Origin of the sequence: Acetobacter oryzifermentans (assembly GCF_001628715.1) — a bacterium.
Classification (GTDB): domain Bacteria; phylum Pseudomonadota; class Alphaproteobacteria; order Acetobacterales; family Acetobacteraceae; genus Acetobacter; species Acetobacter oryzifermentans.
Window position 1 is genome coordinate 2,111,459 of record NZ_CP011120.1, and the last position, 115,343, is coordinate 2,226,801.

Genomic DNA, 115,343 nt, shown 5'->3' on the forward strand with positions numbered 1-115,343 from the left:
CGCTAAGGCATACACGCTTTTATGAACTCAGCCTGAACACTCAGGCTGATCACAGAACCGGGGGGTGGGGTTTACCTTGCCCCCCGTTGTTCCCATCATCCCTGCAGCCCCAATGGCAGAAAGAGCAGATCAGGATGACACATTCCTTCTCCAAACCTTCAGCAGGCGTCTGTTCCGCCCGCACAGCAGCACCGCTTCCCGATGCGGAAATTCGCGCGCGTACAGATTCCTATTTTAATCGTACCCGCCAGATTGTCGGCCGGTTTGGAGATTGCGAGGTTACATATGCCTTCTTTATCCGTCGTCCGGTTATTTCTGCTCCGGGGCTGATGCTGGAATGGCTGAAAAACGTTATGGCCCAGCGCCAAGCCCCCTACTCTGTCGATGTGGTGCACCCAGAAGGTGAATGGGTGGGCGCTGGCGAGCCATTGGTTTACGTAACAGGCTCCTTTACCCATCTGGCTGATCTGGAAACACTGCTGCTGCAAAAACTTGGTAGCCCTTGTGTTGCGGCACATCGCGCTTATCAGATGGCACTTTCCCTGCCGCATACCCGCTTTTTAGCCATGGATGCCCGCCATTGCGCTGGGTATGAAATGCAGGAGCTTATGGCCTATGCAGCTTCTGTTGGGGGGCGTGAAGCGCAGGAAAACGGCGCTATCGGATTTGTAGGCACAGCCAATGATGCCGTTGCACCCTTTTTTGGCGGCACGCATGGCGCAGGCACCATGCCACATGCTTTAATTGGATATGCAGGTTCCACCGTGCGTGCGGCTGAAATGTTCCACGCGGAATTTCCTCATACAGATCTGGTTGTTCTGGTTGATTACTTTGGCCAAGAAATTACGGACGCGCTGGCCGTTTGCAACCGCTTTCCCAAACTGGCGGCAGAAGGCAAGCTGGCTGTAAGGCTGGATACACATGGCGGCCGCTTTATGCAGGGGCTGAATCCGCAGGAATCTTATGCGGTCGTCAACCGCCATGCGCCTGAAGCACTACGCCGTTACCGTTCTGATAAAGAACTGCGCTACCTGATTGGCACAGGTGTTTCTGCCGCAGCTATCTGGAAAATGCGCGAGGAACTGGATCACGCAGGCTTCCCGCATGTTAAAATTATTGCGTCTTCTGGCTTCGGTGTTACCAAATGCGCCTGTATGGCAGACGCACACGCCCCCGTTGATGTTGTGGGTACTGGCTCCTTTATTCCTGAACTATGGAACGAAACCTACGCCACAGCCGATATTGTCTCCTACAACGGCGTTGAACGGGTAAAAATTGGGAGGGAATTCCTACTTCCCTCCTTCCGCAAAACCACCAAAGGCGAACAGACATGACCGACAAAACCGATACCGAAGACAAAACATGGAAAGTTCGCATTCTGGATCTTTCTGGCGGTGCGGAAGATAACATTGTGGAAGATGTTGGCGTTTTTCATGATCTGGCACACGCCAATGCATTTGCCCGCGCCTATGTGCGCGACAGTATAGAACGCTGCCGCACCCCTGGCGCCAGCGCCAAGGATGTGCTCACAACGTGGTTCAGCTTTGGTGAAGATGCTGTGGTACTAGATGCAGGTGAAGATGGCTGGCATTCCGCCAATGAGCTGGATGATTTTACAGCCCACCGCGCAACACCCATGGAACGAGACTGGCGTATGCTGGACCCGCGTCGGCTGGTTGAAGATAATGAAGACCTGACAGACCTTTACGCAGCGCCGGACGATGCAGATAATGGCGGCCACCAGCACTAACACAGCATAACGCTGTGGCTGGCCTTTCCTGTTCATTCGCGCCATAAGCTTCTGTCATGAAACTCCGTTTTGCTCCCAGCCCTACCGGCCTCCTGCATGTTGGCAATGCCCGTCAGGCACTTGCCAATGCCCTTTACGCCCGCCGCCACGGTGGCCAATTCCAACTTCGTATTGATGATACGGATATCGGCCGCTCCCGCGAGGAGCTGGTGGAAGCTATCCAGAAAGATCTGCACTGGATGGGCATTCAGTGGGATGAAACCTTCCGGCAGACAGAACGGCTGGATCGCTACGCTGCGGCCATTGAAAAACTGAAGGCCTCTGGCCACCTTTACCCCTGCTTTGAAAGTGAGCAGGAACTGGCCGCCAAACGCGAAACACAGATCCGCCAGCGCCGTGCTCCGGTTTATGATCGTGCCATGTTGAAAATGACTGCCCAGCAGCGTGCACAGGCTGAAGCAAACGGTAAAGTACCCTACTGGCGCTTCAAACTGTCCAACACCACTGTACGCTGGCGCGATATGGTGATGGGTGATTGCCAGGTAAAACTTCCTTCTGTTTCAGACCCCGTTCTGGTGCGCACAGATGGCACAGTGCTGTACACACTGGCTTCTGTTGTAGATGATCTGGAAACAGGCATTACCCACATTATTCGTGGGGAAGACCACGTAACCAACACCGGCGTGCAGATTGATATTGCCCAAGCTCTTGGGGCACATCCTGATCACTTCCGTTTTGCGCATCTGCCACTGCTGCTTGATGAAAATGGTGGTAAACTTTCCAAGCGGTTTGATGCGTGCTCTCTGCGCACATTCCGGCAGGATGGCATAGAAGCAACAGCGCTTATCTCCTATCTTGCTCGTCTGGGATCTTCGGATGACCCGGTGTTGCTGCCGTTTGATGAACAGGCCAAGATCTACGATATCTCCCATATCTCCCGCTCTGCCGCTCGGTTTGATACCCGCCAGTTGCTGGCCATGAACCACAAACTACTGGCCCAGACACCTTATGCAGATGTGGCAGACAGATTACCTAAAGGGGCCACAGAGGCATTCTGGCTGGCTATTCGCGGAAATATCGAACTGCTTTCAGAAGCACGCCTTTGGCATAATGTAACGGATGGAGATATCATTCCCCCCGTGCAGGAAGGAGAAGATGACTTCCTGAAAGAAGCCGCAAGCCTGCTACCTGCCGAACCGTGGAATGAAACCACATGGAAAGCATGGACAACCGCTGTGCGTGAAAAAACAGGCCGTTCTGGCAAAGCCCTGTTTCATCCCCTTCGTCTGGCCCTGACAGGTGAAGAACAAGGGCCGGAACTGCGTGATCTTCTACCATTAATTGGCCGCAATCGCGCCTTGGCGCGGCTGCTCCCTTCTGCATAAAGAATAACACGCATGCCCCCGCAATCAGCGCCTTTCCCACCTACCTTTATACCGGGCAAAAGGGATGCGCTGATTGTAGTGGATGTGCAGAACGATTTTCTGCCGGGCGGCACCCTGCCTGTGCCTAAAGGCCATGCCATTGTGCCTGTTATCAACAAATTGGCACGTTTACCTTTTGGGATGATCGTAACCTCGCAGGACTGGCACCCACCTGATCATGTTTCTTTCAATACCCACCATCAAAAGGGTTCGTGGCCCCCGCATTGTGTAGCCCATACATACGGGGCAGATTTTCCCAAAGATTTACACCTACCCGAACATACCCTGCATGTGTTCAAAGGTGCGCAGGCCGATCAGGATAGCTACTCTGCTTTTGGGGCCAAAACAGAATTGGGCCTATTGCTGGATACAGTTTTAAAACAACATGGCATCATGCGTGTTTTTGTGTGTGGCTTGGCATTGGAATACTGCGTGCAGGCCACAGCAATAGATGCACACAAAGCCGGATATACAAGCGTGCTTCTAACAGATGCCACCCAAGGGTTAGAGACTGATCCCGCCCGTGCTCTTACGGCCTGTCAGGCAAAAGGCATTTTACTGTATTCTGGGTTACAATTACACATACCTTGCCCAACGCGCTGATTCATACCCTACGCAAACCAGCCAGAGGTTTTTATGCGTAACAGTTTTTCTCGCCGTCGTTTTGGTCTTTTCTGTGCTGGTATGGGCATTTCTGCTCTGGCTGGGCCACCCATTGCTGCACGTGCAACATCCATTCCCGAACTGATGGAACGCGAACCGCCCATGCTGGAGACCCTTAAATGGGCGCCGCATGTGCATAAGACCATTCAGAACGTTATCAACGCCAACGGGCAATATTCTTCCATCTATAATCCGCAACGTCGGCCTTATGTGGTGGTGGACTGGAACAACACAACCATTGTGGGCGATGTGCAGGAAACGCTGTTCCTCTACATGCTGGAACACTTTAGCTTTCTAATGCGTGCAGATGAATTCCGGCACCTTATCCACGTGCATGCATTTGCGCACCCCTTGCCAGCACCATTTTTTAATATGGCTGGGCAACCCGTTTCCTTCCCGGTGCTGGTGGATGATCTGATAGAGGATTATCGTGCGCTGGCGGCCCGTTACGGGCATATGCCGCATCCGCTCCCACGCGATGTGTTGGCAAAAGATATTACTCTGCAAGCTTTTCGGGCCAGAATGGCCTTTTGCCAACAGGCCGTTGCCACACTGCACGGGCCAGAAGCCGCGCAACGCTGGATGATACGGCTGGTGGCTGGGCAAACGGCAGCAGATGTTATTGCCCTAAGCCGCGCGGCAAATGAATGGTGCCTTGGGGCCTCCATTACTACACAAACGTGGGAATGCCCGGCAGAGCGCCCCGGCAAAGCTGGCCCTGTATCTGCCAAAGTTGTGCAGGCCCTACGGCTTACGCCAGAAATGGCCAACCTGTTCCAGATTTTGCAAGAACATGGGATAGACCCGGTTATCTGCACCTCCGGCATGGAGGATATTACTGCGCTGTTCGCAACATCAGCAGAGTATGGATACAACCTGCCGCGTGAACATGTTTTTGGCGCACGTTTGGCAGAACGCAAAAAAATCCTGCTTTCTACCGAGGCTGCTCATTACCCCTTCCCGGCAGATGCTGGCAAAACAGCCATTATTCACAAATATTTTGTCGCAAAACGGCAGATGCCACCGTTAATGATTTTTGCGGGGGAAGACTGCTCCGCTCATATGCTGGACGCTTTTCCTGATACCAAGCTGTGTTGCCTGATTAACCGCAAACAATCTGCCCCTATGCAGAAATTTCTGCAAAAGGCTGCACAATCTGCATCAGACACCACGCCTCGCCAGTTTTACTTGCAAGGGCGTGATGAAAATACAGGAGAGTGGTTGCCAGAAGAAGGCAGTATTTTACTTGGTGAAACCAATCCTTCTTTACCCACCTGATGTTATCAGGATTTGGGCTTCCACCGATTTAGCAACAGAGAATTGCTGACAACAGAAACAGAACTCATGGCCATAGCAGCCCCTGCCAGCACTGGGTCCAACTTACCAAGTGCCGCTAGTGGCAAACCGAGAATGTTGTAGATAAAGGCAAAAAACAGGTTCTGCCATATTTTGGAAACCGTGGCGCGAGAGAGGGAAAGCGCATCCACCAAGGCCATCAGGTTGCTGCGCATCAGCACAACATCAGCCGTCTCCAGCGCAATATCTGCTCCAGCCCCTATGGCAAACCCAACATCGGCTGAGGCAAGGGCCGGGGCATCATTTATACCATCGCCCACCATGCCAACGCACTTACCCTGCTCTTTCAACTTACGAATTTCGGCTGCTTTGCCATCTGGCAGCACACCAGCAATAACTGTTTTTATACCCACCTGCTGGGCCACAGCCTGCGCAACACGGGCGTTATCCCCCGTTAGCATGACCACATCCAGCCCCTGCTGCTGCAAGGCCGCTACAGCTTCATGCGCTTCTGGTCGGATCTGATCTGCCAGCGCAAACCATGCCAGAACCGTTTGCCCCTGCGCCACCCCCACAACCGTACGCCCCTGCTGCTGCCAGCTTTGGGTGAATTCATGATCTACCTTACAGCCAAGAGTGCTGAGATACGTAGGAGAACCCAACGCGGCAGATTGCCCCTGAAACTCTGCGGTAACACCTTGCCCCGGCACCGCCTGAAAGCCAGATATCTCTGCCGCTGTTACATCCTGCGCACGTACATAATTAACAACTGCACGCGCCAATGGATGTTCGGATTGGCTTTCCAGCGCATATGCCAGAGCCAGCGCATTTTGTGCAGAAGCAGGCGCTATAACCTGAACATCCACAACTGCGGGCTGCCCTTGGGTTAAGGTGCCTGTTTTGTCCACCACAAGCGTTGTAAGCTTACGTGTCTGCTCCAGTGCATCCGCATTACGGAACAAGATACCCGCGCGCGCGCCCAGCCCCGTGCCCACCATAATGGCGGTAGGAGTTGCCAACCCCAGAGAACATGGGCAGGCAATCACCAACACAGAAATAGCGTTAACAAGGCTTTGGTCCCACACGCCTGTCAACAACCAGCCTGTTGCAAATGTCAGCACAGCCAGCGCCAGCACAACTGGCACAAAAACAGATGCCACCTTATCTGCCAGCCGCTGCACACTGGCTTTACTACCCTGCGCCTGCTCCACCATATGCACAATGCCTGCCAGAATGGTCTGGCTGCCAATTCCGGTTACTTTGGCCCGCAGCGCGCCAGTCTGGTTTAATGTGCCTGCAAACACGTTGGCTCCGACCTGCTTGGTAACGGGCACGCTCTCACCCGTCAGCATGGCTTCGTTCACATCCGATGCGCCAGAAAGCACCACGCCATCTACAGGAATACTCTCACCCGGACGCACCAAAAACACATTGCCAATTTGCAATTGTTCTACAGGTTCATCCGTTATCTGCCCGGCACGTTCAACATGCGCCGTTTTGGGTTGGAGCCGTAGCAGACTTTCCATCCCAGCGCCTGCACGCGCCTTGGCCCGTGCTTCTAGCAGACGCCCCAGCAAAACCAGTGTAATAACCAGCGCGCTGGCCTCAAAATAAACAGGCTGATCAAGCCCAAACAGCACCACAACCGCGCTGAAGCCATAGGCAATGCTGGTGCCCAAAACCACCAACACATCCATAGTAGCAGCACCACTGCGTAATGCATGCCATGCGCCTGCATAAAAGGAACGGCCACACCAAAACTGAACTATAGTGGCCAGACCAAGCTGTACCCATAGCGGCAACATAACCGCATGGTGTGCGCCTACCATCATGCCCACCATTTCCAGCAAAAACGGCAGACTTAAAACCGCTGCCAGCACAAAACCCGTAAGCGCTGTGCGCCATTCCTTCTGCCGCTGACGCTTGGCTTCTTCTGCTGTTTTCTGTTGGAAAACACTTGCGCCATATCCGGCTTTTTCCACCGCTGCTATCAGCGTTTGCACGGTTACAATACCGGGAACAAAGGTCACATGCGCACGCTCGGTAGCCAGATTAACATTTGCATGCACGGATGGCAGGGCGTTCAGCACTTTTTCCACCCGCCCGGCACAGCCTGCACAAGAAAGCCCTGTAAGAGCCAGATCTACGCTGGATGTCTGCGCCCCAAACCCGGCCTTAGCTACGGCACCTAACACATCTGTTACGCTGCTTGCACCGGCCCCCAGATCAACCTGTGCTTTGGCTGTTGCAAAATTGACAGAGGCTTGCACGCCCTCCAACCTGTTCAGCACTTTTTCCAGCCGGGCAGCGCATGCAGCGCAGGACATCCCTTCTACCGGGAAACTGATTGTCTGGCTCATTCACCCTACTCCGCCTGTAGCTGCACACCTGCGTATCGCACCAAAACCAACTTATGATACGACTTTCTGCGTTGCAGGACATTTTCTTGCTCTCATATACACATTGCAGATATGGTGGCGAGATGATGGATCGCATCCTGCCTTTCAGAAAAATTCTGAGCGGCCTGCTTTTTGTAGCAGTGCTGGTGGGTTTGCATGCGCTTCTGCCGGGCAAGGTGTTTGCATCTACCCATGCAATGGGTGGGTGGCCTACAAGCATGCAGTCCGCCGAATGCCATTCTCATGATGCCATGAACATGCCGATGGAACATTCGGCAGTTGCACCACTGGCAGCCCATGCGGCCCATTGTGCCTTGCAAAACCATGCACACCATCATCAACAGCATTGTTGCCAGACAGACTGCTTTGCATCTGGGCTTTCTGCGCTTCTACCTTATACGCATGTGCATGAGGCCGCATGGCAATTACCTGCACATCGGTTACGCAGGAATGTTCTGTTTCTGCCAGATTACGCTGCCGCACCTCTGCTAAGGCCACCCAAACTGCATAACGCCTGATTTTTCACACGTTTTAATCAGTCGGTCTGCGCGTTCTTACATACGTGCAGCATAATGCAGAATGGACAATACCCATGCATATTCCTCCTGCCTTGAAAGGGAGAAATGTGTCTCGTCGGCAGTTTATAACTGGCGGCAGCGCATTGGCGGCCATGTATGCTTTTCGGCCACCTCAACAGGTTTTTGCTTCTTCCCACACATCCGGAATTGTACCCCCGCACACCAGCAGTAATTTTGATCTGACCATCGGTTGGGCAAACGTAAATATTGTGGATAAGCCGCAGCGCGTACCCACCATGAATGGCGGTGTGCCCGGCCCTATCCTGCGGTGGCGTGAAGGCGATGATTTACGCCTGAACATTCATAATACGTTGGATGAAACAACCTCCATCCACTGGCATGGCATACGCTGCCCGGCCCATATGGATGGGGTGCCGGGGCTAAGCTTTGCGGGCATTGCACCCGGCGCACACTTTACTTATCACTTTCCTATCAAACAGAGCGGCACATACTGGTACCACAGCCACTCCAACATGCAGGAAGCCATGGGACTGTACGGGGCCATTGTGATTGACCCCAAGGAGCCAGACCCCAACAGTTATGACCAGGATTACGTTATCCTGCTTTCAGACTGGTCTGATGTGGCGCCACATACCATCATCAACAAGCTGAAGTTTCAGGACGACTACTATAATTTCCGTCAGCGCACGGCTGCCTCGTTCTTTCATGATGCCAAGAAATCTGGCGTCTGGCCCACACTAAAAGACCGTATGCAATGGGCCGGCATGAATATGTCTGCTACGGATATTTCAGACGTCAGCGGCATTATTTACACCTATCTGATGAATGGCTGCACGCCTGCTGCCAATTGGACCGGTATTTTCAAACCCGGTGAACGCATCAGGCTACGGTTTATCAACGCCTCCGCCATGACCTTTTACGATATCCGCATTCCCGGCTTACAGATGGATGTCATTCAGGCAGATGGAAATAATGTTGAACCCGTGCGGGTAGATGAATTCCGCATCGGTGTGGCGGAAACGTATGATTGCATTGTGCAGCCACAAGGCAACCAAGCCTACACCATTTTTGCCCAAAGTGAGGACAGAACAGGATACGCTCGCGGCACCCTCGCCCCCCATTCCGGCATGAGTGCGCCCATTCCCCCGATGGATGAACGCCCCGTACGCACCATGGTAGATATGGGTATGGCCATGCATGGGGGCCACGATATGGGTGACATGGATATGCACGACATGCCCATGCATCCGGTAGCAAAAACACATGCGCCACCCTTGAATGTAGAAAACCAAAACCGTGCCGCCATGCCCATCAACCGGATGGCAGACCCCGGTGATGGCTTACAAAACAATGGCCGACGGGTTCTGGCATACGCAGACCTACGCGCCACCCACCCAGCCACAGATCAACGCCCACCGTCGCGCGAGATCACGCTGCATCTTACCGGCAATATGGAGCGTTATATCTGGGGATTTGATGGTAAAAAATTCTCGGAAGCTGAGCCCACTCCGCTGCGTTTGGGCGAACGGGTACGCTTTACCCTGATCAATGACACCATGATGGAACACCCCATCCACTTGCACGGCCTTTGGAGTGAACTGGAAAACGGGAACGGCCTGTACAACCCCGTAAAACACACCATTATTGTGCAACCGGGCGGGCGGCTTAGTTACTTGGTGTCTGCCGATACACCGGGTTTATGGGCTTTTCACTGTCATCTGCTTTACCACATGGATCTAGGCATGTTCCGCACGGTGGTGGTGTCATGAAAACATGTTTTTACCGCCAGATTTTGTGTCGTTGGCTCCTGTTGGGCATGCCTGCTCTGCTTATGGCTTTTACGGTTATTCCGCAGGCTAAAGCGGCTTCCATGCACCATGCAGGTATGGAAGGCATGGATGATATGGATATGGGCGACATGGACATGTCAGCCCAAAAACCTGCGCATCCGCAAAGCTCGACACCCGCGCATCATTCTACGCAAAGCGTAGCACCCAACAAAAACGACAAACCGGGCACTTCCGCCTATCCGCCCGTTACACCCAGCGCACAATGGCCAGCCACACCGCCACTTGTGCCCAAAGTGCATTACGTGCAGCATATCCACCCGGTTATGGACCACAACACGTATTTCCATGCGCTTCTGGAACAGTTCGAGGGCCGATATACTCCGGGCAACAGCCTGTTCCGCTATTCTGGCCAGGCGTGGTTTGGCACAGATTACAACAAGTTCTGGGTAAAGTCCGAAGGCTTACTAGATGGCCACCATCGTTTTTCAGACGGCGATCATGAATTCTTTTACGACCGCGCCATTTCCACTTATTTTGATGTGCAGGCAGGTATCCGGTTAGATGTAGATAGCGGCCCTACCCGCGCATGGGGTGCCGTAGGTGTACAAGGGCTGGCACTTTACTTTTTTGATGTATCTGCCACGGCATATTTCAACAACACAGGAGTGGCAGGCAAACTGGAAGGTTCTTATGACTTCCTGATAACCAACCGCCTGATCTTACAGCCACAAGCCGAGCTGAACTTTTATTCTCATGCAGACCCAGAGCGTGGTGTCAGCCGGGGTTTTTCTGACATAGATGCAGGTTTACGCCTACGCTACGAGTTCAAACGCCAGATTGCGCCATATATTGCCGTTACCTATGCCGGGCATTATGGCAACACCGCCAGCGTAGCCAGAAACAACACCCGCATGGCGGAAAATGGGCCAGAGGATTTACGTTTTACCTTTGGCATCCGCTCATGGTTTTAACAGCAAGATAGCCCCAAAACAGAAAAAGCCCTGCTACACATGAGGTGGCAGGGCTTTTTGCTAAGGCTAACGCCAGAACTGAATTAGTTCTTGGTTTTGTCAACCAGACGGGATTTTGCAATCCACGGCATCATGCCACGCAGTTTTTCACCAACGGCTTCAATCTGGTGCGCATCGTTACGAGCACGTGTAGCTTTGAAGAACACGTTGCCAGACTGGTTTTCCAGCACAAAGTTACGCACGAACGTACCGTTCTGGATGTCTGTCAGAATACCCTTCATGGCTTTTTTGGTTTCTGGCGTAATCACACGCGGGCCAGACACGTATTCACCATACTCAGCAGTGTTGGAGATGGAGTAGTTCATGTTGGCAATGCCGCCTTCATAGATCAGGTCCACGATCAGCTTCATTTCGTGCAGGCATTCAAAGTATGCCATTTCCGGTGCGTAACCACCTTCAACCAGCGTTTCAAAGCCAGCGCGGATCAGTTCAACCAGACCGCCGCACAGAACTGCCTGTTCACCAAACAGATCGGTTTCAACTTCTTCCTTGAAGGAAGTTTCGATCGTACCTGCGCGGCCACCACCGATAGCGGAAGCATAGGACAGAGCAATGTCCAGAGCCTTGCCTGACTTATCCTGCGCAATAGCAACCAGGCAGGGTACACCGCCGCCACGCTGATATTCGGAACGCACAGTATGGCCAGGGCCTTTTGGTGCAATCAGGAACACGTCCAGATCCGGGCGTGCTTCGATCAGACGGAAGTGGATGGACAGACCATGAGCAAATGCCAGAGCAGCACCCTGCTTCAGGTTCTTTTCCAGAGATTCTTTATACAGCGCACCCTGGCCTTCATCCGGCGTCAGCACCATAACAACATCTGCCCATGCAGCAGCTTTGTCTGGGGTCATCACGGTGAAGCCAGCAGCCTTGGCTTTTTCAACTGCTGAGGAGCTTTCGCGCAGGCCGATCACGACGTCTTTTACGCCGCTGTCCTTCAGGTTGTTTGCGTGGGCATGGCCCTGGCTACCATAACCAATAATGGCAACCTTTTTGGATTTAATCAGATTCACATCGGCGTCACGGTCGTAATACACGCGCATTGCCATGATTTTTGCTCCTTTTAGCAAGCCGGAATAGCTTTTCCGGCTTTTCTCATACTTCAGATGCTCTGAATTGTCTGCGGTCCGCGGCAAATGGAGGCCACGCCTGTGCGTGAAACCTCAGCCAGCCCAAGCGGACGCATCAGCTCGATAAAACTGTCCAGCTTTTCTGTAGAGCCAGTCAGTTCAAACACAAAAGAACTTGCCGTGGTGTCCACTGCCCGTGCACGAAATGCCTGCGCAATCCGCAGGGCTTCCGTACGCGGCTCGCCAGAGGAAACCACTTTCACCAGCGCCATTTCCCGCGCCACATATGGGCCTTCTGCCGTAAGATCCACAACGCGGGATACGGGCACCACACGCGCAATTTGGGCACGTATCTGGCGGATAGCGGAGGGGGTGCCAGTTGTCACCACATTCACGCGGGATGTGGTCTGATTTTCATCAACCGGGGCAACTGTCAGGCTCTGGATGTTGTATCCGCGGCCAGAAAACAGCTCCACAATACGGGCCAGCGCACCGCTTTCGTTGTCCACCAGAAGAGAGATAACGGCAGAACCTGAAATTTCCTGCTGCATTGTCAGTGTATCCTGAAATCAGACTGGAAGAAGAAAGAAACTCTTGAGGGCAACCCCCAACTGGTCTCAGACCAGCATCTGCCCTTCCTTGGTGATCTTGGCTCCGCTTTCTTCCTGCTCTGGCCCCAAAATCATTTCATTATGGGCAGCGCCAGAAGGAATCATGGGGAAGCAGTTTTCGCCTTCCGCCACGCAGATATCCACAATCACCGGCCCATCATGCGCAAGTGCCTGCCGAATGGTATCATCCAACTGACTAAGCTGCGTGACACGCAGGCCCGTGCCATGAAAGCTTTCTGCCAGTTTTACAAAATCTGGCAGCGCATCGCTGTAGCTTTCAGAATAGCGCGAGCCATGCAGCAGCTCCTGCCACTGGCGCACCATGCCCATGTAATGGTTGTTGATGATGAAGATTTTTACCGGCAGACGATACTGCGCAATGGTGCCCAGTTCCTGAATATTCATCAGGGTAGAAGCCTCACCAGCAATATCCATTACCAATGCATCCGGGTGTGCAATCTGCGCGCCAACGGCTGCGGGCAAGCCATAACCCATAGTGCCAAGGCCACCAGATGTTAGCCAACGGTTGGGATGATCGAACTGGAAGAACTGCGCAGCCCACATCTGATGCTGCCCAACTTCGGTTGAAACATAGGTATCGCGCCCGGTTTCGCGCGCCAGTTCATAAATGCGGCGGATCGCCTGCTGGGGCTTGATAACCGCATCCGGAGCCTGATCCTGCGTAAAGCGCAAGCAATCCAGCGCACGCCATGCATCAATCCGGTTCCACCATTCAGCCAGTTCTTTCTGATGCGTGAAGGCGGGTTCTTTTTCCCATTCCTCAAGCATCATGGCGATGGTTTCACCCACGTCACCAATAATGGCTTCATCTACGTGGATGATCTTGTTGATCTGTGCCGGATCAATATCCGCATGAATTTTAAAGGATGTGGGAGAAAACGCATCCACACGCCCGGTCACGCGGTCATCAAACCGGCTGCCCAGCGCAATCAGCACATCGCAATCATGCGTCGCCAGATTGGCTTCGTAAGTACCGTGCATTCCCAACATACCCAGAAACTGGGAATCGGTGCCCGGATAAGCCCCAAGGCCCATCAGCGTAGAGGTGATGGGAAAGCCCGTCATTTTAACCAGTTTGCGCAGGGCTTCACTCGCTTGCGGGCCAGAATTGATAATGCCGCCACCCGTATAAAACAGAGGGCGCTTGGCATTTTTCATGGCCTTTACGGCGCGGGCTACAGCATCTTTATCCGGCTTGGCCTGCGTTCTTTCCGTACGTGGTGCAATTTCCTTTGCATCCATGTATGGCGCATCACCCACAGTAATGTTTTTGGGCAGATCAATCAGCACCGGGCCAGGGCGGCCAGAACGTGCAATGGCAAAAGCCTCATGCACCGTTGGCGCCAGATCTTCGGGCTTGCGCACCAGATAATTGTATTTGGTAACAGGCCGCGTAATACCTGTGGTATCTGCTTCCTGAAAAGCATCATTCCCAATCAGGCTTGTGGGCACCTGGCCAGACAGGCACACCAGCGGGATAGAATCCATCATGGCATCCAGCAAGCCGGTAACGGCATTTGTAGCACCCGGACCACTGGTAACCAGCACAACACCCACCTTACCGGTAGAGCGTGCATAGGCTTCTGCCGCATGAACAGCCGCTTGCTCGTGCCTTACCAGCACGTGGCGAATCTGGTTTTGCTTAAACAGGGCATCATAAATAGGCAGAACCGCCCCGCCCGGGTACCCGAAAATAACTTCCACACCCTGCTCAGCCAGCGCGCGCATAAGGACTTCCGCACCAGAAAGGGCTGGTGTGTTCCGTGCGTCTGATGGTGCCGAAGCAGTTTTGAGTGTCATGTTATCCTCTCTTCCCGGAAATGGGACAGGCGGCATCTTTAGGCCTCGAATCAGGTAGCGTCAATCCCACGGAGAACGAAAGATACAATTTCTTCGTATTTTCTTTCCGAAAATTGCGCAAAATCAGAAAAAGATGCATCAACTGTGCATTCCAAGCCCTTTTTTGCCAAACTGTGGTGCGCAAACCACGTTGCTTGCCGCTTTGTGTAACGCCCTGTAGCCTGCACAGCCCGTTGCGTGGCTTCTTGCTCGGTTATTTCTCCACGCAGCATGGCAGAAAGTTCTGGCACGCCGTGCGCACGCATGGCTGGCAGGCTGGTATCCAACTTTCGGGCCAGTAATGTCCGCACCTCTGCCACAGCACCATTGCGCAGCATGTTCTCAAACCTTGCAGCAATGCGCGCCCGCAGTTCCGCACGCTCCGGATTGAGGCGAACAGCTACAAACCGGCAAGCAGCAGGCGGCAAGCCCGGCTGTTTGTGCCACCATGTCAGCCCGTGCCCAGTGCCACGCCACACCTCCCATGCGCGCGAAACACGCTGGGAATCTACAGGCCGCAGGCGGCAGGCTGTTTCAGGGTCCACTTCCATCAGGCGGGCATGCAAGGCTGGAGCACCATACTGCGCCACACTTTGGCGGGCCTCCTGCCGGGCCTCATCCCCTGTATCTGGGATAATGGCCAAGCCATGTGTCAGGGCATGCAAGTACATCCCTGTACCACCACATAAAATGGGCAAACGGTTTTGCGCCCATGCCTGCTGCATGCAGGCCAAAGCTTGCTCTCGCCACCATGCCACACTGCCTTTTTCTTCCGCTGGCAGCACACCGTAAAGCCGGTGCGGCACAAGCTGCTCATCTTCTGCACTGGGGCGGGCCGTTAAAACATCGAGATCCTTATAAACCTGCATAGAATCGGCATTAATAATCTCGCCGTTCAATCTGCGGGCCAATGCCAACGCCAGAGCGGATTTGCCAGAGCATGTGGGCCCGGCCACAATAAGTGCTGCGGGCAGATTGGCGGAAGGCTCCGCAAGTCTGCCCATATGGTGTTCTGCTTGCCTCATGCCTGCATTCCTGCCACACACCCCTTTGCCATGACGAGCCTTGTTCTGACCCTTGTTGCCCAGCGTGAGGCAACACCCCTTGATACCGCCACCATTGCACTGGTGCGCGACATTCTGGCCACCACTGCAGAAGCCACTGTGCTTTCAGCAGGGGAAGCAGTTGATATTCCTTGCACGGAAAGTGCAGCCAGCAAGCTGCCAGCCGTGCGGGAAGCGCTGAATACCCTGCCCATAGATTCGGTGCTGACCCATACAGCCACGCGCCGCAAAAAGCTGCTGGTTTCCGATATGGACAGCACCATAGTGGCCAATGAAACATTGGATGACGTGGCAGCCCATGCCGGTATTGGTGAAAAAATAGCTGCCATTACTGCACGCTCCATGAATGGTGAGCTGGATTTTGCAGCCTCCCTGCGTGAGCGCGTGGCCCTGCTAAAGGGACTCCCCGCCTCCTTGCTGGAAAAAGCGTGGAAGGACGTCAAACTCAACTCCGGCGCGCGTGAACTGGTGCAAACCATGCACGCACACGGCGCTTACACTGCACTGGTTTCTGGCGGCTTTACCTTTTTTACCTCCAAGGTTGCCGCCCTGTGCGGGTTTGATGAAAACCACGCCAACACGTTGCTTTTTGATGCAGAAGATTGCCTGACAGGCGCAACCGGCCAACCTGTTCTGGGGCCAGATACAAAACTGAGCCTATTGGAAAAGCTAACAGCCACCCATCATCTGCCCGCAGAAGCCACGCTGGCTATTGGCGATGGTGCAAATGATCTGCCCATGTTGCGCAAGGCCGGGCTTGGTATGGCATTTTACGCCAAACCGGTTGTGCGCAAGGAGATTACAGCCCAGATCAATCATACATCCCTACGCACGGTTCTGTTTGCGCAAGGGTATCCTGCTTCTGCATTTATCAAGGACTAATCAGTTCAGTACATTTGGCATGACGGCATAAGGAAAAGATTATGCAGTTTGATCCGCGTGATATTTCAACTTATCCCATCGTCCGTGCAATCTGCGTGATTGTTGGGTGTGGGCTGATGGTTTACTGCTTTGTTTTTTACCTGAACTTGCCGCCAGACACGCCAGAGCACGTTATGCGCCATGTGGCCGCACTTATTGTGGGCACACTTATTCTACTTGGGTCTATCTGGATCTAGAACACAGCACACAATAACGGCTTGATTAAAAACCAAGCCGTTTATGCAGTTCCCTAATAATATAAGGTGTATCATCCAGCGGTAACGCCAACCATGGGGCAGGAAGGCGCGTTTCTGTTTCTTCCAGCACATGCACCCGCCCGGCAAGTTCCAGCTCTTCTATAAAATCGGTAATCCGGCGAGAACGGCCCGGCAAAGGGTAGATTGTTACTGGCGCACACCCGGCAACAGCCTCTGATATCATTGATACACTATCAATTGTGACAATCAGGTTATCTGCACAGGCAATCAGACCCTCATAGGGATTTTCCCCTTCCCCATTCCAAACATGTCCACCCGCGCCTTCTACAATGGTTTTCAGCACCTTCATGGCTGCCGGGCTTGTGCGCCGAGAAGGAGTAACAACCAAACTGCCCCCCTCCGCCTTAAGGGTTTCGACCAGAACCTGCCCAAGACGATGGGCTTCTGCCTCTCCAAAATGGAAGCGACCATTTGAGCCCCCAACCAAGGCTGCAATAAGAGGGCGTGGCAATTCTGCAAACTGTGGCTGCCATTTTGCACGCGCCTGTTCCAGCGCTTCTGGCGTAAGGCCGTGCAGCGCTGTGCGCCCCAGCAAAACATTGGGGCCTGCAATATCATCGTGCCGACAGGCAATAACCAGGTCGAACCGTGACAGATTTTTGCGCGGATTTTGAATTTGCACCACAGGTCGGTGTGAGCCACGCAAACCAGCGCCAACTTCTCCACCCTTACCGCCAACACTCACCACAACAGAGGATTGTGCAAACGCAGGATTTTCTTCCAGTTCCGCCCCATCGCTGCCGCGCAAAAAAGGCTTACCAAGCCAGTGCGGCCCACGCAGCATAACACGGGCCAGCTTACTGGGGCATATCGGATGGAAAGTGCCATTCCACCCTGCACGTGCCACAAGCCCCAAAGCCTGCGACCGCATGCCAGCAAAATCTTCCCCCACCACAAAGGCAGCAACGCCCGCCTGCGTTCCGCAAGACGACATATTTGAACCCTCTGGGGTTCCGGCGTAATCTGCACGCGCCATGATGCGTTATTCCTCTGTTGCGCAAGGGAGAGTGCTGAAAAGCGCTCCCGTGTCTTTCTCTCCTTGCCGCTGGAACGGAAAGCGTGCAAGGCGTGTTTGCGCATTCCAGATAAGGAGAAAGGCAACACAATGTCCGGCAGTTTCCATGATCTGGGCCTAGATCCAGCATTATGCGCACATGCGCAGCAGGCGGGCATGGCTGCCCCTACTCCAGTGCAACAGGCTGCTATTCCTGCCATTCTGGATGGCAAAGATGTATTGGTGCGTGCCCCCACGGGCACGGGCAAAACGGCAGCCTATACTTTGCCGCTTAGCCAGAAGCTGCTGAAATCTCGCAAGCCACGCTTTGTACTGGTGCTTGTGCCCACGCGTGAACTGGTTTTGCAGGTAGAAAAAGTTTTTCGCACCTGTTTGGGAGAAAGCAAAAAAGGCCAGAAGCAAACTGCGGTGACCCTTGTGCCACTGTTTGGCGGATCTGACCGGGCTGAGCAGGAGCATTTTCTTGCGCAAGCAACTGGTCGACGCATTCTGATTGCAACACCGGGCCGCTTGCTGGATTTTGTTTCCAACCGGATTTGCGATCTTTCAGAATGCGGATATCTGGTTCTGGATGAAGGCGACCGCCTGTTCTCTCCCGAATTTCAAGAAGATACAGAAACCCTGCTCTCCTATCTGCCATCCATGCGGCAAACGTTGGTGCTTTCCGCTACCCAACCCGAAAGTCTTAAAAGCACGCTTTTGAGCCTGCTGCACAAGCCGGTTGAAATCAGCATTGAACAAGCCCCCCAAAAGCGCGGGCCCATTCGTCAGGCCGCATTGTTTTTAGATCCCTCTCAGAAGCCGGGCTTTATAAAAGAATTTTTTAGCCGTGCGCCTAAAATGCGCAGTATTATTTTTGTACGCACAAAGGCAGAAGCAGATCAGCTCGCCGCTATTCTTAAAAAAGCACGCCTTGCTGCGGCTCCTTTACATGGGGACATTGCGCAGGATAAACGCACCAGCACAGTTGCCAGCTTTGAATCTGGGCGGCTCTTTATTCTTGTTGCCACAGATGTTGCAGCACGTGGGCTGGATGTGCCTTCTGTAAAACAGGTCATCAATTACGATGTGCCAGATCAGCCAGAAACCTATCTGCACCGTATTGGCCGCACAGGGCGCGGCGGAGAAAAAGGGTCTGCTCTTACGTTATGCACAATGGATGATCGTAAAAGCCTACGGCAGATTGAGGTTGGCGCACAGGTGAAATTACGGATTATCAGCGCCGAACAAGCCCTGCCTGTGGCTAAGCCTCCTCAACCTGTTTCACGCCGTTCAAAATCTGTTCGGCCATAATCTGCCATGCCTGCTCTGCCTTTTGCTTGCCTTGTGCGTTTGGGGTGGCGGCAGGCTTATCTTTTATAAATTCCGTAAGCGTTACCGCAATGCTCTGGGCTTCTGGCTTGCAGAACAGCACATTAGGTTGTCCTGCAAACTGTTCTGCCAGACCACTAACATCTGTTGAAATCACCCAACGTCCGGCAGCAAGGGCTGCGGCACCTACACCACTTTGCGTTGCCTCTCTATAAGGCAACACTAGCGCATCTGCCCATGCCAGAAGCTGGCTGACTTTTGTTTCCGGCACCCATCTGTTTTCAATCTGCACATTAGGTAAAGATGCCAACTGCTCCAGCTCCGCACTATGTGGCCCTTTGCCTGCAACACGGCAGATATAATGGGCTTGTGCATCCATGGCTGTAAGAGCTTGAGCCAGCAGATCCAAACCTTTGTAAGACAGCAACCTGCCAAAAAAGAGCAGCCGAACAGGCCCTTTATGCGCAAAAGGTGCACTTTGCTGCCCCTGCGGCGCAACAAACGCAAACGGTGGATGAAAAGCCACTAGCGCACGCCGCCCACGCATATACCATTGTCGTTCAAGCTGGGCAGCCACATGCCGACTTAATGTAACCGGAACATCAGCAAACAAAATAAGCAGACGCTGCAAAAACATCTGCCCAACAAAACCATCTCCGGGATGTGCTGCCGCATCATGCACCAGCACTACAACGGGCACGCCAGCTTTACGCAAAGCTGCAACCATAATCAGATCAAGCGGCCCCGGCATGGCACATATAGCAACATCAGGCTGAACAGTGCGTAACATACGGCCCAATGCGTGCAGCATATATGGAGCTTGCAACAAACGCATGAAAAAGCTGGAAAGGCTTTTATATGTACGCACTGGTACATCGTTATGCAGATCAGGCTCAGCCTGCAGCACTTCCGCCCCGCAGGAAAGAGAAAGAACAGCAGACGTGTTGGGTAACGTGTTCAGGGCTTTGGCAAGTTCCGCAGCAATGCGCGGGCCCGCCCCTTTGCGCCCCCACTGCCAGATAAATACCCGTATGCCACTCAAACCACTTTTCCTAATCTACTTCTGCAACGCAGCTACGGCGTTCAGTAAAGGGGTGGGGCCAAAAGCCCGCAATGCTGCCTTACCAGCGGCCTGCCCAAGCTGGCGGCGCTTATTGGCATCATTTGCAAGAGTTTGTAATGCTTCCACTGCACACCCAATATCTGCCTCTGCCCACACAGCTTGAGGCACCTGATACACGCCCCGCGTATCTGTAGCTGTTACAAGTTTGTAAGAAATTGGCCAACCACAGTCTGATGTCAGAAATTCTGCTGTGGCAGACCAATCTGTGGCTATAACAGGACGTTCCAGCAGCATGGCTTCTGCGGGCACCAGCCCAAATCCTTCGCTCCGGTGCAGGGAAAGCACAATATCAACTTGCTGTGTCATGGCGTACACATCTGGCATTGGCAGCATACGGTTTTCAAAACGGATATTCTGTGCGCCACCCGTAGCGTCCTTCAGGCGTTGCATATCTGCTGCATAATGATCTGCACCAGATATTTTCATGACCAACAGGCGGTCTTTTCTGTCTCCAAATGCCTGTCGAAATGCCGCTATAGCAGCCAAAGGGTTCTTACGTTCAAAGCTGGACGCAAGACTAAAAGAAACCAATACCACCACAGCATCCTCGGGCCACCCAAAAGCCTGACGGTCTAGTTTAGAAGGCTGCGGAGGCACACACGCCAATGGGTAAGGCACAACCTTGACCCGGCCGGGCATAAGAGGTTCCAGCGCCCGTGCGCTAAAGTGGGAAGGAGTCCAGATTTCATGCACACAAGGTACACCTGCATGCCATTCTGGGGAGACAACCGGCAGTTCCCACACCCAATAACCTACAATGCGCCGCCCGAGCACATGTTTGCGGCCCAAACGCAAAAGGGCTGTTGGCGTTTGTGGCGCATTTACATGCAGCACCAAAGCCGCTTTTGGATCTGCAAAAACAGAATCCAGCACTACCTTCCCCTGCGATTGCAGCAGGCCTGCTTCTACACCTTCTGCCTTTACCCCTTGAGAAAGCAGACCACGCAGAAGTAATCTGGCCCCTTCACCCAAGCCAGAACCCCGGCCAAGCTCTCCTCCAATAATCACGTTTGCATCAGCAACAGGCGTGGGGCTAACCGCTTTAGGGGCAAGCAAAGCAGTAGCCTTGGCCAATAAACGCCGCCTTTGGGCTACAGGAAACAGACGCCACAAGTGATGGAGAGGATGAAGAGAAGATGTCACTCGTACTGTCCGTCACCTGAAAATAAGAAGAAAGTTGAGACAAAGCAGGGATTGCAGCCCCGCACAACCCACCGCATACTTTTGCACATGCGGTGCTGTTCCTTTTTTCATTCCCCCATACACGCCGAAATACCTTCTCCCACTAGATATCTGGAGAGCGGGGTATGAGTTGTGCATCCAAGCGGCATGTGCGGCCCGATAGCGCATTTCGTTTTCGGGCTGTGTCTGCCTTACTCCCGCCTTCTCCCCCCGCTTTGCCTGCTGTGTGTATTGAATATCCGCCACCAGACATCAGCCCGTGGATTGCGGGAAACTGCGGTATTCAAGGTGTGCATCATTTTGAAAGCCGCCGCCCCGGCCCCCATGTGGCTGTTACAGCCCTGATGCATGGCAACGAATACGCTGGAGCCTATGCCCTGCAACAGCTTCTTAGGCTACCATTACGCCCGTTACATGGGCGATTAAGCCTGATTTTTCTTAATCTGGCTGCTTATAAAACCTTTAACCCCGCACGCCCCACCTTATCCCGCTTTGTAGAAGAAGACATGAACCGGTTATGGCAGCCGGAGTTAATTGCCTCGGCGCACACATCTGTCGAAATGCAACGCGTACGCGAAGTGCTGCCTGTGCTGGAAACGGTAGATATTCTTTTAGATATCCACACCATGCTCTGGCCAGCACAACCCCTTTTCCTGTGCAGCATGGCGGAAAACAGCCGAGACCTTGCCTACTGCGTATCTGGCGCGCAACCCAACCCACCTGCTGTTGTTCAGGATGGTGGACATGAGGATGGATTAAGGCTGATTGATTACACCCGCTTTAATACGCCACATTCATATACGCGTGCTTGCCTATTGGAAGCGGGGCAACACTGGCAAAAAGATGCCGCACAGCAAGCGTTGCTCAGCACCCGCCTGTTTCTGGCACAAACCGGCACTCTCCCTTCCGCTCCTACATTCGCATCACCTTCAGAACCTGTATGGCAAGCTGTGGTGACAGACTGCGTACGGGCGCTGACATCTCGCTTTGTTTTTGTCCAGCCGTTTGTAAGTGGCAGCGTTATCCGTAAGGCGGGCACTGTTATTGCTTTTGATGGGCAAGATGAAATTCGTACGCCCTATAATAACTGTATCTTGGTTATGCCCAATTTACGCCCACGCCGGGGGCATACAGCCGTAAGGCTTGCCAAGCGCCTTAATAACAAAACGGACATGCAAGCCTAAGCCTACATGCCCGTTCTGATACCCTAAAAGGCGAAGTTATTATGCGCGGCTATAGATAGGAAATTTAGCGCACAGAGCCTTAACGCGTTCATGCACAGCGTTTTCAACTTCGCTGTTACCCTCACCGCCAGAAGCGGCCAGAGCTGTCAGAACCTCGTCAATCATTTCACCAATCTGGCGGAACTCTTCCTCACGGAAGCCGCGAGCCGTTGCTGCCGGGCTGCCCAAACGCACACCGGAAGTGATGGCGGGCTTTTCCGGATCAAACGGAATGGCGTTTTTGTTGGCTGTAATACCAGCGCGTTCCAGAGCCTGTTCCGCAGCTTTACCAGTTACCTTTTTGGGGCGCAGATCAACCAGAAGCAGGTGTGAATCCGTGCCACCTGTTACGATATCAAACCCACGTTCCACCAGAACTTCGGCCAGAACGGCTGCGTTTTTCTGCACCGCTTTCTGGTATTCCTTAAATTCTGGACGGAGGGCTTCACCAAACGCCACGGCTTTACCGGCAATAACGTGCATCAGCGGGCCGCCCTGCAAACCGGGGAACACAGCAGAGTTGATCTTTTTAGCCAATGCTTCGTCATTGGTCAGGATCAGACCGCCACGTGGGCCACGCAGGGTTTTATGCGTGGTGGAGGTTACAATATGCGCGTATTCTAGCGGGTTCGGATACAGGCCAGCAGCCACCAAACCAGCAAAATGCGCCATATCCACCATAAGAAGTGCACCAACTTCATCCGCAATGCGGCGGAAGCGGGCAAAATCAATAATACGCGGATATGCAGAGCCACCAGCCACAATAATGGATGGTTTATGCTCACGCGCCAGCCGTTCCATTTCCTCGTAATCCAGCATGCCGTCCTGCTGACGCACGCCGTACTGCACGGAATTAAACCATTTGCCAGAATAGTTAGGGGCTGCACCGTGGGTAAGGTGGCCACCAGCGGCAAGGCTCATGCCCAGCACCGTGTCACCCGGTTTGCCCATAGCCATAAAGGCCGCCTGGTTGGCGTTGGCGCCAGAATGCGGCTGCACGTTGGCAAATGCGGCACCAAACAGGGTTTTCACGCGGTCGATGGCAAGGTTTTCAACCTTATCCACTTCCACACAGCCCCCGTAATAGCGGCGGCCGGGATAACCTTCGGCATATTTGTTGGTTAGCACGCTGCCCTGAGCCTGAAGCACAGCTTCAGACGCCATGTTCTCACTGGCTATCAGTTCAATGCCTTCCTGCTGACGCTTCAGCTCGCCTTCAATGGCGGCTGCAACATCCGGATCAGTCTGGGCTAGAGACGCATGGAAAAAGCGATCCAGATCCGTGTGGCTCATTCAGGTGTTCCCTCAAAATCAGACAATATGTTCACCAGCATATTTGCCGGGCGGCAGGCGGTGTCCGTTTGTTACGTTAGAAACACATCTTGCCAGGATGTGCTGCTGGCCTGTTTATAGAAAAAAGACCGTTGGAGGCTTCTTACCGCTTTCCGTGCGGCCCGGACAGGAGAAAAATATATGGAGCAGAAGTCTGCCCCCTCTGTAACATCGGCATTTACGCGATGTTTACCGCTAGACAAGCTACAGGCAGCGCCAGGGCTTAAGCGTGTTCTGGGGCCGGGAAGCCTTGTAGCGTTGGGTGTTGGCGCCACAATTGGGGCTGGACTATTTTCTCTTACCGGCATTGCCGCTTCTGAAAATGCTGGACCTGCTGTGGTTCTTTCCTTTTTTATTGCAGCCATTGCCTGTGGCTTTGCCGGGCTCTGCTACAGCGAACTGGCCAGCATGATCCCCATTGCGGGAAGTGCTTATACCTATGCGTATGTCACGCTAGGCGAAATGATGGCATGGATTATTGGTTGGGATCTGGTGCTGGAATACGCCGTTGGCGCAGCCACTGTTGCGGTTAGTTGGTCTCGGTATGTGGTGTCCTTATTGGATTCGTGGGGGATCGTGCTGCCCCCGCGGCTTACGACCTCCCCCTTTGAAACCGTGCAGATGCCTGATGGCAGCATGGTTTCGGGACTGATGAACTTGCCCGCAGTTTTTATTACCTGCCTGGTTTCATGGATCCTTATTCGCGGGATCTCGCAATCCGCTATGGTGAATGCCGTTGTGGTGGTCATCAAACTATTGGTGATTACGGCGTTCATTGGCTTTGGCATCCACTACATCAACCCGGCCAACTATCACCCGTTTATCCCACAAAATACAGGCACCTTTGGGCAGTATGGCTGGTCTGGCATCATGCGCGCTGCGGGCACCATCTTTTTTGCCTATGTGGGGTTTGATGCCGTTTCCACCACAGCGCAGGAAACCAAAAACCCGGCGCGTGATATGCCCATTGGTATTTTGGGCAGCTTGCTCATTTGCGCGTTGGCTTATGTTTGCTTCTCTTTTGTAATGACCGGTCTGGTCAATTACAAAGACATGCTGGGAGATGCCGCCCCGGTCGCCACAGCTATTAACCGCACGCCCTATACATGGCTGCAACTTGCTATCAAAATTGGCATTATTTGTGGGTTTACATCCGTGCTCATGGGTATGCTTTTAGGCCAGAGCCGCGTGTTTTTTGCCATGTCCCGCGATGGTCTGCTGCCCCCCATGTTTAGCGCCACACATCCAAAATATCAGACACCTTGGATGTCCAACGTCTTTTTCATGCTTATCATCTGCCTGCTAAGCGCGTTTTTGCCTATTTCTGAGCTGGGGCACATGACATCCATCGGCACGCTTCTGGCTTTTATTCTGGTATGCGCTGGCGTAATGATCCTACGCCGCAAGGCACCTGATCATCCACGTGCCTTTCGGGTTCCCGGCGGAGACATTATTCCCATTCTGGGTATTCTCTCCTGCGGCACGGTCATGGTCTCGCTGGATGGACTGACATGGATCCGGCTGGTCGTATGGCTGGCCATCGGGATGGTGATTTACCTTACCTATGGCCGTTACCATAGCGCATTAGCGCGACCCAGCATTCCGCCAGACAGGGTTGCATAAAGCGCACAGGCGCGCATACTTCTAGGCAGCATTCACCCGTCTGTCCCGCCCGCCGTGGTGGGGGTTCTTTTAAGCACCCCACCACGCCCGCAGGCAGCAGCAAGGAGATCCTGCCCATGATGGCTGGCCGTTTTCCTCTGGCTCGCCCCCGGCGCAACCGGATTGATGATTTCACGCGCCGCTTGGTTGCTGAAAATACGTTGGGCATCAACAACCTCATCTGGCCTATCTTTTTTATGGAAGGCACCAACTCGGTTACCGAGGTGTCCTCCATGCCCGGCGTACACCGTGTAACGCTGGATAAACTGGCCGCACATGTTGAGCCCGCTGCAAAGCTGGGCATTCCGGCTTTGGCCCTTTTCCCCATTACGCCCACAGAAGCGCGGGATGAAAAAGGCACGGAAGCCACAAACCCGGATAACCTGATGTGCCGGGCCGCCCGCCTGCTTAAAAAAGAATTTCCAAACGTCGGGCTGATTGGTGACGTAGCACTGGACCCCTACACCAGCCACGGCCACGATGGCCTGATTGAAAATGGCTACGTGGTGAATGATCCATCCGTAACCATTCTTTCCCAGCAAGCAGTAAATCAGGCTGCTGCCGGTGTAGACATTATTGCCCCATCAGACATGATGGATGGCCGTATTGAGGCTATTCGGCGTGATTTGGACGGCAACGGGCTGATTAACACCCGGATTATGTCCTACGCGGCCAAATACGCCAGCGCATTTTACGGCCCGTTCCGTGATGCTCTGGGGTCTGGCGGTATGCTGAAAGGTGATAAAAAAACCTATCAGATGGATCCTGCCAACAGCGATGAAGCCCTGCGTGAAGTAGAAATGGACATTGCTGAAGGCGCAGATATGGTGATGGTCAAACCCGGCCTGCCGTATCTGGATATCATCCGCCGTGTGAAAGATGAATTCCACGTGCCCACCTTTGCCTATCAGGTATCTGGTGAATATGCGATGCTGATGGCTGCCATCCGCAATGGCTGGCTGGATCATGAACGTGCCGTTATGGAAAGCCTGCTAGCCTTCCGCCGCGCGGGTGCCAATGGCATTTTAACGTATTTTGCTATTGAAGCTGCAGAACGTATCCGGGCATCTTTCGGCCAATAAGTTGCCAGTCAATATCACGGCATATGGGCCAGAGTTTTCTGGCCCATAATTTTGTTGCGGGATCATTTCTCCCCATGACGTCATCGCAAGACAGGCCGCATTTTTTCTACACCGCGCCACCCGGTGCCTGTCCGTATCTGCCCAATCGCATTGAGCGTAAAATACTGGTGGATCTTGCAACCCCGGATGCCAACTTCCTACACAGCCGCCTTTCCCATGCCGGTTTCAGGCGGAGCCATACCTTGGCTTACGCACCTATTTGCGATGGTTGCTCTGCCTGCATTCCTATTCGTTTGCCTGTCAGAAATCTGACGCCTCATCGCACACAAAAACGCGCAGTCCGGCGGAATGCTGATCTTATGCGCAGCCTCCTGCCCCCTACCGCCACAGACGAACAATACACACTCTTCCGCAGATATCTGGATAGCCGCCATTCCGATGGTGAAATGGCGGGCATGTCCATGCATGATTACCGGATTATGGTGGAAGAAACGCCTGTAGATACGCGACTTGTCGAATTTCGTGCGCCAGACGCCACCTTAATGGCCGCCAGCCTGATTGATGTTCTGGAAGATGGGCTTTCTGCTGTTTACAGCTTTTATGAGCCTAACTGCCCTCAGCGTTCTCTCGGCAGTTTTGCCATTCTTTCCTTGGCAGAATTAGCCATGCAGATGGAGTTACCATACCTGTATCTGGGGTATTGGGTGCCGGGCAGCCCTAAAATGGCTTACAAAGAACGCTTTCAGCCCGCAGAAATTTTGCGCAATGGCACATGGCAGAAGTTGGATCTAAACTATCCCCCCAAAACAGAAAGGGCCCATCCGTTTCCGGAAGGCCCTCTGTTCTAAGTGGCAGTGCTTAAGGCTTTTTACCCGCCCAAGGTGGCGCAACTTTACCAACAGCCGCGCGGCGGCTAACCCAATCTTGCAGATCAGCAAACTGGCGCACACGCGCAGTGCCCGGCCAGTGCAGCCCATCTGCTGCAGTAAACACCACAGCTTGGCGCAACCCTCCTCCATCCGAGTATTTCTGCAAAGCCACACCAAGGCCGCGCGCCATGACGGGCAACTGCTCCAATGGAAAAATCAGGAACCGCCGGTTATCCCCCACAACGGCAACATGGTCTCCTTCTGCGGGTACACATATGCGGGCAAATTCGCCTTCCTTCAGGTTCAGCACCTGTCGGCCCGATCGTTTTTCCGCCACCAAGGCTTCTTCTTCCACCAGCATGCCACGCCCAGCGCTTGAAGCCACCAAGCGGCGTTTGCCATCTTCTATCGGGAAAACAGCCAGAAGGTCTTCATCGTTGGAAAGGTCAATCAACAGGCGAATAGGTTGCCCATCCCCGCGGCCTCGCGGTAGATCGGCCCCTTTTACGGTATAGGCTCGCCCATCTGTTGCAAAGAAGCAGAGCCTATCTGATGTCTGGCAAGGAATAGCCAGCTTGAGAGCATCCCCTTCCTTAAACTTTTGATTTTCCAGATCAACATTATGGCCTTTAACCGCACGCACCCATCCTTTTTGAGAAAGGATCATGGTGAGTGGTTCGCGCTCAACTTCTTCCACCACGGAAATATCAACAGGCTTGGGCGCAGAAAGGATAGTGCTTCTACGCTCACCCCAACGACCTTTCCCGAAAGCTTTGATCATGGTTGTTAATTCGCGCTCGATCGTTTTCCAGCGCTGTTTTTCACTATCAAGCAATGCCATTAATGCTGCTTGCTCGGCAGAAAGAGCATCATGCTCCTTGCGGATTTCCATCTCCTCAAGGCGCCGCAAACTCCGCAGGCGCATGTTGAGCACGGATTCTGCTTGCAAATCTGTTAGCTTGAACGTGGCTATCAGGCTGACCTTGGCATCATCCTCTTCCCGAATAATGCGAATAACCTCATCCAGGTTAAGATAAACAGCAAGGAAACCCGAAAGAATTTCCAGCCGCCGTTCCACCGCTGTCAATCTATGGCGGCTTCGGCGTTCCAGCACTTCATGCCGATGGTTCAACCAAGCCTGAATAACTTGCTTAAGCCCCATCACACCGGGTGAACGATCCGCCCCCAGCACATTCATGTTCAGGCCAAAGCGACTTTCCAGCGGTGTGGCGCGAAACAATGTTTCCATCAGCACTTCTGGTTCTATACCGCGTGTTTTGGGCTCCAGAATCAGACGAATTTCATCCGTACTTTCATCACGGATATCCCCTAGCAGAGGCAGTTTTTTCTGATCCAGCAAATCAGCAATCTGCTCAATCAGGCGAGATTTCTGCACCTGATACGGAATTTGCGTAACCACAATATGCCACGTACTAAAACGGCCCTGTTCGACCTCCCACCGCGCACGCATTCTAAAGCTGCCACGGCCTGTTTCGTACGCCTGCAAAATAGCATCCGAATCTTCCACAATCAGGCCACCGGTGGGAAAATCCGGCCCCGGCATAAGCTCTAGCAGCTCCTGCGTAGTGGCAGAGGGTTTACGCACCAACAAAGCAGCCGCAGCGCAAACTTCTGCTGCATTATGAGGGGGAATACTGGTGGCCATACCCACAGCAATACCTGCCGCACCATTGGCAAGCAGATTGGGGAAAGCCGATGGAAGAACAACAGGTTCCTGCTCCTCACCATCATAGGTGGGGCGAAAATCTACGGCATCATCTTCAATGCCGTCCAACAGGGCCACGGCAACTTCTGTCAGGCGAGCTTCCGTGTACCGCATGGCGGCCGGGTTATCACCATCAACAGAACCAAAATTCCCCTGCCCTTCTACCAGCGGGTAACGTGCGGCAAAATCCTGCGCCAGCCGCACCAGCGCTTCGTAAACAGAGGCATCACCGTGAGGGTGGAACTTACCAATAACATCACCCACCACACGGGCGCATTTTTTAAAACCAGAAGCCGGATCTAGCCGGAGCTGATGCATGGCATAAACCAAGCGCCGATGCACCGGCTTAAGCCCATCCCGCACATCCGGCAAAGAGCGGGACATGATGGTGGAAAGCGCATAGGCCAGATAACGCTCACTCAGCGCCTCTGCCAGTTTTGTTTCCTCAATATGTCCTGCGGTTTCGCTCATCTGCCATCCCTGGAAAGCTGTGCATGATCCATTAAAAACAAGACATACAGCCCTCGTATCGGTTGTGCCAGTCTTGCGCTACTCGGTTATAGGTGTTTGGTCTGCCAGAACACGCATTTCCAGCCGATCATAGAGCCGTTGGCGTGCTGCGGGTAAGGGTAAATGGCGCTGGCCAAAGGCATCGCGCGCCAGAAAATGGCCTGTTAGGCGTAAACCTGCCAACCAATCTGCCGCATGACCGGTTTGTTCTGTATCTCGCAAAAAAGACGGAAGTGGCAAAAGCCGATCTTTCCACTCTCCTGCACCTTCCTCACTAACTGCGCGCCCTGTACGTGGTGAGACATAATGTAGATTTTCTGTGCTGCCGGTAACCGCACAAGCGGAAAGATCCAGCCCAAAACCTAAAGTTGCCAGCAGTGCCATTTCCCACCGCACTACGTGTGGCATACCTTCCCGTTCTGCAACAACAGGATCATACCCCAAAAAGGTAAGTAAACGCACAGTTTCTGCAAAAAGGAATGGGCAAGGATCAGCTTCTGGCAACGTAACATCCGCCAACACACAAACAGATTGCACCATGCCCAGCGCTAACGGAGCATCCAGCAATCGTGCAGCACAGGCGTACAGTAGTTCGCCAGAAATTTGTAATGGTGCTGCGGCGCTGCGTTTATGAAAGCTGGTTTTAACCACATTGCCCGGTTGCCATAGGGCGCGGCCCGCTTTACTGGCACCGCCATAGGCTATACCCCGCAGAGGGCCGTAATCTTCTGTTAGAACGTGTATACGTGCGCTGGTTTCGCCCTGCACACCTGCAAAAAGCACAAGGGCGGGAGCCTCCTTTTCATAGGAAGTCCCGCCCTTGTCCATCACTCGGAAAGCTCGACCTTAGACGCCAGCAACCTTGGCGACTTCAGCAGCAAAGTCATCTTCTTCTTTTTCGATGCCTTCACCCAACTGGAAGCGATCAAAGCCAACCAGCTTAACGCCAGCTTTCTTCAGCACGTCTTTCACGCGGGTTTCGCCATCATGCACCCATACCTGCTCCAGAAGCACAACTTCTTCGTAGAACTTACGGATGCGGCCTTCGACCATCTTTTCGATGATAGCTTCTGGCTTGCCGGAAGCGCGGGACTGTTCAATCAGCACTGCGCGTTCACGTTCAACTTCTGCCGGATCAAGGCTGGTAACATCCAGAGCGGAAGGACGTGTGGCAGCAACGTGCATGCCAACCTGACGGCCAAGCTGTTCGATAGCTTCATCAGCGGTCGGGGCTTCAATAGCAGCCAGAACGCCAATCTTGCCCAGACCGGGGCGCAGGGCACCGTGAACATAGGTAGCAACCACGCCAGACGGCACAGTAAGCACACGTGCCCGACGCAGGGTCATGTTTTCACCGATGGTTGCAACCAGATGCGTCAGTTCATCAGCAACGGTACGACCGGTTTCCAACGTGGCAGCCTTAATGGCTTCCAGATCTTCACCAACCTTAAGCGCAACTTTAGCAACGGATTCCACAAAGTTCTGGAAGGATTCGTTACGGGCCACAAAGTCGGTTTCAGCGTTTACTTCAACCATGGCAGCCACTTTGTCTGCAGAGGCAACGCCTACCAGACCTTCAGCAGCAACACGGCCAGATTTTTTTGCCGCAGCAGCAAGGCCCTTAGTACGCAGCCAATCAATAGCGGCTTCGATATCACCGTTGGCTTCGTTCAGTGCTTTTTTGCAGTCCATCATGCCTGCGCCAGTTTTTTCGCGCAGTTCCTTGACCAGTGCAGCCGTAATTGCCGCCATAATTCTATACTCCTTGAAAAACCCGAACGCGCCCACTTAGGGGCGCGAACCGGAATATTCCATGGCCTGCCAATGCAGGCATTCATGCAGGAAAAAACAGCCCGGCATGATAACCGGGCTGTTTGTGTATTCCGTTAGCTTGCAGCCGGTGCTGGTGCCGGTGTTTCTGCTGCCGGAGCGGCTTCCAGAGCAGGCTCAACAGGCAGTTCTTCAGCAGCGCCGATATCCTGACCGGAAGCGCCCAGTTCTGCGGAAATACCGTCCAGAACAGCGGAAGAAACCAGATCGCAATACAGGCCGATAGCGCGGATGGCATCATCGTTACCCGGAATCGGGAAGGTAACACCACGCGGATCGGAGTTGCTGTCCAGAATAGCCACAACCGGGATACCCAGCTTGTTGGCTTCTTCAATAGCCAGCTTTTCCTTGTTGGTGTCGATCACGAACAGGATGTCCGGCAGGCCACCCATTTCCTTAATCCCGCCCAAGGAGCGTTCCAGCTTGTCGCGCTGGCGGGTCATGTCCAGAATTTCTTTCTTGGTCAGACCAGCGGTTGCGCCGTCCAGCGTTTCTTCAATGCCACGCAGGCGCTTGATGGAACCCTGAATGGTCTTCCAGTTTGTCAGCATACCGCCGAGCCAGCGGTGATTGACGTAGTACTGACCGCAACGACGAGCTGCTTCTGCAATCGGATCCTGCGCAGCACGCTTGGTGCCAACAAACAGAACGCGGCCACCACCAGCAACAGTGTTGCGGATAGCCTGCAGAGCACGATCAAGCAGGCCAACAGTCTGCTGCAGATCAATAATATGAACCTGGTTGCGCACACCGAACAGGTACGGCGCCATGCGCGGGTTCCAGCGACGGGTGTGGTGACCAAAGTGAACACCAGCTTCCAGAAGCTGACGAAGGGTAAAATCAGGCATCGCCATAAGCGTATTCCTACCTTTCTGGTTATTCCTCCGCGAGGCGTTACCCTGCCGGACAGGCAGAGCACCAGATGGTGTTTTCCTCGCGTGCGTTATGCTCCCGGCCTTGACCGAGCGCGGCCCTTATGGCCGTTTTTTTGCGCTCGGACAAGATAAAAAACGCTCTTTTCAGGCTGCGTCTTCTGCCTTGGAGACTGTTTCTACTGGATGGGCGTATTTGTTAGGCACACCACTACGCGCCAGCAGAGCACGAAGCGACTTTACAACAGGGAACACTTCAACGTTGTGATCTCCGCCCAGTTCACGCCATGCGTTCTGTTCCATTTCCACAATTTCGCGGTCTTCTTCAAAGATGCGATGTGTGAAAATACCCAGCGCAGGCCATGCCAGATTGAGCAGGAAGTTCCATTTGGGTTTTTTAACAGAAAGCAGACCAAACGCCTGCGTAACCTGCTGTGTTTCACCTAGTGGTACATAGGATGTCCACAAATCCATGATCAGATCGCCATCCTTATCATGAATCTGGAGTGTCTGATATGGATAGGTGGTACGGATGGACACAACTTCTTCAACCGGCTGCTCCCGGTCTTCGTAGTCATGATGCTTGCCAAAAATCAGGGCTTCAGCCAGCGGCTGATTACCACCTTTGCGGGCAAAGCTGTAGCGTGCTTCCAGAAAATCATCACCCTTATCCTGCCCCAAGAAGCGCGCCGTGATGGAGCCCATCTGCCGCCGATGCAGGAACTGATGGTTCATGTCCATCAGGTTTTCATGCATAAAGGTGTAGTGGCATTTCAGCCGCGGGCTGAACATACGGGTTTTGTATTCCGGGTTCCCCACCTGCGCTACGTCTGGCACGGGCACTTTATCAGCCAAAGCCGGATCACCGGGGAAGATAAAGATCAGGCCGCTTTTTTCACGGCAAGGGTAAGACTTAACCGGACGGCCCACCCCTTCCTTGTTCAGATAAGGCACGGTTACACATTTACCTGCGCGGTCAAATGCCCAGCCGTGGTAGCAGCATTTTACACACCCCTTATCATCCACAACGCCCTTGCTCAGCGGCACCTGCCGATGTGCGCAACGGTCTTCTAGCGCATAAACAGGCCCATATTCAGGGCGAATAAGTGCGATGGGGTGGCCAGCATAACGCGCGGCAAATGTTTTGCCGGGGCGCACCTTGTGCGACCACGCCACAGGGTACCAGAAATTAGGATCACAATCGATCTGCCGAAGATCATAATGCGGCGTATTAGAACCGTCCGCCTGTTTTCCCTTGGCCTCTTCCACCAGCATGACGTCACCCTTTCAGAATCCAACAAGGCTGATGCAGCAGGAACAACATCACCTTAAAAACATGCCTATGCCCACGTGCCCTACAATTCCGCATAACGAAACTGCCTGAACAAACATGGGCGGGGATGACGCCTTCAAGATATTGAAGCTGCTTTTTGCTCAGCCCTGCCGCGCCATCACATGGGTGGGAAGGTTAGCCGATTTTGTACGCTGCGCCCAGATGCAAACAACCAACCAAGCTGTGCACTGGCCGCAACGGTCCTATCCTGCCAGACCACATACCTCATAGAAACAGGCACTCTTCATTGCATTATTGCGGGGCGTGATTTTCCAGAAGATGCGTAGAAGACGGCTGATTGTTACCGGGGATTGTCTCACTTGGGCTTTCCACCACCCCGGACTTCTTGCCATGCGGGGTATGGTGAGGATGATATTCCTTAACCGGATGAGCCGGGTTCTTGCCATCGTTAGAAGGCGGTTGCGTGCCGGGTTGCTCATCTACCGTGCGTGGGTTGCTCCATAGCTTTTTAGATGGATCAACATGCTCACCATTCGGCCCTTCGGCCGCTTTTGAGGGAGCCTTCCCCTGCTGGGAAGCAGCGCCCTCGGCTGTAGGCGGCGTACCACTATTATCCTGCGCCATAGCCAATGCTGGCATCACACTTAAAGACGCGCCAAGCAGCATAGAAGTTAAGATTTTCTGCATGGGATATTCCTTTTAATAAAATGAGGTATCCCGTTTTCCAACGCCAGCAATTTGGAAGAGTTGCAAATTTTATTTTTTCAGAATTTCCCTTATTTTTTCATAAGATTCTGGATGGCATGAGAGCGCTTTTCCATCCAAATGCGTAACAGTGCGCAAGGAAAGGCTGTTTGTTAAATACACCCCTTGCGCTTTTACAATATCTTCGTAACAGACAGGCCGCTCTTGCATTACGCCCGCATCTAATAGCAGCCTACGGGCAATGCCCGGTAAAGCGCCTTCTGTAACAGGAGGTGTTATCAACCCTGCCTCTGTTTGCATAACAATATTACTAATTGTGCTTTCCGCTATATGCCCTTGCATATTTAGTAAAAGGGCATCATCGCAGCCTTTTCGCTCTGCTTCCTGCCTTGCTACAATACCGGGCAAATAACTGAGCGATTTAATACGAGAAAGTGGGGAAAGCTCATCTCTGCGCACCAGCTCACTCACACACACACGAACAGACTGCTCCCTAAAAACACCGGCAGCACCTGTTATAAAAACTGTTGGCTTGCAGTGTTCTGGCGGCAGCAGGCCGCGTGGCGCCACCCCGCGCGTTACAGTCAACCGGACAGAGCCATTCTCAAAACCAGCACATGCCAAAAACTCCCGGATCGCCTGCAAAGTATTCTCTTGCTCTGGAACAGGTAACCCCAGAACTTGAGCACCATTACAAAGACGCTGATAATGCCATAAAAAATGCGGCACTGTGCCGTTCTTTATGCGCAAAGTTTCAAACAACCCGTCTCCCAATGTCACGCCACGATCTAGCGGGCTGATAGCAGCTTGGTCTACGGGATATGTTTTGCCGTTTAACCAGATAATACTCATGCCTGCCCCCAGAACTTCTGAAATGGTGCAAATTTCAGGCACATTTCTTTATATTCCTTTTCTGGGTCAGATAGAATGGTTACACCACCCCCAACACCAATACTCAGATGATTTTTGGAATGCTCCAAACTGCGAATAATTACGGAACTGTCCATACTGCCATCTATTCCAATACGAAACACAGTGCCGCAATACGCACCTCTGGCAGAGGCTTCCAGCTCATCTATAATCTGCATAGCCCGATATTTGGGGGCTCCTGTTACAGACCCCGGGGGCAATGTTACTTTCAAAAGATCAAAAACATCTTTATCAGGCAGCAACTTTCCACGAATTTCTGAAACCAGATGATGCACATGCGGAAACTGCTCTACCACCAGCAGGTCTGGCACATACACGCTGCCTATTTGTGCCATACGGCCGATATCATGCCGCATGAGGTCAACAATCATCAGGTTTTCGGCACGCTCTTTTTCATCATGTAGAAGTGCATTATGCCAAAAAGCATCTTCTTCTGGCGTTTGTCCTCGTGGTGCCGTGCCTTTGATTGGCCGTGATGAAACACAACCATTCGCATCCACTTTCAAAAATCTTTCTGGGGAAGAAGATAGCAGCGCAAAATCTGAACCGCATGACAAATACGCACCAAAAGGTGCTGGTATTTGCTGCCGTAACGCACGATAGACCTCAGCACTCAGCACATTTTTGGCCATTTCCGTTGTATATCGACACGTTATATTCGCCTGAAAAATATCTCCCGCAGCAATATAATTCCGTGTTTGCGTAACGCTCTGACAATAAGCTGCATGATTTTGGTCTGGAACAAACGGCTTGGTTACATGTAGCTTATATGATGGAACACGCTCAGGAAGCATGTTCCATTCCCTTATAGACTGCGCCACATTGAGTTCATTCACAAAAAAACTTGAAATTCCTGCAAGAAACACACGTTTTTCAAAACGATCCCAAATAAAGGCATGATCATACATACCTGCCGCCAATGCGGGTGTATTCCGGTCTTTATGGCGAGATAAAACGCCTTCCAGAATCATTCCCATTTGATAACTGGCAAACCCAATAAGACCACCCCAGAATGGAATACCTTGCTGGCATGATCCTCCCGCATATTCCTTTAATTCATCATGAAAAATACGTAGAATTTCAAAAATATCATCAGAAGAAATTATCGGTTTTTTTGTGCCATCCACCTCTATTTCATGAGGCCAGGCCACCACTGTATGGCATGGGTTGTGGCAAAAAATCTGCCATCGGCTTCGATTATCTATCTTGCCGCCACTATCCAGAAAAGCACACCATGGCTGTTGCCCCCATGCCGATAAAACAACATCGGGCTCCCTCCATTGTAGCTCCTTTACTTGAACCAATGTTAGACCTGTTCTACCCGAGAAACGCCAGAAAGTGTGCGCAACCTTTGCCCTAAAACGGGCGTAACCTTGTAACGGCCTCGTAGGCGCACCTCTACATCGCAACTATCTGCAACACCCGGCAACAAAACAACCCGCCCTGCTCCGCCCTTTTGTGGTTCCAGAATAGCTTGCAAATCTGGCAAGGCATCGGGCTTTTCTAACCATACCCGCATTTCGCTTTGTCCTTGTGCCGCAGCGGCTTCCAAATCCACAATATCTGTAGCGGTAAGCCGCAGAGCTTCGCCTTCCAGCTTTAAATCGGCTGTTACGAGTATAGCGGTACCAGCTACCAGAATATCACGCACACGCGTCAGCACTTCCGAAAAAACAGTTACTTCGCAACCACCAGATGCATCGGAAAGGCGTACCCATGCCATTTTATTACCTGTGCGGGTTGGGCGTTCCTTTTTGTCCACCACACAGCCAGCAATTTTAACCCGGCCACCACCCAGTTCCGCCGCCGTTAACAACTGAGATGTGCGCGTCACACCCAAACGGCGCAGCACCGAACCATAAGCATCCAACGGGTGGGCTGTCATATGGAAGCCAATAGCTTCTGCCTCCATCGCCAGACGTTCAAATTCTGGCCAATCGTGCCCTTCCACCAACCGCAGAGGCTCAACTTCACCTGGGCCACCAAACAACCCAATTTGGCCAGAAGCTGCCTCCTGCGCCTGGCTATGTGCCCGCCTTAAAATAACATCTGCTGATCTGAAAACACGGGCCCGGTTTTTATCAATACATTCAAACGCGCCAGCTTTTGCCAGATTTTCCAACTGCATCCGGTTGATGTGCTTGGGATCAATACGGATTGCAAAATCTGCTAGATTTTTGAAAGGTTTTTCTCCCCTCACCTCCACCAGAGATTCCATTGCGCCATAGCCCACCTTTTTGATGGCAGCTAGCGCATAGCGGATTGCGTATGTTCCATCTGGCTGTTTTTCGACCGAAAAATCAGCTTCTGATTTATTGATATTTGGCGGCAATACTGCAATGTGCATCCGCTCTGCTTCCTGACGCAAAGCAGCAAGTTTTTCTGTACGTTCCCGCGCCAAAGACATGCAAGCAGCCAAAAAGGCCACTGGATGGTTAGCCTTCATCCATGCTGTTTGGTACGAAACAAAAGCATAAGCAGCGGCATGAGATTTATTAAAGCCGTAATCTGCAAACTTAGCCATAAGGTCAAAAACCTCAACGGCTTTATCACGGTCAATCCCGCGCTTGGTGGCGCCTTCTGTAAAAATTTCGCGCTGGTGATCCATTTCCGAACGGATCTTTTTACCCATGGCACGACGTAGCAAATCTGCGCCACCCAGACTGTAGCCAGCCATTTTTTGGGCAATCTGCATAACCTGTTCCTGATAGACCATGATACCATAGGTCTCTTCAAGAATATCGCGAATTTCCTCGTGCGGGGGCTCCCATACCTCTCCGTGTTTTCTACGGCAATAATCGGGAATATTCGCCATTGGCCCTGGGCGATACAGCGCCACAGCTGCAATCAGGTCTTCTATGCGGGTTGGGCGCATTTGTTTAAGAACATCGCGCATGCCCGCGCCTTCAAACTGGAAGACGCCAGCGGTATCACCCCGCCCCAACATTTCATACGTTTTGGGGTCATCCAGCGGAATGTGGCTGAGATCTACATCCTTGCCCATACGGCGGATGAAATCGACACCCCGTTTGAGGATAGTGAGTGTTGTTAAACCAAGAAAGTCGAACTTAACGAGACCCGCCTGCTCAACAAACTTCATGTTATATTGAGTGACGAGCGTATCACTTTTCGGGTCTCGGTACAGCGGCACAAGCTGCACAAGCGGCCTATCGCCTATCACCACCCCAGCCGCATGCGTACTGGCATGGCGGAAGAGCCCTTCCAACTGCTGGGCTATTTCCAGCAGCCTGCGCAGGGCCTCATCATTATCACGCATTTCCTGCAGCTTGGGTTCACCTGCAATGGCTTCTTTTAGGGTAACCGGTTTGGCAGGATTGTTAGGGATAAGCTCTGCCACACGGTTAACCATACCATACGGCAAACCCAGCACACGCCCAACATCGCGCACGGCAGCACGCGCTTGCAGCTTACCGAAGGTAATAATCTGCGCAACACGGTCTGATCCATATTCATGCCGCACATAGGAAATCACTTCGTCTCGCCGATCCTGACAGAAATCGATATCAAAGTCAGGCATGGAAACGCGTTCTGGATTTAGAAAACGTTCGAACAGCAAATTAAACGGAATAGGGTCAATATCCGTAATGGTAAGCGCCCATGCAGCCAAAGACCCCGCACCAGAACCACGGCCCGGCCCAACCGGTATGCCATGCGCCTTAGCCCACTGGATAAAGTCCGCCACGATCATGAAGTAACCGGGGAACCCCATTTTGGAGATAATATCCAACTCGAAACGTAAACGTTCCTTATATTTCTCTACTGTTTCTGCATCCAGCTTCATGCCGGACATACGGTGTTCCAACCCTTCCCACGCCATAGCACGCAGGGTTTCATCTTCTGTCGCGCCTTCTCTTACCTTAGGGCAAACTGGCAAAAGCGGCTTGCGGGTTTCCACCTTAATAGCGCAGCGGCGGGCTATTTCCAAAGTGTTGTCACACGCATCTGGCAAATCGGCAAAAAGTGCGCGCATCATTTCCGGCGGCTTGAACCAATGCTCCGGCGTTACACGAAAGCGGTCTTTTTCTGCCATCGTGCGCCCTTGAGCGATGCACAATAGGGCATCCTGTGCTTCGTACATTTTTGGTGTAGGAAAAAAGCACTCATTCGTTGCCACTAATGGCAGACCAAACCGATCGGCCAACGTCAGCACGCCCGGTTCCACAGCTTTTTCAACACCTAATCCATGCCGGTGCAGTTCTACAATCAGCCTGTCACCAAAGGCTTCATGCACACGGGCCAGCCATTTTTCGGCATCTTCCGTTTGCCCTTCTGCCAGCATCTGAAAAAGTGGCCCACGTGTGCCACCTGTCAGCAGCAACAGCCCCTCTGCTTTCTCACATAGCAAATCCAGAGAAACAAAAGGGTCTGCCGGATCTGAATTTTGGAACCCGGCTGAAGAAAGAAACTGGAGATTCGCCAACCCTGCTTCATTCTGTGCCAGAAGCACTACAGGCTCGGCGGGGGCGCCGGGTTTGTCATTACGCGCAGGCAGGCCGATCTGGCTGCCAATAATAGGCTGAATACCGCTTTTGGTACAATACTGAGAAAATTCCAACGCCCCGAACAGATTGCCTGAATCTGCAATACCCACAGCAGGCATGTGCATTTCCTTCGCCAGCCCCACAATATCGGGCACACGAATGGCCCCCTGGCTAAGCGAATAGGCAGAATGAACACGAAGATGAACAAAATCAGCATAAGACATGCGTCTTTATAGCACAGACTTGAAGCTTTTCACTCTGCCTAAAGTTTTGTTTCAAGCTAGTCCCCACGCGTGTGGGGAACAGCCAACGAGCACGACCTTATTTACGGAGCCAGCCGGTTCATCCCCGCGTGTGCGGGGAACACTCTTTGTGGAACCATTTGATTCCATAGCATTATTTTACTGTCAAAGAATCCACCAACCATAAAAGGGCCCAGCCACTTCTGGAATAGTGGCACATTCATGGATACATTGCAGCACTTTGCAGTTTTGGAACACTTATTCCAGCTGACTAAATTACTGACGTTCAGGATTCATCATGCAGATTGTAAAAACCAAAGCAGAACTGGCAGCACTCAGCACCAGTTGGCGGAAAGATGGCCAGACTATTGGCTTTGTGCCGACCATGGGCGCACTTCATGCAGGCCATATCTCACTCATAAATGCGCTGGATGGCAAAGCCTCCCGTCGAATTGTGTCCATTTTTGTAAATCCTATCCAATTCAACAACACCAATGATTTCCAGCATTACCCGCGCGGGCTGGAAGATGATGCTGGCCTGCTACGCAATACCGGCAAAGTGGACGTGCTTTACGCCCCAGATGAAAGCCAAATGTACCCTCCCGGCTTTGCAACTCGTATAAGTGTTTCTGGGTTGGATACTATGCTGTGTGGCGGAGACAGACCCGGCCATTTTGATGGCGTTGCCACTGTGGTTACCAAACTGTTTTTACAAACACGCGCCAATATCGCAGCCTTTGGTGAAAAAGATTACCAGCAACTCTGCCTCATCAAACGCATGGTGCAGGATTTGGATCTACCTGTAGATATTTTACCCGTGCCCACTTTGCGAGAAGCAGACGGGCTTGCCCTTTCATCCCGCAACCGCAGGCTTACGCCACAACAACGCCAACAAGCCACGCTCCTACCCCAAGCCCTAAAGGCATGCCTTGCAGCCATGCGGAACGGCACAAATGTAGAAAGCAGCTTGGCCACATGCCGTGAAGCATTAAAGAATGCAGGCTTTCACGTTCATTACCTGGAACTCCGCAATGCGGAAAATCTGGCACTTGCCCCTATTGCCAGCAAAGATACACGTTTGTTTATAGCTGCCAGCTTAGGAGACATCCGGCTTATTGATAATATGCCGTTTGCCTAACTTTGGTTTTCCATAAAACTTTTTCCACTATAGCAGAGAACCCAAAATCATGAGCATCAAACGTCTTGCTCCCGAAGAACGCTTAACAGGCGCTGTTATTCATAATGGTCTTGTTTATCTGGCTGGCCAGATTGCCGATGATTCCACATTGGATGCAGAAGGCCAGATGGCTGATATTCTACGGCAGGTAGATGCCTTATTGGCTGAAGCTGGCACGGACAAAAGCCGCCTTATTTCCGTACAGATCTTTCTGGCCGACATGAATGATATGGCTGGCATGAATCGTGCATGGGATGCATGGCTGGACAAAAACAATAAACCCGCCCGCGCAACGGTAGAAGCCAAACTGGCAGACCCCACATGGAAGGTGGAACTCACCGGAATTGCCGCGTTACCTCAACCATAATTGCTTTAATAGTGGACGGCTGTTTTGCCAGCCGTTCACTACAAAAAACGAGGCATAAGCAAATGCTTTAATGCATTGATACAATTTATAAATTTTACAGGGAAATAAGGCTGGCTCCCGAAGTAGGACTCGAACCTACGACCCAGCGATTAACAGTCGCTTGCTCTACCAACTGAGCTATTCGGGACCAGCGAGGGAGCATATAGCTAACCTAAATCGCGCCGTAAACCCCCTTTTTTATTTTTTTTCATATCTCCTCCATCACTCATAAAGCGACAGACACAGCAAGACATAGTAAACCTACAAAAATGAACGCCCAAGGTCCTTCCCAAACACGTCGTAATCTCCTGCTAGCCGGTATGGGCGGTATTGCCGCCATTGGCGGAGGAACCTTTTTGGCAACACGAGGCAAGCATCACACACACAAACAGCCCGATGGTGCTTATCGGCAGATCAAAATAGGTTGGCCAAATTCTGGATCGGCACCAGTTTTGGCTGTGGCTGCACAAAAAGATTTTTTTGCGCATTACAGCTTGGATGTCGATCTGCCCTTCGCCACCATAAATGGGGAAGACACCATTAATGCACTGGCCAGAGGGGATATTTCCTACGCCGTAGCCCCTGCCCTTACGTGGCTCAGGCACCTTTATGCAGGGCTAAATGCGCAGTTGCTTATTGGCGTGCAGCCGGGCAATTTTCGGCTGTTAGTACGCCGCAGCAGCCATATTACACGGCTAGACCAGCTTATGGGCCACACTGTAGCCGTTATGGATCAGAACGCAGCAGATAAGCTGTTTTTTGCCATTATGATGCGCCGCAAAGGGCTAGACGCCATGAACCGCATCAACTGGCTGGATCTACCTCTGCCACAAATTGATGATGCCGCACGCAGCCAAAGAATTGATGCCGTTGTCGCGCATGATTATCAAGCATGGTGGCTGCTTCAATCGTTCCCTGATATGTTTATTGAACTAGCAGGCAGCAATACTGGCCACTATGCTGAGCGCACAAGTATGGTGCTTGGCGCCTCCAGTTCTGCCCTACAAGATGACCCAGATGCCGCCATTGCCCTTGTGCTGGCCCTACGTGATGCAGCACGCTGGACAGATACCCACCGCGATGATGCTGCAACCCTGATTGCACCAGATATTACGGATCTTTCTGCAGCCAGCATACGCGCCATGCTACACAGTGAACCTGCTATCCGGCCCGTTATTGGCAAATCATTGCGCGAACAACTGGCGCAGTATTGTGATGAACTGCAACTGGTCAGCCTACTGCCCGACACAGAAGACAGCACAGCACTTGCTCATCATTATGCGCGGAATGTTTTGAAAGAATAAAGAAAGTGCAGGCACATTTTTAATTGCGCCTACACTTTACTTGAAAGCTTTACTGCAAGCCTTCTACAAACTGAGCAATACGCTGGCAGGCCTCGCGCAGTGTTTCATCTGCCGTTGCGCAGGACAAACGCAAATAAGGTGAATGCCCAAAGGCGCTTCCTGGCACAGTGGCTACAAAAGCCTCTTCCAGCAAAGCTAATGCAAAGTCATGGTCTGTTTCTAACCGCTTACCGGCAGCAGTTGTTCGGCCAAGACACCCGGCAACACCCGGATACGCATAAAACGCACCATCGGGCATAGCGCAGGTAAACCCCGGAATGGCCCGCAATGCTTCCACAACCATCCGGCGGCGGCGGCCATATGTTGCCACCATTTCCTGCACCAAATCTGCCGGGCCATCCAACGCAGCCGCTGCAGCCGCCTGCGCTATGGAGCACACGCCAGATGTGGCATTGCCCTGAACACCCCGCATGGTAGCGATAAGATCTGCCGGACCGCCCGCAAAACCTACGCGCCAGCCTGTCATGGCATAAGCTTTAGAAACGCCATTAAGGGTAATGATGCGTTCTTTTAGATCAGGCGCTACAGCGGCAATAGATGCTGATTTTGCACCATCAAACACCAGATGTTCGTAAATCTCATCTGAAAGTATCCAGATATCTGGATACTGCCGCAACACTTCCGCAATAGCCCGCAGATCATCCGCTGAGCACACACCACCTGTTGGATTATTAGGAAAGTTCAACACCACCCAACGTGTGCGCGGTGTCAGCACTTTTGCCAGTTCATCCGCCTTCAGGCGGAAACCATCTTCCTCCCGGCAAGGTACAAAAACAGGTGTTGCACCAAACATACGGGCAATAAGCGGATAGCTGACCCAATAAGGCGTGGGCACCACCACTTCATCACCCGCATTCAGCGTGGCCATAAAAGCGTTGAAGATAACCTGCTTGCCACCGTTGGAGACCATAATCTCCTCCGGCTTATAATCCAGACCGTTTTCACGCGTGAACTTGCGGGCAATGGCCGCCTTAAGGGCTGGCGTACCATCTACGGGTGGATATTTGGTCTGCCCAGCCAAGGCGGCCTGATGGGCGGCCTCTACCACGGCAGGCGGTGTGGCAAAATCCGGTTCCCCCAAAGCAAGGGAGATAACGGGCTTGCCCTCCGCCTTAAGCACGCGTGCACGGCGTGCCATTTCAATAGTAGCCGGCGCAGGCAAACCTTTTAGTCTATTCGCAAAAGACCGCGCCATATTTTACAGCAGCCCTTTGCAAAAGCGCTGAATACGTGCGCAAGCTTCGCGCAGACTATCTGTATCCGTAGCATAGGAAATACGGATATGACCGGGGAACATGAAGGCCGAACCATGCACAGCGGCAACGCCTTCTTCTTCCAACAGAGCTGTTACGAAATCTTCATCCGTTTCCAGCTTTTTGCCACCCGGAGACGTTTTACCCAAGCATTTTTCAACTGTAGGGAACACATAGAACGCACCCTGCGGTACATCACATTCCAGCCCTTCGGCTTCATTCAGCATGGAAACAACCATGTCACGCCGCCCCTGATAGGTGGCAACCATTTCCTGAATGAACTCCTGCGGGCCGGTGAGTGCTTCCACAGCCGCAGCCTGTGCGATGGAACAAGTGTTGGAGGTGGACTGCCCCTGAAGTTTGTTCATGGCTTTTGTTAGCTCTACCGGAGCACCAGAAAAACCAATGCGCCAGCCTGTCATGGCATACGCCTTGGAAACACCATTCATGGTAACGGTGCGGCTACGCAGCAGAGGCTCCACTTCCACAAATGTAGCAGGGCGGAAGCCATCGTAAGCCAGCTTGGCATAGATATCGTCTGTAAAGATCCACACATGCGGGTGGCGGAGCAGAACATCACACAGCGGGCGCAGGTCTTCGGCAGAATAGGCCACACCTGTAGGGTTACAGGGTGAGTTCAGAAAAAACCATTTTGTGCGCGGCGTAATGGCGGCTTCCAACTGTTCTGCTGTAATCCGAAAACCATTTTCACGCTTGCAGGGTACAATAACGGGCTTGCCTTCTGCCAACGTAACAATATCGGGGTAGGAAACCCAGCATGGAGCCGGAATAATTGCCTCGTCACCCGGATTAAGGGTGGACATCATGGCATTGTAGATAACCTGTTTGCCACCTGTGGAAACAATAATTTCCTCCGGCGTGTAATCCAGACCACTATCCAGCTTAAAACGCTCTGCCACAGCCTTACGCAGCTCTGGCGTGCCAGCAACATCGGTATAACGGGTTTGGCCGTTTTCAATCGCCTTGGCTGCTGCGCGGGAGATGTTTTCGGGTGTGCGAAAATCTGGCTCACCAGCAGAAAGGCTGATGATGTTCCGGCCTTCAGCTTTAAGTGCACGCGCCCGTGTCGAAATGACAATCGTCTGGCTCGGGCTGATCCTGTTCATGCGGTCAGCAACAATGCTCATGGTTCTCTTACTTTCCGACACTATGTTTTTCATGCCAGTTACCAGGACACCCTACATGCCCCTGAAACAGACATTCGGTTCTGGGGCGGCACAGTAATCCTGTTCGGCCTCCGGCGGAACCGGAGATTTCTCATACGCCGCGTTTTTTGTACGCAATTCAGCGTTTATCTCTCAAAAGTGTGTGGGAAACCTGCCTTGCAGCGCACATCTTCCGCTGAAAGGCCTGCCTTGCGCATAGCCCGCACAGCCAATGCACCATCCCGCTTGGCCAGCCTGCGGCCTTCTGCATTACATAATAATGGATGAAAGCTGTAGTCTGGCACGTTCCAGCCCATAAGGGCTTGCAATACGCGATGCAGGTCTGTTGCTGGGCGCAGATCTTCCCCGCGTGTTACCAGTGTAACGCCTTGGGCGGCATCATCATGCGTGACGCAAAGATGATAAGATGCGGGAATGTCTTTGCGTGCAAGCACCACATCACCGAACAATTCAGGGTGGCATAAAACTGTTCCACGTTCTTGATCCTGATACGTCAGTGGTGCGCCACGTGTGCATTGGTTTATCCATTGCAAGGCTTTGCTCATATTCAGCCGTAACATATGGAGTTGCCCTTGGCTGATGCGCTCCTGCCGTTCCTGATCTGAAAGATGGCGACACGTTCCGGGGTAGCACAAACTGCCATCTGGAGCCGTATGTGGGGCTGAGAATATGGCGGCACTTTCACGCAGGATATCAGAGCGCGTGCAAAAACAGGGGTATAGCACCCCCATTGTATCCAACCTCGCCAACGTTGCCTGATAGGCAGGCATATTGGCCGATTGCCTTAAAACAGGCCGAGCGGAGCGCAAGCCCAACCATTCCAGATCTTGCAAAATGGCGGGAATAAATTCCGGCTTGCAGCGTTGGGTATCAATATCCTCCAGCCGTACAAACCATTCCCCATGCGGCTGGGCCTTTTGCCACCCATACAAAGCCGAGGCCACATGCCCCAGATGCAGAAAACCAGTGGGGCTAGGTGCAAAACGCGTTACCCACCCGGCATACTTTGTTTGACTATTATGTAATAAATTGTTCATGTTTTTCGTGAAACTATTACTAAACTCTCAAAAGACGCATCAAACAGACAGTCGTTTTGTTGCCTCACTCCCGAACCTCTGCAATACTATATGTAGTAATTACCTCGACGACGCACCTTTTGCAGGCAATCGGCTCCGAGTTTTACGATCGCAGAAAGATGCGCCCTCGAAGATAAGCCGAGGAGACAAGTCTTGCCTGACGGTAGTGCCCTCAACTTTCCTGCATTGGTTCTAAATGCAGATTTCCGGCCACTCTCCTACTATCCCCTTTCCCTATGGGCATGGCAGGATGCCATTAAAGCTGTCTGGCTGGATCGGGTTTCTGTGCTGAGCGAGTACGAAACAGAAGTACATTCTCCGCACCATACCATCCGCCTGCCCAGTGTAATTGCCTTAAAAGACTACATTCCCGCAGCCCGCAAACCTGCTTTTACCCGTTTTAATGTTTTCCTGCGTGACAACTTTTCCTGCCAGTATTGTGGGGAACGCCATCCTACGCAGGAACTAACGTTTGACCATGTTATTCCGCGCTGCAAAGGCGGCAAAACAAGCTGGGAAAATATTGTAACCGCATGCGGGTGCTGCAATCTGCGCAAAGGCTCTCATCTTCCACATGTTATCGGCATGTTGCCACGGCATCGGCCAGAACGTCCATCTTCGTGGCAGCTACAGGAAAATGGGCGCGCCTTTCCCCCCAACTATCTGCACGAAAGCTGGCGCGATTACCTGTATTGGGACACAGAACTAGAAAACTAATCAGGCAGCCACTTTTTAGCGCGTATAGCTGTACCCGTATTCATCTGCCTGTTTCTGAAGATCCGGAGCATCTTTCAGGTTCAGCGGAATCGGTTTTGCGTTTTTCTCACCAAACATAAAGTTATGGTTGGTCATGCGCTGGCATGTATTGGCGGCCAGCGGAAAGCTAAGATACATCGGCCCGGCCATTTGCTTGCGCAGGCAGGTAATATCCGTATCAACCAATGGCAGACGCCCCACCTCGGAAGAGCAACCACCCAGCAGGGTTAGGCCTACCGCTACAAACCCAAGGCGTAATGTATTTTTCATCTGCATAACGGATCAGCCACCTTGCTTCAGCATATTTGACAGCGGCTGGAGGCCGCGCTGGCGTGTTATTCGGAAACATTCATACTGCCAGCTTCTGCCTAACTCAGCTAGACAGGGAACATCACGCCCCCTGTCTGCCTGCCGCATGGCAGAACTGGCTAAAATGAAAAATGCCGCTTTTAGCTTACTTCGTAACCTGCACCACGGATTGCATTCTGCAAGGAAGAAACGCCAGCCCGTGTTGGATCATACGTTACTTTCACTTCGCGCGTTGCCAGATTAACATCTGTGGCTTCTACACCATCAATAGCAGCAAGGGCGCGCTTAATAGCAGACACGCAGCCATCACACGTCATACCATCCACCATAAAGCTTGCTGTGGTTTGGGTCATTTATCTTTCCCTTTATAAAATAACATATTTAACGTGGCCCGCCTTATAGCGCAGCTCTGGCCCAGACGGAATAAGCAGATAGGCAGTCTGCCATCCTGCATTCTCATGATATGCTGCCCGGATGAGCAGCCTTTCCATGTATTCCGGCCCCGACAAGATGCACACCACCCTATCTCAGTGGCAGGATATACCCCTCCACCGCCTGATGTTAGCGACTCTTATAGAAAAACTGGAAAACAGGCTGCTTGCCAACCCCAGCGCCACACGTGTTCTGGAACAATGGATAAGTACTTACAATCTGGCCCCAGACAATAACCTGCATGCTCATCGCCAAACAGAAGGCACGGCACCCTGCCCGCCGTTCTTGTTGCAAACGCTATTAGGTACCTGTGATACGCAAGCAGAAGATGTGCATTACAGGAAGGTGCAACTTACCGCACATGGGAAGGTTTTTTCAGAAGCAGAAAACTGGTACATTCCGGCCAGATTATCCCCCGAAATGGCCACCCAACTGGACACAACAGATAAGCCCTTTGGGCTTGTTGTGGCGGCGCTTAACTTCTCTCGCCAACTTATCAAACGGGAGAGCCTGTGGTTCCCTCTTCCAGATCAATGGGAACAACATGGAATACCGGTTGGTTCAGGCAAGCCTATTGGCCTGCCGCCCTATCTTTTCCGCCATATGGCGGTACTACGCACGCAAACAGGGCAAGCTTTTTGCGTGGTAATTGAAACCTATACCGCAGAAGCATTAGGGTTTCGGCCGCCAGCCATGCCAGCATAAACGAAAACCCCTTTGCTTATATCTTAGGCTTCGGCGTCAGCCTCTGCGCATTCACCCATACGCGTTGTATCTACAAACTTTTCAGTATCATCATCCAGCGCACGTGTTTTACGCCCACCGGGACCATGCACGTACAGGTCTTTCTTATTCAGCTTAGAAACAGCATCAGGCTGCACAGGCATCAGATACCGAGCAGGGCGCTGATGATCCGCCAACTGAAGTTTGGGGTTAAAGACCGAATTGAACTTCCAGAGCATTTTTACAAAGTTGGTCTGGCCATTACGCAGCAGACGCGCCGCAATACCTGCGGTGTCTTTCAGTGCTTCCCAACCCATGTGCTTGGTGTTGAGCACCTGCTGGGTTTTCACCAGTTCTTCGTAAAACTCAGGCAGCGGCAAGGTAGTGGGTAGCACCGCATGCTGAATATCGAACAAACGATAATCCCGCGTTGTCAGACGGCGTGCTTCCTTGTGCCAGATTTCTGTGCCCGGATACGGCGTGGTAACAGAAATATTCACAATATCCGGAATTTCCAAGCACCACTGACGCACTGTTTCAAAGCGCTTCCGATCCCATGAAGGATCAGCAATGATGTTAATGGCAACAATCAGCCCCAGAGAACGTGCGTATTCCAGCGCTTCAAAGTTTTTATCCAGAGAAACACGCTTACGGAACTGCTTCAGACCTTCTTCATCCACAGCTTCCATGCCGATGAAGATGTAGGAAAGCCCGATTTCACTCCAGACCTTGAACACTTCCTTATTACGCAGCAGCACGTCTGCACGCGTTTCAAGGTAGTATTCCTTTTTAATGCCGCGCTTCTTGATTTCGTTGGCAATGGCCATGCCGTGCTCTTCATGCACGAAAGCCACGTCATCCACGATAAAGATGCCGGGTTCCTTAATTTCCTCCAGCTCATCCGCAATCACCTGCGGGCTGGCTGTACGGTAGGAACGGCCATAGAATGTCCATGCAGAACAGAACGTGCAATCCCACGGGCAACCACGCGCAAATTCGATAGAGGCCGCCGGGTCCAGCGTGCCAATAAAGTATTTGTTGCGGTGCCGCAGAAGGTCACGCGCTGGGCGCACTTTATCCAGAGATTCTACAAAAATGGGGGGCGGCCCTTCACCATCTTTGGTGATAACGCCGGGCACTTCTAGAATATCCTTACCATTCTGCACGGCTTCCAGCAGCAGCCCAACCGTGGCATCGCCTTCACCTTTAAGAATGCAATTAATAGTACCTTCAGAAAGTTCCAGAACATCCTTTGCAATAAAGGATACAGAGTGCCCGCCTACAAACTGGAAGATATTGGGATTGCGGTAGCGGGTTTCTCGGCACAGATCCAGAATTTCTGGCACGTTTGCCAGATAGTTACCGGAGTAACACACCACATCGGGCTGAAACTCATCGAGCATTTTCCAGTAATCTTCATGCGTTTCGGCCTGAAGATCCAAAATCTGCACATCATGGCCGGCACTCCGAGCTGCGCCAGCAACCAGCTCCATGCCAAGAGGCTCCAGACGGAGAAAGACCCGCGTGTACATCAGGGCGCTGGGGTGAACCGCCAGAACTTTCATGTCATTCCTTTTCGCTCGCAAAGCCAACAGCGCGCGGAGGTTTCCTCAACACGCAGCCGGAAAAATTCTCTGGACGCTTACATATTAGAGGAATGCTTATAGAGCAAATGTTAGGCGTGACCCCATCTTTGCAGCCACACCTCCCATGCAAAAGGTGATTACCTCTTGCAGACTGCGCCTCATTAGAGGGCCACAGCAACATATTTATATCGCTCTGGCTGGCAGCAAATCCACCAGCCAGAGTGAATCCGAAAAAAACGGATCAGGGCAGGATTTCGGTTTCCGCGAAGAAGAAGCGGATTTCGTTCGCTGCGTTTTCTGCACTGTCAGAACCATGCACGGAGTTTGCTTCAATGCTTTCAGCAAACTGAGCGCGAATGGTGTTGGGTTCTGCCTTTTTGGGGTCTGTCGCACCCATTACTTCGCGGTTCTTGGCAACTGCGTTGTCGCCTTCCAAAACCTGCACCACAACCGGGCCGGAAATCATGAAGGACACCAGATCATTATAGAACGGGCGTTCTTTATGCACTTCATAGAATGCACCAGCCTGAGCTGGGGACAGCTGAATGCGCTTCTGGGCGACAATGCTCAGACCTGCGTCTTCAAACACGGCATTGATCTTGCCGGTCAGGTTGCGACGGGTTGCGTCCGGCTTGATAATGGATAGCGTACGTTCTTTAGCCATTGGGTTTCTCCTTTTTTCTGGCATACCAGCACTATAAGGGTGGCAGCCGTAGCGCTCCATCTAGAGCATATCGGCGCGGGCTGGTAGGTACCATGCCGGATGTAATGCACGATTCATAAAGAAACGAGAGTTGCGTTGAGCCTTCTTGTCATATCCGATCTTACCCTGCGTATGGCAGGCCGCACCCTTCTGGACCAAGCAAACCTGTCTATAGAGCCCGGCCGTAAGGTGGGCCTTATCGGGCGCAACGGAGCCGGAAAATCTACCCTGTTGGCCGCCATTGCGGGTGATATTTCCCCAGATGGTGGGGAAATTCGCCTGTCTGCCCGCGCCCGTATGGCACGCGTAAAGCAGGAAGCTCCAGCGGATGGCGCATCGCTTCTTGATACCGTGCTGGCTGGTGATACCGAACGCAGCGCCCTTCTAGCAGAAGCCGAAACGGCGACTGACCCTGTGCGCATTACAGAAATACATGAACGCCTGCGCGCCATACGTGCAGATAGCGCCCCGGCACGCGCGGCTTCTGTTCTGGCAGGGTTAGGGTTTAATGCCGCTGCACAGGCCCGCCCTGTTTCAGACTTTTCTGGTGGCTGGCGTATGCGCGTTTCCTTGGCAACTGCGCTGTTTCTGGAACCAGATTTGCTGCTGCTGGATGAACCCACCAACCATTTGGATCTGGAAGCCACCCTGTGGCTGGAAGATTGGCTCCGCCGATTCGCAGGGGCTGCGCTGATTGTCAGCCATGATAGAGGGCTACTGGATTCCTGCGTGGATGCCATTGCGCATCTGGACCATGGCAAGCTCAGCCTAACGCCGGGTGGATACGAAAATTTTGTGCGCATTCGCACAGAGCAAGCCTTACAGCAGGCCCGGCAAGTTGAAAAAATTGCGGCCCAGCGGGCGCATATGCAATCCTTTGTTGATAGATTCCGGGCCAAGGCTACCAAAGCCAAGCAGGCACAAGCGCGCCTAAAGGCGTTGGAAAAACTGCCCGTTATCGAATCCGTGGTGGAAGAAACGCCCGCTCACTTCTCATTCCCAGAACCCGAGCAACTTCCTCCGCCTATTTTGAGCATGAACCGTGCCAGCGTGGGGTATGAGGGCAAGCCTGTGCTCAGCAATCTTTCCCTCCGGTTAGATATGGATGATCGCATTGCCCTGCTTGGTGCCAACGGGAACGGCAAATCCACCTTTGCCAAACTTCTTGCAGGCAGGTTGGAACCACTCTCTGGCACGGTAGAGCGTAACCCCCGCCTTAAAATTGGGTATTTTGCTCAGCATCAGGCGGAAGAACTACGCCTGAACGAAACACCCATAGACCACATGGCACGCGCTCTGCCAAAAGCCACACCCCCGGTTGTGCGCGCCCAGCTTGCACGCTTTGGGCTAGATGCAGAACGGGCAGAAACAGCAGTTAAAGACCTTTCGGGCGGAGAAAAAGCACGCCTGCTGTTAGCCTTGGCAACGCGTGATGCCCCGCAACTCCTGCTGTTGGATGAACCAACCAACCATTTGGACCTAGATGCCCGCGATGCGCTTATTCGTGCGCTGGCAGACTATGAAGGTGCTGTAGTTCTGATCAGCCATGATCCACATCTGGTTGAACTGGTGGCTGACCGGCTGTGGTTGGTAGGTGATGGCAAGATTACCCCATTTGAAGGCGATATGGCGGAATATCGCGCGTGGCTGATCGAACACAACCGCGCTGCAAACCGTCCAAAACAGGATAATGCCGCCCAGCCCAGCCGCAAGGATGACCGGCGTGAACGTGCAGAAGCCCGCAAAGCCTTGGCCCCTTTGCGCAAAATTATAAAAGATGCAGAAGCGCGTCTTGCCAAACTGGCGCAGGAACAGAAGAAAATTGAAGCCAGTTTGGCTGATCCTGCACTGTATAGCGAAGGAAAAACACAGGATCTCACGCGTCTGAACACACGCCTTGCCGCCCTAAAAAAAGAGCAGGAAGAAGTGGAAGAACGTTGGCTAACTGCCGAAGCTGAAATGGAAGCAGCCGCCAACGAGGCCTGATGCCTTTGCTGGCGTGAGGCATTTTTGCCAATGCGCCAGCTTTTTGTGTCTGACTTTTCAGAATTTCCTTCTCAGATCGTAAGACACATGGATAAGAATACATCTTAAACGCAGCAACACTGCTTCCACGCCTTCCCCTTCCCAATATTCCAGCTTCAAGCAGCCTTCCGAAAGACACTTGCGCATGCCTTCAGACACCCCTTCTTCTCCTGCCACCCCTCTTGCTGGCGGGCCGTATGAAGGCAAGCCACACTCTGCTGAGTGGCTGCAATCCATCTCCAGAATCCTGCGTATGACCTTCAGCGGTGCTGTTATTGCCCTGGTGGTCTGGTTGATGGGCGATGTGTTGATGGTTGTGTTTGCATCCGTGCTTTGTGCTGTGGTGCTGCATGGGCTGTCTAAAATTCTGGTGCGCCATCTGCGGCTGCCATATGGGTGGGCTCTCAGTGCCGTTATCTGCGGGTTGATTGGCAGTGCTGTCTTTTTGGTCTGGAACAGCGGCCCAGCCATGATTAGCGAAGCTTTGCGCCTGCAAGATGCCTTGCGCCAGCAGGAAACCGCACTGCGTAGCACTTTGCAAAGCACGCCCACCGGCCAGATGATCCTGAACTACCTGCCTGCTTCCTTGGGGGGACATCAGGCTGGCGGTGGAGATACCAGCAGCCTTGCCTCTCTTGGCTCTCGCATTGCCGGATCCATGACAGGCATTCTGGGATCTGCTTTTGGGGCTATCGGCACATTGCTGGTTGTGCTGATAGCCGGGCTGTATTTTGCCATGTCCCCTGCAGTTTACGCCAACGGCTTTCTACGGTTGGTGCCTGTTTCCAAACGCCCCAAAGTGCGTGATCTTCTGCTTAGGGCTGGACAGACACTTTGGGCATGGGTGGCCGGGCAATCTTTGGACATGCTGGTCGTTGGCACGCTTTCTGGCCTTGGCCTGTGGTTTATTGGCGTGCCTTTGGCGTTGGCGCTGGGTGTGCTTGCTGGGTTGTGTAACTTTATTCCCTATATTGGCGCCATTATGGGAGCCGTTCCTGCGTTGCTGCTGGCACTTTCTCTTGGCACGCGGGAAACCATTATGGTGGCTGTACTTTATAGCGTGATCCAGTTTCTAGAAGGTAATGTGCTAGCCCCGGTTATTCAGCGCCACGCCGTACAAATGCCTCCTGCTCTTACAGTTTTGTCACAGACACTTTTTGGCGCCATCTTGGGTTTTCCGGGCCTGATTTTTGCCTCTCCGCTGACGGCTGTGTTGATGGCAACATTGGATGGCCTTACCCCCAAGCTGGATGAAAAAGACCAGATTTAAACGCGGACCGTGACATGAATGTATATTTATCGTAAGGTTTTGGTAATACGCTCTGGATAATGTAAGGTCTGGATCATGCGCGTTCTTCTTGTTGAAGACGATCAAACAGTTCGCAATTTTATAGCCAAAGGTCTTGCAGAAGCTGGACACTTGGTTGAACAGGCTGAAGATGGCAAAAGCGGGTTATCTCTTGCCGCCAGCGAAAAGTTTGATGTGATCATTCTAGATCGCATGCTGCCGGGGGGTGTTGAGGGCCTTCATATCCTACAAACATTGCGTAACCAAAATAATTTAACCCCTGTACTTCTTCTTTCCGCCTTAGCTGATGTGGATGAAAAAGTGGCCGGACTGAAAGCCGGAGGGGATGATTACGTTACAAAACCCTTCTCATTTTCCGAGCTTCAGGCACGTCTGGAAGCACTGGTGCGCCGTAACAGAAACGAGGCCCAACCGCAGACACGCCTTACTATTGGAGATTTGGAAATAGATCTGCTCTCGCGCAATGTGCGGCGTGCAGGCCAGAAGATTGAATTGCAACCGCGTGAATTCCGCCTATTGGAATTTTTGATGCGCCATGCCGGTCAGGTTGTTACGCGCACCATGCTGCTAGAAGGCGTGTGGGATTACCATTTTGACCCCCAGACAAACGTCATTGACGTGCATATTTCCCGCCTTCGCCAAAAAATAGACAGACCGTTTCATCATCCGCTGGTTCATACTATCCGTAATGCAGGATACATGCTGCAAGAATGAACATTTTTGCGGCCAGAGGATCAGATAAAAAACCTTTTTGCACAGTTTAAATTGGCAAGCTTATCTTTACCGTTTTGAGTGAGTAATCTGCGAAATGTTCCAACGCATTATTCATCTCATTCACAAAACTACGGCTGCCATCACTCATGGCAATCTCTCCCAGCGTATCCCACTCACCGGAAACGGAAATGAAGGGGATGAGGTTACCACCGCCATAAATACCATGCTGGATAGTATCAGCCAGCAGATGGATAACGTGCGACAAACTTCCAACGCCATTGCGCATGATCTGCGTGCCCCTATTGCCCGCGCACGTTCCCAACTGGAAGATGGAGCCTTACACGCACACACTGAGGCTGAACTCCGCACAGCCATTGAGCATGCTATTGAGCAGCTTGACCATGTGACCAGTATTTGTGACGCACTGTTACGTATTGCGCAGATAGAAGCTGGCAGCCGCCATTCGGCCTTTAGCCAGTTTGATCTGATACCTGCCCTACGGGATATTCTGGAACTTTACTCCGCTGTTGCAGAAGATTGTGGAATGACGATCAAGACCATTTTCCCCGAAAAACTTCCGTTTTATGGTGATCGCGCCATGTTCCAGCAGGCCATTGCCAATGTGTTGGACAACGCCATTAAATTTTCTCCGCCCAAAGGCGTCATTGCCTGCTCCGCCCAGCTTATTCTACCCTCACCTCATTCAGAAAATGATGGCATCGTAGAAATCGCCATAACTGACCACGGTGTAGGCATGACGCCACAAGACATGGCACATGCCACACAACGTTTCTTTCGGGCCGAGCAGACACACCATATTTCAGGCTCTGGTCTTGGGCTTTCTGTTGTGCAGGCGATTGTGCAACGTCATGGTGGCCAACTTCATCTAGCCAACAACAATCCGGGGTTAATCGTGCGTATTGAGGTACCCTTGCCTCGCACTAAAATCAGTAAGACTATGGAAATCAATCGCTAATCTAACGTTTTTGATACAATCATCCTTTTGCCGCAGATACATTGCCTTTCTGCCTTGAACTTGCCCTACTGATAGATTGTTATCGCAGCAGTAAGTATTCACCTGTGGTGGACAGCCTCAGAAAAAGCGCTGCTCTTTGCCAACAGGGAAACATCTAACCTCATTCATTTTTGCCCAACAACTCTGACATCAAAAGGAAACACCCGCTGATGCGTTTTTATTCTCGCTCCATGTTGTTCCTGCTTTCCGCAAGTTCCTGCGCATTCATGGCAATGCTCCCCCCAGCTCATGCGGAAGATACAAATACTTTTACCAAGCTTGAGCTTTCTGCTTCTGGCACAACAGATTCCGCCCCAGACCAGCTTACCGCCACATTCCGGGCAGAAGCACGTAACAAAAATGCAGCAACAGCCCAGCAGGCTGTAAATGCGCTGGTGCAAAAAATTACCGAACAAACCAGCAAAAATGATGCCGTGCAGTTAGCAATAACAGGGTACGATGTTTCTGAAACGCGCCCAGACAAAGAGCCCGCTTTTTGGACAGCGACCCAGAGATTGAGCCTGAAAGCCCAAAATGGTAACGCGCTCCTGCCCTTAGCCGGACAGTTTCAAGCAAATGGCCTTATTCTGGAAAGTCTGGATTGGTCTATTTCTGATGACAAGCGTGAAGATCTGCTGCTGGATGCTGAAAAGAACGCCATTGCCGAGCTAAAAAAGCAGGCAGACACGGTGGCTGCGTCTCTGGGCTTGCATGTCGTGCGCTTTTCAAATGTCACTATATCTGAAAACCCCATCATCCGCCCCATGCCTATGATGATGTCTATGGCGCGCAGTGCAGATGCCTCGGCAGCAGCACCATCCAGCACCGCACAAACCCAGCATGTTCACGCAAACGCGCGTGCAACTATCCTGCTTGGCCCATAAAACAAAAAACCCCCTGCTTCCTTAATAAGAAAGCAGGGGTTTTACTGGCAATCAGACTAAAAACACGGTTTAGCGCGGGGCCAGAACCATGATCATCTGGCGGTTTTCAAGGCGCGGCATCTGCTCCACCTTGGCAACCTCATCCATTTCGCCACGAATGCGTTCCAGAACCTTAATACCCAGTTCCTGATGCGCCATTTCACGACCACGGAAACGCAGCGTAACCTTTACCTTGTCACCTTCACCAATAAAGGTTTTCACAGCACGCATTTTAACCTGGTAGTCATTTTCGTCGATATTCGGACGAACCTTGACTTCCTTGATTTCAATGACCTTCTGCTTCTTTTTGGCTTCGTTGCGCTTTTTCTGCTGTTCGTATTTGAACTTGCCGTAATCAAGAATCTTCGCAACAGGCGGCTCGGCATTTGGGCTTATTTCTAGAAGATCCAACCCAACGCTATACGCTTTTGCCAAAGCATCACGCACAGTCATAATACCGGCCATTTCGCCATTTTCATCAATAAGGCGAACCTGCGGCACACGGATTTCTTCATTCACTCGCGGCCCTTCTCGGCTGGGCGGCGCGGGATACGGTGATCTGGCTATGGTCGGCTCCTGTAGTACATTTCAATAATTTGCAGAGGCACCTTTTGGGCGCTTCTACCTGTTGTTAGTATGTGCGCAATTATCTGCGCTTTATCAAGCAGGGCAAGCACAAAAACATCTTCATTGCTGCCCTGCTGTGACAAGAAAACTCTGCTTCACCCTTTTTTGCGTAAATCTGGCGGCGTTGCCTCATTTTTCAAGCGTGCAACCGCATCATTCAAGCTCAGAGTCTCCTGCGCCTGCGTGCCAAGGCGACGCATGGCAACGGTGTGCTCTTCTGCTTCACGTCGGCCAACTACCAGAATCACCGGAACACGCGCCACGCTGTGTTCGCGCACTTTGGCGTTGATCTTGTCATTCCGTACATCGGCTTCCACAGCCAGCCCGGCTTCACGCAAAGCGGCAGCCACTTCCTCTGCATAAGGTGCGGCGTCACTTACAATAGAGGCCACCACCACCTGCACTGGCGCCAACCAGAGCGGGAAACGCCCTGCGTGCTGTTCGATCAGAATACCAAGGAACCGTTCAAAAGATCCCAGAATGGCACGATGCAGCATAACGGGACGATGCCGCCCAGAGTCTTCGCCAATATAACTGGCATCGAGTCGTTCAGGCAGAACCAGATCAACCTGCAAGGTGCCGCACTGCCAATCACGCCCAATGGCATCACGCAGCACAAATTCCAGTTTGGGGCCATAGAATGCGCCCTCACCGGGGTTGTGTTCGTATTCCACACCCGCCACGGTGCAAGCTTCTTTCAGTGCGTTTTCAGCCTTGTCCCACACCTCATCGCTGCCAGCACGCTGTTCTGGGCGATCTGCAAACTTTACGCGCACATGCTCAAAGCCCAGATCCTGATACACATCGTGCAGCATTTTCACGAAACGCACTGTTTCATCTGCAATCTGATCTTCGGTGCAGAAAATATGCGCATCATCCTGCGTAAAGCCACGCACACGCATCAGGCCATGCAATGCACCAGAAGGCTCATACCGGTGGCATGCGCCAAATTCCGCCATACGCAGCGGCAGTTCACGATAAGAGCGCAGGCCATGACGGAAAATCTGTACGTGGCAAGGACAGTTCATAGGCTTGAGGGCGAGGGTTTTGTTTTCGTCCTCAACCGTCGCAATGAACATGTGATGGCGGTATTTGTCCCAGTGGCCAGAAGCCTCCCACAGTGCCCGGTCAACAAGCTGTGGTGTGCGCACTTCCTGATAACCATGGCGTGTCTGGGCACGGCGCATGTAATCCTGCAACGCCGTATAAAGCCGCCAGCCTTTGGCATGCCAGAACACCTGTCCCACGGCTTCTTCCTGAAAATGGAACAGGCCCATTTCCTTACCGATCCGGCGATGATCGCGCTTTTCTGCTTCTTCCAGTTGGTGCAGGTGCGCGTCCAGCTCCTTCTGATCACGCCATGCCGTGCCGTACACACGGGTTAGCATGGGGTTACGATGGTCCCCACGCCAATAGGCGCCAGCCACCTTCATCAACTTGAAAGCGTTACCAACATCCTTGGTGGTGCGCAGATGCGGGCCACGGCACAAATCCAGCCATTCACCCTGCCGATAGATAGAAATTTCTTCATCTTCCGGCAGATCGCGAATCAGCTCGGCTTTGAATTTTTCACCGCGATCTTCAAAAAACTGAATCGCATCATCGCGCTTCCAGACTTCGCGCACAAACGGTTCAGCCTTGGCGACAATTTCCCGCATTTTAGCTTCAATGGCCGCGAAATCTTCCGGGGAGAACGGTTCAGAACGATAGAAATCGTAATAGAAGCCGTTTTCAATAGACGGACCGATTGTAACCTGAGTGCCCGGGTACAGCGCCTGCACGGCTTCGGCCAGCACATGCGCAGCATCGTGCCGGATAAGCTCCAGAGATTCCGGATCTTTGCGGGTAATAAAGCGAAGGGCAGCATCTTTCTGGATGGTCTGGCGGATATCGCACAGCTTTCCATCCACTTCCATGGCCAGTGCGGCTTTAGCAAGACCGGGGCCGATAGCTTCCGCCACCGTCGTGCCTGTTACCGGCCCGTCAAAACTACGAACAGAACCGTCAGGCAAGGTAATGGCGGGCATGGTCAAAGGCTCCAGAAAAGAAAATCAGAAACTGATAGAAGATGCTTAATGACGCCACCAGAGCGCGGCTGCAACCCTTTGCACACAAAGCAATGCAAGATCATGCACACGAAGTACGCGCACCTGCCCTGCCTGCCACCCTAACGGAGCCGTAAGCGCGGGGTTACTATCAGCAGAAAACAGCACAACGCAGCGGCAGCCCATAACGGCAGCCAAATGCATTGGGCCTGTATCATTCCCCACAGCGCATTGCGCCCGCGCAGCCAGCCCTGCAAGTTCTGGCAGAGTGGTCTGGCCCATTAAATTTAGGGCTTGTGGGCAATAAGACAGAATATCCTTTGCCAAGGGCTGTTCAGTTTCATGCCCCACCAATACTGGGCACAAACCACGCCGGGCAATTTCTGCCGCCAGCTCACCATACCGTCTGGCAGGCCAGCGTTTGGCAGGCCGATGCACGGCTGCCCCCGGCACAATCAGCACATAGGGGGTATCAAGCTTTGGCCCTTTATCACGTAACCATGAAACATCTGGTTGTGACACATTTTCTATGCCAGCCATACGCAACTGATCACGCTGGCGGGCGCGCGTGTGCATCTCATCCCGCCATGGGTTTAAATGGGCAAGCCTGCCCTCTCCTACATGCCCGCACCATGAAGCGGGCCGTCCTGCCAGCACAAAATAACGCGCTGTACGGGCGGATGTCTGTAGATCATAAACCCTGTCATACCCGCGCAACATCTTACGCAGTGCGCATATTTGCGGCACATTTGCCCAATGTGGGCGCGTATCCGTAAGGACTTCATTAAACCAGGGTGAAAGCCGGGCCAGTTCAACAAACGGCGCTGTTGTAAGCAAAGTGATATGTGCAGCAGGATATGCCTGCCGGATAGCCTGAAATGGGCCAAAACTTTGCACGAAATCTCCCAACGCACCCAAACGGATAACAAGAATACGTTGCGGTGGAGCCCCTTGGGGTTTTTCAGAATGTATTAAATGGCTCATGGTGTATCCGGATCTGCGGCCATAACAGCAAGATCCTGCCGAGCCAGATCTGCTTCATGACTATCTGGTGCCAGATCAAGCACGCGCTGCCAGTCTGCCTGTGCGCCGGTGGCATCCCCTTTGCGTTCACGCACAATGCCGCGTTCCAGCAAAGCTGCCGGGTTTTCCGGCTCTATTTCCAAAGCATGTGCTACGTGCATGGCCGCAGCATCAAGCTGCCCTACGCGACGTTCCGCCGATGCTAGCAAAACATACCCCTCGGCTCCAATATCTGGCTTTTTAGCCACCAGCACAGAGAGTTCTTTCACCACCACATCAGCCTGATCCTGCGCCAGCAAAGCGCGAGCACGTAACAGGTGCAGGCGGGTGTCATCCTCAAACGCCAGCCCGTAATCTACGCTGCGCAAAGCTTTTTCTGGTTGCCCGGCAGAAAGCCAGGCATCGGCTGCATCTTTCTCCAGCCCGGCCCGAAAGCTGGAAGGCGCGCGCTCTGCGTGCTCTATAGGCTGGTGGGCAAGTTCATCCAGTTCCGCTGCTGCACTTTCTTCATCCCCGGCTTCCAGCAATGCCAAAGCATGACAATGCTTGGCTTCCTGCCCTCCGTTACCGTGGCGCTCCCAGTCCAGTGCGTAATCTCTTGCGCCAAATGGATCATCCCCCACCATGGCCATACAAGCTTCTACAGACCATTTCTGCCCGCTTACTGGCCCGGATGTATCCGCAGCATGGCCGCGTGCTGTAGCCGCCGTGACTGGGGCGGAAACAAGCAACGCTGTACCTGCAACCACGCAGGGAAGATGCCGCCGTGTAGGCACAAAAGAAAACTTCATCCTGCCTCCATAACAAACAGGTTCATTCACGCACAGGCCGGGAACCTGAAAAGGAAGAACAGTTCTGCCCTACTGATCTTATGGCACAAAATGTGCAAATTATGATAACACCCTGTTCATGAGCAGTTTTCTGGCCTCTGCCTCCATCCTGCAAATCCTGCCCGCTCTGGAGCAGGGCGGAGTGGAAAGAGGCACCATAGAAATGGCGCAGGCCATTACGCAAGCTGGGGGCAAGGCGCTTGTCATCAGCGCTGGTGGGCGTATGGAACCTCTGCTGCGGCATAGTGGCGCAGAGCACATTACCCTTCCCGATTGTGGCAGCCGAAACCCCTTGAAGATTGCCAAAAACAGTCATTTCCTCAGCAACATTATTCGCCAGCACAATGTGCAACTTGTTCATGCCCGATCCCGCGCACCTGCATGGGTGGCCAAAATGGCCTGCAAGCGCACACAAACACCCTTTGTAACAACATGGCATGGCGTGCACGCCAACACCTTTCCCGGCAAGCGGCACTACAACGCTGTTTTAGCATCTGGGGACCGCGTTATTGCCATTAGCAACCACATCGCCCAGCGCCTTGCGGAAGAATATCATGTCGGGCCAGATCGGCTACGTACTATCCCGCGCGGGGCAGATACCGATCAGTTTTCGCCACAAATGGTATCCGGCCAGCGTGTGCACCGTCTGGTAGAAGCATGGGCGCTTCCGGCTGATGCCCCGGTTATTCTTATGCCCGGCAGACTAACAGCATGGAAAGGCCAAAGCCTTGTGCTGGATGCGTTGGCCCAGCTTCTAGACCTTTTACCAGATATAAACTGGCATTGCGTGTTTGCTGGCGGGTGCTCGCCCGAAGATAAATATGCGCAGGAACTCAGCACAAAAGCGGCGCAATTAGGCCTGACTGACCGCGTGCGCTTTGCAGGCCATTGCGATGATATGCCCGCCGCCATGATGCTTGCCAACATGGTGGTTGTGCCCTCCCTCCGCCCAGAACCTTTTGGCCGTGTGGTGGTGGAGGCACAGGCCATGTGTTGCCCGGTTATTGTGGCGCATCATGGTGCAGCAGTAGAAACCGTTGCCCATGGCCAGACGGGCTTTAGCTTTACCCCAGAAAACGCCAACGAACTGGCACAGACCATTTATGACGTGCTGGTTGCGCCACCAGAAATTCTGGAAGCTATCGGATATGCCGCACGCCAGATGGTACTGAGCCATTACAGCACCTTTGCCATGCAACATGCCACACTGGCTGTGTATGATGAACTGCTTGATACCACTCTGGCAGAACACTTTGCTGGCATTAAAAATGATCCTGCCCTCTTTCAGGAACCAACATTTGCAGGATAAGGAAGAAAGACTTTAATTTTCCTGACCTGGAAGGAAGCAGGACACAGACATGACTGCTACTTCTCTTACAACTCCGCCCTCCATTTTTATGCGACCTCCGCAACATCTGGCTTTTATGGCGGCCCCTACAGAAACCGCCCGTGATGAGCTTGATCGGCTGGTGACCCGTTATGGCAACTGCCACCCCGGTGAGGCAGACGTAGTGATCTGTTTGGGCGGTGATGGTTTTATGCTGGAAACCCTACGCGTTATTCTGGAAGCCGGGCTGACAACCCCAGTTTATGGCATGAACTGTGGTTCCGTGGGTTTTTTGATGAACCCTACGGATGAAGAAGACCTTCCTTACAGATTGGCGCATGCACAGGCTGCAATCATTCACCCTTTACGCATGAAAGCCGTAACGGCACATGGCGAAGCACATGAAGCATTGGCGCTGAATGACGTGTATCTGTTCCGCCAGACACGACAGGCAGCCAAATTACGCATTGATGTGGATAGGCTGGTGCGCATTCCCGAGTTGATTTGTGATGGCGCTTTATTGGCCACCCCAGCCGGTTCCACCGCTTATAACCTTTCTGCCCACGGGCCTATTGTGCCACTTTCTGGCAACCTGCTTCCACTTACCCCTATCTGCCCCTTTCGCCCACGCCGCTGGCGCGGAGCACTTCTGCCCTCATCGGCCCATGTCGGTTTTAGTGTTCTGGAACACGACAAACGCCCGGTTGCAGCCGTTGCCGATTCGATAGAAATTCGGGATGTTGTTTCTGTGCAGGCGTGGGAAGACCGCGAATTGGCCGTAACCTTGTTGTTTGACCCTGGGCAAACCCTTTCTGAACGTATTGCGGCGGAACAGTTTTCTGCATGATGCCGCAGTGTGGCCGCTTTCAGGCGCCAAAAGCAGCTTCCCTCTGGTCTTCTTCCTCTTTTTCTGGATTAGTCTTCCATTTAATGCAGAACATGTTTCCTTTCTCTCGCCGCCTTGCCCTTTTGTGTGCCGCAAGCTTGCTTGCCACCAGCGCGGTCTCACATGCTCAGATTGTTACCAACAGTCAGGCTCTGGACAGTTTGGGCGGGGCAGCACCCATAACCGCGCCCACAACACCTGCGGCACCTGTGCATGAAGCAGCACCTCGCCGGGCGACAACGCCTGCGCATACTGAAACGCGCCGCCGCGTAGTGGAAAAGCCGCAAGCTTCCACAGCACAGAAAAAAGAAACATCCAGCGTAAAAAACACGCAGCCAGCCGCAGCAGCGCCTAAAAGTGCACCTGCCCCCAAGCCGGTTACCAAGCCCCCGGTTGAAGCCAAAGCACCCGCACCCGCACCCGCACCCGCACCCGCACCCGCACCCGTGGCTAAAGCCGCACCTGCCCCGGCGCAAGACACCAAAAGCGTAACACCTGCGGCCCAGCCGCATAAACCGCCACCGCCGGCAACAATACCAAATGCCCCACCTCCGCTGCCGCAGCTTACCCCTGCCCCATCAGACGTGGAAACCCATCCCTTTCCGGTGCCTCCGCAGCCAACTGTGGATTTAAAAGCTCCAGGCACCGTGACACCTATTGAAGGCGGTGTGCGCATTACCTTTGCACCAGATGCGGCAACACTTAACCCAGAAACACATCAGGCCATTCTGGCATTTGGGCAGCGTTTGTCTGACAAACCGCATGAACGCGCCCTGATAGATGCCTACAGTTCCGGCGCTGTGGATGATCCATCATTGCCGCGGCGTATGGCATTGGCCCGCGGGCTGGCGGCGCGCAGCGTGCTCATGAATGGTGGCACACCCTCTACCCGCATTTACGTGCGCGTTATTGGCCTGCCCAAACAATCCGCCCCTAACACACCGCAGGATTATATTGATATTTACCAATCTGACGTTGAACCCTAAAAACGAGCATCTTTTCAGTTTTCAGGCACCTTAAAGGGGTGCGACCATACCAGCAGCATATTGCTGCCTATGCGTATTTCTTTTTGTGCAGGCCCAAACTGTGTTTGAGCCTGTGTGGCCTGATCCGCACTTTCACATACAATAAAATTGCCACCCGTTTCATACCATTGTCGCTTGCTGAGGGTATGAAACGCTTTGATGCCTGATGGCGTGAACTCAATAGGCGCAAGCCGTGCCTGAAATGGCAGACTATTGCGGGCAGCGCTCCAGTATGGCGCAAAACCCTGCTTTAGGCCCATTTGTTCCAGAGCATGGTTTACGGGAAAGTTCTGATTTGCTGCTGCATACCCTAAAACGGGACGCGGCAGAATTGTTACCGCATACAAAATACAGCAGCCACCAAACAGAAAGCCATAACCACGCGGCACCTGCACATGCCGAACAACTAGCAAAACAGACAACAGGCATGGAAAAACCAGATAACGGAATGACTGCTCATCCATTGTCAGTTCGCCAAAAATAAAGGCTGCCAACATGATAAGAATAGCGAGGGTGGCTGAAAGATCAAACAGCGTCCATTGCCGGTTTTTACGCAGCACATGAAAGCAGCACCATACCGTGCCACCTGCACACATCAGATGAAACAGCTCACGCCCAGAACCTGAAAGCGTTATCGGCTTTCCAAAAAAATCAGCACCAAAATACTGTAAGAAGCCGGAAAACAGAACGCTTAGATTATACGAAGCCCGACTTTGTGAACCAAAAGATGAACTCCACAACCCCGGCACATGGAACGCTCCATTATGGGCAAGCACTGTTTTAATAACGTGCTCCAGCAGCAAGGCCCCCACCATGCTGCTGGCAATTCCGCAATATCTTGGACCGCGCTGTTCAAGACTGCATCCGATAGCCGCCAGAATAATCGGCAAAGCCAGAGTATACTTAACCAGATCATCACTGCTCAGTAGTAGAGCGACAAACAGGACAGTGCCGCTCCAGCGCGTACAGATTGCGAATAAGCTTTTAGATTGTAACCATTGCGGTTTGCGTAACCACACCAACCAAAACAGTAACATGCCAACATATGCGCCGACATGATAACAAGGCGACAACACCAGATGGATGGCAAAAGCGCTGGGTGCCCCTAACAAAACCAGAAGCGGCCAGCCCGCAATACCCGTTGCCGAACATACGATACGAAACGCCAGCAACATAGCAACAGCCCACAACATGGCTGGCACAATGTAATAAAAAGACACATGCCAACCAAATAGGCCGAACACCACAACATAAGGCAGTATTTCAGTAAAATAGAAGGACTGGGTAGAAAGATCCCACCCTTTCAGTAAAACATTACCGTGCAGAATATCTTGCGCGGCCAGCAAGGTCGAAACACTGTCTGAATTAAAAGGCTGTGTCATACCCAAAGCGGTATAAAGCAACGTTAAAACCACAAACGCCACCCAATAGCCTACTACGTTTTGGTATGTTTTGCGTTCAACCACAGTGGTTTTCCCTCGCAATGTCTCATGAAAAAACCGGCCTTTCAGCCGGTTTATTTTTAGCTCTCTAAAAGAGACTGTTCTATTTTTTCTCGGGCTTCTGTTGCGAGTTGGTCCACCCGTTCATTTTCTGGCACGCCGGAATGTCCCTTGACCCAATGCCATGAAACCTCGTGCCGCTTGGAGACATCCAGCAGCCTGCGCCATAAATCCATATTGGCAACCGGATCACCCGATGCATTGCGCCAATTGCGCCTTACCCACCCTGTATGCCACCGGGTAATGCCATTGCGCACATATTCACTATCTGTGTGTAAATTCACCACACAAGGGCGCGTAAGAGCTTCCAGCGCTTCTGCTGCGGCTGTTAGTTCCATACGGTTGTTGGTGGTTTCACGCTCACCGCCAGAGAGTTCTCGTTCCACGCCTTTGCAGCGTAGCAGAACACCCCAGCCACCTGGGCCAGGGTTTGGGCGGCATCCACCATCCGTCCAGATTTCAACCTCCAGAGCAGGTTGTTCTGTTGCACTGGTATTTTCAGAATCCGTAGGCATCAGCACTTTCCGTTTCCAGATGGAAGCGCAGGCGCTTCAGATAATCCATAGGATTTTTAGGCGTTACCAAGGCATCTGCTGGCGTGTTGATCCAATCATACAACCGGGTCAGCAAAAAGCGCATGGCCGCACCTCTGGCCAGAACAGGCATAAGTTTGCGTTCTGCTGGCTCCAACGGGCGTATTTCCTCATACCCTTGCATCATATGCCGGGCAAAGGTGATGTTAAACGCCCCATCGGCCTGAAAGCACCATGCGTTCAAACAAATGGCGATATCGTAAGCCAGAAAATCCGTGCAGGCGAAATAGAAATCAATCACGCCTGAAACTGCATGATCCAGAAAGAAAACGTTATCTGGAAACATGTCTGCATGAATCTGCCCACGCGGTAGTAGCGAGTTATTCCCCCGCCCCGGCCAAAACGGCAAAATATGCTCCAGTGCATTTTGCAGTTCATCCCGCAAACCTGCACACACGTTATCTGCACCTGCGCCGCAGCTTTCTAGCAGCGCAAACCATGCATCTGGCCCCAAACCATTCTGACGTTCCGGCTTATAGGAACGCCCCGCCACATGCAGTTGTGCCAAAGCTCGCCCCAATGGGCGACAATGCTCCAGCCTGACAACACGCGGCCAAACGCCGGGCAAGAATGTGGTAATGGCAGCGGGCCTGCCTGCCAGTGTTTTAAGCACGTGGCCCTGCGAATCTGCCACAGGCTGGGGGCATGTTACCCCCTCACGCGCCAGATGCTGCATAAGCCCTAAAAACCAAGGCAGATCCTGCGCATTCACCCGTTTTTCGTATAGAGTAAGAATGTAATCTCCATCTGTTGTACGCAGTTGGAAATTACTGTTCTCTACCCCTTCGGCAATACCGCGAAACGCAACCAGAGACCCTATGGCGTAATCCTGTAAAAACGCTTCTAGGGCCTCGTTCCCAACGTCCGTATAAACGGCCATGCAGCACCTTTAGCCTAGCGGTGCGGGAAGGCGGAACGTTACGTTTTCTTCCTTCACAATCCGCTCTTCAATGCACAGCGTATAACGCTTGGCCATTTCTGCCAGCATCTCCTGCACCAGTGCTTCCGGCGCAGAAGCACCAGCCGTAATACCCAACGTGTTTACGCCTTCCAGCACGGACCAATCCAGAGAATCCAGACGGGGCACCAAAAGCGCACGCGGTGTGCCAGAGCGTTCCGCCACTTCACGCAGACGCTGGGAATTGGAAGAATTGGGAGAGCCGATAACAATCACCAGATCGCATTCCGGCGCGATGGTTTTAACGGCTTCCTGACGGTTGGTGGTAGCGTAGCAGATATCTTCGCGCTTTGGCCCTTCAATCAGCGGGAACCGCGCACGCAGAATATCCACAATTTCTGCCGTATCATCCACGGAAAGCGTTGTCTGAGTGATAAAGGCCAGACGTGTTGGATCTTCCGGCTCTACCGTGCGGGCTTCTTCTGCATCGTTAATCAGCGTCATGGCGCCGGGTGGCAGTTGGCCCATTGTGCCCACCACTTCTGGGTGGCCTGCATGGCCAATCATCAGGATATGGCGGCTTTCTGGCCCACCACCAGCAAAATGACGCTCAGCTTCACGATGCACCTTGGAAACCAGCGGACATGTGGCATCTAGATACAAAAGGTTACGGCGTTCGGCCTCAACAGGCACGGTTTTTGGCACGCCATGAGCAGAGAAAACAACGTGGCCATCTACGGGAACTTCATCCAGTTCCTCAACAAAAATGGCGCCTTGTGCTTCCAGCTCTTCCACCACTGTCCGGTTATGGACAATTTCATGGCGGACATAAACAGGCGCACCGTAGCGACGGATGGCTTCTTCCACCACACGGATGGCACGGTCCACCCCTGCGCAGAAACCACGTGGGCCTGCCAGCAGAACCTTAAGAGATCTGCCGTGCTGAGCATCTGCGCTCTGGGGCGGGGTAAGGGTATCAGTTTGATCGGGCATGGTGTTCCCCAAAGTTGCAGCGGACTGTATAGAAGAAAACTGGCTATGAAGAAGCATATTGAAAACAGGCTATGCCCGAAACCCATAAAGGTGACGGAAGTTGTGGCCTACGCAAAGGACGCATGGGATGCAACCCGTTTTACGGCATCAAAGCCTTGAAAAACATACCTATCCGGGTGTGATGGCTGCTATCTGCTGTGTTCAACCCGTTTTAACCGATAATGCCGGATCCATACATGTTCCTTAATCACAACCAACGGCGCAGCCTGTTCCCCCGTATTGCCGCTCCGGGTCTGGCAGCTCTTGGGCTGCTGGCCACACTTGGTGGCTGCGGTGATGGTGAAAGCAAATCCATGGATTTTGCGCCCACCTGCCCCATTACGCATATTCCATCCGAAGCCGCAGATTACTACCTCTATCAAGGCAAGGGGACGGGCTTTAAAAATATGATCGCCCGCGCCAGCATCCTGCAATTACAGGGAGATTGCCTTGCCGCTGGCCCCAAGGATCTAAAAACCCGAATCGTGTTGCGCTTTGTGATCGAACGCGGCCCAGCCGCGGCAGCCAATACGCTTACCCTACCGTGGTTTATTGCCGTGCTGCATGGAGACAGAATTGTGAACAAACATGTCTTCCACCACACCGTGTCCTTCCCGGCCAACCTCTCTACCTTTGAAGACGATACAAAGGTGATCACGGTGGATCTGCCCATTCCACCCAAAAACGTGGATTCAGATTATCGGTTTGAAGTTGGTTTTCAGCTGACCAAGGATCAGCTTGAATATAATCAGGTTCACCTTAAACGCGCGGCTTATCAGGCTTACTGAGGTAAGCCACCTTACTTTGCTGGGGCTTTTAGCACACCCCAGCAAAGTAAGCTTTACCTTTAATCAGGAAGCCGACTGCGTTTCTGGTGGAAAATGTGCTGCCTTAACGGCAGCCTGCTGACGCTGGGCCAGAGCCTGCTCATCAAAATCCTGCACGATTTCATGGAACAATTGGTACCAGTTCATCTTAACTTTCAGCCGCATGAACACAGATCCAAGCCCAAGGGCTGAACGATCAACCAGCACAAATTCACGCGGCAGGCGCACGCCTCCGGCTTTTTGCAGCCCATCATGCACTTTGGAAAGAATTTCCCGCCCAAGGGCTGGGTTGTTGTCATCCTGAATGTAGCGTTCTTCATCCACCATCAGCGGGGCATATAACAGCCCTGCCCATTCGTTCAGAACAGCCACTTTCTCACGCGTTAGGTCACGGAAACCCCATGCTTCATAAGCATGGGCAGCCATGTCCATATCCTTGTTACGGAGCGCGTAATACAGGTCAATATTCCCCTTGATGAACGAAGGCTGGAAAATACGGATAGCCCCAAAATCCAGTAGGTTCAGGCCTGCATCTTCCCTCATGGTAAAGTTGCCCATATGCGGGTCACCATGCACCACGCCATACTGATACAGCGGCACATACCATGCCCGGAACAGCGCACGCGCAATGCGTTTTTTCTGCTCTTCCGTAAGACCTGCTTTTATGGCTGCATTCAGATTCTGCCCCTGCACCCATTCCATCGTCAGCAACCGCTGCGTGCAGAGTTCATCTATTGGTAAGGGCACCGTAACTTCGGGGCAATCTGCCAGCACGGAATGATACAGGCGCATATTCGCGGCTTCGTGCCGGTAATCCAGTTCTTCCCGCAGCCGTTCAGAAAGTTCCTCCACCACATCATCCTGCCGGATGGCGTTATCCAGCTTGTGGTAAACCCCAATAGCCATACGGAACTGGCGCAGATCGGCCTCAACAGCGGCCTTCATATCCGGGTACTGCAACTTACAGGCTACGCGGCGACCATCGGCCAGCACTGCCTGATGCACTTGCCCAAGGCTGGCAGCCGCAGCGGCTTCCCGCCCGAAGGAGCGGAAATTCTTTTCCCATCCAGGCCCAAGTTCCGCCGTCATGCGGCGGCGCACGAAGCTCCACCCCATTGGCGGCGCGTTGGACTGAAGCTGCGCAAGCTCATCGGCGTATTCATCAGGCAACGCGCCGGGAATGGTGGCCAGAAGCTGCGCTGCCTTCATGAGCGGGCCTTTTAGCCCACCCAGCATGGATTTAAGATCTTCTGCATGAGAAGCTCCACCAGAGCGCAAACCTATTTTGTTGCCTGCCAGCCGGGCTGCAATGCCACCAACGGTTCCGGTTGTTTGCACCATACGGCGCAGTTCACCAAAAACGCCGGTATTATCCATATCTCGCGCCATAATCAGCCCTGCTCCAACTGGTCAATAAAGCCGGAAATAACATCCAGCCCCTTGCGCCAGAAACCCGGATCAGATGCATCCAGCCCAAAGGGGGCCAGCAGCTCCTTATGGCGCAGGGTGCCACCGGCTTCCAGCATGGCAATATATTTATCCTGGAAACCCGGCGCACCCTCACTGAACACCTGATACAGCGCGTTCACCAAGCAATCTCCGAATGCATAGGCATACACATAGAACGGAGAATGGATGAAGTGCGGAATGTAAGCCCAGAACACATCGTATTCCGGCGTAAAATTAAAGGCCGGGCCGAGGCTTTCTGTCTGCACACCGCGCCAGATGGCACCAATTTGTTCAGGAAGCAGCTCGCCTTTTTTACGGGCATCGTGCACGCGGGTTTCAAATTCATAAAACGCAATCTGACGCACCACAGTATTGAGCATATCCTCAACCTTGGCAGCCAGCAGCAGACGGCGGCGCTGTGGGTCTTTTTCTGCATCCAGCAAAGACTGGAATGTCAGCATCTCGCCAAACACACTGGCCGTTTCCGCCAATGTCAGCGGCGTATCGGACATGAAGTAGCCCTGCTTTGCCGCCATAACCTGATGCACACCGTGGCCCAGCTCATGCGCCAGCGTCATGACATCGCGGATACGACCATGATAGTTCAGCAGAATATAAGGATGTGCTGAAGGCACAGTAGGATGTGCAAAAGCGCCGGGAGATTTACCCGGTGCTGGTGGCACATCAATCCACGGATTGGTCAGGAAGGTGTTGATAACCTTGCCCATACGTGGGTCAAACCCATCATATGCCTTTTGCACAATATTCTTGGCTTCAGACCACGGAATCAGCTTATCATCATTCCCAGGCAGTGGGGCGTTGCGGTCCCAGTGCTCCAGCTTATCCAGCCCCATCCACTTGGCTTTTAGGGCATAGTAGCGGTGGGAAAGGCGCGGATAATCAGACCGCACGGCAGAAACAAGGGCATCCACCACCTCATCTTCCACCATGTTGGAAAGATTGCGGGAGGAAGTTGGCCGTGCGAAATGCCGCAGATTATCCGAGATGGATTTATCCTTGGCCAGTGTGTTTGTAATGAGCGCAAACAGGCGGACATTTTTTTCAAAAACGCCACCTACGGCTTTACCTGCCTGCTCTCTTGTTGCCCGGTTTGTATCGGACAAACGGTTAAGCGCATCCCCTACCGTAATTTCCTGCCCATCGAGTGTGACGCGCAAAGCCGCAATGGTTTCATCAAACAGACGGCACCATGCCTGTCCACCGGTTACAGATTTTTCCAGCAGAACCTTTTCCACATCATCAGAAAGCTGATGCGGACGATACATGCGGATATCACGCAGGTAAGGCTGCCAATGCGCCAGTGTGGGATCTTGTAGCTTTTCCCGAAGGTCTGCTTCTTCCAGCCGGTTCAGTTCCAGCGTAAAAAACAGCAAATGAGTGGAAATGGCTGTCAGCCGTTCATTGATGGACTGGCTAAACTGGCTGATGGAAGCATCTGAAGAATCTGCGGCAAACAGCAGAGAAGCATAAGAACCTGCCTTGCCCAGCATTTCCTCAATAATTTCAAAGGTTGCTATGGCGTCTGCCAATTCCTTGCCGGAAAGGCCGCTAATTTTACCCTGATACTGCTTGGCAAAAGCCTGAGCTTTTTTTTCTGCCTCAGCCAAATCAGCGTGCAGCTTCGGATCATCCATACCCGCGTAAAGGGCTGAAAGATCCCAACGCGGAAGAGAGGCCGCCCCCTGCCCTGCAGGTGTGTTGGCAACGGTACCGGCTTCCGTTGCAAAAACCGGAAGCGGATGTGAACGGAGGGAATGCGCTGTGTGTTCCATATCTAACACTTTACAGTGCATTTCTGCTGGAAGCGAGAGGCCGCAAACATAAGCGCGGTTCACATGCACAACAGATATGAAAAACAAATGGGCGAAAGGTTTCCCCTCCGCCCATCTGCTTCTGTCAACTTACATGCAGCCTTATGGTTCAGGCTGTTTTTTCCAGTTGCTGTTCCGGCACCGTAAAGCCGATAATCCGGGCATAATCCTTAGGCACGATATGCCAGAAGTGCGGCAGAACCTCATCCCATTTATGCAGCAACATGCTGGCATAGGCAGAACCTGTTTCTTCCACATGCCGTTCAACAAGGCTGCGCAGCATCTGTTCCCATTTCGGTTCAGTTACACGCACCCACAACAGGGATTCGGGGTTTACCCGGCTATCAAACACATTGTCCTTGTCCAGCACAAAGGCCATGCCGCCGGTAAAGCCAGCGCCAAAGTTGTCACCCACATCATCCAGCACCACCACGGTGCCGCCTGTCATGTATTCACACCCGTTGGAACCACAACCTTCTACAACAGCTATCGCACCAGAGTTACGCACGGCAAAGCGTTCCCCTGCCTGCCCTGCGGCATACAGTTCACCCGCAGTGGCCCCATACAGAACCGTGTTGCCGATAATGGCGTTCTTGTTAGACACCAGCGTAGAGGACGGGGAAGGACGCACCGTAATGGTTGCGCCAGAAAGCCCTTTGCCCACGTAATCGTTGGCATCACCCAGCACCTCCAGTTTAAGCCCCTGCACAGCAAACGCCCCTAGAGACTGCCCCGCAGAGCCGCGTAGACGCACCGTAAGATGCCCCGGTGCCAGTGTTTTCATACCAAACTGACGCACAATCAGAGAGGAAATGCGCGTGCCAATGGCGCGCTGGGTGTTCTGCACATTGTAGTGCAACTGCATTTTCTCACCGTGGTCGAACAGCGGCTTGGCATCACCAATCATCTGCGCATCCAGCGTATCTGGCACTTCATTCCGGCCATCCAGCGTGCAGTAGCGTGCGAACGGCCCCGGATCTGCCTGAGACAGCAGAGAGTTCAGATCCAGATCATCCAGATAATCATCCCCGCGGGAAACCTGCCGCAGCAGATCCGTGCGCCCGATAATTTCATTTAGAGAACGGAAACCCAGCGAAGCCAGAATATTCCGCACATCCTCTGCAATGAAGGAGAATAGATTGATAACCTTTTCGGGGGTACCTTCAAACTTGGCACGCATTTTGGGGTCCTGAGAACACACACCTACTGGGCAAGTGTTGGAATGGCACTGGCGCACCATAATGCAGCCCATGGCCACAAGGCTGGCTGTGCCAATACCAAATTCCTCTGCCCCAAGCATAGCGGCAATAACCACATCGCGCCCGGTTTTGATACCACCATCGGCGCGCAAACGCACCCTATGGCGCAGACGGTTAAGCATAAGCACCTGATGCGTTTCTGCCAGCCCAAGTTCCCACGGCAAGCCCGCATATTTAATAGAGCTCAGCGGGCTTGCGCCTGTGCCACCGCAATGGCCGGAAATCAGGATGGCATCAGCTTTTGCCTTGGCCACACCAGCGGCAATGGTGCCAATACCAGAACGCGCCACCAACTTAACGGTAACCGTTGCTTCCGGGTTGATCTGCTTGAGATCGTAAATCAGCTGCGCCAGATCTTCGATCGAATAGATATCATGGTGCGGGGGCGGAGAAATCAGCGTCACACCCGGCGTGGCATGGCGCAGCTTGGCAATCAGCTCCGTTACCTTAAAGCCCGGAAGCTGCCCACCTTCACCCGGTTTGGCACCTTGTGCCACCTTAATTTCCAGTTCACGGCAATCATTCAGATACTGCGCCGTTACACCAAAGCGGCCAGATGCCACCTGTTTGATAGCGGAGGATGCGTTATCCCCATTCGGGCGCGGCTTAGCACGTGCCGGATCTTCCCCACCTTCACCCGAATCAGACTTTGCGCCAATTCGGTTCATGGCGATGGAAAGCGTTTCATGCGCTTCCGGGCTCAAGGCCCCCAGGGAAATTGCCGGGGAAATCAGGCGTTTACGCAGCTGCGTAATGCTTTCCACTTCTTCCACCGGAATAGGCGTGCGCCCATCACGGAAGTCCAGCAGATCACGCAGGGCTACAGGTGGCTGCGCATGCACGGCATCTGCATAACGCTGGTAGATGGTAAAGCTGCCAGTAGCCACTGCTGTTTGCAGCATATGGATCAGACCGCCATCAAATGCGTGCTGTTCTCCACTCCGGCGCAGCTTGTAAAGGCCACCTACAGGCAAAGTGAGCGTATTGGTCGCGCCCCATGCGCTTTCGTGCAGTTGCAATACGTTGCGTGCAATGCCCGAAAGCCCAATACCAGAAATACGCGAAGGCATACCGGGAAAGAATTCTGCCGTAAGCGCACGAGAAAGGCCCACAGCCTCAAAATTGCACCCACCACGGTAAGACGCCACGATGGAAATACCCATCTTGGACATAATCTTAAGCAGGCCTTTATCTACCGCTTTACGGTAGCGTTCCATGCACTCACGCAGACTCATCTGCCCAAACAGGCCACGACGATGCCGGTCTGCAATGCTTTCCTGCGCCAGATAAGGGTTAACTGTGGTGGCGCCCACCCCAATTGTTACTGCAATAGCGTGCACATCCAGCGCCGTAGCCGTGCGCACGTTCAAAGATGTAAACGTACGCAAGGATGTACGCACCAGATGCGTGTGCACAGCCCCGGTCGCCAAGATCATTGGAATAGATGCACGCTCAGCAGACTGATCTTCATCTGTCAGGAATACGTGAGTGCAGCCACCCCGCACACCTTCTTCTGCCTCACGCCGGATACGGGCAATGGCTTCGCGCAGCCCTGCTTCCCCATCATTGGCGGGGAATGTGCAATCAATCACGCAACCAGAAGTGCCCGTAAAGTGGCGCAGCCCTTCATACTCACCAGATGTCAGCACCGGACTGGGCAGTTGAAGCATGTCACACTGTTCGGGGGACTGATCCAGAATATTGCCCAGATTCCCTAACCGCGTTGTCAGGCTCATCACGCGGGATTCGCGCAGAGAATCGATTGGCGGATTGGTCACCTGGCTGAACATCTGCCGGAAATAGTGTGCCAATCCACGATAACGCGGAGAAAGCACAGCCAGAGGCGTATCATCACCCATGGAGCCAATGGCTTCACTGGCGGTAGAGACCATTGGGTGCAGAATGGCTTCCAGTTCTTCCAGCGTGCTGCCCACAGCCAACTGGCGGCGGCGCAGTTCTTCGCCTTCGTAATAAACTGGCTCTGTCACATCCGAACGGACGATATGGCCAATTTTCTGGGTGCGTTTGATCCAGCTAGAAAAATCTTGCCGTGCAGCAAGCAGATCAAGCAGTTCGGTATTACCATACAGCTTGGCTTCCTGAAGATCGACACCAATCATCTCACCCGGGCCAAGACGACCGCGGCTGACAATGGCGTTTTCAGGCACGCGCACCATGCCGGTTTCAGAACCGACAATCAGCAGATTATCGGTTGTTACCGTATAACGCAGCGGGCGCAATCCTGAGCGATCCAGCCCAGCCACAACCCAACGGCCATCTGTGGCGCACAGTGCTGCGGGGCCGTCCCACGGTTCCATTACCGCGTTGCAATACGTGAACATATCACGGTGCGCGGGCTTCATGGAGGAATTACCGCCAACACTTGCCGGGATCATCAGCGCCTTGGCAAAAGGTGCATCACGCCCAGCAAAAGTCAGCAGTTCGTAAACGTTATCCAGCGTTGCGGTATCGGAGCCACCAGCCTGCACCAGCGGCTTGATATCTGCCATCCACGGATCAAGATCTGGGTGAGAAAGCCGTGTTTCATGGCTTTTCATCCAGTTGATATTGCCGGAAATGGTGTTGATTTCACCATTATGCGCAAGGCGACGGAACGGCTGCGCCAGTTTCCATGTAGGGAAGGTGTTGGTGGAATAGCGCTGATGATAGATGGCAAAGCGGCTGACAAAGCGTTCATCCAGCAGATCTGGGTAAAACTCTGTCAGATGTTCTGCAAGGAACATGCCTTTATAAATAACAGACCGGCATGACAGCGAGCAGATATACAGATCAACCTGCGCGGCGATGGCGGCTTTTTCTATCCGGCGGCGGATCACATACAGATCACGCTCAAACTCTTCTTCCCCTTTATTGGGAAGATTACGGATAAGGATCTGCTCAATTTCCGGGCGCGTTGCGTTGGCTTTTTCACCAATACAGGAAGTATCAATCGGCACCTGACGCCAGCCATAAATGCCGTATCCAAACGCCAGAATCTGGGTTTCGATAATCTGGCGACACTGTTCCTGTGCTGCCAGATCGGTTTTGGGCAAAAACACCTGCCCCACCGCAATCCGGCTTTCATCTGGCCGATCCCCTGTGCTGGTAATGGCATCTGCAAAAAATTCCTGCGGAATTTCTACATGAATACCCGCACCATCGCCTGTCTTGCCATCGGCATCCACTGCGCCACGGTGCCAGATAGCTTTCAGAGCGGCGATGCCAGCTTCAACCACCTCACGCCGACGCTTGCCATCCAGTGCGGCCACAAGGCCCACACCACAGGAATCACGTTCATCAGCTGGATCATACAGCCCATCCAGCGCAGCCACGTTGGCATCCCACGCTTTCAGAAATTCCTCGCTACTTTCAGCGGAAACGGTGTTGGGAAACTGTTCCATATCCATTAACCCTGCTCCGCCTTGGCGGTAGCCGTTACATTTTCCTGAATCCATGTGTGCATGCAGGCGGCTGCATCGCGCCCATCACGAATGGCCCACACAACCAAACTGGCCCCACGCACAATGTCCCCTGCGGCAAACACGCCCGGCAGGGATGTCATGAAATCTTTCTGACCAACCTTGAGCGTACCCCAACGGGATACAGCCAGATCCTTCTGCCCCCAAAGCTGAGGCAGAGGTTCTGGGTCAAACCCAAGAGCCTTGATAACCAGATCAGCATCCAGCGTGAAAGAAGAGCCTTCCAGTGGCTCAACTGACTGACGGCCCGTGGCATCTGGCAAGCCCAGCTTCATCCGCACAGCCCGCACGCCAGAAACATGGCCTTCACCCAAAAAGGCTTCAGGGGCTGCCAGCCATTCAAACTGCACACCTTCCTCTTCCGCATTTTTTACTTCGCGGGCAGAACCGGGCATGTTGGCTTTATCACGCCGGTACAGGCATTTCACGGATTTTGCACCTTGGCGAATAGCCGTGCGCACGCAGTCCATTGCGGTATCACCACCACCCAGAACCACTACGTTTTTACCTGCGGCATCCAATGCCTGCGCTTCCGGCGGCAAGGTATCCCCCAAGGAACGCCGGTTAGAAGCCGTAAGGTAATCCAGCGCCTTTTCAATACCCGCCAGCCCAACGCCGGGGCCTCCGATTTCACGCGATTTGTAAACGCCTGTTGCAATCAGAATGGCATCATGGCGGTTACGCAAATCTGTAAAAGACAGTTCGCCTTCACCATCCCCAATGCCTTGGCCGAGGTGGAAAACAACACCACCTTCTTCCAGCAGCTTATGACGGCGGGCCACAATGTGTTTTTCCAACTTAAAGCCGGGAATACCGTAAACCAGCAGACCGCCTACCCGATCATACCGATCATACACATGTACTTTATAACCTTGCGCGCGCAGTTGATCTGCCGCAGCCAAACCAGCCGGGCCAGCACCAATAATAGCAACGGACTGGCTGCGCTCCAGTACCGGGTTAACAGGTTTAACCCAGCCTTTTTCAAATGCTGTATCGGTAATGTAGCGTTCCACGGCGCCAATGGTCACGCTTTCGAAACCCGGTTCGATCACGCAGTTACCTTCACACAGCCGATCCTGCGGGCAAATACGACCGCAAATTTCCGGGAAGGTATTGGTAGCGGAGGAAACACCATAGGCTTCTTCCAGCCGCCCCTGTGCTGTGAGCATCAGCCAATCAGGGATATTGTTGCCGAGCGGGCAATGAACTGAACAGAAAGGCACACCGCACTGCGAGCACCGACTGGCCTGCTCGGTTGCTTCTGGTGTTGCGAAGTCCTCATAAATTTCATCAAAATCTGCCCGCCGCGCCGTAGCCGTGCGCTTGTCTGGCTGCTTTTGCGGCACAGAGACAAATTTAAGCATCTTGGTCGTCATGTGGCATCCCCGGAGAAAGGGCGCGCCAGACAGACTCCGCCCCTAAACTTTGCTGGAGCTAAGGTGCTTGTTCTCCGTAAATATAAAAAGACAGCAATGCTTACCTTTTTATATTTTTCCTCATAACAAAACAAAAATCCATCTAATTGGTCGGATAAAAAGGTATATTTTCGGTCCTTTTTATCCCCAACCCGTTATACAGAAAAGGATATATCTTTTTGAGCCTCACCCACCCTAAACCGCGCCAAATAAGACGGCACAATAGCCGCAACGCTTTGCGGCACGATATTCAACGCTTCAAAACCGGATTTCCCTGCGGGCACAACATTGTCGGTTGCCAACATCCGCAATTGATCCTGCGTCAGAAAATGCCCCGGCAGCCGCTCCAAAACCATAGCCTGCAACTTTGCCAGCACTGATGGCACAATAAAAACAGGCTTATGGCGCTGCGTTACGCGCAATACAAACCGCGCAATATCCAGCATGGTCATTTCCTGCGGGCCACCCAACAAAAGTTCTTTCCCCGCAAACGCAGAAGACTGCGCCGCCACAAATACTGCTTGCGCCACATCTCCCACATAAACAGGTTGCAAGCGCGAATGAGCACCATAAACCGGCAAACACGGCAAATACCGCGCAAGACCTGCAAACATGTTAAAGAAATGATCCTCCGGCCCAAAAATAACAGAAGGCCGTATAATCACAGCATCTGGCCGACATTGGCGCACAACCTTTTCACCCGCAGCCCGACTTCTACCATAAGCCGAAAGAGCCGTTTCTGAAGCACCAAGCGCCGACATTTGCACAAATACAGGCACATCTGTTTCTGCCGCTATACGCGCCACACGCCCTGCGCCCTCTACATTAACGGCTTGCAGTGTTTGCTGCTTGACGGAAGATAAGACAGCCACAAGGTTGATCACCACATCCGCCCCCTGCACCGCACAGGCCACAGAAGCATCATCCAGAACAGATGCATAAAAAGGCGCAATCTGTCCGACACGCCCTAACGTGCGTAAACGCGCAGTTAAATCTGGCCGCCGGCTGGCAACGCGCACCTCGTACCCGGCCCGTGCCAGATTTTGCACCACATAACGCCCTACAAATCCGCCACCACCCAATACGGTTGCAATTTTACGCGCACCCATAAGTCACCCTCATCTTCCACGTTTATCCAGTGTTTTGTGCACTGTGTGCCATTCCCTCCGCCCACGCCAGACAGGCAAATGACACAAATCTGTCAGAAAAATCATTTTCCCTGTTGACGCTCCCATCACAGAGGGGTAAACGGCTCTTCACCAGCCGGGGACACTCCTGGTTGCCATTTGAGCCCAGATGGCGGAATTGGTAGACGCGCAGGTTTCAGGTACCTGTGGCCGCAAGGTCGTGGAAGTTCGAGTCTTCTTCTGGGCACCAAATATCATATATAGTTTATATGATATTTTTCTTCTCCCTAAATGGTAAATATCAAAGAGTTGAGTATTCAATTCAGCCTTCGGGCTGTTTATGACACTTCTTTATTCTTTTCACTTACGCGCCATTAGGCAGAGCACAACACATGAAACTTAGCCCGCCCACTAAGGGCCTGCTGCTGTCTTTATTGGGGTTTGCAGCTTTCTCTATAAGTGATGCTTTTTCTAAACTGCTTACTGGCAGGCTCAATCCGTTTGAGGTTGCCTTTTCTGGTGGTGTTTTTGGGCTGCTATTGGTTCCGTTTGTTAAATCGCGCGGGCAATCATGGCTGAACATTCTGCCCATTCAAAAACCGGGCATGTGGTGGATTCGGGCTGTCGCAACATTTATTGCCACAGCCGCCAGCGTAGAATCCTTCATGCTTCTGTCCATGCCAGAAGCGCTCTCGCTAATGTTCCTTATGCCCTTTATTGCCACCATTCTTTCTGTTGTCGCACTTAAGGAAAAAGTATCCCTTTGGGGATGGGTTGCTGTGGCTATCGGGTTTGCAGGCGTTCTGGTTGTGCTGCGCCCCGGCGTGCGGCCACTTCATTTTGGCCATGCCTGTGCATTAGCCGCTGCCATTGCCAGCGCTGTAAACGTTATTGCTTACCGTGTAGCTGGCACAGGCACCACAAAACTGGGGGTTCTTGGCTCTAGCCTAGCCGGGCCTCTGCTTGGGGATGGCCTTTTGGCCCTTCCCAACTTTACGTGGCCACATACAGTTACGGATTGGAGCTTTTTGTTTGGTTACGGATTTCTGGCGGCTCTAGGCCAACTACTTATTATGTTGGCGGCCACCCTTACCCCCGCCAGCCGCGTGGCATTGCCACAATACACCCAAATGGTTTGGGCTGTACTGTTTAGCTATTTGCTGTTCCATGAACCGCTAGATAAATGGACCATTATTGGCGTAACAATTGTTACCTTATCTGGCATGCTGGATTGGTTCCGCAAGCATCTACTCGCACTCAAACAGCGGCGCCTTGCACGCAAGCAGGCGCGCCTTCAGCCCGCAAGCCCCACTCCGGCTGATGCAAAGTAACGATTAACGGCGTCTCGCATGGCCCCGGCCACCATGGCTCGGTGGCCTGCCTGACGCAACGCAGCCTCATCCATTCGATTAGACATAAAGCCCATTTCAACCAGAACCGAGGGAATTTGGGCAGATTTCAACACCGCAAAAGCGGCATGCCTGCGCGGATGCGGCAGCAACAGCACCCGAGAATTAAAGGCCGACACCACAGCCTGCGCCATATGGGCTGAGCCTTTGCGGGTTTCTTCTGTTACCAAACTAGCAAGAATCTGCTGCACCTCTGGTGATGCACTATGCACCATCGGGCCGCCATATCTGTCTGCACTGTTTTCGGTTTTGGCCAGATCTGCGGTCTGGCTATCTGATGCGCCATGCGAATGGGTGTAAACACTGGCCCCACGCACCTGCGGACTATGCAAAGCATCTGCATGCATGGAAATAAAAAGCGATGCTCCGTGCTGCTGCGCCAGTTCCACCCTACCATCCAGCGGTACAAAATGGTCTCCAGCACGTGTCATGGCTACGCGGTAACGTCCCGTTGCCAACAATTGCCGCCTTAGCTCCTGCGCGGCAGCTTCCGCTACATGTTTTTCATACGTACCAGTGTACCCAATGGCCCCAGGATCTTTGCCTCCATGCCCTGGGTCTAGCATAATAAGCGGGGCTGCGGGCCGTGCCTTACCAACAAGAGCCGGAGCTGCCAGTTTATGCCCTGTTGCCTGCTTATTTGCGGCCCAAACATCTGCTGGCGTAGCGGCAGCAACCAGTCCGCCACCGCCTAAATACAGCAGCCCGGAACGGCGTGTAACACCCTTCTGTACCGTTGCAGAAGCAACGATTTTGCCGCGCATCTTGCCTGCCTGAAAAGCCATTAAAGTGCTCCTGTTCACTTTACGCTAAAGTGTGCACTCAAAATGACAGAAAAAAGATGTATCGGCACCCTAAAACAGCGTTTGTTACGAATGGCTTGCGATTTATGGTTATTTGAGCCATGTTCGCACAGTATGGCACAAGGGTAGAAATGCCCGTCATGCGCTTTATTCCGCTCCGTCCATGCCGTGAACGGGGGCCGCCGGTTACATCAACACCGCGCCCGCACGCATAAAGATCAGGGGCAGAAACACTGACTGAAGGATACATGACCATCGCCCGCCCCATCCCTTTGCTGAAAACAGCCAGACCACAGGCCGTACCGTGCCTGAAGGATGCTGATACAGGGGCAGCTATGGAAACTTTGTACGCCTTCCAATTTTTATCGCACGCCTGTTTATATCCGCCGGAAGAGCCCCTGCTCCGTCGTGCCATGCCATTTACACGGCAGCACCACACAGGCTGGCCACCGGCGCACCGGAGTTTTTCTTTTTATGTCAAAGCGTATGCTGATCGACGCGACACACGCGGAAGAAACGCGTGTTGTTGTGATGGACGGAAATCGGCTTGAAGATTACGATGTTGAATCTGCTGCAAAAAAGCAGCTTAAAGGGAACATCTACCTTGCCCGCGTTGTTCGCGTAGAGCCAAGCCTGCAAGCCGCCTTTGTAGAATATGGCGGCAACCGCCACGGCTTTCTGGCCTTTAGCGAAATCCATCCGGATTACTATCAGATCCCGGTTTCTGACCGCGAAAAGCTGCTGGCCCTTCAGGCGGAAGAAGAAGCTCTGCTGGAAAACAGCGAAAATGGTTCTGATGAAGATGATGTATCTGACAATGCAGAAACTCAGGCATCTGATACGGAACAGGATATAGAAGCATCTGACACTGCCGCTCAGAATGAAGGCGAAGGTTCTGAACGGGAAGAACGTTCTACCAACAAGCCGGATGCTCCAGACTACGTCGGCGGCGAAACAGATACGGGTGAAGAAGCCCTTATTCAAAAACGCATTGCCCGATTCCTGCGTAACTACCGTATTCAGGAAGTTATCCGCCGTCGGCAGGTGCTGCTTGTGCAGGTGGTTAAGGAAGAACGTGGCAACAAGGGCGCAGCCCTGACCACCTATGTTTCTTTGGCTGGCCGTTACTGTGTGCTTATGCCCAATGCCCTGCGTGGTGGTGGCGTTTCACGCAAGATTACATCTGTGGCAGACCGCCGCCGCCTGCGAGATATTGTTTCCGACCTTAACCTGCCCCGCGGCATGGCCATGATTGTGCGCACTGCTGGCGCGCAACGGCCCGGCCCAGAAATTACGCGAGACTGCGAATATCTGCTCCATCTGTGGGATGATATCCGCGAACATACGCTTCAATCCGTGGCCCCCGCACTGATTTACGAAGAAGCGAGCTTGGTAAAACGCGCTATCCGCGATGTTTACACCCGCGAAATCAGCGAAATTGTAGTGGATGGAGAAAACGGCTGGAAAGCCGCGCGGGACTTCATGCGGATGCTGATGCCTCAGCACGCAGAAAAAGTCCGGCTGTGGAACAAGGAAAACCAACCTCTGTTCACCCACTACCACGTGGAAGGGCATCTGGATGCCATGTTCTCCCCCGTGGTGTCTCTGCGCTCTGGCGGTTATCTGGTTATCAACCAGACAGAAGCCTTGGTTGCCATTGACGTAAACTCGGGCAAAGCCACCAGCCAACGTAACATTGAAGAAACGGCATTCCGCACCAATCAGGAAGCTGCTGATGAAGTAGCCCGCCAGTTGCGCCTGCGCGATCTGGCTGGCCTGATTGTAATCGACTTCATTGATATGGAGTCTCGCCGCCATAACTCCATGATCGAACGCCGCCTGAAAGATGCCTTGCGGCATGATCGGGCACGTATCCAGATTGGCTCTATCTCCCATTTCGGGTTGCTGGAAATGTCGCGCCAGCGGCTACGCCCATCTGTAGCAGAAGCCGCCTTTATGCCTTGCCCGCACTGTAATGGCACAGGCATGATGCGCAGCATTGAAAGCTCTGCCCTGCATGTTCTGCGCGCAGTGGAAGAAGAAGGTGCACGCCGCCGTTCTTCCGCCATTACCGTGCATGTTGCTGCGGATATTGCTTTCTACATCCTAAACAACAAGCGGGACTGGCTGACCCAGATCGAACAGCGCCACCAGATGGAAGTGCTGTTTGCCGCAGACAATACGCTGCCAGCTCCGGAAGTTCGGATCGAACGCCGCCAGCATGCACGTCCGCCACGGATTCAGCCGCCATTGCCGCCGGTTGAAAACATTGTGGCAGATGAGGTTGCTGCTGCCACGCCAGAAATTCCGGCTGCAGAAGCTTCTTCTATTCAGGAAACTGCCGATACTTCCGACGAGCCACGGCGTCGGCGTCGGCGTCGGCGCCGTCGGCGGAATGATCAGGACACCAATCAGGTATCTGAAACACAGACACAGCCTGATACAGAAACACCAGAAACTGCTGAAACCGCACCCATTGCAGCGCCTGAAAACGCGGCAGAACCTGTTGCAGAAGCCGAAGCAGAAACCAATCTGGTGCCGGGCCGACGCAGAACCCGCCGCTCCCGTGTGCGCAAACCAACTGAAACACGCACGGAAATCCATGTAGATATCGAAGAAGGCCCCGCGCCACGGCCCAATATGCCAGCATGGGAAGGCCCAACACCGGCCAATCCATTTGGCGGTGCGCCGGACATTTTCGAACTTCTGGAAAACACTGCCCGCCAACAGGCTGTTGACATTGCACCAGCACCTAAAGCAGCTAACGTGCAGGAAGAAGCTGCAAGCGTGCCAGTAGAACCCGCCAAAACGGAAGAGGTTGCACCCCAGCCCGTTATGGCTGCACCGGAAGAGCCTGAAAAAACGGAAGAAGCGCCTAAACCGCGTCGTCGCCGCACACGCAAGAAGGTAGAACCCGCAACCGAAGAAAATGCCGAACAGGCAGAAACATCTGTAGCCGCACCAGAAGCAGAAGCTGCATCAACGGAAGCAGAGGCCCCCAAAAAACCTGTGCGCCGCCGTGCAACCCGCCGCAAAACAGTGGCAAAGGATGAGGCAACAGAAGCGGCTGAAGCTTCTACAGCGGACACTGCCGAGGAAAAGCCAAAGAAAACAACGCGTCGGCGCACCACTCGTAAAAAGGCAGAACCAGCCTCTACTCCAGAAGCCGCCAGCGGAAGCGAAGCAGTTGCTACTTCTGCACCTAAAGAGGCTGCATCTGAAGTTTCTGATAAAGAAGAAGCTATTGTCCAGCCTATCGTGATCGAAGATAGCCCGCCAGCAACGCGCAGGCGTACCGGCTGGTGGAAAAAGTAAATCACACCACGCTTCTACCAGATTTAAAGGGCTTTCTCCTTTAGATCTGGTAAGTGGCCATATCTGCCAGACGCAAACTGATGGCAGATGTGGCCACTACATATTTTTCTTCTGCTGCGCCTTGTGGTAGGAGTGCAGGCTTAATTTGACACGCCTTGCCTCCGCCGGAGTTTTCATGAACCATCCCCGCCCTGCCCATCAGACCGAAACATCTTTCGGCACGGAAGATAACGGGCGTATTGTTCTGGCTCTCCCTAAAGGCCGTATCCTCAAAGCTGTGTCACCCCTTATGTCTGGCACAGGTATGGCCCCTGCCCCAGAATGCTTGGGGGGAGATAGCCGCAAACTGCGCTTTCCCACGCAGGACCCACAGGTTGATGTGGTGCGCGTGCGCTCGTTTGACGTTGCAACCTTTGTGGCCAGCGGCGGTGCACAGGTTGGCGTTTGCGGCGCTGATGTGCTGATGGAATTCGATTACCCCGAAATTTACGCCCCGCTTGATCTGGGTATTGGCGCATGCCGCATTTCTGTGGCGCAGCCTGCTCACCTTCCGCATGATCCACAGGAATGGAAGCGTTGGTCCGAAGTGCGGGTAGCCACCAAATACCCCGCTATCACACGTCGCTTTTTTGCAGCACGCGGCATTAACGCCACCATTGTGCACCTGCACGGTGCCATGGAACTGGCTCCAATGCTTGGTCTTTCCCGCCTCATTGTGGATCTGGTGGATACAGGCTCTACCCTGAAAGCCAACGGCCTGAAGGAAGTAGAAACCATCGCTCAGGTCACCAGCCGCGTTATTGTTAACCGCACGGCCCTTAAAACCCGCCCGGAACAGATTGACCGCATTCTCTCCCGCTTTCGCACGGCGCTTGCTACATCCTCGCCCGTTGCGGAAAATGTGTAAGGCAGACGCATTCCATGAAACGGCTTGATACGCGCGAACCGAATTTTGAAACCGCCTTTACCGCTCTTCTTTCCAATCGTGAGGAGCAAGGGCAGGAAGTTCATAAACCGGTTGCAGATATTCTGGCTGCTGTACGCAAAGAAGGTGATGCCGCACTTTGTGCTTTTACAGAGCGCTTTGACCGCCTGCCCCTTACCGCGCAACAGCTTGCCTTTACGGCACAGGAGATCGAGCAGGCACGCGCAAAAGTAAGCCCTGAACTTCTGGAAGCACTGGATATTGCCGCACAGCGTATCGAGTCCTTCCATAAAAACCAGCTACCTTCTGATATCCGTTACACAGATGATGTGGGCATGACATTGGGCATGCGTTGGATTCCGCTAGATGCAGTCGGCCTGTATGTGCCCGGTGGCAAAGCAGCATATCCATCTTCCGTGTTGATGAACGCCATCCCCGCCAAAGTTGCTGGAGTGCAGCGTTTGGCCATGTGTGTGCCAACTCCTGATGGGGTGATTAACCCGTTGGTGCTGGCCGCAGCGCACCGAGCTGGTGTAACAGAAATCTACCGTGTTGGCGGTGCGCAGGCTGTGGGCGCTATGGCCTATGGCACGCAAACCATCCGCCCGGTGGATCGCATTGTTGGCCCGGGCAACGCATACGTGGCCGAAGCCAAACGTCAGGTTTTTGGATATGTGGGCATAGACAGTATTGCTGGCCCATCTGATGTGGTGGTGATTGCCGATTCGAATACGAATCCTCGCTTGATTGCGCTGGATCTGCTGGCACAGGCCGAGCATGATGAATGCGCGCAAGCCACACTTATTACCCCTGATGCAGCATTTGCAGATACCGTTATTCAGGCTGTGGAAGCTGAACTGCGCGTACTGTCCCGCTCAGCTATTGCAGGAGAAAGCTGGGCACGTAATGGTGCAGTGCTGATTAGCCGCAATATGAAGGAAGCCGTAGAACTGGCCAACCGTCTGGCACCCGAACATCTTGAACTGATGGTGGATGATCCGGAAAGCCTGTTTACCCATGTACGCCATGCCGGGGCTGCCTTTCTGGGCCGTTTCTGCCCCGAAGCCATAGGGGATTACGTAGGCGGCCCCAACCATGTGCTACCTACATCCCGCACCGCGCGTTTTGCTTCTGGCCTGTCTGTTTTTGACTTCATGAAGCGCACAACGTTTTTATCTGGCGGCCCGGATGCCCTCCGCCAGATCGGGCCCGCTGCTGTGGCGCTGGCTCAGGCCGAAGGGCTGGAAGCCCACGCACTTAGTGTTTCCGCCAGATTGGATGTTCTGGCAGCCTCAACACCTAATGCTTGACCATAGGCTGTCACTCACCCATATCTGCTCACCAAGATTGACCTTTAACGGCTCTGAAACATACGAAGGATGCAATGTCTAAAGAAGACATGATTGAATTTAGCGGCACGGTAACTGAACTGCTGCCTAATGCCATGTTCCGCGTAAAGCTGGACAATGAACACGTTATTCTGGCGCATACCAGCGGCAAAATGCGTAAGAACCGTATTCGCGTTCTGGCGGGTGACCGCGTGAATGTTGAAATGACACCTTACGACCTTTCCAAGGGTCGCATTACGTTCCGCTTCAAATAAAGCCGTGACAGTTTCCGGCCAGCAGAACTCCGTTAAAGGAGAGGCACCTCTCCTTATACTGGCATCTGCTTCGCCCCAGCGGGTAGAGCTGCTGCGCCAGATTGGCGTAGTGCCTGACCGCATCATTCCGGCTGATATTGACGAAACACCCGCAAAAACAGAACGTCCCCGTGCTTATGCGCGCCGTATGGCGTTGGAAAAAGCACGCGCGGTAGCTGCCACCGTTACTGAACCGGCCTTAATTCTAGCTGCAGATACAGTGGTTACGCTGGGGCGGCGTATTCTACCAAAAGCAGAAAAGCGGGAAACTGCGCAATTCTGTCTGGAACGCCTTTCTGGCAGACGGCATACAGTCATAACATCGGTTGCGGTTATGCCTAGCTCCGCGTGGCCACAAGGTAAAACAGCAGAGCGACTGGTAGAAACAGCGGTTACGTTTAATCGTCTTACACCGCATCAGATCAATGCGCTATTAGATGCGGGAGACTGGGCAGGCAAAGCAGGCGGATATGCCCTGCAAGGCCATGCTGCAGGCTTTATTCGTTTTCTATCTGGTAGCAGCTCTGCTGTTATTGGTTTGCCGCTATTTGAAACAGCCCAGCTTTTACGCGGGCAACCCGGACACTGGCTGGCGTGATGCATTATTTGCGCATTGCCACCTTTCCGGGTGAAATGCGCCTTGCTGTTACCAAAGATGATACGCTGCTGGATTACGCACTTTGGCGGCCAGCCACCCCCGATCTTGTTGGCAATATCTATGTTGCGCGTGTAGCGGCACAAGCTGCCTTTATGGGGGGAGCATTTGTAGATCTGGGGCATGGCCTGCAAGGTTTTCTATCCGACCAGAAAGCAGTCTCTCACCTTACCGAAGGCCAGAGCATAACGGTTTGCGTTTCCCGCGCAGCGCAAGGCGGCAAAGGCGTGCGTGTGCGCATGCTGGAGCCTTCTGCCCAGGGTAAGGATGTTGGCCTCGTAACCACCGGTCCAACCCCTCTGGAACGTCTGACCGCCCAATGGCCAAATGCGATCATTACCGTAGATACCCCGCAGGCGGCCGCCCTTGTGCCCCCGCTCCTACGCGCAAAAAGAGAAGCCGGGTTTATACCTATACCGCCAGAAATTATGGCAGCATGTCATGCTCTGGAAGACAGCAGTGTAGATCTACCAGGCAACATGCAGGCAACCATTACGCCAACCCCCGCGCTTATTGCCATTGATATGGACGCACCGCCTGTTGCGGGCTCCCGCCCCAAGCAGACTGCACAGTTTGCAGCAAATCGTGATGCGTTGCCTGAACTTTTACACCAAATCCGCCTGCGCAATCTTTCTGGAGCAATTGTCATTGATCCAGCAGGTATGGCCATGCGCAAGCGTCAGGCTTTGCAAGATGTCGTACAAGAGGCTTTGCGGGCAGATCCACTTCGCCCACGCTGCCTTGGCGTAAGCGCTTTAGGGTTGATTGAGATTGTGCGCCCGCGCATTCACCCCTCCCTTCCAGAGCTTCTCAACTCTCCTCATGGGCATGCGCTTAAGGCACTCCGAACCATCTTGGCACAAGCCCCTACGGCAACCATCTTACGTGGTAGTATCCCCTTTATTCAGGCACTGGAGCAAGACCCGCAAGCCGTGGCAGACTGTGTACAACTCCGCGGCAAACCTTTGGCCCTAAAGGCCGATCCTGCTTTGCCTGATTTTTTCTGGACGGTTCAGGACGCATGACTTCTAAACCAGCTAAATGCCCCGTATGCGGCAAGCCTGCACAGGCAGAATTCCGCCCTTTTTGCTCAAAACGCTGCGCAGATATTGATTTAGGCCGCTGGTTTTCTGGCGATTATCGCATTCCCGGTGCACCTGTCCTGATCGAAAATGATGAAAAAGCTGAAAGAAATGACGAAAGGTGACTTGATCTCCTGCAAAGAGTGAGATACATGCTCTCTCACGCCGCAAGGCTGCGGTGCCCAAGTAGCTCAGTTGGTAGAGCATGCGACTGAAAATCGCAGTGTCGGTGGTTCGATCCCGCCCTTGGGCACCATTAAACGGCAGTAAACTGCCCCCCCAAAAAATAGTTTGATATAATTTGGTGTAATCACCTTTAGTGGTTTTAGATCCACGCTCTCTTATTCACAGCAGCGATCGGCTCTGCTCCTTCAAAAATACCTCCCAATTCCATTTAGAAAAACAGGTTTACTCACGCAAAATGCGTGCGACTGCATATGCCCTGCTCTCTCTTTTTGCGCAGCCATCTCGTCAGTTCATCCCTTCTGTGCAGCCATAAAGCCTTTCTTCCGCCCTGATTGTTCGAAATAAAGAAAGCATATTCTTTCAGCTCCCTTAGGTTGAGAAGATAAGCTATCTGTGTATAGTCGTTTCATTATCGAACAGTTTTCAGGAGTATTTTATGAAAAAGACCGTTCTCGCTCTGCTAGCAGCTCTTACCGGAGGCGTAGGCTTTTCTGGTGCAGCGCATGCAGCGGCGGATGGCGCACAGCTTTATGCAACGCACTGCGCCATGTGCCACCAGAGCAGCGGCGATGGCGTTCCAGGGCAATTTCCACCCCTGAAAGGACGCATTGACAAAATTGCGGCTTCTCCTGAAGGCAAAACCTACGTGACACACGTACTGCTGAATGGTCTTGCTGGCAGCCTGAAGGCCGCTGGTGGTTCCTACATGGGTTACATGCCTTCCATGTCATCCATGTCTGATGAAGAAATTGCTGCTCTGCTAACCTACGTTTCCTCCCTGAGTGGCGCGGCTTCTACGCCAACCTTCACAGCGGATGATATTAAAAAGGAACGTGCTACACCCTTGCAGCCGGGTGTTGTGCTGGAAGAGCGTGAAAAGCTGAACGCTGCTCACCCTCTACCATAAATAAACCAAGAGCCAGCCATTCTTACAAATGGCTGGCTCTTTTAAATACGCTTTAATTTCTAAAAATATTTAACCACTAACGTCTGGATTATTTTCAGCAACTTCTGCCTTGCTAGTTTTTGTCCTGCGTCCGTCTACAGCTTCTGCAATTTCAGATACGAGATCCAGATATTTATCCCGATCTGTTTCTACAGAAGAACCAAACTGGTTAAGCAAGCCAAGGATCAGATCCTCACGTGTTGCATGTTTTTTCTCCCTTCTTGGAGAAAAGTGCTTTTTACCAGACATGAAATTTCATCCCTTTACACCTACATGCTTCTACCATTTGCGCCTTGTTTATTGCGCGGTGTATCCACCATCAATCACCAGCTCGCTTCCTGTAACAAACTTGGATTCATCAGAAGCAAGATACAGAATACCGTAAGCAATATCGTTGGGCTCCCCCAGATGGCCAATGGGGTGCAGATCAACCAGTTTTTGGCGGGCTGCGGCGTCTTCCTTTGTTAAACCAGCCACCATGGGTGTCCAGATATAGCCGGGATGCACTGAATTCACCCGAATTTTGTATCCAGATTTGGCACAATGTAGGGCCGCAGATTTTGTAAACAGCCTTACTCCGCCTTTACTGGCGTTATAGGCTGCCAACATTGGATCCCCTATCAATCCTTCAATAGAAGACAGATTGACAATGGAACCGCCACCAGACTTCTTCATGGCCTCAATAGCTGTCTGTGTGCCCAGAAATACGCCATCCAGATTGATGGACTGAACACGCCGCCAATCTTCCAGAGATGTGCTTTCTACACTACCAGAATACGCGATACCTGCATTATTCACGGCAATATCCAGCCGCCCATAAAGCTTGAGCGTCTGCTCAATAGCGGCTTTCCATGCCGCCTCATCCGTTACATTCAATTTGACAAATGCAGCTTCACCACCTGCATTTTTAATTTCTGCAACGGCTTTCTGACCGTCTTCTTCTTTTAAGTCACCAATAACAACCTTTGCACCTTCTTTGGCCAAAAGCTGTGCTGTAGCCTTGCCTATTCCATTAGCGGCTCCAGAAACAATGGCAACCTTGCCTGCTACACGCGCCATAATACTTCCCCTACCTATGCCTTACGTTGCATTGCGTGCTGATCCCAGCCTGAATCAGATATCTCAACCATGACCTGCATCAATTCTTGCAAATGATGGAAAGATTTAAACAGACTTATACTCAGAGCATAATGCCTCTGGGCTATAAGAGTTCCTTTCTAAGAAGTTTTACTGCTTTGTTGAATCTGCTCCATATCCAACAATTGCTTTGGTTTCCAGAAACTCTGCAATTCCAAAACGGCTGCATTCACGGCCATTGCCAGACAGACCATACCCACCAAATGGTGCCTTTACCGTCCATGCTGCGCCATTAAGGGTAACGGTACCAGCCCGAAGTTTACGAGCAACCCTACGAGCACGCTCCATGCTGCCAGACTGCACATAGGCTGCCAAACCATATGGATTACTATTCGCCAGCCTGATGGCATCATCTTCATCCGCATACCCCATAATGGACAAAACCGGGCCAAAGATTTCTTCCTGCGCAATCACCATATCCGCAGTTACATGCCCAAACACAGTTGGCCGCACGTAATAGCCTTGCATCAGCCCTTCTGGGCGCCCTACGCCACCAGCAGCCAAGACAGCCCCTTGCGCCGTGCCTTTTTCAATCAATGCCTGAATACGGTTGAATTGAGGAGCACTTACAACAGGGCCAAGCTCTGTCACATTATCTGTTGGGTCCCCCACACGCAGGCTATCTGCAACTTTAGCTGCAATATTCATAGCCTTTTCCATCAGATCATGCGGCACCAGCATACGTGTTGGTGCATCACAGGATTGGCCAGAATTTCCAAAACACTCCTGAGCGCCCCGCTCTACTGCATCTGCAAAATCTGTATCAGCGAAAATGATATTGGCAGATTTACCACCCAGTTCCTGCAAAACACGTTTAACAGTAGGCGCTGCGGCCTGAGCCACGGCAATACCCGCCTGCGTTGACCCAGTAAAAGACACCACATTCACCAGCGGATGACTGGCCAAGGCTTCTCCGGCTACGGGGCCATCACCATTCACCATATTATATACACCAGTTGGCACACCTGCTTCATGTAGGATTTCTGTAAATATGATGGCAGATAAAGGTGCAATTTCACTGGGTTTGAGCACAACAGTGCACCCAGCCGCCAAGGCAGGCATAACTTTGCAGGCTATCTGGTTCATGGGCCAGTTCCATGGCGTAATCAGCCCCGCAACGCCTATGGGTTCATGAGTGATGAGAATATCATCCTCATATTCTTCAAACTGGTAATGGAGCAAGGCATCTAAGGTTTCTTCTATATGCGCCAAGCCTGCTGGTGTCTGGCTTTCCCGCGCGAGGGAAATGGGCGCACCCATTTCCAAAGAGATTGCCTGCGCCATCTCTTCTGCCCTGCGCTGATAGATAGATGGAATACGGCCCAGAATCTGTAACCGCTCTGCACGTGTTGTGGCGCTCCATGCCCCGAATGCCGCATAAGCGGCCTCAACAGCTCGATTCACGTCCTGCGCGTGTGCCAATGCAATACGGCTACATGGCTGTTCTGTCGCTGGGTTGATAATGTCTTTTTGAGCTTGCGCAGAAGGCAAAACCCACTGCCCGTTGATAAAAAATCTTTCTGAGTTTCCCAAACAATTCATTTGATCACCCTCCCAATAACTGCCAGATCCGTGGGTGTTTCAAGATAATACGACAAACGCGCCCCAACATGTTATAACAGCCATGCGTTACCAGAAACCACGGTAACCAAAGACTTTCTTGCTTGTCTATGACATGTTTCTTGCCATTTGTTATTCACAGCGCAATATCAGGTGCACTCGTGAAAACAACCTTACGTTATACTCTTGCCGGTATCTGAAAATAGAACCTCCGGCTGCCGTAGAAAGGATTTATGCGTGACAACCGCCGCAGAAAACAACAAGCAACTGCTTGAACAGTTGAAGAATATAGCTGGCCAGCACCATGTCCTGACCGGAGAAGACAGCACATACCGCTTTACCCATGGCTTTCGCTTTGGTGCGGGTAAGGTGCTTGCTGTTGTTCAGCCGGGCTCACTTATCGAGCTTTGGCGCGTTGCGCAGGCCTGCGTAAATGCTGGCAAAATTATTATCATGCAGGCCGCCAATACTGGTCTGACAGGCGGCTCTACCCCTGATGGCAATAATTATGACCGCGATATCGTACTTATTAGCACGCTACGGCTAGATAAATCCCACCTGATCGGTAACGGCAAGCAGGTTGTATGCCTACCCGGCGCCACACTTTACGAACTGGAAAGCAAACTGGCGGCCATTGGGCGGGAACCGCATTCTGTTATTGGTTCCTCCTGTATTGGTGCCTCCGTTCTGGGCGGCGTGAGCAACAACTCTGGTGGCGCATTGGTGCAACGTGGCCCTGCTTATACGGAAATGGCCGTATTTGGTCAGATCGGGCCGGATGGCAAACTACAGCTCGTAAACCATCTGGGTATCCAGTTGGGGAATGACCCGGAAGCGATATTGCAGAAGCTGGAAGCCGGCACCTTTACAGAAGCAGATATTGATTGGAACGCCGGCAAAGGGCACGATGGTAACTATATCAATCATGTGCGCGAAATTGATGCCGATACCCCTGCCCGCTACAATGCAGACCCGGCACGCTGGTATGAAGCCGCAGGCTGCGCTGGCAAGCTGGTTGTCTTTGCTGTGCGCCTTGATACCTTTCCCGCCAACAAAGATACGTCTGTTTTCTATATTGGCACCAACAATACAGACGAACTGGAAAACCTGCGCCGCCATGTGCTGACAGCATTTAATGAACTGCCAATTTGCGGTGAGTATATCCACCGTGATGCGTTTAATATTGCTGAAAAATACGGCAAGGATACCTTTGCAGTTATCCGCTATTTTGGCACCAAGTTTTTGCCAAAAATGTTCGCCATGAAATCAAAGTTTGACATTTTTTCCAAAAAACTTGGTTTCCTGCCCGATCATCTAAGTGACCGAATCATGCAGGCTCTCAGCTACCTGCTGCCACGTCAGCTACCTAAGCGGATGCTGGATTATCGGGACAAGTTTGAACATCATCTCATGCTTAAAGTCTCGCACGATTTGGCTGGGCCTATGCGCCAATATTTGCAAACATATTTTGGCAGCGTAACTGGCGAATATTTTGAATGCACGCCAGAAGAAGGCAAGCTTGCCTTCCTGCATCGTTTTGCTGCGGCTGGTGCGGCTGTTAGATACCGCGCTGTGCACCATAAGGAAGCAGAAGATATTGTAGCGCTAGACGTTGCCCTCCGCCGGAATGACCGCGAATGGTTTGAAAAACTGCCGCAGGACATTGAAAACAAACTGATTGTTAAGCTCTATTACGGCCACTTCCTCTGCCATGTCATGCATCAGGATTACGTGGTGAAGAAGGGTTACAATGCCATAGCGGTTGAACATGAAATGCTTCCCGGTTTGGATGCTCGTGGGGCACGCTATCCGGCAGAACATAATGTGGGCCACCTGTATAAGGCACCGCAAAACATGCTGGACCACTATCAGCAGCTTGACCCATGCAACTGCATGAACCCCGGTATTGGCCAAGCTACAAAACGCAAAAACTGGCTGGCAGAAAGCGTATAATCGTAAACTTCTGTTAGTCTAGTATATTACAATACTAAAAACCCGATGTAGCACTTTTGGTTACATCGGGTTTTATTTTGCATACACATCAAATATTCTAAAAAATAAGAGTCTATGATTTATTCTGCACATTTCGAATAAGATTATGAATAAAATGCAGTTTGCGCACAACGCCATGCGTTAACGTAAAGGGGTAAAAATCTGGCAATCCCATGGAACGATTCAAATTATTAACCGCATAAGTTAATGGAACCCATGCGTTAATAATTTCTTCAAAAGGCATGGATGTATAAGGGTTTCCATGGGGGGAAAGAAGCGCATCTCCCCCTACTGTGTCGCTTACTGTCATATCGTAAGCCAAAGCCGTTTCTAGTGTAGAAATAATATGGAAATAATGCGCCCATGTTTCTGCAAAATCTTCCCATGGGTGAGATGTCGCATAAAAGCTTACAAAATTCTCGCGCCAGTTCTGTGGGGGAGATTGCGCATAATAGGTTTGTAATGCAGCCTGATAATCTGCACTATCATCCCCAAATACAGCGCGGCAGGCTTCTAGTTTTCCGCCATCTCTTACTAGAATGTTCCAGTAATAATGCCCAATTTCATGGCGAAAATGCCCTAGGAGAGTGCGATAATACTCTCCCATTTCAATACGCATTTTCTCACGGTAAGCATCATCTGCTTCCTTGGTTGCAATTGTGATAATACCATTGTTATGGCCTGTCATAATAGCAACTGAACCATCTGCCGCATCATCCAGAAAATCAAATGCCAATCCGTTTTCCGGGTCCTGCCGCCGGTTTTTAAACGGAAGTTTCAACCGCAGAATTGTGTAAAACATTCTGTGTTTTGCAACTTCCAATTTGTACCAACGGTTTTTGTTTTCCAGAACATTCAGGTTGGGGATCATACGGTTAAATTGGCAGGCAACACAAAACCCAGAATTTGCACCATTATCGGCTGCCAATGTCAGCCAGTTACACACCCCATAGGCGTGATTGATACAAAAAGCCCGCGCTTGCCCTCTAGCCTTTTTTTCCAAAGGTAACCATGTGCCATCTGCCTGTGGTTCCAGCGCAGTCATGGTTGCAAACTCTGGTAAATACCCTACAGTAACACCGCAATAATGACATTGCGTTGCTTCAAACCCCACCAGATGATTGCAGGATTGGCAGGAAAACCGTTTCATTGTCGGGGTAAGTGCTGCACTTGCATGAACACATCAAACACGGCCTTACAACAATCCAGCACGCCAGAAACTGGTGCGGCATCCTGCGGCGTATTTGCAACTGCTAACGGAATATGCCCAGCCCCTGCCAGAAAGCCAGATGTGGTATCAAACCCAATCCAGCCCTTTTGCGGTATAAGAACTTGCGCCCAAGCGTGCAAATCACCATTCAGCGTTGTAAGCTTACCCTCCTTGCATTCTTCCTGAATAAGATAACCTGAAACAAAACGGGCCGAAAACCCAAGGTGACGCGCAGCACTTACCAGCAACCATGCGCTATCTCGGCAAGAACCGCTTGCGCGCTGCAATGTTTCCTCTGCTGTCCAAACTCCCGGCTCCATACGCCGTTGGTATTGGATCCGCTGTGCAACAACTTGATTAAGTGCCTTGATTTTATCCAGCGGATCTTGCGCAATCGTTACTTGGCGTGCTCTGATGAGTGACCGCATATTCTCACTCATGCACTGCGATGTTACCGCTTCTTCCTCATCCAAAAGTTCAGGGCATGTGGCCGCATCAGCAAGAGGGTCATACGGCGTAAGATCAAGCATGAGCGCAACTTCAATATCAAAGTGCGTCACCTGATCTGCACATTCAACGCAAGCAATCTGATTACCCAATGCATCCTGTGTCCATTTTACCAAGCACTCAGTTGGTTGCACATGCAAGTTATAGGAGAGCACAGGTGTACGAGAATGCAACGTAGGGCGTAGCCGAATTGTTTGTGGCCCCATGCTGACAGGCCTATCATACCGGTAACAGGTTCGATGTGTCAGCATAACGTGAGAACTCATCAAACCCTAACCTTGTCTTTTATCTTATTCATGGCAAGCAGTGTTACCTCATTTAACAAGAACACGTGCTTGTAGCGTAAAACCATAGCAGCATGGCACGCACATGCAATACATATCCAACACAATCAAAAACTTGCTTAACTAGCTTCTATTTTAGACTTGGCAAACCTCTGGAAACCTGTTCAGTTAATTCGGTAGTGAAACAAGTTGAGGCCGCACTAGCCGCCAGCCTGATGGGAGAGAAACCATGATACCAACAGCCCTGCATGCTCCCCCTCAGGCTGCTTCCTTAGGGCTTCTGGACAACTACCATATCCCAGATTTTTTTTGTGAGTTGATGAATCGGCGTGACCCAACGCCCCCCGTCCTACAGTGCGTAAAAGACCGGCTTGCAGCACTTAGCCTGCCAGAATTACGCCGTAGAACCCAAGCTGCTGAGGCTCAACTTTACCGCATGGGCATTACCTTTACTGTGTATTCAGATAAGGAAGCCATTGATCGTATTTTGCCGTTTGATGCCATCCCTCGTGTTATTACCGCGCAGGAATGGGATCACGTAGAGCGAGGTGTGCAACAGCGTATTCAGGCTATCAATCTGTTTCTGCATGATATTTACCATGATCGAAATATCCTGCGTGATGGCATATTGCCTGCCGAACTGGTGCTGAATAACCCCAATTACTGTGATGCCATGGTGGGTGTAGATGTTCCCGGCGGCGTTTATGTGCATATCAACGGCACAGACCTGATACGGGATGATAACGGCCAGTTTCTGATTCTGGAAGATAATGCCCGCACGCCCTCTGGCGTGTCCTACGTTATTGAAAACAGACACATGATGCTGCGCCTTATGCCAGATCTGGCCTCTGGTCTGCCCATTCGCTCGGTGGAAGAATATGGCCTGCGCTTACATCAAACCCTCTGTGAAGTGGCACCAGAAGGAATTGCTGATCCACAAGTCGTTCTTCTTTCACCCGGCATTTATAATTCTGCTTATTTTGAGCATGTTTTTCTCTCCCGCGAGATGGGCGTACCCCTTGTGGAAGGGAAAGATCTGTTTGTTGAAAATCATCGGGTATTTATGCGCACAGTCAACGGCCCCCGTGCTGTGCATGCTATTTACCGTCGCTTGAATGATGATTTTCTGGACCCGCTGGCCTTTAACCCAAACAGCCTTCTTGGGGTTCCCGGGCTAGTAGAAGCGTATCGGCGCGGCAACGTTACACTTGCCAATGCCTTGGGCACAGGTGTTGCCGATGATAAAGCCGTATATGCTTATATGCCACGCATTATTCGTTACTATTTAGGGCAGGATCCTATTCTGCAAAGTGTGGAAACCCATATCTGTGCAGAACCAGACGGCCTTGCTTATACGTTAGCGCATATGAACACGCTTGTTATCAAACCTGTTGGAGAATCAGGGGGTTATGGCCTATTGATTGGCCCACACGCCAGCCAGAAAGAACTGGCTAATTTTAGAGAAAAATTACTGGCTGATCCTGCAAACTATATCAGCCAGCCCGTTATCAATCTGTCTGTTACCCCAACACTCTGCCCAGATGGTGTGGAAGCCCGGCATGTGGATCTCCGTCCTTTTGCCTTAACAGGCCGTTCTGTGTGGGTTTTGCCCGGAGGTCTCGCTCGTGTGGCGCTCCGCAAGGGGTCTCTGGTGGTCAATTCATCTCAGGGTGGTGGCTCTAAAGATACGTGGGTAATGGCCATCATGATGAACGAAACACAGGGCCATCTGCTCTCTCGCTATGCAGAATGTATGATGTGGCTGGCGCGTTATATGGAACGCACAGAAAATCTAGCCCGCCTACTAGAAGTGACAGAAACATTTGTGCGCGATGCCAATGGGCAAATTGCATGGCATTCTATTGTGCAAATTAACTCGGATGAACAGACCTTCCTTGCCTTACATCCATCAGGCGATGCAGATGCCGTAGCCAATTTTTATCTGACTGAACAGGCAAATCCGGCATCTATCTGTGCAACCGCCCATGCCATACGTGAAAATGCGCGTGCTGTTCGGCCCCTTGTTTCTATTGAAATGTGGGCACAGCTCAATGTCTTCACACGCTGGGTTCTGGATCTGAAAGAAAAGGATATTTATCAAAACAGTCTTTCAAACCTGTGCACTCATATCAAGCAGGACTGCCAAGCCCATTTTGGCGTTACGGAAGGCACGCTTTACCGTGATCAGGCATGGCTCTTTTATAAGTTGGGCAAAACGCTTGAACGATGTGACCAGATTACGCGCCTGATAGATATTCGCTACCATATGCTGCTGCCCCAGGGAGAAGCTCCCGGTTCTGAAATCGACATTACGCAATGGACAGCCGTATTGCGCTCTGCAGCGGCTTACCATGCCTTCCGCCGTTTACGCCCAGTTACAGTTACGCCTGCAAATATTGTAGGATTTTTGCTAAAAAATGAAGGTTTCTGCCGCTCCTTAGCCGCTAATTTACGTTTAATGGATGAAACACTCGCACTTTTAGCCTCTTATCCCGGCTTGCGTTCACGTTGCAGCGCACTACAAGAATGTGTTGCAGAGCTACGCGTTACTCTTGCAGAACAAACTGCGGAAGACATTATTATTCGTGGCCTGCATGATTATATGAGCTGGATACAACAGCAGCTTTCTCAATTGCAGGAACAAATTGCATCTGAATTCTGGCCTCCCGTTTCCGCTGTGGCGGTTCAGGCAGGTTGTCAGATGCAAGCGTGAATTTGTTTGCGTATAGTATAAAAGCTTTTGGATATGTTTTGAAAAAACTAGATGTAATCCAGACCAATATCCAAAGCTTTTACGCTATGCGTCAACCAACCTGCGGAAATAACATCCACTCCAGTTTCAGCAACAGCACGCACTGTTTCTTGCGTAATTCCACCTGATGCCTCGGCTATGGCCATGCCATTAATCATGCCAACAGCTTTGCGCAGAGTATCCGTATCCATATTATCCAACAAATACGCATCAGCACCGCCACAAGCCAATGCGGCTTCCAACTGCTCCAACGTATCTACTTCCAGTTCAATTTTCATAAGGTGGCCTGCACGCGCACGAGCTCTTTGTAAGGCCACGTCAACTTGCCCACCACACAAAGCCAGATGATTATCCTTGATCAAAATAGCATCATCTAACCGAAAACGATGGTTGCCACCTCCGCCTGCCTTTACGGCATATTTTTGCAACGCTCTTAACCCCGGAAGCGTTTTGCGTGTGCAGCAAATAACAGCTTTTGTGCCAGATACAGCATCCACCATCTGGCGCGTTTGGCTGGCAATACCGCTAAGATGAGAGAGAATATTCAAGGCTGTCCGCTCTCCTGCCAAAACAGTTAGAGCATCACCTTCTACTTCAGCCAGCACATCACCAATCGCCAGCATATCCCCATCTTGCTTAAAGGCACGAAAATGCACCTGTTCATCTAAAAGCGCAAAAGCCTGCTGTGCGCCCGCAAGCCCTGCAACAACCCCCTGTTGGCGGGCGCAGAATACGGCGCGCATTTTCTGCCCAGGCATTGCTAATGCTTGTGTAGTTACATCTCCGCCCTGCCCCAAATCTTCAAACAATGCTGCTTGAATAACAGGTTTCCATAACAAGCTGGGAAAATGACATGCGTAAGACATATGTATAAGCGCTCCTACCCTACCCCTTAAACAAGCAACATGCGCTCAACAGATAGACGCGCACGCTCTTGCAAGGCTTCAGGAATAACAACTTCTGCTTCAAAATTTTCCAGAGACTTACGGATGGCGGGTAATGTAATGCGCTTCATATGCGGGCACAAATTACATGGGCGCACAAAAGTGGTGTTTGGATACTGCGCTGCCAAATTATCGCTCATGGAACATTCAGTTACCAAAAGAACTTTTTTGGGACTTTCTTCTGCAATATATGCAATCATCTGGGCTGTGGAGCCTGAATAATCCGCAGCTTCCACCACTTCTGGCGGACATTCAGGATGCGCCACAACTTTTACACCCGGATGCATACGCCGATATTGCCGAATTTCCTGCGGGGTAAACCGTTCATGAACCTCACAATGCGCAGGCCATGTTATCATTTCAATTCCGGTTTCGGCCTGAATATTGCGTGCCAAAAATTCATCTGGAATCATGATAACACGTGGAACATTCAGGCTTTCCACCACTTTGCGCGCATTGCCTGAAGTGCAACAAATATCGCTTTCGGCCTTAACCGCGGCTGTGCTGTTCACATAGGTTACAACAGGCACCCCGGGATACGTCTGTTTCAGATAACGCACATTCTCGGCTGTAATGCCTTCTGCCAAAGAACAGCCAGCAGCTACATCCGGAATCAGAACTTTCTTTTCTGCGTTTAATAGTTTGGCAGTTTCTGCCATAAAATGCACACCAGCCATAAGAATAATATCGGCATCTATATTCTGTGCGGCACGTGCAAGAGCAAGGCTATCGCCCCGGATATCAGCCACACAATGAAATATTTCTGGCGTTTGATAGTTATGTGCAAGAATAACGGCGTTATGCTGCTTTTTAAGGCGTATAATGGCCTCAATATCAGCAGCATAACGCTCTTCCCACAAATCTCGCGCCATGATGCCAGCCACAGGCTGATACAGAGTATCCCTGTCTGGAATATTGAACGCCAACATGAATACCCTCCCTTGCGGTACATATGCTCAATTTGAGTATATGTACCGCAAGGGAAAAACAAGCGCTTTTAACCTACTTTTTATAACAATGGCGTTAGCGGCAATTTGGCGCCAGCCAGATAGCAATTTTGCCCTGCTTCTGGCCGAAAGCGGTACAGCTTTGCAGGCCGCCCTTGCTGAGGCGTATCAAAAGCACCTGTTTCTTCCACCAGCTTTTGTTGCAAAACCAAACGCCTGAAATTTTGCTTGTGCATCCAACACCCTGCCAAGGCTTCCATGGCCTGCTGAAGCTGCAACAATGTAAATGTTTCTGGCAACAAATCGAACACAACTGATGTATAACGAATTTTCGCCCGCACGCGTGAAAGGGCTGTCGCCAAAACACGCCGGTAATCTGCCTGCATTTGCAAACCTATCTGGCTTTGTCCTTTAAAATGTTTGGCTTCGCGCACCAAGCCAACTTCCCACAAAAGCTCATAACGATCCAAGGCCAGCTCATCGTTCCATGGGTGAGGAGAAAGGCCAAACAGTCTGGCGCATCTTTGCTGTTTAGCAATGCTTTTTCCAACCCAATTTTTCAGTAATCCAATAATATGCTGCAACAGAGCATGAGCCGCTGGATATCTGCGATCTTCCCACGGAAAATAATCATATATAGAACGTTCTGCTATTGTTTGGTCTGCATTAGAACTGATTAATGCCATGTAGGAAATACGCACCAACCGGCTTTTATCGGCCACCTGTGTATCTGCAAATGTATAAAGCTGTTCTGTATGCCCCAATACCACGCCTGTTTGCTGCTCTACCCAGCGGCATAGTTCCTTTTGTAAGGAATGGCCGCCCATGGTTAACGGGCCTGAAGGCAAAGCCTGACCGTTTTCCAGCGTAAGCACGCAGGGCGTATCTTTTCTGATATTCAAAAGAACGGCTACAAGCTCTGCCCTGCAAAACGCTGTCTGTTTCATGAAGCCTCAGTAATGAACCAAAAATAAAATATCATAGGTGAAATCTGCATACTCATTTTTCATATGGGCGTGAAGATTCTACAGCCCAGAACAGATATTCCTGAGAATGTTTCCAATACAATGTTTTCCAAATGAACATGTCTCATGATATTATACAGCTACATCATTCATGCCTGACATCATCAGGCCTATATTTATGTCCGTTTAAAAAAGACATATAAACTTTTTTGAAAGAAATCAGGATATTTCCACGCCCATGAATACGCCTACAAAACATGATATCGCAAAAAAGAAAATTGTAGATTCTGCACGCGCGCTTATTGCTGAGCGCGGATTTTCGGCTGTCGGGCTTTCGCAAATTCTGGAAGTTGCGGGTATCCCTAAAGGCTCATTTTACCATTATTTTGCATCTAAAGAGGCATTTGGAGAGGAACTTCTGCGCTCTTATATGCATGATTATTTAATAAATATTCATGCACTCTTTTCCACACCAGATAAAAACGGCGCACAGAAGTTATTTTCTTATCTGGATTTCTGGCGCCGCTCCCATATCAAGGGGCAGGTTGGAGATAAATGCCTCATCGTTAAACTTGCTGCAGAAGTATCTGATATATCAGAACGCATGCGCCGTATTATGGAAACCGGCACTGCTTCTGTTATTTCTCATCTCTCTCAGGTCATTAAAACTGGGCTGCAGGACGGATCTCTACAATCCTCCCTGCCCGCCCACAAACTCGCATCATCGCTCTATCAGCTCTGGCTGGGTGCAACCTTGATGACGAAAATTACGCATTCATCCCATCCTTTGGATGAAGCATGGCAAACTTCGCACACTCTTCTTGGTTGCACAGCAGATCAACTTAATCCAAGCGCACAGAAGGGCGAATAACGGTTTCCACCATATCAGCAAAGATAGACGCCAAACCGCGCACCCAGCCAAACAGCTCTATCTGGTGCTGACGATACAGCATAATATGCCCCATACGTGCAGAAAGCCCGTGCAACATACCACCGCCCATAACCCGGCCACCCGGTAGTGCTGCCCAGCCATTGTAATTACCCAGTGCAACAATAGCGCCTTTGTTATGGAAAATGCAGGAAGGTACTTCCTTACCACTTTCCAGCCATGCAGGCAGATGTTGCGCCAGATGATGCGCCTGCTGACGGGCAACCTGTGCCGTAGCGGGTAGCGGATCATCTACAATATAGGAGCAATCCCCCATTGCAAAAATACGGTCATCATCAACAGAGCACAGATTGGGTTTTACGTTGATCTGGCCAGAGCGGCTTAGAGAAAGACCACCATAGGTTTTTGTTACCGCCGGAGCCTTAACACCAGCAGCCCATACCCGCAGTGTTGCTGGTACGTGTGTGCCATCTTTAAGCGTAAAGCCCGTAGCATCTGCTGCAGCAACGCGGGCAGATGTGCGCACATTTACACCAATCCGCTCTAGCTCCTGTTGCGCGGCCATTGAAACAGATTCCGGAAAAGCAGGCAGGATACGGGCGCCAGACTGCAACAACGTAATGCTGAGTTTTGGCGGTGCCTTACCGAAAGCATGCAAGCTTACTGGGTCAACAATTTCGAGAGATTTATGAAGTTCAGCGGCAAGTTGGGTGCCTGTGGCACCGCCCCCAACAATAGCAATATCCAATTCAGAATTATCAGCAAATGACTTCAGAATTTCCATTCTGAACTTTTCATTAAAAGCATTTGCTTCAACAAGGTTATCAATAAACAGACAGTTTTCCAGCACACCGGGCGTGCCAAAATCATTGGCGCGGCTTCCGATAGACAGGACAATGGCATCATATGTCATGGTTCGGCTATCCAGAACCTTGCTGCCATCTGATGCATGTAAGGGGCTTAAAACAACTTCCCGCTTATCTCTATCAATAGAGACAACTTCACCCGGCCAGAATTCAAAATTATGGCTGCTGGCCTGAGCCATAAAACTGATGCGGTCATTTTCATTCTGCACTGTGCCAGCAGCAAAGCAATGCAGCATGGGCTTCCATACGTGTGAAAAGCTTTTATCAATAAGTGTGATACGTGCTTTTCCGTGCCGGCCAAGTGTTTTACCCAGACGCGTTGCAAGGGCAAGTCCTGCCACTCCGCCACCGACAATAAGAATTTCAGACTTGGACGACATCAGGTTTACATGCCTCTTTCAGGAAGTAAGCGGGAGATAACGTTATGTTTTTGAATGAATATTTTTATTAAAAAGAATTATTTTATTACTACACTATATAATTCTATTTACTTATATTTTTATACTATGCGTATTCTGTGCAAGCGGGCACCTTTACAGGCGCCCGCTAACAGTATGATCAGAACGGTGCGTCGATATCGACCGTGTTGATCAGCTTGTGGTTCACAAACTCTTTGATACCAAGACCAATCAGTTCACGCCCATAACCGGAGTTTTTAATGCCACCGAAGGGCAGATCTGCCTTAGGCACCAGCGGATGGTTGATGAACACCATGCCTGTGCGGATTTTTGCAGCCACACGTGCGCCACGTGCTTCGTCTTTGGTGAAGACAGCACCACCCAGACCATAAGGTGAATCATTGGCGATACGGATTGCATCGTTTTCGTCTTTTGCACGATACAACTGCGTTACCGGGCCAAAGAATTCCCAATGGCGGGCTTCGTTGTTGCCATCCAGACCGGTCATCAGCAGCGGACGGAAGAAAGCGCCTTTACCGGGCACTTCTGGCCCAATCACTTCAACCTTTGCACCGTGCTTGATGGCTTCCGTCACCTGGCGGTGCAGATCATCCATAGCGCCTTTGGAGCACACCGGTGCCAGCGTTGTGGAAGGATCCATCGGGTCACCAGCTTTCAGCTCGGAAACACCCTTTTTGTACAGTTCCAGAAAACGATCATAAACTGCATCAGCAACAATCAGACGCTTGGCAGATACACACACCTGACCAGCATTCCAATGGCGGCCAATAACAGCCCATTTAGCTGCTTTTTCTACGTCAGCATCATCCAGAACAATAAAGGCGTCTGCGCCGCCCAGTTCCATGGTAGCCTTTTTCAGGGCTTTACCTGCAACACCAGCAATAATGGTGCCTGCGCCTTCAGAACCTGTCAGAGCCACACCGCAAACGCGGGGATCGTTCAGGATAACTTCCGTATGGCGACGTGCTGTATAAAGGTTACGGAACAGACCTTTTGGCAGGCCAGCTTCGTTCATCAGCTCTTCACAAGCAGCAGCGCACTGCGGCAGGTTGGAAGCGTGCTTAAGCAGAACAGCGTTACCAGCAGAAAGCTGCGGCGCAATAATGCGGACAACCTGATAGAATGGGAAGTTCCATGGCTCAATTGCCAGCACGATACCAAGAGGTTCGTGCACCAGAACAGCCTTACCTTCTGCCGGATCAGCAACCGGCAGAGATTCCGGCTTCAGAAGTTCTTCTGCATATTTTGCATAGTATTCGAAAATTTCAGCAGAAAGAATAACTTCTGCTTTGGACTCTGCAAACAGCTTGCCCATTTCCAGCGTGCCCAGACAAGCATACTTATCAACATCACGACGCAGAATGGCAGCTGCGGCATTCATAATACGAGCGCGTTCAGCAAAGGAGGTATCACGCCATTTTTCAAAAGCGGCATGAGCTTCGGACAGTGCGGTCTGGACTTCCTGATCTGTAGCTTCAGGAAAATTAGCAAGAACTTCCCCGGTGTAGGGATTGGTTGTCGCGTACGCCATTTTTACCTCGTGAACAGTGAAATGGAAAAAGCAGAACGAGCCCGCAAATGCGGCATGCACCCGGCAGAGCAGAATGCTCCAATGTGTGGCATCGTTTCCCTCATCCAAAAAATAGACCGGTCAACTTTTATCGGGCAGGAAAACTTCTGATGGCAAAAATCCATATACAAACTGGAAATATTCCTACCGAATCTGTATGGCCTGTTCTGGTTATCTGTATATGAATGGATATAGATGAAGTCAATTTATAATTGGACCAGTCGTCTTATAACTCTTATCCTATTTATGGTGGGTTCGTATAAATCCAGCTTAAGCAGGCTCTCTCCCCTGCCCCACTCCATGCCTGTTGGCACACAATAGATACAAAAAAGCTGGAAGACATATGAGCCTTCCAGCTTAAAGCGTTCGTGCAGAACTCAATGTAGAACAAGAGTATAAAGCGTTAAAACCTTATTTGTTATAACACTCTAACATTCCTATTCAGGAAATAGGTTGCCTGATTTCCTTCTGCCCGCTCCGGCGCAACACCAGAATTGCCAGCAAATACACAACCAGGCCACCTGCTGAAAGAATAGCCCCACCAATGCCTAGCGCAGAATATCCAAACTGATGCGCCAGCAGCATACTGCCCAATGCTGCCCCTAATGCATTAGCAATATTAAACGCAGAGTGGTTGAGGGAAGCCGCCAAAGTTTGGGCATCCCCTGCAAAATCCATCAGACGTGTTTGCAAGGCTGGCCCCAAGCCATTTACAAATGTAGGGATAAGAAAGACAGCAAGCGCCAAAAGCAACGGCTGATGTAACACCGTAGAAAAACCCAGCATAACAACAGCACTGCCACCAAGCGCCAGAATTGCAGCCAGATCCAATTTACGATCTACAAGCCACGCACCTGCATTTGCTCCAACCAGCATGCCCATGCCCCAAATAACCATGTAAAGCATGACAGACCATTCCGGCACATGGGTTACATTCTGCAAGATACTGGTAAGATAGGTATAAATGGCAAACATGCCGCCAAAGCCAATAGCGGCTGCCAGCAACGTAAGCAAAACCTGAGTGTTACCCATAGCAGCAACTTCTTTAAGTGGTGAGTTTTTGCGGTTGGGCTGGTCTGCTGGGATATAGCGCCATACCCCCAAAAAGGTAATACAACCAAACAGACCAATAATAAGGTACGCCACACGCCAGCCGAAATGATCCGCTGCAAATGTAGAAAACGGTGCGCCTACCAGAGTAGAAATGGCAATGCCAGACAGAACCCGCCCCACAGCCCACCCACGGCGAGAGCGCTCTACCATTGAAGCCGCAACAAGCGCAGAAATACCAAACAATGCCCCATGCGGCAGGCCGGTAATAAACCGTGCAACTTCAACCAACTCTGGCGTGGGCATGCAAATGCTTAGGAAATTCCCGAAACAAAACAACACCAATAAAGAAAGAAGCAGTTCCCGACGGGAAAGGCGCGCGCCCAGAATGGTAATAAGCGGTGCGCCAATTACCACGCCCAGAGCATATGCCGTAATGGCATATCCTGCATCTGCCGCAGACAGATGTAAGGAACGTGCAAATTCTGGCAGCATGCCCATAATGGCAAATTCACCTGTTCCAACAACAAAAGTGCCGAAAGTAAGAATGAATAAAGCGGCAGCACGCCCATGAGGCGGCTCAATAAACGAGGTCGGTACGGGAGGAGGCTGAGGAGCAGTTGTCATTTAAAAACTCAAAAATAAGAAAGTTCAGTTCTTTACGGCCTGTTTCATTGCAACACGGGCAATTGCAATATCATCTTCTGTTTTGGCACCAGAAACACCTATGGCACCTAAAAAAGAGCCATCTGCGGCTTTAATCACCAGCCCACCGCCAAAGCTGGTTAAACCGCCGTTTGTATTCTCCAGCGTATAGGCCTCACCATCCGGGCAGCCTTTTGCGGCAAAGTCCGCACTGTCCATCTGGAACAAAGCTGCTGTGCGCGCCTTTTTTTGGCTCACATCAACCACACCTAAAGGTGCTTCATCCATCCGAGCAAAAACCACTGGCCATGCTGCGGCATCCACAATGGACACACATACGCTTACTTCAAGCCGACGCGCCTCTGCCAAGGCAGCATCTAGCATAGATAAAGCCAAAGAAAGCTTCATGAAACAGAACTCCTGCACGAAGAAAAGCGCGCAGACTACTCATCTCGCTCTTAAATGAAAGAGAAATTATACACAAAACACATTTATTTAACGATAATGAACATATTCTTATTATAAATGAAGCGTGAGGCCCTTATTAATTTTTATCTTTAGCCTCACAAATCCCCAGATAGTCTATTTTTGTTCCCCGCGTGCCAGATCTGCCAAGGCCTGTATCTGGCGCGTGAGAAAAGCGCGTGTTTTCTCGTCTGTCAGTTCCAGCTTGTCTGTATCAAATTTATCCGCTGCCTGGCCGATCATCACTTCCGGCCTATTCAACACAAGGGCATCCATAAACACCATGCTCTGGCGTATGTGATACTGCGCACGGGCACCACCAATCATGCCCGGTGAGACCGTTTGCAGCGCGACGGGTTTGCGCGCAAACGGTTGCGGCGTGAGGCGAGAAAGCCAATCAAGCGCATTTTTAAGCACACCCGGCACGGAATAATTATATTCTGGCGTTACAATAATAACGCCATCTGCTGCCCTGATCTGCTCCCCCATTGTTAGCACAGAAGCAGGAAAACCCTGCTCCTGCACATCCTGATTATAATGCGGAAAATCAGCGATAGAACCAAGCGCTGAAATAGTTATTCCATCTGGAGCCAATGCAGGTAACGTGCGCGCCACAATACCGTTATAAGATGCCTTACGCAGGCTCCCCAATACAGTTACAAAATGTAGATGTTCTTTTTCCTGTGTCATGCTTCTGTCCTGCCTTGAAGTGTTTATTGAAAAAATAGCCTGTCATGGATGACATGACGTGCAAGCTGCATGATCGTTGCGATACATGCCACGATGTATCAGTCTGAAATGTTGCCAAAACGCCCACTGTTAAAATCTTCAATTGCCTGACGGATTTCCTCCCGCGTGTTCATGACAAAAGGCCCATATCCGGCAATAGGTTCATTCAAAGGCGCACCAGTTAAAATAAGAAAGCTGGAGACTTTGGTAGCTTGTAATGTTACCTCTGTGCCTTCCTGATCCAACAGCACAAATTGTGCGTTTCCTACTTCCTCCGCGCCATTTACAATCAACTTTCCTTCAAGCGAAACAATAGCGGCATTATGCCCCGCAGGGAGAGAAAGCATGATGTGTGCGCCCTCTTCCAGCTTTCCATCCCACACGTTAAGTGGAGAGAAAATGCGCGCAGGCCCATGCTCACCTTCATAGTCTCCCGCGATAATCCGCAGGCTGCCCGTATTATCCGGCAATGCAATGGTTGGAATTTCCGCAGCCTGTAGGGTTTGATAGCCTGCTGGCGCGCCTTTATCTTGAGCTGGCAAATTGACCCATAACTGCACCATCCGGAAATCTCCCCCAGCTTTTGCATAAGCTGGAGAATGAAATTCCTCGTGCTGGATACCGTTGCCTGCTGTCATCCACTGCACATCACCGGGGCCAATAATGCCACCACCGCCAGATGAATCACGGTGCTCCACTTCACCATCATAAACAATGGTAACGGTTTCAAACCCTTTATGTGGATGCTGGCCTACACCGCGCCGTGTATCTGTTGGCGCAAACTTATGCGGGCCTGCATAGTCTAACAGCAGAAACGGGCTGAGGTGCTCACCAAAATCCGTATAGGAAAACAGAGAGCGTACAGGAAAACCATCACCTACCCAGTGTCCACGCTCATTTCCATAACGACCAAGAATTTTCTTCTGCATGACTTTTGTCCTGTCTGAAGCAAGAGCGCTTTATGCGCCTTTTGTTGACACGAAACATGCGCTCTTCTTATCGTCGCATAAAGATTCCTAAATAAAACATTGCGTTTCATAGGTAGGACAATGAGAGACCTGAATGACTTTGGATATTTTGTACAGGTTGTAAAATATGGTGGATTTTCAGCGGCGGCTCGTGCAACTGGCCTACAAAAATCTCTCCTCAGCCGCCGTATCCGCCTTCTTGAAGAGCGCCTGCATACGCGCCTGATCCAACGCTCCTCACGCCATTTTAGCGTTACGGAAACAGGACACCGATTTTATGAACACTGTATTGCCATGTTGGAAAAAGCAGATACGGCAGAGCGATCTGTAGCCCGGCTTCAAACCGAACCCTGTGGGCTTGTCCGCTTAAGCTGCCCTGTAGCTTTGCTGAACTTTCAGTTTGGTGCCTTACTTGCCCGCTTTATCATGCTGTATCCAGCCGTAACGCTACAACTTGAAAGCACCAACCGGCGCGTAGATGTCCTGAAAGAAGGTATGGACCTTGCAATACGCGTGCGGTTTCCGCCCATTGCTTCATCAGATCTTGTTATGCGCACGCTTGATACCAGTACGCAGTGTTTGATTGCAGCACCAACCCTTGTGCCGCACCCACTATCTTCCCCGGCAGATTTAAACGCCTTTCCCAGCTTGGATTTTCATACCACACCGGGTTCACACTCATGGTTACTGGAAAATCAGGAAGGACAAACAGCCACCATTTTTCATGAACCACGATTGGCAACAGACGATATGGCTGTGCTACGCGAAGCTGCCCTTGTAGGTGCTGGTATTGTGCAAATGCCCACCATGATGGTTTGGCAAGATATTGAGGCAGGTCACCTGATACGCGTTCTTCCAGACTGGCATCCGCAAGCTGGTATTATTCACGCTGTGTTTCCATCTCGTCGCGGGCTTGTTCCCGCTGTTCGCGCTTTGCTAGATTTTCTGGCGAAAGAATGCCGTGCCCAACGTAACTTGGCCACAGAAATTTTTAAAATACCCTCTGCATAAAAAAGTATATCTACAAAACAGACATCTCAGTTCTTATAATCTGATTAGCAGAAAACAAAATCATTTTTCAGATGCTCAAAAACGGAAACCTTACTTGCCGGGAACGTTGTATCTAAACGCCCTACACCAATCAGGCAGACACTCAAAATTCTGTCATTTTTGGTCCGGCTTGTTTCCACAGTCATATGTATGAGGTTTGTTATGGCCGAAAAGAAAAACAAAGACAGCAAAAAACAAGCTCAAGATAAAAAACTTGATGAAGCTTTAGATGAAAGCTTTCCTGCAAGTGACCCACCGTCCAGAAGTGGTTTTACCGGAGATAGAGAACCACCTGAAAAACCCACTAAAAAACCCAAAAAATAAATATGTTTGTTTTTAACGCGCCTTGTAAAACGGCACTCTCTTTAAGTGAAAAATCTTAAAGAGAGTGTTTCCCATCTCCTATCTTTTAACGTTTGCGAACTATTCCTGCCCGACTTCTAACACTTCAGGATACTGTTGCTGCTGGCATTAGTTTTACTATTCTGCCTTGGTCTGTTGCCAGCAAAGTGATTGTTCCGGGCAAATCCCACGTGTATGAACTCTGTAGCTGTTAGAAATATTCTTATTGAATTGGCCAAAAGCATGGTGATGTCGCAAAAGCAGATATTCACATTAAGCTTGCATTGCCTGTCTTTTGCTTTGGCTATAGGCCAACCATGATACACTTAAATCTATTTCTGTCATGGATCGACAGCCAATAAACACGGAACTGCCCGATGCCCTCTTCCTTCTCTTCCATGTTTCATGCAGCGCAGGCACTTGCTGATAACCGCACAACAGCCCGCAAACTGGTAGAAAATGCTTTAGACAACATTGCAGAACCTCATGGAGAAGGAGCGCGCACCTTCGTATCTGTGCATGCTACGGCTGCGCGCAGGCAAGCCGATGCCATAGATAGATTGCGGTGTCAGGGACAAGCGCCATCTCCTTTAGCTGGGCTCCCCATCTCTGTTAAGGATCTCTTTGATGAAGCTGGTTCCATTACCAGAGCTGGCTCCATGGTGTTAGCAGATGCCCCGCCTGCAAGCATGGACGCGCCTGCTATTGAACGCCTGAAGCAAGCAGGACTTATTAGTATTGGCAGAACGACCATGACCGAATTTGCTTTCTCGGGCATTGGCATCAATCCGCATTTTGGCACTCCGGCCAATCCATGGCACAGGCATGAAAAACACATTCCCGGAGGATCTTCTTCTGGAGCTGCCATTTCGGTCTCAGACAACATGGCATTTGTAGGCATTGGCAGCGATACAGGCGGCTCCTGTCGTATTCCAGCAGCACTTACCGGCCTTGTTGGCTTTAAGCCCACTGCACGCCGCATTTCTACCAAAGGTACGGTTCCTCTTTCTTCTACTTTGGATTCCATTGGAAGTATTGGCCGCACCGTAAAGTGCTGTTGGGCTACAGATAGCCTGATGGCAACCGGAACACTTCGTATACAGGATGCTCCAACCGGACGAGAAGGCAGCACACTTCGCCTAGGTATTCTTAGCACTTCTGTTATGGAAGATATGGACGACACAGTTGCCCATACATGGGAAAATTGTTTACGCAGACTTTCCAAAAACGGCGTTATGCTGGAAACATTTACCTGCCCACCCCTTAAAGAAATTCCTCAAGCCAACAGCAAGGGAGGGTTTCCCGCTGCTGAATCTCTTGCTTGGCATCAACCTTTGCTAGAAAGGCACCGTAGCGTTTACGATCCTTTTGTATTGCAACGTATTCTACGAGGTTACGAGCAGAACGCTGTGGATTACATTTCTTTACGGCAAAGCAGAACCAAATTGATCCAACAGGCAGCAGATATCATGAACCATTATGATGCTGTTATTTTGCCAACCGTGCCCATTATCGCTCCCAAAATTAGTGATATGCATGATAACACTCGTTATGTGGCAACCAACCTGCTCTTATTGCGCAATACCACTATCGCTAATTTTCTTGATTTATGCGCCATCAGCTTGCCGTGTCATCAGATGGGTGAAGCACCGGTAGGGCTCATGGTTATGGGTCGTCATGCGGAAGATCATATTCTTTTCCGTATCGCTGCACAGATCGAACATATTCTAGCCTCCTAAGAACTACTCATACAGTAATTAGGAAGCCAAATGGGCAGACAGTCTGCCTGCTTTTCGTAAAGCAGCTACCGAAGAATTCATTCATAAAATTCTGAGAACTGTATCAGGCCGGAGTTCTCGGCCTGATATCGTAAGATTTCTGCACAAGAGCCGCGCGCTCACCGAGCCCATCGGTAACTTTCTAATTCCATGCAGCCTTTTGCAGCCAATCAAATTACAACTTCATGACCAAATCCTGTGCTTGCACCTATTATAAGTATTGTTGTCATCACTTTTATCTCTTTGCAATTCAGATATAGATCAGACAACAATCACTCCTGCAATTACGGTATTGAAAGCCCTATACATGATGAAGGCATTAATACTCTACAATGGCGGCAATGATGAAATATGCTGGCAACCCTTCTGTTCTCTCAATGCACTTCCATGCTGCTGGCCGGAGATGGATTTAGCCGTACACAGAATGGAAACAACAATGCTTATGGGAAGAGTGCACAAAACGTTATCATCCCCGTTAACAAAGTCCATCAGTTCTGTTTCGCGCTAAATGGACAAAGCCTGTTCCTATCCTTCCCCAAAATATACGGCCCCTTACAAGAAAAGGTTCTTCCATAATGCCGTGATAATGCTTTGCTGCACATATATCCGCTATTTGCTATAATATGGTTATGACCCAGAAAAGCCCACGCAAAACCATATCTGACAGGAGAAAGCCTCCCTCTCCACGCCAACAAAATTGGAAAACAATTTTGCCTGTTATGGGAATTATCTTTGCTTTGCTTATCGGAGCAACAGGTCTGCGGGCAGTCCTAACATCACATTCCCATACCCAAATTGGTGGGCCTTATGCCCTGACTGATGAAAACGGGCACGTAGTCTCGCAAACTGATTTTCAAGGCCGTTATACGCTCATCTACTTTGGTTACACACATTGCGTAGATGTTTGTCCCCTGACACTTGCAACCGTATCGGCTGCACTGGATGAGTTCGGGCCGCTCGGGCAGAATATTACACCCGTTTTCATCTCGGTTGACCCCGCACGAGATACACCGGCTGTTGTAAAAGAATATATACAACGTTTTTCACCACGTATTGTGGGTCTAACCGGAA

Annotated in this window: 100 protein-coding genes, 3 tRNA genes and 1 pseudogene (2 of these 104 running past the window's edge); 49 read left to right on the forward strand and 55 right to left on the reverse strand. The window is 51.8% G+C overall.

Annotated elements, in window-relative coordinates; genetic code table 11:
- From WG31_RS09985 to WG31_RS10010, 6 genes are all read left to right on the forward strand, one after another.
- Positions 1-6: the 3' end of a class II 3-deoxy-7-phosphoheptulonate synthase gene (locus WG31_RS09985; RefSeq protein ID WP_006117437.1), read on the forward strand. 1,374 nt of this gene lie to the left of the window's left edge; 6 of the gene's 1,380 nt are visible here — the last part of the coding sequence; its start codon lies beyond the left edge, outside the window; it ends in the stop codon at positions 4-6.
- An 80-nt stretch (positions 7-86) separates the two neighbouring features.
- Complete coding sequence (locus WG31_RS09990) at positions 87-1,334, forward strand: nicotinate phosphoribosyltransferase (protein ID WP_082823191.1); 1,248 nt, start codon at positions 87-89, stop codon at positions 1,332-1,334.
- The gene (locus tag WG31_RS09995) at positions 1,331-1,750 is read left to right on the forward strand and encodes a hypothetical protein (RefSeq protein WP_063354428.1); all 420 of its coding nucleotides are present in this window, start codon (positions 1,331-1,333) and stop codon (positions 1,748-1,750) included. Before WG31_RS09990 ends, WG31_RS09995 begins: the two co-directional genes overlap by 4 nt.
- A gap of 56 nt (positions 1,751-1,806) precedes the next feature.
- Positions 1,807-3,135, forward strand: a complete 1,329-nt coding sequence (gene gltX / locus WG31_RS10000; RefSeq protein ID WP_063354429.1) for a glutamate--tRNA ligase — start codon at positions 1,807-1,809, stop codon at positions 3,133-3,135.
- A gap of 12 nt (positions 3,136-3,147) precedes the next feature.
- Positions 3,148-3,777, forward strand: a complete 630-nt coding sequence (locus tag WG31_RS10005) for a nicotinamidase (RefSeq protein ID WP_063354430.1) — start codon at positions 3,148-3,150, stop codon at positions 3,775-3,777.
- A 33-nt stretch (positions 3,778-3,810) separates the two neighbouring features.
- Positions 3,811-5,115: a hypothetical protein gene (locus tag WG31_RS10010; RefSeq protein WP_063354431.1), complete on the forward strand. Its 1,305-nt coding sequence runs from the start codon at positions 3,811-3,813 to the stop codon at positions 5,113-5,115.
- A gap of 5 nt (positions 5,116-5,120) precedes the next feature.
- Here WG31_RS10010 and WG31_RS10015 read toward each other — a convergent pair whose 3' ends face one another.
- On the reverse strand, positions 5,121-7,493 hold the full coding sequence (locus tag WG31_RS10015; protein ID WP_082823192.1) for a heavy metal translocating P-type ATPase: 2,373 nt from the start codon (positions 7,491-7,493) through the stop codon (positions 5,121-5,123).
- A gap of 122 nt (positions 7,494-7,615) precedes the next feature.
- On the opposite strand from WG31_RS10015, the gene WG31_RS15560 reads away from it, so the two are divergent.
- From WG31_RS15560 to WG31_RS10030, 3 genes are read left to right on the forward strand one after another with little or no spacing between them, the layout of a single operon-like run.
- Positions 7,616-8,050 carry a hypothetical protein gene (locus tag WG31_RS15560; protein WP_063354432.1) on the forward strand — a complete coding sequence of 145 codons (435 nt, stop codon included), beginning with the start codon at positions 7,616-7,618 and terminating at the stop codon, positions 8,048-8,050.
- 44 nt (positions 8,051-8,094) lie between these two features.
- Positions 8,095-9,840, forward strand: a complete 1,746-nt coding sequence (locus WG31_RS10025) for a copper resistance system multicopper oxidase (RefSeq protein ID WP_082823194.1) — start codon at positions 8,095-8,097, stop codon at positions 9,838-9,840.
- On the forward strand, positions 9,837-10,832 hold the full coding sequence (locus WG31_RS10030) for a copper resistance protein B (protein ID WP_063354434.1): 996 nt from the start codon (positions 9,837-9,839) through the stop codon (positions 10,830-10,832). The genes WG31_RS10025 and WG31_RS10030 overlap by 4 nt, the downstream gene beginning before the upstream one ends.
- A gap of 83 nt (positions 10,833-10,915) precedes the next feature.
- Here the strand turns inward: WG31_RS10030 and ilvC are convergent, their stop codons facing one another.
- The 4 genes from ilvC to miaA form a co-directional block, all read right to left on the reverse strand.
- Complete coding sequence (gene ilvC / locus WG31_RS10035) at positions 10,916-11,935, reverse strand: ketol-acid reductoisomerase (protein WP_035351970.1); 1,020 nt, start codon at positions 11,933-11,935, stop codon at positions 10,916-10,918.
- A gap of 59 nt (positions 11,936-11,994) precedes the next feature.
- Positions 11,995-12,513, reverse strand: coding sequence for an acetolactate synthase small subunit (gene ilvN, locus WG31_RS10040; protein WP_003628530.1), 519 nt, complete (start codon positions 12,511-12,513; stop codon positions 11,995-11,997).
- A gap of 66 nt (positions 12,514-12,579) precedes the next feature.
- On the reverse strand, positions 12,580-14,430 hold the full coding sequence (ilvB, locus tag WG31_RS10045; RefSeq protein ID WP_006117449.1) for a biosynthetic-type acetolactate synthase large subunit: 1,851 nt from the start codon (positions 14,428-14,430) through the stop codon (positions 12,580-12,582).
- A gap of 14 nt (positions 14,431-14,444) precedes the next feature.
- Entirely contained in the window at positions 14,445-15,437 is a 993-nt protein-coding gene (gene miaA, locus WG31_RS10050) for a tRNA (adenosine(37)-N6)-dimethylallyltransferase MiaA (protein WP_304466177.1), read from the reverse strand.
- Between the two features lie 51 nt (positions 15,438-15,488).
- Between miaA and serB the strand changes: the two genes are divergently transcribed.
- Both serB and WG31_RS10060 read left to right on the forward strand, forming a co-directional pair.
- Positions 15,489-16,379, forward strand: coding sequence for a phosphoserine phosphatase SerB (gene serB / locus WG31_RS10055; protein ID WP_039892069.1), 891 nt, complete (start codon positions 15,489-15,491; stop codon positions 16,377-16,379).
- Between the two features lie 41 nt (positions 16,380-16,420).
- Positions 16,421-16,615, forward strand: coding sequence for a hypothetical protein (locus WG31_RS10060; protein WP_006117453.1), 195 nt, complete (start codon positions 16,421-16,423; stop codon positions 16,613-16,615).
- 25 nt (positions 16,616-16,640) lie between these two features.
- Here WG31_RS10060 and WG31_RS10065 read toward each other — a convergent pair whose 3' ends face one another.
- Positions 16,641-17,672, reverse strand: coding sequence for a mitochondrial fission ELM1 family protein (locus tag WG31_RS10065; protein ID WP_063354435.1), 1,032 nt, complete (start codon positions 17,670-17,672; stop codon positions 16,641-16,643).
- A 129-nt stretch (positions 17,673-17,801) separates the two neighbouring features.
- Between WG31_RS10065 and WG31_RS10070 the strand changes: the two genes are divergently transcribed.
- On the forward strand, positions 17,802-19,004 hold the full coding sequence (locus WG31_RS10070) for a DEAD/DEAH box helicase (RefSeq protein ID WP_063354436.1): 1,203 nt from the start codon (positions 17,802-17,804) through the stop codon (positions 19,002-19,004).
- Here WG31_RS10070 and WG31_RS10075 read toward each other — a convergent pair.
- Positions 18,955-20,064, reverse strand: coding sequence for a glycosyltransferase family 4 protein (locus WG31_RS10075; RefSeq protein WP_063354437.1), 1,110 nt, complete (start codon positions 20,062-20,064; stop codon positions 18,955-18,957). The two genes, WG31_RS10070 and WG31_RS10075, sit on opposite strands and share 50 nt — an antisense overlap.
- A 15-nt stretch (positions 20,065-20,079) precedes the next feature.
- The gene (locus WG31_RS10080) at positions 20,080-21,288 is read right to left on the reverse strand and encodes a glycosyltransferase family 4 protein (protein WP_063354438.1); all 1,209 of its coding nucleotides are present in this window, start codon (positions 21,286-21,288) and stop codon (positions 20,080-20,082) included.
- A gap of 164 nt (positions 21,289-21,452) precedes the next feature.
- Between WG31_RS10080 and WG31_RS10085 the strand changes: the two genes are divergently transcribed.
- On the forward strand, positions 21,453-22,511 hold the full coding sequence (locus WG31_RS10085; protein WP_245191498.1) for a M14 family metallopeptidase: 1,059 nt from the start codon (positions 21,453-21,455) through the stop codon (positions 22,509-22,511).
- Between the two features lie 39 nt (positions 22,512-22,550).
- Here the strand turns inward: WG31_RS10085 and glyA are convergent, their stop codons facing one another.
- Positions 22,551-23,843, reverse strand: coding sequence for a serine hydroxymethyltransferase (gene glyA, locus WG31_RS10090; RefSeq protein ID WP_006117459.1), 1,293 nt, complete (start codon positions 23,841-23,843; stop codon positions 22,551-22,553).
- 180 nt (positions 23,844-24,023) lie between these two features.
- Here glyA and WG31_RS10095 point away from each other — a divergent pair, with 180 nt between their 5' ends.
- The 3 genes from WG31_RS10095 (at position 24,024) to WG31_RS10105 (ending at position 27,474) form a co-directional block, all read left to right on the forward strand.
- Positions 24,024-25,505, forward strand: coding sequence for an amino acid permease (locus WG31_RS10095; protein WP_006117460.1), 1,482 nt, complete (start codon positions 24,024-24,026; stop codon positions 25,503-25,505).
- 116 nt (positions 25,506-25,621) lie between these two features.
- Positions 25,622-26,626 carry a porphobilinogen synthase gene (gene hemB, locus WG31_RS10100; protein WP_063354439.1) on the forward strand — a complete coding sequence of 335 codons (1,005 nt, stop codon included), beginning with the start codon at positions 25,622-25,624 and terminating at the stop codon, positions 26,624-26,626.
- A 74-nt stretch (positions 26,627-26,700) separates the two neighbouring features.
- Positions 26,701-27,474, forward strand: a complete 774-nt coding sequence (locus tag WG31_RS10105) for an arginyltransferase (RefSeq protein ID WP_063354952.1) — start codon at positions 26,701-26,703, stop codon at positions 27,472-27,474.
- Between the two features lie 10 nt (positions 27,475-27,484).
- On the opposite strand, the gene parC is transcribed toward WG31_RS10105, so the two are convergent.
- The 9 genes from parC to dnaE form a co-directional block, all read right to left on the reverse strand.
- Positions 27,485-29,692 (reverse strand): DNA topoisomerase IV subunit A, encoded by a 2,208-nt coding sequence (parC, locus tag WG31_RS10110; protein WP_063354440.1) that lies wholly within the window; start codon positions 29,690-29,692, stop codon positions 27,485-27,487.
- 78 nt (positions 29,693-29,770) lie between these two features.
- Positions 29,771-30,559 (reverse strand): DNA repair protein RecO, encoded by a 789-nt coding sequence (gene recO, locus WG31_RS10115; protein ID WP_063354441.1) that lies wholly within the window; start codon positions 30,557-30,559, stop codon positions 29,771-29,773.
- Positions 30,560-30,577: 18 nt separating this feature from the next.
- Positions 30,578-31,483, reverse strand: coding sequence for a translation elongation factor Ts (tsf, locus tag WG31_RS10120; RefSeq protein ID WP_063354442.1), 906 nt, complete (start codon positions 31,481-31,483; stop codon positions 30,578-30,580).
- A gap of 134 nt (positions 31,484-31,617) precedes the next feature.
- Positions 31,618-32,415, reverse strand: a complete 798-nt coding sequence (gene rpsB, locus WG31_RS10125) for a 30S ribosomal protein S2 (RefSeq protein ID WP_006117466.1) — start codon at positions 32,413-32,415, stop codon at positions 31,618-31,620.
- Between the two features lie 165 nt (positions 32,416-32,580).
- Complete coding sequence (locus WG31_RS10130; RefSeq protein ID WP_063354443.1) at positions 32,581-33,708, reverse strand: aromatic ring-hydroxylating oxygenase subunit alpha; 1,128 nt, start codon at positions 33,706-33,708, stop codon at positions 32,581-32,583.
- A gap of 310 nt (positions 33,709-34,018) precedes the next feature.
- Positions 34,019-34,414 carry a hypothetical protein gene (locus WG31_RS10135; RefSeq protein ID WP_063354444.1) on the reverse strand — a complete coding sequence of 132 codons (396 nt, stop codon included), beginning with the start codon at positions 34,412-34,414 and terminating at the stop codon, positions 34,019-34,021.
- A 69-nt stretch (positions 34,415-34,483) separates the two neighbouring features.
- Positions 34,484-35,284 carry an aminotransferase class IV gene (locus WG31_RS10140; RefSeq protein WP_063354445.1) on the reverse strand — a complete coding sequence of 267 codons (801 nt, stop codon included), beginning with the start codon at positions 35,282-35,284 and terminating at the stop codon, positions 34,484-34,486.
- Entirely contained in the window at positions 35,281-36,666 is a 1,386-nt protein-coding gene (pabB, locus tag WG31_RS10145; protein WP_063354446.1) for an aminodeoxychorismate synthase component I, read from the reverse strand. Before pabB ends, WG31_RS10140 begins: the two co-directional genes overlap by 4 nt.
- Positions 36,667-36,668: 2 nt before the next feature.
- Positions 36,669-40,088, reverse strand: coding sequence for a DNA polymerase III subunit alpha (gene dnaE, locus WG31_RS10150; RefSeq protein ID WP_006117471.1), 3,420 nt, complete (start codon positions 40,086-40,088; stop codon positions 36,669-36,671).
- 316 nt (positions 40,089-40,404) lie between these two features.
- On the opposite strand from dnaE, the gene panC reads away from it, so the two are divergent.
- Together panC and WG31_RS10160 are read left to right on the forward strand one after the other, a co-directional pair.
- Complete coding sequence (panC, locus tag WG31_RS10155) at positions 40,405-41,244, forward strand: pantoate--beta-alanine ligase (protein WP_063354447.1); 840 nt, start codon at positions 40,405-40,407, stop codon at positions 41,242-41,244.
- Positions 41,245-41,293: 49 nt separating this feature from the next.
- The gene (locus WG31_RS10160; RefSeq protein WP_063354448.1) at positions 41,294-41,650 is read left to right on the forward strand and encodes a RidA family protein; all 357 of its coding nucleotides are present in this window, start codon (positions 41,294-41,296) and stop codon (positions 41,648-41,650) included.
- A 111-nt stretch (positions 41,651-41,761) separates the two neighbouring features.
- On the opposite strand, the gene WG31_RS10165 is transcribed toward WG31_RS10160, so the two are convergent.
- A tRNA-Asn gene (locus tag WG31_RS10165) sits at positions 41,762-41,837 on the reverse strand.
- Between the two features lie 121 nt (positions 41,838-41,958).
- Here WG31_RS10165 and WG31_RS10170 point away from each other — a divergent pair.
- Positions 41,959-42,993: an ABC transporter substrate-binding protein gene (locus WG31_RS10170; protein WP_063354449.1), complete on the forward strand. Its 1,035-nt coding sequence runs from the start codon at positions 41,959-41,961 to the stop codon at positions 42,991-42,993.
- A gap of 49 nt (positions 42,994-43,042) precedes the next feature.
- On the opposite strand, the gene WG31_RS10175 is transcribed toward WG31_RS10170, so the two are convergent.
- The 3 genes from WG31_RS10175 to gluQRS all read right to left on the reverse strand — a co-directional run bounded on the left by WG31_RS10175 (position 43,043) and on the right by gluQRS (position 46,530).
- A complete protein-coding gene (locus WG31_RS10175; RefSeq protein WP_063354450.1) occupies positions 43,043-44,248 on the reverse strand; it encodes a pyridoxal phosphate-dependent aminotransferase in 1,206 nt (401 codons plus the stop codon).
- Between the two features lie 3 nt (positions 44,249-44,251).
- Positions 44,252-45,454, reverse strand: coding sequence for a pyridoxal phosphate-dependent aminotransferase (locus tag WG31_RS10180; RefSeq protein ID WP_035351899.1), 1,203 nt, complete (start codon positions 45,452-45,454; stop codon positions 44,252-44,254).
- Between the two features lie 164 nt (positions 45,455-45,618).
- The gene (gene gluQRS, locus WG31_RS10185) at positions 45,619-46,530 is read right to left on the reverse strand and encodes a tRNA glutamyl-Q(34) synthetase GluQRS (RefSeq protein WP_063354451.1); all 912 of its coding nucleotides are present in this window, start codon (positions 46,528-46,530) and stop codon (positions 45,619-45,621) included.
- A 192-nt stretch (positions 46,531-46,722) separates the two neighbouring features.
- Here gluQRS and WG31_RS10190 point away from each other — a divergent pair, with 192 nt between their 5' ends.
- The gene (locus WG31_RS10190; RefSeq protein WP_006117478.1) at positions 46,723-47,286 is read left to right on the forward strand and encodes an HNH endonuclease; all 564 of its coding nucleotides are present in this window, start codon (positions 46,723-46,725) and stop codon (positions 47,284-47,286) included.
- Positions 47,287-47,301: 15 nt separating this feature from the next.
- On the opposite strand, the gene WG31_RS10195 is transcribed toward WG31_RS10190, so the two are convergent.
- Positions 47,302-47,601 (reverse strand): hypothetical protein, encoded by a 300-nt coding sequence (locus WG31_RS10195; protein ID WP_006117479.1) that lies wholly within the window; start codon positions 47,599-47,601, stop codon positions 47,302-47,304.
- Between the two features lie 173 nt (positions 47,602-47,774).
- Positions 47,775-47,987, reverse strand: a complete 213-nt coding sequence (locus WG31_RS10200; protein WP_006117480.1) for a heavy-metal-associated domain-containing protein — start codon at positions 47,985-47,987, stop codon at positions 47,775-47,777.
- Between the two features lie 121 nt (positions 47,988-48,108).
- Here WG31_RS10200 and WG31_RS10205 point away from each other — a divergent pair, with 121 nt between their 5' ends.
- Complete coding sequence (locus tag WG31_RS10205; protein ID WP_063354452.1) at positions 48,109-48,771, forward strand: hypothetical protein; 663 nt, start codon at positions 48,109-48,111, stop codon at positions 48,769-48,771.
- Positions 48,772-48,794: 23 nt separating this feature from the next.
- Here the strand turns inward: WG31_RS10205 and hpnR are convergent, their stop codons facing one another.
- Positions 48,795-50,354 (reverse strand): hopanoid C-3 methylase HpnR, encoded by a 1,560-nt coding sequence (gene hpnR / locus WG31_RS10210; protein ID WP_035351893.1) that lies wholly within the window; start codon positions 50,352-50,354, stop codon positions 48,795-48,797.
- A 262-nt stretch (positions 50,355-50,616) separates the two neighbouring features.
- A complete protein-coding gene (gene ndk / locus WG31_RS10215; protein ID WP_026019373.1) occupies positions 50,617-51,039 on the reverse strand; it encodes a nucleoside-diphosphate kinase in 423 nt (140 codons plus the stop codon).
- Positions 51,040-51,174: 135 nt separating this feature from the next.
- On the opposite strand from ndk, the gene WG31_RS10220 reads away from it, so the two are divergent.
- The 5 genes from WG31_RS10220 (at position 51,175) to WG31_RS10240 (ending at position 57,025) form a co-directional block, all read left to right on the forward strand.
- Positions 51,175-53,064 carry an ABC-F family ATP-binding cassette domain-containing protein gene (locus WG31_RS10220; protein ID WP_063354453.1) on the forward strand — a complete coding sequence of 630 codons (1,890 nt, stop codon included), beginning with the start codon at positions 51,175-51,177 and terminating at the stop codon, positions 53,062-53,064.
- A gap of 184 nt (positions 53,065-53,248) precedes the next feature.
- Positions 53,249-54,373, forward strand: a complete 1,125-nt coding sequence (locus WG31_RS10225) for an AI-2E family transporter (protein ID WP_006117485.1) — start codon at positions 53,249-53,251, stop codon at positions 54,371-54,373.
- 75 nt (positions 54,374-54,448) lie between these two features.
- On the forward strand, positions 54,449-55,126 hold the full coding sequence (locus tag WG31_RS10230; RefSeq protein WP_006117486.1) for a response regulator transcription factor: 678 nt from the start codon (positions 54,449-54,451) through the stop codon (positions 55,124-55,126).
- A 94-nt stretch (positions 55,127-55,220) separates the two neighbouring features.
- Positions 55,221-56,102: a HAMP domain-containing sensor histidine kinase gene (locus tag WG31_RS10235; protein ID WP_063354454.1), complete on the forward strand. Its 882-nt coding sequence runs from the start codon at positions 55,221-55,223 to the stop codon at positions 56,100-56,102.
- Positions 56,103-56,311: 209 nt separating this feature from the next.
- On the forward strand, positions 56,312-57,025 hold the full coding sequence (locus tag WG31_RS10240) for an SIMPL domain-containing protein (protein WP_035351887.1): 714 nt from the start codon (positions 56,312-56,314) through the stop codon (positions 57,023-57,025).
- Positions 57,026-57,094: 69 nt separating this feature from the next.
- Here the strand turns inward: WG31_RS10240 and infC are convergent, their stop codons facing one another.
- The 4 genes from infC to WG31_RS10260 form a co-directional block, all read right to left on the reverse strand.
- On the reverse strand, positions 57,095-57,631 hold the full coding sequence (gene infC / locus WG31_RS10245; RefSeq protein WP_035351884.1) for a translation initiation factor IF-3: 537 nt from the start codon (positions 57,629-57,631) through the stop codon (positions 57,095-57,097).
- A 155-nt stretch (positions 57,632-57,786) separates the two neighbouring features.
- Complete coding sequence (gene thrS, locus WG31_RS10250) at positions 57,787-59,718, reverse strand: threonine--tRNA ligase (protein WP_063354455.1); 1,932 nt, start codon at positions 59,716-59,718, stop codon at positions 57,787-57,789.
- A gap of 45 nt (positions 59,719-59,763) precedes the next feature.
- Positions 59,764-60,720 carry a glycosyltransferase family 9 protein gene (locus WG31_RS10255; protein ID WP_063354456.1) on the reverse strand — a complete coding sequence of 319 codons (957 nt, stop codon included), beginning with the start codon at positions 60,718-60,720 and terminating at the stop codon, positions 59,764-59,766.
- Positions 60,717-61,580: a tetratricopeptide repeat protein gene (locus WG31_RS10260; RefSeq protein WP_063354457.1), complete on the reverse strand. Its 864-nt coding sequence runs from the start codon at positions 61,578-61,580 to the stop codon at positions 60,717-60,719. Before WG31_RS10260 ends, WG31_RS10255 begins: the two co-directional genes overlap by 4 nt.
- A gap of 88 nt (positions 61,581-61,668) precedes the next feature.
- On the opposite strand from WG31_RS10260, the gene WG31_RS10265 reads away from it, so the two are divergent.
- From WG31_RS10265 to WG31_RS10275, 3 genes are read left to right on the forward strand one after another with little or no spacing between them, the layout of a single operon-like run.
- Positions 61,669-62,898: a glycosyltransferase family 4 protein gene (locus tag WG31_RS10265; RefSeq protein ID WP_063354458.1), complete on the forward strand. Its 1,230-nt coding sequence runs from the start codon at positions 61,669-61,671 to the stop codon at positions 62,896-62,898.
- 49 nt (positions 62,899-62,947) lie between these two features.
- A complete protein-coding gene (locus tag WG31_RS10270) occupies positions 62,948-63,763 on the forward strand; it encodes an NAD kinase (RefSeq protein WP_006117493.1) in 816 nt (271 codons plus the stop codon).
- Positions 63,760-64,788 (forward strand): OmpA family protein, encoded by a 1,029-nt coding sequence (locus WG31_RS10275; protein WP_063354459.1) that lies wholly within the window; start codon positions 63,760-63,762, stop codon positions 64,786-64,788. Before WG31_RS10270 ends, WG31_RS10275 begins: the two co-directional genes overlap by 4 nt.
- 14 nt (positions 64,789-64,802) lie before the next feature.
- Here the strand turns inward: WG31_RS10275 and WG31_RS10280 are convergent, their stop codons facing one another.
- The 4 genes from WG31_RS10280 to ispH are packed head-to-tail and all read right to left on the reverse strand — an operon-like array spanning position 64,803 to position 68,813.
- On the reverse strand, positions 64,803-66,293 hold the full coding sequence (locus WG31_RS10280) for a hypothetical protein (protein WP_245191502.1): 1,491 nt from the start codon (positions 66,291-66,293) through the stop codon (positions 64,803-64,805).
- 56 nt (positions 66,294-66,349) lie between these two features.
- Positions 66,350-66,844 (reverse strand): ribonuclease HI, encoded by a 495-nt coding sequence (gene rnhA, locus WG31_RS10285; RefSeq protein WP_035351875.1) that lies wholly within the window; start codon positions 66,842-66,844, stop codon positions 66,350-66,352.
- Positions 66,828-67,802, reverse strand: coding sequence for a homoserine kinase (locus tag WG31_RS10290; RefSeq protein ID WP_063354460.1), 975 nt, complete (start codon positions 67,800-67,802; stop codon positions 66,828-66,830). The genes rnhA and WG31_RS10290 overlap by 17 nt, the downstream gene beginning before the upstream one ends.
- Before the next feature lie 9 nt (positions 67,803-67,811).
- Positions 67,812-68,813 (reverse strand): 4-hydroxy-3-methylbut-2-enyl diphosphate reductase, encoded by a 1,002-nt coding sequence (gene ispH, locus WG31_RS10295; RefSeq protein ID WP_026019375.1) that lies wholly within the window; start codon positions 68,811-68,813, stop codon positions 67,812-67,814.
- A 221-nt stretch (positions 68,814-69,034) separates the two neighbouring features.
- Between ispH and WG31_RS10300 the strand changes: the two genes are divergently transcribed.
- The gene (locus tag WG31_RS10300; protein ID WP_006117497.1) at positions 69,035-69,640 is read left to right on the forward strand and encodes a hypothetical protein; all 606 of its coding nucleotides are present in this window, start codon (positions 69,035-69,037) and stop codon (positions 69,638-69,640) included.
- 63 nt (positions 69,641-69,703) lie between these two features.
- Here WG31_RS10300 and WG31_RS10305 read toward each other — a convergent pair whose 3' ends face one another.
- The 5 genes from WG31_RS10305 to WG31_RS10325 all read right to left on the reverse strand — a co-directional run bounded on the left by WG31_RS10305 (position 69,704) and on the right by WG31_RS10325 (position 80,222).
- Positions 69,704-71,068, reverse strand: a complete 1,365-nt coding sequence (locus tag WG31_RS10305; RefSeq protein ID WP_063354461.1) for an ABC1 kinase family protein — start codon at positions 71,066-71,068, stop codon at positions 69,704-69,706.
- Between the two features lie 2 nt (positions 71,069-71,070).
- Positions 71,071-73,008, reverse strand: a complete 1,938-nt coding sequence (locus WG31_RS10310; protein WP_063354462.1) for a M3 family oligoendopeptidase — start codon at positions 73,006-73,008, stop codon at positions 71,071-71,073.
- Between the two features lie 61 nt (positions 73,009-73,069).
- Positions 73,070-77,626, reverse strand: coding sequence for a glutamate synthase large subunit (gene gltB / locus WG31_RS10315; RefSeq protein WP_035351870.1), 4,557 nt, complete (start codon positions 77,624-77,626; stop codon positions 73,070-73,072).
- Positions 77,626-79,074, reverse strand: coding sequence for an NAD(P)-dependent oxidoreductase (locus tag WG31_RS10320; RefSeq protein WP_063354463.1), 1,449 nt, complete (start codon positions 79,072-79,074; stop codon positions 77,626-77,628). The genes gltB and WG31_RS10320 overlap by 1 nt, the downstream gene beginning before the upstream one ends.
- 194 nt (positions 79,075-79,268) lie before the next feature.
- The gene (locus WG31_RS10325; RefSeq protein ID WP_063354464.1) at positions 79,269-80,222 is read right to left on the reverse strand and encodes a complex I NDUFA9 subunit family protein; all 954 of its coding nucleotides are present in this window, start codon (positions 80,220-80,222) and stop codon (positions 79,269-79,271) included.
- A 181-nt stretch (positions 80,223-80,403) separates the two neighbouring features.
- On the opposite strand from WG31_RS10325, the gene WG31_RS10330 reads away from it, so the two are divergent.
- Together WG31_RS10330 and WG31_RS10335 are read left to right on the forward strand one after the other, a co-directional pair.
- Positions 80,404-80,490 (forward strand) — tRNA-Leu (locus WG31_RS10330).
- Positions 80,491-80,632: 142 nt separating this feature from the next.
- Entirely contained in the window at positions 80,633-81,571 is a 939-nt protein-coding gene (locus WG31_RS10335) for a DMT family transporter (protein ID WP_006117503.1), read from the forward strand.
- Here the strand turns inward: WG31_RS10335 and WG31_RS10340 are convergent.
- Positions 81,535-82,434, reverse strand: a complete 900-nt coding sequence (locus tag WG31_RS10340) for an N-acetylmuramoyl-L-alanine amidase family protein (RefSeq protein WP_063354465.1) — start codon at positions 82,432-82,434, stop codon at positions 81,535-81,537. The two genes, WG31_RS10335 and WG31_RS10340, sit on opposite strands and share 37 nt — an antisense overlap.
- 492 nt (positions 82,435-82,926) lie before the next feature.
- On the opposite strand from WG31_RS10340, the gene WG31_RS10345 reads away from it, so the two are divergent.
- Entirely contained in the window at positions 82,927-85,767 is a 2,841-nt protein-coding gene (locus WG31_RS10345) for an Rne/Rng family ribonuclease (protein ID WP_456303825.1), read from the forward strand.
- Positions 85,768-85,807: 40 nt separating this feature from the next.
- Here the strand turns inward: WG31_RS10345 and WG31_RS15830 are convergent, their stop codons facing one another.
- Positions 85,808-85,951 carry a hypothetical protein gene (locus WG31_RS15830; RefSeq protein ID WP_162853399.1) on the reverse strand — a complete coding sequence of 48 codons (144 nt, stop codon included), beginning with the start codon at positions 85,949-85,951 and terminating at the stop codon, positions 85,808-85,810.
- Between WG31_RS15830 and hisG the strand changes: the two genes are divergently transcribed.
- The 8 genes from hisG (at position 85,943) to WG31_RS10385 (ending at position 91,164) form a co-directional block, all read left to right on the forward strand.
- Complete coding sequence (hisG, locus tag WG31_RS10350) at positions 85,943-86,674, forward strand: ATP phosphoribosyltransferase (protein ID WP_006117506.1); 732 nt, start codon at positions 85,943-85,945, stop codon at positions 86,672-86,674. The two genes, WG31_RS15830 and hisG, sit on opposite strands and share 9 nt — an antisense overlap.
- Before the next feature lie 14 nt (positions 86,675-86,688).
- Positions 86,689-88,002 (forward strand): histidinol dehydrogenase, encoded by a 1,314-nt coding sequence (gene hisD / locus WG31_RS10355; protein ID WP_006117507.1) that lies wholly within the window; start codon positions 86,689-86,691, stop codon positions 88,000-88,002.
- Between the two features lie 74 nt (positions 88,003-88,076).
- Positions 88,077-88,295 carry a translation initiation factor IF-1 gene (gene infA / locus WG31_RS10360; RefSeq protein WP_003623225.1) on the forward strand — a complete coding sequence of 73 codons (219 nt, stop codon included), beginning with the start codon at positions 88,077-88,079 and terminating at the stop codon, positions 88,293-88,295.
- Positions 88,296-88,299: 4 nt separating this feature from the next.
- Complete coding sequence (locus WG31_RS10365) at positions 88,300-88,932, forward strand: Maf family protein (RefSeq protein WP_063354467.1); 633 nt, start codon at positions 88,300-88,302, stop codon at positions 88,930-88,932.
- The gene (locus WG31_RS10370) at positions 88,929-90,014 is read left to right on the forward strand and encodes a ribonuclease E/G (protein ID WP_063354468.1); all 1,086 of its coding nucleotides are present in this window, start codon (positions 88,929-88,931) and stop codon (positions 90,012-90,014) included. The genes WG31_RS10365 and WG31_RS10370 overlap by 4 nt, the downstream gene beginning before the upstream one ends.
- Positions 90,011-90,196 carry a DNA gyrase inhibitor YacG gene (locus WG31_RS10375; RefSeq protein WP_006117510.1) on the forward strand — a complete coding sequence of 62 codons (186 nt, stop codon included), beginning with the start codon at positions 90,011-90,013 and terminating at the stop codon, positions 90,194-90,196. Before WG31_RS10370 ends, WG31_RS10375 begins: the two co-directional genes overlap by 4 nt.
- A gap of 55 nt (positions 90,197-90,251) precedes the next feature.
- Positions 90,252-90,327: transfer RNA gene (locus WG31_RS10380), tRNA-Phe, on the forward strand.
- Between the two features lie 366 nt (positions 90,328-90,693).
- Positions 90,694-91,164: a c-type cytochrome gene (locus tag WG31_RS10385; RefSeq protein WP_063354469.1), complete on the forward strand. Its 471-nt coding sequence runs from the start codon at positions 90,694-90,696 to the stop codon at positions 91,162-91,164.
- A gap of 69 nt (positions 91,165-91,233) precedes the next feature.
- Here the strand turns inward: WG31_RS10385 and WG31_RS10390 are convergent, their stop codons facing one another.
- From WG31_RS10390 to WG31_RS10400, 3 genes are all read right to left on the reverse strand, one after another.
- On the reverse strand, positions 91,234-91,452 hold the full coding sequence (locus tag WG31_RS10390) for a hypothetical protein (protein WP_006117512.1): 219 nt from the start codon (positions 91,450-91,452) through the stop codon (positions 91,234-91,236).
- 48 nt (positions 91,453-91,500) lie between these two features.
- Positions 91,501-92,262 (reverse strand): SDR family oxidoreductase, encoded by a 762-nt coding sequence (locus tag WG31_RS10395; protein WP_063354470.1) that lies wholly within the window; start codon positions 92,260-92,262, stop codon positions 91,501-91,503.
- Between the two features lie 168 nt (positions 92,263-92,430).
- Positions 92,431-93,882: an aldehyde dehydrogenase family protein gene (locus WG31_RS10400; RefSeq protein WP_082823196.1), complete on the reverse strand. Its 1,452-nt coding sequence runs from the start codon at positions 93,880-93,882 to the stop codon at positions 92,431-92,433.
- Positions 93,883-94,137: 255 nt separating this feature from the next.
- Here WG31_RS10400 and dld point away from each other — a divergent pair, with 255 nt between their 5' ends.
- Positions 94,138-95,853: a D-lactate dehydrogenase gene (gene dld / locus WG31_RS10405; RefSeq protein WP_035350829.1), complete on the forward strand. Its 1,716-nt coding sequence runs from the start codon at positions 94,138-94,140 to the stop codon at positions 95,851-95,853.
- A gap of 112 nt (positions 95,854-95,965) precedes the next feature.
- Here the strand turns inward: dld and WG31_RS10410 are convergent, their stop codons facing one another.
- Both WG31_RS10410 and WG31_RS10415 read right to left on the reverse strand, forming a co-directional pair.
- The gene (locus WG31_RS10410) at positions 95,966-97,042 is read right to left on the reverse strand and encodes a zinc-binding metallopeptidase family protein (protein WP_063354471.1); all 1,077 of its coding nucleotides are present in this window, start codon (positions 97,040-97,042) and stop codon (positions 95,966-95,968) included.
- Positions 97,039-97,875, reverse strand: coding sequence for a transglutaminase family protein (locus WG31_RS10415; protein WP_063354472.1), 837 nt, complete (start codon positions 97,873-97,875; stop codon positions 97,039-97,041). Before WG31_RS10415 ends, WG31_RS10410 begins: the two co-directional genes overlap by 4 nt.
- Before the next feature lie 247 nt (positions 97,876-98,122).
- On the opposite strand from WG31_RS10415, the pseudogene WG31_RS15930 reads away from it, so the two are divergent.
- Positions 98,123-99,595: pseudogene (locus WG31_RS15930) on the forward strand (circularly permuted type 2 ATP-grasp protein); the annotation flags it as partial.
- A 6-nt stretch (positions 99,596-99,601) separates the two neighbouring features.
- Positions 99,602-100,606, forward strand: a complete 1,005-nt coding sequence (locus tag WG31_RS15935) for an alpha-E domain-containing protein (protein ID WP_209439398.1) — start codon at positions 99,602-99,604, stop codon at positions 100,604-100,606.
- Between the two features lie 47 nt (positions 100,607-100,653).
- Here WG31_RS15935 and nadC read toward each other — a convergent pair whose 3' ends face one another.
- From nadC to WG31_RS10435, 3 genes are all read right to left on the reverse strand, one after another.
- Positions 100,654-101,511 (reverse strand): carboxylating nicotinate-nucleotide diphosphorylase, encoded by an 858-nt coding sequence (gene nadC / locus WG31_RS10425; RefSeq protein ID WP_063354473.1) that lies wholly within the window; start codon positions 101,509-101,511, stop codon positions 100,654-100,656.
- A gap of 26 nt (positions 101,512-101,537) precedes the next feature.
- The gene (gene nadA, locus WG31_RS10430; protein WP_063354474.1) at positions 101,538-102,518 is read right to left on the reverse strand and encodes a quinolinate synthase NadA; all 981 of its coding nucleotides are present in this window, start codon (positions 102,516-102,518) and stop codon (positions 101,538-101,540) included.
- Positions 102,519-102,598: 80 nt separating this feature from the next.
- Positions 102,599-103,483 carry an NUDIX hydrolase gene (locus WG31_RS10435; RefSeq protein ID WP_063354475.1) on the reverse strand — a complete coding sequence of 295 codons (885 nt, stop codon included), beginning with the start codon at positions 103,481-103,483 and terminating at the stop codon, positions 102,599-102,601.
- Between the two features lie 256 nt (positions 103,484-103,739).
- Here WG31_RS10435 and WG31_RS10440 point away from each other — a divergent pair, with 256 nt between their 5' ends.
- Complete coding sequence (locus tag WG31_RS10440; protein ID WP_063354476.1) at positions 103,740-104,372, forward strand: TetR/AcrR family transcriptional regulator; 633 nt, start codon at positions 103,740-103,742, stop codon at positions 104,370-104,372.
- On the opposite strand, the gene WG31_RS10445 is transcribed toward WG31_RS10440, so the two are convergent.
- The 6 genes from WG31_RS10445 to WG31_RS10470 form a co-directional block, all read right to left on the reverse strand.
- A complete protein-coding gene (locus WG31_RS10445; RefSeq protein WP_063354477.1) occupies positions 104,344-105,636 on the reverse strand; it encodes an NAD(P)/FAD-dependent oxidoreductase in 1,293 nt (430 codons plus the stop codon). The two genes, WG31_RS10440 and WG31_RS10445, sit on opposite strands and share 29 nt — an antisense overlap.
- A gap of 178 nt (positions 105,637-105,814) precedes the next feature.
- Positions 105,815-107,206, reverse strand: a complete 1,392-nt coding sequence (locus WG31_RS10450; RefSeq protein WP_063354954.1) for an NAD-dependent succinate-semialdehyde dehydrogenase — start codon at positions 107,204-107,206, stop codon at positions 105,815-105,817.
- A 480-nt stretch (positions 107,207-107,686) separates the two neighbouring features.
- Positions 107,687-108,922, reverse strand: a complete 1,236-nt coding sequence (locus tag WG31_RS10455) for an MFS transporter (RefSeq protein ID WP_006117526.1) — start codon at positions 108,920-108,922, stop codon at positions 107,687-107,689.
- A gap of 24 nt (positions 108,923-108,946) precedes the next feature.
- Positions 108,947-109,348 (reverse strand): GlcG/HbpS family heme-binding protein, encoded by a 402-nt coding sequence (locus WG31_RS10460; RefSeq protein ID WP_063354478.1) that lies wholly within the window; start codon positions 109,346-109,348, stop codon positions 108,947-108,949.
- Between the two features lie 174 nt (positions 109,349-109,522).
- On the reverse strand, positions 109,523-110,095 hold the full coding sequence (locus tag WG31_RS10465) for an NADPH-dependent FMN reductase (protein WP_063354479.1): 573 nt from the start codon (positions 110,093-110,095) through the stop codon (positions 109,523-109,525).
- Between the two features lie 98 nt (positions 110,096-110,193).
- On the reverse strand, positions 110,194-111,063 hold the full coding sequence (locus WG31_RS10470; protein ID WP_063354480.1) for a pirin family protein: 870 nt from the start codon (positions 111,061-111,063) through the stop codon (positions 110,194-110,196).
- Positions 111,064-111,183: 120 nt separating this feature from the next.
- Here WG31_RS10470 and WG31_RS10475 point away from each other — a divergent pair, with 120 nt between their 5' ends.
- The 4 genes from WG31_RS10475 to WG31_RS10485 form a co-directional block, all read left to right on the forward strand.
- Positions 111,184-112,113 carry a LysR substrate-binding domain-containing protein gene (locus WG31_RS10475; protein WP_063354481.1) on the forward strand — a complete coding sequence of 310 codons (930 nt, stop codon included), beginning with the start codon at positions 111,184-111,186 and terminating at the stop codon, positions 112,111-112,113.
- Positions 112,114-112,314: 201 nt separating this feature from the next.
- Positions 112,315-112,476: a hypothetical protein gene (locus WG31_RS15710; RefSeq protein ID WP_162269446.1), complete on the forward strand. Its 162-nt coding sequence runs from the start codon at positions 112,315-112,317 to the stop codon at positions 112,474-112,476.
- Between the two features lie 395 nt (positions 112,477-112,871).
- On the forward strand, positions 112,872-114,233 hold the full coding sequence (locus WG31_RS10480) for an amidase (RefSeq protein WP_063354482.1): 1,362 nt from the start codon (positions 112,872-112,874) through the stop codon (positions 114,231-114,233).
- A gap of 668 nt (positions 114,234-114,901) precedes the next feature.
- Positions 114,902-115,343 carry the 5' portion of an SCO family protein gene (locus tag WG31_RS10485; RefSeq protein ID WP_245191503.1) on the forward strand. The gene runs 218 nt beyond the window's last position, so 442 of the gene's 660 nt are visible here — the first part of the coding sequence; it begins with the start codon at positions 114,902-114,904; the stop codon falls past the right edge of the window.

Bases quoted from the DNA above. Each gene is read 5' to 3' on its own strand.
- WG31_RS09995 (WP_063354428.1), top strand. From the start codon at position 1,331: ATGACCGACAAAACCGATACCGAAGACAAAACATGGAAAGTTCGCATT.
- gltX (WP_063354429.1), top strand. From the start codon at position 1,807: ATGAAACTCCGTTTTGCTCCCAGCCCTACCGGCCTCCTGCATGTTGGC.
- WG31_RS10005 (WP_063354430.1), top strand. From the start codon at position 3,148: ATGCCCCCGCAATCAGCGCCTTTCCCACCTACCTTTATACCGGGCAAA.
- WG31_RS10010 (WP_063354431.1), top strand. From the start codon at position 3,811: ATGCGTAACAGTTTTTCTCGCCGTCGTTTTGGTCTTTTCTGTGCTGGT.
- WG31_RS10015 (WP_082823192.1), bottom strand. From the start codon at position 7,493: ATGAGCCAGACAATCAGTTTCCCGGTAGAAGGGATGTCCTGCGCTGCA.
- WG31_RS15560 (WP_063354432.1), top strand. From the start codon at position 7,616: ATGATGGATCGCATCCTGCCTTTCAGAAAAATTCTGAGCGGCCTGCTT.
- WG31_RS10030 (WP_063354434.1), top strand. From the start codon at position 9,837: ATGAAAACATGTTTTTACCGCCAGATTTTGTGTCGTTGGCTCCTGTTG.
- ilvC (WP_035351970.1), bottom strand. From the start codon at position 11,935: ATGCGCGTGTATTACGACCGTGACGCCGATGTGAATCTGATTAAATCC.
- ilvN (WP_003628530.1), bottom strand. From the start codon at position 12,513: ATGCAGCAGGAAATTTCAGGTTCTGCCGTTATCTCTCTTCTGGTGGAC.
- ilvB (WP_006117449.1), bottom strand. From the start codon at position 14,430: ATGCCGCCTGTCCCATTTCCGGGAAGAGAGGATAACATGACACTCAAA.
- miaA (WP_304466177.1), bottom strand. From the start codon at position 15,437: ATGGGCAGACTTGCGGAGCCTTCCGCCAATCTGCCCGCAGCACTTATT.
- serB (WP_039892069.1), top strand. From the start codon at position 15,489: ATGACGAGCCTTGTTCTGACCCTTGTTGCCCAGCGTGAGGCAACACCC.
- WG31_RS10060 (WP_006117453.1), top strand. From the start codon at position 16,421: ATGCAGTTTGATCCGCGTGATATTTCAACTTATCCCATCGTCCGTGCA.
- WG31_RS10065 (WP_063354435.1), bottom strand. From the start codon at position 17,672: ATGGCGCGTGCAGATTACGCCGGAACCCCAGAGGGTTCAAATATGTCG.
- WG31_RS10070 (WP_063354436.1), top strand. From the start codon at position 17,802: ATGTCCGGCAGTTTCCATGATCTGGGCCTAGATCCAGCATTATGCGCA.
- WG31_RS10085 (WP_245191498.1), top strand. From the start codon at position 21,453: ATGAGTTGTGCATCCAAGCGGCATGTGCGGCCCGATAGCGCATTTCGT.
- glyA (WP_006117459.1), bottom strand. From the start codon at position 23,843: ATGAGCCACACGGATCTGGATCGCTTTTTCCATGCGTCTCTAGCCCAG.
- WG31_RS10095 (WP_006117460.1), top strand. From the start codon at position 24,024: ATGGAGCAGAAGTCTGCCCCCTCTGTAACATCGGCATTTACGCGATGT.
- hemB (WP_063354439.1), top strand. From the start codon at position 25,622: ATGATGGCTGGCCGTTTTCCTCTGGCTCGCCCCCGGCGCAACCGGATT.
- WG31_RS10105 (WP_063354952.1), top strand. From the start codon at position 26,701: ATGACGTCATCGCAAGACAGGCCGCATTTTTTCTACACCGCGCCACCC.
- parC (WP_063354440.1), bottom strand. From the start codon at position 29,692: ATGAGCGAAACCGCAGGACATATTGAGGAAACAAAACTGGCAGAGGCG.
- recO (WP_063354441.1), bottom strand. From the start codon at position 30,559: ATGGACAAGGGCGGGACTTCCTATGAAAAGGAGGCTCCCGCCCTTGTG.
- tsf (WP_063354442.1), bottom strand. From the start codon at position 31,483: ATGGCGGCAATTACGGCTGCACTGGTCAAGGAACTGCGCGAAAAAACT.
- rpsB (WP_006117466.1), bottom strand. From the start codon at position 32,415: ATGGCGATGCCTGATTTTACCCTTCGTCAGCTTCTGGAAGCTGGTGTT.
- WG31_RS10130 (WP_063354443.1), bottom strand. From the start codon at position 33,708: ATGCTGGTGGAAGAGGCCAAGGGAAAACAGGCGGACGGTTCTAATACG.
- WG31_RS10135 (WP_063354444.1), bottom strand. From the start codon at position 34,414: ATGCAGAAAATCTTAACTTCTATGCTGCTTGGCGCGTCTTTAAGTGTG.
- WG31_RS10140 (WP_063354445.1), bottom strand. From the start codon at position 35,284: ATGAGTATTATCTGGTTAAACGGCAAAACATATCCCGTAGACCAAGCT.
- dnaE (WP_006117471.1), bottom strand. From the start codon at position 40,088: ATGTCTTATGCTGATTTTGTTCATCTTCGTGTTCATTCTGCCTATTCG.
- panC (WP_063354447.1), top strand. From the start codon at position 40,405: ATGCAGATTGTAAAAACCAAAGCAGAACTGGCAGCACTCAGCACCAGT.
- WG31_RS10160 (WP_063354448.1), top strand. From the start codon at position 41,294: ATGAGCATCAAACGTCTTGCTCCCGAAGAACGCTTAACAGGCGCTGTT.
- WG31_RS10170 (WP_063354449.1), top strand. From the start codon at position 41,959: ATGAACGCCCAAGGTCCTTCCCAAACACGTCGTAATCTCCTGCTAGCC.
- WG31_RS10175 (WP_063354450.1), bottom strand. From the start codon at position 44,248: ATGGCGCGGTCTTTTGCGAATAGACTAAAAGGTTTGCCTGCGCCGGCT.
- WG31_RS10180 (WP_035351899.1), bottom strand. From the start codon at position 45,454: ATGAGCATTGTTGCTGACCGCATGAACAGGATCAGCCCGAGCCAGACG.
- gluQRS (WP_063354451.1), bottom strand. From the start codon at position 46,530: ATGAACAATTTATTACATAATAGTCAAACAAAGTATGCCGGGTGGGTA.
- WG31_RS10195 (WP_006117479.1), bottom strand. From the start codon at position 47,601: ATGCAGATGAAAAATACATTACGCCTTGGGTTTGTAGCGGTAGGCCTA.
- WG31_RS10200 (WP_006117480.1), bottom strand. From the start codon at position 47,987: ATGACCCAAACCACAGCAAGCTTTATGGTGGATGGTATGACGTGTGAT.
- WG31_RS10205 (WP_063354452.1), top strand. From the start codon at position 48,109: ATGAGCAGCCTTTCCATGTATTCCGGCCCCGACAAGATGCACACCACC.
- hpnR (WP_035351893.1), bottom strand. From the start codon at position 50,354: ATGAAAGTTCTGGCGGTTCACCCCAGCGCCCTGATGTACACGCGGGTC.
- ndk (WP_026019373.1), bottom strand. From the start codon at position 51,039: ATGGCTAAAGAACGTACGCTATCCATTATCAAGCCGGACGCAACCCGT.
- WG31_RS10225 (WP_006117485.1), top strand. From the start codon at position 53,249: ATGCCTTCAGACACCCCTTCTTCTCCTGCCACCCCTCTTGCTGGCGGG.
- WG31_RS10230 (WP_006117486.1), top strand. From the start codon at position 54,449: ATGCGCGTTCTTCTTGTTGAAGACGATCAAACAGTTCGCAATTTTATA.
- WG31_RS10235 (WP_063354454.1), top strand. From the start codon at position 55,221: ATGTTCCAACGCATTATTCATCTCATTCACAAAACTACGGCTGCCATC.
- WG31_RS10240 (WP_035351887.1), top strand. From the start codon at position 56,312: ATGCGTTTTTATTCTCGCTCCATGTTGTTCCTGCTTTCCGCAAGTTCC.
- thrS (WP_063354455.1), bottom strand. From the start codon at position 59,718: ATGCCCGCCATTACCTTGCCTGACGGTTCTGTTCGTAGTTTTGACGGG.
- WG31_RS10255 (WP_063354456.1), bottom strand. From the start codon at position 60,720: ATGAGCCATTTAATACATTCTGAAAAACCCCAAGGGGCTCCACCGCAA.
- WG31_RS10265 (WP_063354458.1), top strand. From the start codon at position 61,669: ATGAGCAGTTTTCTGGCCTCTGCCTCCATCCTGCAAATCCTGCCCGCT.
- WG31_RS10270 (WP_006117493.1), top strand. From the start codon at position 62,948: ATGACTGCTACTTCTCTTACAACTCCGCCCTCCATTTTTATGCGACCT.
- WG31_RS10275 (WP_063354459.1), top strand. From the start codon at position 63,760: ATGATGCCGCAGTGTGGCCGCTTTCAGGCGCCAAAAGCAGCTTCCCTC.
- rnhA (WP_035351875.1), bottom strand. From the start codon at position 66,844: ATGCCTACGGATTCTGAAAATACCAGTGCAACAGAACAACCTGCTCTG.
- WG31_RS10290 (WP_063354460.1), bottom strand. From the start codon at position 67,802: ATGGCCGTTTATACGGACGTTGGGAACGAGGCCCTAGAAGCGTTTTTA.
- ispH (WP_026019375.1), bottom strand. From the start codon at position 68,813: ATGCCCGATCAAACTGATACCCTTACCCCGCCCCAGAGCGCAGATGCT.
- WG31_RS10300 (WP_006117497.1), top strand. From the start codon at position 69,035: ATGCCGGATCCATACATGTTCCTTAATCACAACCAACGGCGCAGCCTG.
- WG31_RS10305 (WP_063354461.1), bottom strand. From the start codon at position 71,068: ATGGCGCGAGATATGGATAATACCGGCGTTTTTGGTGAACTGCGCCGT.
- gltB (WP_035351870.1), bottom strand. From the start codon at position 77,626: ATGGATATGGAACAGTTTCCCAACACCGTTTCCGCTGAAAGTAGCGAG.
- WG31_RS10320 (WP_063354463.1), bottom strand. From the start codon at position 79,074: ATGACGACCAAGATGCTTAAATTTGTCTCTGTGCCGCAAAAGCAGCCA.
- WG31_RS10325 (WP_063354464.1), bottom strand. From the start codon at position 80,222: ATGGGTGCGCGTAAAATTGCAACCGTATTGGGTGGTGGCGGATTTGTA.
- WG31_RS10335 (WP_006117503.1), top strand. From the start codon at position 80,633: ATGAAACTTAGCCCGCCCACTAAGGGCCTGCTGCTGTCTTTATTGGGG.
- WG31_RS10340 (WP_063354465.1), bottom strand. From the start codon at position 82,434: ATGGCTTTTCAGGCAGGCAAGATGCGCGGCAAAATCGTTGCTTCTGCA.
- WG31_RS10345 (WP_456303825.1), top strand. From the start codon at position 82,927: ATGTCAAAGCGTATGCTGATCGACGCGACACACGCGGAAGAAACGCGT.
- hisG (WP_006117506.1), top strand. From the start codon at position 85,943: ATGAACCATCCCCGCCCTGCCCATCAGACCGAAACATCTTTCGGCACG.
- WG31_RS15830 (WP_162853399.1), bottom strand. From the start codon at position 85,951: ATGGTTCATGAAAACTCCGGCGGAGGCAAGGCGTGTCAAATTAAGCCT.
- hisD (WP_006117507.1), top strand. From the start codon at position 86,689: ATGAAACGGCTTGATACGCGCGAACCGAATTTTGAAACCGCCTTTACC.
- infA (WP_003623225.1), top strand. From the start codon at position 88,077: ATGTCTAAAGAAGACATGATTGAATTTAGCGGCACGGTAACTGAACTG.
- WG31_RS10375 (WP_006117510.1), top strand. From the start codon at position 90,011: ATGACTTCTAAACCAGCTAAATGCCCCGTATGCGGCAAGCCTGCACAG.
- WG31_RS10385 (WP_063354469.1), top strand. From the start codon at position 90,694: ATGAAAAAGACCGTTCTCGCTCTGCTAGCAGCTCTTACCGGAGGCGTA.
- WG31_RS10390 (WP_006117512.1), bottom strand. From the start codon at position 91,452: ATGTCTGGTAAAAAGCACTTTTCTCCAAGAAGGGAGAAAAAACATGCA.
- WG31_RS10395 (WP_063354470.1), bottom strand. From the start codon at position 92,262: ATGGCGCGTGTAGCAGGCAAGGTTGCCATTGTTTCTGGAGCCGCTAAT.
- WG31_RS10400 (WP_082823196.1), bottom strand. From the start codon at position 93,882: ATGAATTGTTTGGGAAACTCAGAAAGATTTTTTATCAACGGGCAGTGG.
- WG31_RS10410 (WP_063354471.1), bottom strand. From the start codon at position 97,042: ATGAAACGGTTTTCCTGCCAATCCTGCAATCATCTGGTGGGGTTTGAA.
- WG31_RS10415 (WP_063354472.1), bottom strand. From the start codon at position 97,875: ATGAGTTCTCACGTTATGCTGACACATCGAACCTGTTACCGGTATGAT.
- WG31_RS15935 (WP_209439398.1), top strand. From the start codon at position 99,602: ATGAACGAAACACAGGGCCATCTGCTCTCTCGCTATGCAGAATGTATG.
- nadC (WP_063354473.1), bottom strand. From the start codon at position 101,511: ATGTCTTACGCATGTCATTTTCCCAGCTTGTTATGGAAACCTGTTATT.
- nadA (WP_063354474.1), bottom strand. From the start codon at position 102,518: ATGTTGGCGTTCAATATTCCAGACAGGGATACTCTGTATCAGCCTGTG.
- WG31_RS10435 (WP_063354475.1), bottom strand. From the start codon at position 103,483: ATGAAACAGACAGCGTTTTGCAGGGCAGAGCTTGTAGCCGTTCTTTTG.
- WG31_RS10440 (WP_063354476.1), top strand. From the start codon at position 103,740: ATGAATACGCCTACAAAACATGATATCGCAAAAAAGAAAATTGTAGAT.
- WG31_RS10445 (WP_063354477.1), bottom strand. From the start codon at position 105,636: ATGTCGTCCAAGTCTGAAATTCTTATTGTCGGTGGCGGAGTGGCAGGA.
- WG31_RS10450 (WP_063354954.1), bottom strand. From the start codon at position 107,206: ATGGCGTACGCGACAACCAATCCCTACACCGGGGAAGTTCTTGCTAAT.
- WG31_RS10455 (WP_006117526.1), bottom strand. From the start codon at position 108,922: ATGACAACTGCTCCTCAGCCTCCTCCCGTACCGACCTCGTTTATTGAG.
- WG31_RS10460 (WP_063354478.1), bottom strand. From the start codon at position 109,348: ATGAAGCTTTCTTTGGCTTTATCTATGCTAGATGCTGCCTTGGCAGAG.
- WG31_RS10465 (WP_063354479.1), bottom strand. From the start codon at position 110,095: ATGACACAGGAAAAAGAACATCTACATTTTGTAACTGTATTGGGGAGC.
- WG31_RS10470 (WP_063354480.1), bottom strand. From the start codon at position 111,063: ATGCAGAAGAAAATTCTTGGTCGTTATGGAAATGAGCGTGGACACTGG.
- WG31_RS10475 (WP_063354481.1), top strand. From the start codon at position 111,184: ATGAGAGACCTGAATGACTTTGGATATTTTGTACAGGTTGTAAAATAT.
- WG31_RS15710 (WP_162269446.1), top strand. From the start codon at position 112,315: ATGGCCGAAAAGAAAAACAAAGACAGCAAAAAACAAGCTCAAGATAAA.
- WG31_RS10480 (WP_063354482.1), top strand. From the start codon at position 112,872: ATGCCCTCTTCCTTCTCTTCCATGTTTCATGCAGCGCAGGCACTTGCT.